Source organism: Nostoc sp. TCL26-01 (assembly GCF_013393945.1).
Classification (GTDB): domain Bacteria; phylum Cyanobacteriota; class Cyanobacteriia; order Cyanobacteriales; family Nostocaceae; genus Trichormus.
In genome coordinates this window covers 3,244,600-3,359,942 of sequence record NZ_CP040297.1, presented here as the reverse complement: position 1 = coordinate 3,359,942, position 115,343 = coordinate 3,244,600, and the positions used below count along the sequence as shown (strand labels likewise).

General features: G+C 41.3%; 99 protein-coding genes, 4 tRNA genes, 3 rRNA genes and 1 pseudogene (1 of these 107 running past the window's edge). 58 read left to right on the top strand and 49 right to left on the bottom strand.

Translation table 11 applies throughout. The features are described 5' to 3' along the window. Window positions 1-1,613, top strand: partial view of a diflavin flavoprotein gene (locus FD725_RS14550; protein ID WP_179048777.1) — the 3' portion only. It extends 100 nt beyond the left edge of the window; 1,613 of the gene's 1,713 nt are visible here — the last part of the coding sequence; its start codon lies off the left edge, out of view; the stop codon is at window positions 1,611-1,613. Between the two features lie 120 nt (window positions 1,614-1,733). On the opposite strand, the gene FD725_RS14545 is transcribed toward FD725_RS14550, so the two are convergent. The 5 genes from FD725_RS14545 to FD725_RS14525 form a co-directional block, all read right to left on the bottom strand. Next, the gene (locus FD725_RS14545) at window positions 1,734-4,526 is read right to left on the bottom strand and encodes a pitrilysin family protein (RefSeq protein WP_179048776.1); all 2,793 of its coding nucleotides are present in this window, start codon (window positions 4,524-4,526) and stop codon (window positions 1,734-1,736) included. Window positions 4,527-4,884: 358 nt separating this feature from the next. Beyond that, window positions 4,885-4,956 (bottom strand) — tRNA-Thr (locus tag FD725_RS14540). Window positions 4,957-5,016: 60 nt separating this feature from the next. Beyond that, window positions 5,017-5,099 (bottom strand) — tRNA-Tyr (locus tag FD725_RS14535). 376 nt (window positions 5,100-5,475) lie between these two features. Beyond that, window positions 5,476-7,296, bottom strand: coding sequence for an ABC transporter ATP-binding protein (locus FD725_RS14530; RefSeq protein ID WP_179048775.1), 1,821 nt, complete (start codon window positions 7,294-7,296; stop codon window positions 5,476-5,478). Window positions 7,297-7,418: 122 nt separating this feature from the next. Next, window positions 7,419-8,192 (bottom strand): DUF6816 family protein, encoded by a 774-nt coding sequence (locus tag FD725_RS14525; protein ID WP_179048774.1) that lies wholly within the window; start codon window positions 8,190-8,192, stop codon window positions 7,419-7,421. Between the two features lie 288 nt (window positions 8,193-8,480). Between FD725_RS14525 and FD725_RS14520 the strand changes: the two genes are divergently transcribed. Beyond that, window positions 8,481-8,999, top strand: a complete 519-nt coding sequence (locus FD725_RS14520) for a hypothetical protein (RefSeq protein ID WP_179048773.1) — start codon at window positions 8,481-8,483, stop codon at window positions 8,997-8,999. Next, on the top strand, window positions 8,999-9,277 hold the full coding sequence (locus tag FD725_RS14515) for a hypothetical protein (protein ID WP_179048772.1): 279 nt from the start codon (window positions 8,999-9,001) through the stop codon (window positions 9,275-9,277). The genes FD725_RS14520 and FD725_RS14515 overlap by 1 nt, the downstream gene beginning before the upstream one ends. A gap of 385 nt (window positions 9,278-9,662) precedes the next feature. Here the strand turns inward: FD725_RS14515 and FD725_RS14510 are convergent, their stop codons facing one another. Then, the gene (locus tag FD725_RS14510) at window positions 9,663-10,286 is read right to left on the bottom strand and encodes a Uma2 family endonuclease (RefSeq protein ID WP_179048771.1); all 624 of its coding nucleotides are present in this window, start codon (window positions 10,284-10,286) and stop codon (window positions 9,663-9,665) included. Window positions 10,287-10,576: 290 nt separating this feature from the next. Between FD725_RS14510 and FD725_RS14505 the strand changes: the two genes are divergently transcribed. The 3 genes from FD725_RS14505 (at window position 10,577) to FD725_RS14495 (ending at window position 14,368) form a co-directional block, all read left to right on the top strand. After that, complete coding sequence (locus FD725_RS14505; protein ID WP_179048770.1) at window positions 10,577-11,356, top strand: MBL fold metallo-hydrolase; 780 nt, start codon at window positions 10,577-10,579, stop codon at window positions 11,354-11,356. Window positions 11,357-11,447: 91 nt separating this feature from the next. Further along, entirely contained in the window at window positions 11,448-12,947 is a 1,500-nt protein-coding gene (locus FD725_RS14500) for an energy transducer TonB (RefSeq protein ID WP_179048769.1), read from the top strand. Between the two features lie 404 nt (window positions 12,948-13,351). Then, a complete protein-coding gene (locus FD725_RS14495) occupies window positions 13,352-14,368 on the top strand; it encodes a hypothetical protein (RefSeq protein WP_372726735.1) in 1,017 nt (338 codons plus the stop codon). 107 nt (window positions 14,369-14,475) lie between these two features. Here the strand turns inward: FD725_RS14495 and FD725_RS14490 are convergent, their stop codons facing one another. Both FD725_RS14490 and FD725_RS14485 read right to left on the bottom strand, forming a co-directional pair. Continuing rightward, window positions 14,476-15,135, bottom strand: coding sequence for an energy transducer TonB (locus tag FD725_RS14490; protein WP_179048767.1), 660 nt, complete (start codon window positions 15,133-15,135; stop codon window positions 14,476-14,478). Between the two features lie 40 nt (window positions 15,136-15,175). After that, window positions 15,176-15,874 carry a Uma2 family endonuclease gene (locus FD725_RS14485; protein ID WP_179048766.1) on the bottom strand — a complete coding sequence of 233 codons (699 nt, stop codon included), beginning with the start codon at window positions 15,872-15,874 and terminating at the stop codon, window positions 15,176-15,178. A gap of 207 nt (window positions 15,875-16,081) precedes the next feature. Between FD725_RS14485 and FD725_RS14480 the strand changes: the two genes are divergently transcribed. From FD725_RS14480 to FD725_RS14450, 7 genes are all read left to right on the top strand, one after another. Beyond that, window positions 16,082-17,557: a leucyl aminopeptidase gene (locus FD725_RS14480; RefSeq protein WP_179048765.1), complete on the top strand. Its 1,476-nt coding sequence runs from the start codon at window positions 16,082-16,084 to the stop codon at window positions 17,555-17,557. Window positions 17,558-17,791: 234 nt separating this feature from the next. Further along, window positions 17,792-18,820, top strand: coding sequence for a phosphate acyltransferase PlsX (plsX, locus tag FD725_RS14475; RefSeq protein ID WP_179048764.1), 1,029 nt, complete (start codon window positions 17,792-17,794; stop codon window positions 18,818-18,820). 187 nt (window positions 18,821-19,007) lie between these two features. Further along, window positions 19,008-20,000, top strand: a complete 993-nt coding sequence (locus tag FD725_RS14470) for a beta-ketoacyl-ACP synthase 3 (protein WP_179048763.1) — start codon at window positions 19,008-19,010, stop codon at window positions 19,998-20,000. A gap of 142 nt (window positions 20,001-20,142) precedes the next feature. Continuing rightward, on the top strand, window positions 20,143-21,024 hold the full coding sequence (fabD, locus tag FD725_RS14465; RefSeq protein WP_179048762.1) for an ACP S-malonyltransferase: 882 nt from the start codon (window positions 20,143-20,145) through the stop codon (window positions 21,022-21,024). 205 nt (window positions 21,025-21,229) lie between these two features. Continuing rightward, the gene (locus tag FD725_RS14460; protein WP_179048761.1) at window positions 21,230-21,871 is read left to right on the top strand and encodes a 1-acyl-sn-glycerol-3-phosphate acyltransferase; all 642 of its coding nucleotides are present in this window, start codon (window positions 21,230-21,232) and stop codon (window positions 21,869-21,871) included. A 196-nt stretch (window positions 21,872-22,067) separates the two neighbouring features. Continuing rightward, window positions 22,068-23,105, top strand: coding sequence for an AI-2E family transporter (locus tag FD725_RS14455; protein ID WP_179048760.1), 1,038 nt, complete (start codon window positions 22,068-22,070; stop codon window positions 23,103-23,105). Window positions 23,106-23,459: 354 nt separating this feature from the next. After that, complete coding sequence (locus tag FD725_RS14450; protein ID WP_179048759.1) at window positions 23,460-23,753, top strand: DUF2288 domain-containing protein; 294 nt, start codon at window positions 23,460-23,462, stop codon at window positions 23,751-23,753. Between the two features lie 92 nt (window positions 23,754-23,845). Here FD725_RS14450 and FD725_RS14445 read toward each other — a convergent pair whose 3' ends face one another. After that, window positions 23,846-24,049 (bottom strand): hypothetical protein, encoded by a 204-nt coding sequence (locus tag FD725_RS14445; protein ID WP_179048758.1) that lies wholly within the window; start codon window positions 24,047-24,049, stop codon window positions 23,846-23,848. Window positions 24,050-24,235: 186 nt separating this feature from the next. Between FD725_RS14445 and FD725_RS14440 the strand changes: the two genes are divergently transcribed. The 3 genes from FD725_RS14440 to FD725_RS14430 all read left to right on the top strand — a co-directional run bounded on the left by FD725_RS14440 (window position 24,236) and on the right by FD725_RS14430 (window position 26,304). Continuing rightward, entirely contained in the window at window positions 24,236-25,108 is an 873-nt protein-coding gene (locus FD725_RS14440; protein WP_179048757.1) for an S-methyl-5'-thioadenosine phosphorylase, read from the top strand. Window positions 25,109-25,570: 462 nt separating this feature from the next. Next, window positions 25,571-25,861 (top strand): DUF2281 domain-containing protein, encoded by a 291-nt coding sequence (locus FD725_RS14435; RefSeq protein ID WP_179048756.1) that lies wholly within the window; start codon window positions 25,571-25,573, stop codon window positions 25,859-25,861. Then, window positions 25,861-26,304, top strand: coding sequence for a PIN domain-containing protein (locus FD725_RS14430; protein ID WP_179048755.1), 444 nt, complete (start codon window positions 25,861-25,863; stop codon window positions 26,302-26,304). Before FD725_RS14435 ends, FD725_RS14430 begins: the two co-directional genes overlap by 1 nt. A 270-nt stretch (window positions 26,305-26,574) precedes the next feature. Here FD725_RS14430 and FD725_RS14425 read toward each other — a convergent pair whose 3' ends face one another. Together FD725_RS14425 and aat are read right to left on the bottom strand one after the other, a co-directional pair. Next, entirely contained in the window at window positions 26,575-26,814 is a 240-nt protein-coding gene (locus FD725_RS14425) for a hypothetical protein (RefSeq protein WP_179048754.1), read from the bottom strand. Between the two features lie 110 nt (window positions 26,815-26,924). Further along, the gene (gene aat / locus FD725_RS14420; RefSeq protein WP_179048753.1) at window positions 26,925-27,500 is read right to left on the bottom strand and encodes a leucyl/phenylalanyl-tRNA--protein transferase; all 576 of its coding nucleotides are present in this window, start codon (window positions 27,498-27,500) and stop codon (window positions 26,925-26,927) included. A gap of 81 nt (window positions 27,501-27,581) precedes the next feature. Between aat and FD725_RS14415 the strand changes: the two genes are divergently transcribed. Beyond that, window positions 27,582-27,911 (top strand): hypothetical protein, encoded by a 330-nt coding sequence (locus FD725_RS14415; RefSeq protein ID WP_179048752.1) that lies wholly within the window; start codon window positions 27,582-27,584, stop codon window positions 27,909-27,911. A 74-nt stretch (window positions 27,912-27,985) separates the two neighbouring features. Here the strand turns inward: FD725_RS14415 and rpsN are convergent, their stop codons facing one another. Further along, window positions 27,986-28,288, bottom strand: coding sequence for a 30S ribosomal protein S14 (gene rpsN / locus FD725_RS14410; protein WP_179048751.1), 303 nt, complete (start codon window positions 28,286-28,288; stop codon window positions 27,986-27,988). Between the two features lie 183 nt (window positions 28,289-28,471). On the opposite strand from rpsN, the gene FD725_RS14405 reads away from it, so the two are divergent. Beyond that, entirely contained in the window at window positions 28,472-29,797 is a 1,326-nt protein-coding gene (locus FD725_RS14405; RefSeq protein WP_179048750.1) for a sorbosone dehydrogenase family protein, read from the top strand. A 322-nt stretch (window positions 29,798-30,119) separates the two neighbouring features. Next, window positions 30,120-31,661, top strand: a complete 1,542-nt coding sequence (locus FD725_RS14400) for a glucosaminidase domain-containing protein (protein WP_179048749.1) — start codon at window positions 30,120-30,122, stop codon at window positions 31,659-31,661. A gap of 22 nt (window positions 31,662-31,683) precedes the next feature. Here FD725_RS14400 and FD725_RS14395 read toward each other — a convergent pair whose 3' ends face one another. From FD725_RS14395 to mnmG, 3 genes are all read right to left on the bottom strand, one after another. Continuing rightward, window positions 31,684-31,881: a hypothetical protein gene (locus FD725_RS14395; protein WP_179048748.1), complete on the bottom strand. Its 198-nt coding sequence runs from the start codon at window positions 31,879-31,881 to the stop codon at window positions 31,684-31,686. Window positions 31,882-31,903: 22 nt separating this feature from the next. Next, window positions 31,904-33,259, bottom strand: coding sequence for a hypothetical protein (locus FD725_RS14390; RefSeq protein ID WP_179048747.1), 1,356 nt, complete (start codon window positions 33,257-33,259; stop codon window positions 31,904-31,906). 301 nt (window positions 33,260-33,560) lie between these two features. Beyond that, on the bottom strand, window positions 33,561-35,495 hold the full coding sequence (mnmG, locus tag FD725_RS14385) for a tRNA uridine-5-carboxymethylaminomethyl(34) synthesis enzyme MnmG (RefSeq protein WP_179048746.1): 1,935 nt from the start codon (window positions 35,493-35,495) through the stop codon (window positions 33,561-33,563). Window positions 35,496-35,648: 153 nt separating this feature from the next. On the opposite strand from mnmG, the gene FD725_RS14380 reads away from it, so the two are divergent. Beyond that, window positions 35,649-36,017: an antibiotic biosynthesis monooxygenase gene (locus tag FD725_RS14380; RefSeq protein ID WP_256871923.1), complete on the top strand. Its 369-nt coding sequence runs from the start codon at window positions 35,649-35,651 to the stop codon at window positions 36,015-36,017. 127 nt (window positions 36,018-36,144) lie between these two features. On the opposite strand, the gene FD725_RS14375 is transcribed toward FD725_RS14380, so the two are convergent. From FD725_RS14375 to FD725_RS14360, 4 genes are all read right to left on the bottom strand, one after another. Beyond that, a complete protein-coding gene (locus FD725_RS14375; protein WP_256871921.1) occupies window positions 36,145-36,459 on the bottom strand; it encodes a type II toxin-antitoxin system VapC family toxin in 315 nt (104 codons plus the stop codon). 119 nt (window positions 36,460-36,578) lie between these two features. Further along, window positions 36,579-36,896 (bottom strand): type II toxin-antitoxin system HicB family antitoxin, encoded by a 318-nt coding sequence (locus tag FD725_RS14370; protein WP_179048745.1) that lies wholly within the window; start codon window positions 36,894-36,896, stop codon window positions 36,579-36,581. Window positions 36,897-37,006: 110 nt separating this feature from the next. Further along, window positions 37,007-37,633, bottom strand: a complete 627-nt coding sequence (locus FD725_RS14365) for a hypothetical protein (protein WP_179048744.1) — start codon at window positions 37,631-37,633, stop codon at window positions 37,007-37,009. Window positions 37,634-37,982: 349 nt separating this feature from the next. After that, complete coding sequence (locus FD725_RS14360; RefSeq protein ID WP_179048743.1) at window positions 37,983-38,309, bottom strand: YbjQ family protein; 327 nt, start codon at window positions 38,307-38,309, stop codon at window positions 37,983-37,985. A 247-nt stretch (window positions 38,310-38,556) separates the two neighbouring features. Here FD725_RS14360 and FD725_RS14355 point away from each other — a divergent pair, with 247 nt between their 5' ends. Then, window positions 38,557-39,231 carry a tetratricopeptide repeat protein gene (locus tag FD725_RS14355; protein WP_179048742.1) on the top strand — a complete coding sequence of 225 codons (675 nt, stop codon included), beginning with the start codon at window positions 38,557-38,559 and terminating at the stop codon, window positions 39,229-39,231. 7 nt (window positions 39,232-39,238) lie between these two features. Here FD725_RS14355 and FD725_RS14350 read toward each other — a convergent pair whose 3' ends face one another. Next, entirely contained in the window at window positions 39,239-40,141 is a 903-nt protein-coding gene (locus tag FD725_RS14350) for an ABC transporter ATP-binding protein (RefSeq protein WP_179048741.1), read from the bottom strand. A gap of 257 nt (window positions 40,142-40,398) precedes the next feature. Here FD725_RS14350 and FD725_RS14345 point away from each other — a divergent pair, with 257 nt between their 5' ends. Together FD725_RS14345 and FD725_RS14340 are read left to right on the top strand one after the other, a co-directional pair. After that, window positions 40,399-41,136 carry a hypothetical protein gene (locus tag FD725_RS14345; RefSeq protein ID WP_179048740.1) on the top strand — a complete coding sequence of 246 codons (738 nt, stop codon included), beginning with the start codon at window positions 40,399-40,401 and terminating at the stop codon, window positions 41,134-41,136. A 9-nt stretch (window positions 41,137-41,145) separates the two neighbouring features. Next, entirely contained in the window at window positions 41,146-41,754 is a 609-nt protein-coding gene (locus tag FD725_RS14340) for a DUF4231 domain-containing protein (RefSeq protein WP_179048739.1), read from the top strand. Window positions 41,755-41,936: 182 nt separating this feature from the next. Here FD725_RS14340 and FD725_RS14335 read toward each other — a convergent pair whose 3' ends face one another. The 4 genes from FD725_RS14335 to FD725_RS14320 form a co-directional block, all read right to left on the bottom strand. Next, on the bottom strand, window positions 41,937-43,427 hold the full coding sequence (locus FD725_RS14335) for a S8 family peptidase (protein ID WP_179048738.1): 1,491 nt from the start codon (window positions 43,425-43,427) through the stop codon (window positions 41,937-41,939). Between the two features lie 803 nt (window positions 43,428-44,230). Further along, a complete protein-coding gene (locus FD725_RS32480) occupies window positions 44,231-46,666 on the bottom strand; it encodes a calcium-binding protein (protein WP_256871920.1) in 2,436 nt (811 codons plus the stop codon). Window positions 46,667-47,525: 859 nt separating this feature from the next. Beyond that, window positions 47,526-49,886 carry a calcium-binding protein gene (locus tag FD725_RS32975; protein ID WP_179048737.1) on the bottom strand — a complete coding sequence of 787 codons (2,361 nt, stop codon included), beginning with the start codon at window positions 49,884-49,886 and terminating at the stop codon, window positions 47,526-47,528. Between the two features lie 160 nt (window positions 49,887-50,046). Next, a complete protein-coding gene (locus tag FD725_RS14320; protein ID WP_179048736.1) occupies window positions 50,047-50,874 on the bottom strand; it encodes a sulfotransferase in 828 nt (275 codons plus the stop codon). A 503-nt stretch (window positions 50,875-51,377) separates the two neighbouring features. Between FD725_RS14320 and cysC the strand changes: the two genes are divergently transcribed. Further along, entirely contained in the window at window positions 51,378-52,013 is a 636-nt protein-coding gene (gene cysC, locus FD725_RS14315) for an adenylyl-sulfate kinase (protein ID WP_256871918.1), read from the top strand. A gap of 184 nt (window positions 52,014-52,197) precedes the next feature. Here the strand turns inward: cysC and FD725_RS14310 are convergent, their stop codons facing one another. The 3 genes from FD725_RS14310 to ftsH form a co-directional block, all read right to left on the bottom strand. After that, window positions 52,198-52,788, bottom strand: coding sequence for a hypothetical protein (locus tag FD725_RS14310; RefSeq protein WP_179048735.1), 591 nt, complete (start codon window positions 52,786-52,788; stop codon window positions 52,198-52,200). Beyond that, complete coding sequence (locus tag FD725_RS14305; protein WP_179048734.1) at window positions 52,788-53,420, bottom strand: ParA family protein; 633 nt, start codon at window positions 53,418-53,420, stop codon at window positions 52,788-52,790. Before FD725_RS14305 ends, FD725_RS14310 begins: the two co-directional genes overlap by 1 nt. Window positions 53,421-53,581: 161 nt before the next feature. After that, window positions 53,582-55,480: an ATP-dependent zinc metalloprotease FtsH gene (ftsH, locus tag FD725_RS14300; RefSeq protein WP_179048733.1), complete on the bottom strand. Its 1,899-nt coding sequence runs from the start codon at window positions 55,478-55,480 to the stop codon at window positions 53,582-53,584. Between the two features lie 355 nt (window positions 55,481-55,835). Here ftsH and FD725_RS14295 point away from each other — a divergent pair, with 355 nt between their 5' ends. Next, window positions 55,836-56,381, top strand: coding sequence for an NADPH-dependent FMN reductase (locus FD725_RS14295; protein WP_179048732.1), 546 nt, complete (start codon window positions 55,836-55,838; stop codon window positions 56,379-56,381). Window positions 56,382-56,560: 179 nt separating this feature from the next. On the opposite strand, the gene FD725_RS14290 is transcribed toward FD725_RS14295, so the two are convergent. Further along, window positions 56,561-57,676, bottom strand: coding sequence for a ferrochelatase (locus tag FD725_RS14290; protein WP_179051544.1), 1,116 nt, complete (start codon window positions 57,674-57,676; stop codon window positions 56,561-56,563). Window positions 57,677-58,373: 697 nt separating this feature from the next. On the opposite strand from FD725_RS14290, the gene FD725_RS14285 reads away from it, so the two are divergent. The 10 genes from FD725_RS14285 (at window position 58,374) to FD725_RS14240 (ending at window position 69,445) form a co-directional block, all read left to right on the top strand. Beyond that, window positions 58,374-58,553, top strand: coding sequence for a hypothetical protein (locus FD725_RS14285; protein ID WP_179051543.1), 180 nt, complete (start codon window positions 58,374-58,376; stop codon window positions 58,551-58,553). Window positions 58,554-58,791: 238 nt separating this feature from the next. Further along, window positions 58,792-59,808 (top strand): glycosyltransferase family 2 protein, encoded by a 1,017-nt coding sequence (locus FD725_RS14280; RefSeq protein WP_179048731.1) that lies wholly within the window; start codon window positions 58,792-58,794, stop codon window positions 59,806-59,808. A gap of 164 nt (window positions 59,809-59,972) precedes the next feature. Further along, window positions 59,973-60,917 (top strand): glycosyltransferase family 4 protein, encoded by a 945-nt coding sequence (locus tag FD725_RS14275; protein WP_256871916.1) that lies wholly within the window; start codon window positions 59,973-59,975, stop codon window positions 60,915-60,917. Between the two features lie 57 nt (window positions 60,918-60,974). Beyond that, window positions 60,975-61,838, top strand: a complete 864-nt coding sequence (locus FD725_RS14270) for a glycosyltransferase (protein ID WP_179048729.1) — start codon at window positions 60,975-60,977, stop codon at window positions 61,836-61,838. Window positions 61,839-61,842: 4 nt separating this feature from the next. Then, on the top strand, window positions 61,843-62,994 hold the full coding sequence (locus FD725_RS14265) for a glycosyltransferase family 4 protein (protein WP_179048728.1): 1,152 nt from the start codon (window positions 61,843-61,845) through the stop codon (window positions 62,992-62,994). 176 nt (window positions 62,995-63,170) lie between these two features. After that, on the top strand, window positions 63,171-65,417 hold the full coding sequence (locus FD725_RS14260) for an ATP-binding cassette domain-containing protein (RefSeq protein WP_179048727.1): 2,247 nt from the start codon (window positions 63,171-63,173) through the stop codon (window positions 65,415-65,417). A 30-nt stretch (window positions 65,418-65,447) separates the two neighbouring features. Then, window positions 65,448-66,419, top strand: coding sequence for a glycosyltransferase family 10 domain-containing protein (locus FD725_RS14255; protein ID WP_179048726.1), 972 nt, complete (start codon window positions 65,448-65,450; stop codon window positions 66,417-66,419). Window positions 66,420-66,447: 28 nt separating this feature from the next. Then, window positions 66,448-67,446: an Npun_R2821/Npun_R2822 family protein gene (locus FD725_RS14250; RefSeq protein ID WP_179048725.1), complete on the top strand. Its 999-nt coding sequence runs from the start codon at window positions 66,448-66,450 to the stop codon at window positions 67,444-67,446. 187 nt (window positions 67,447-67,633) lie between these two features. Further along, window positions 67,634-68,479, top strand: a complete 846-nt coding sequence (locus FD725_RS14245) for a glycosyltransferase family 2 protein (RefSeq protein ID WP_179048724.1) — start codon at window positions 67,634-67,636, stop codon at window positions 68,477-68,479. Window positions 68,480-68,515: 36 nt separating this feature from the next. After that, the gene (locus FD725_RS14240) at window positions 68,516-69,445 is read left to right on the top strand and encodes an Npun_R2821/Npun_R2822 family protein (RefSeq protein ID WP_179048723.1); all 930 of its coding nucleotides are present in this window, start codon (window positions 68,516-68,518) and stop codon (window positions 69,443-69,445) included. A gap of 12 nt (window positions 69,446-69,457) precedes the next feature. On the opposite strand, the gene FD725_RS14235 is transcribed toward FD725_RS14240, so the two are convergent. From FD725_RS14235 to FD725_RS14225, 3 genes are read right to left on the bottom strand one after another with little or no spacing between them, the layout of a single operon-like run. Further along, window positions 69,458-70,552, bottom strand: coding sequence for a DNA polymerase beta superfamily protein (locus FD725_RS14235; protein ID WP_179048722.1), 1,095 nt, complete (start codon window positions 70,550-70,552; stop codon window positions 69,458-69,460). 24 nt (window positions 70,553-70,576) lie between these two features. Next, the gene (locus tag FD725_RS14230) at window positions 70,577-70,963 is read right to left on the bottom strand and encodes a type II toxin-antitoxin system VapC family toxin (RefSeq protein WP_179048721.1); all 387 of its coding nucleotides are present in this window, start codon (window positions 70,961-70,963) and stop codon (window positions 70,577-70,579) included. Beyond that, window positions 70,960-71,238 carry a DUF2281 domain-containing protein gene (locus tag FD725_RS14225; RefSeq protein WP_256871915.1) on the bottom strand — a complete coding sequence of 93 codons (279 nt, stop codon included), beginning with the start codon at window positions 71,236-71,238 and terminating at the stop codon, window positions 70,960-70,962. Before FD725_RS14225 ends, FD725_RS14230 begins: the two co-directional genes overlap by 4 nt. A gap of 508 nt (window positions 71,239-71,746) precedes the next feature. On the opposite strand from FD725_RS14225, the gene rplU reads away from it, so the two are divergent. Next, window positions 71,747-72,139: a 50S ribosomal protein L21 gene (gene rplU / locus FD725_RS14220; protein WP_179048720.1), complete on the top strand. Its 393-nt coding sequence runs from the start codon at window positions 71,747-71,749 to the stop codon at window positions 72,137-72,139. A 29-nt stretch (window positions 72,140-72,168) separates the two neighbouring features. After that, on the top strand, window positions 72,169-72,447 hold the full coding sequence (gene rpmA, locus FD725_RS14215) for a 50S ribosomal protein L27 (RefSeq protein ID WP_179048719.1): 279 nt from the start codon (window positions 72,169-72,171) through the stop codon (window positions 72,445-72,447). A gap of 61 nt (window positions 72,448-72,508) precedes the next feature. Here rpmA and FD725_RS14210 read toward each other — a convergent pair whose 3' ends face one another. After that, window positions 72,509-72,898 (bottom strand): hypothetical protein, encoded by a 390-nt coding sequence (locus FD725_RS14210; RefSeq protein ID WP_306296900.1) that lies wholly within the window; start codon window positions 72,896-72,898, stop codon window positions 72,509-72,511. A 351-nt stretch (window positions 72,899-73,249) separates the two neighbouring features. On the opposite strand from FD725_RS14210, the gene cruF reads away from it, so the two are divergent. Both cruF and cruG read left to right on the top strand, forming a co-directional pair. Beyond that, window positions 73,250-74,158 carry a gamma-carotene 1'-hydroxylase CruF gene (gene cruF / locus FD725_RS14205; RefSeq protein WP_179048717.1) on the top strand — a complete coding sequence of 303 codons (909 nt, stop codon included), beginning with the start codon at window positions 73,250-73,252 and terminating at the stop codon, window positions 74,156-74,158. Window positions 74,159-74,318: 160 nt separating this feature from the next. Beyond that, on the top strand, window positions 74,319-75,515 hold the full coding sequence (cruG, locus tag FD725_RS14200) for a 2'-O-glycosyltransferase CruG (RefSeq protein ID WP_179048716.1): 1,197 nt from the start codon (window positions 74,319-74,321) through the stop codon (window positions 75,513-75,515). A gap of 65 nt (window positions 75,516-75,580) precedes the next feature. Here cruG and rnhA read toward each other — a convergent pair whose 3' ends face one another. Beyond that, on the bottom strand, window positions 75,581-76,489 hold the full coding sequence (gene rnhA, locus FD725_RS14195) for a ribonuclease HI (RefSeq protein WP_179051541.1): 909 nt from the start codon (window positions 76,487-76,489) through the stop codon (window positions 75,581-75,583). A gap of 76 nt (window positions 76,490-76,565) precedes the next feature. Continuing rightward, the gene (nadC, locus tag FD725_RS14190; protein WP_179048715.1) at window positions 76,566-77,483 is read right to left on the bottom strand and encodes a carboxylating nicotinate-nucleotide diphosphorylase; all 918 of its coding nucleotides are present in this window, start codon (window positions 77,481-77,483) and stop codon (window positions 76,566-76,568) included. A 249-nt stretch (window positions 77,484-77,732) separates the two neighbouring features. On the opposite strand from nadC, the gene FD725_RS14185 reads away from it, so the two are divergent. The 6 genes and pseudogenes from FD725_RS14185 to FD725_RS14160 form a co-directional block, all read left to right on the top strand. After that, a 16S ribosomal RNA gene (locus tag FD725_RS14185) occupies window positions 77,733-79,223 on the top strand. A gap of 137 nt (window positions 79,224-79,360) precedes the next feature. Then, window positions 79,361-79,434, top strand: a tRNA-Ile gene (locus FD725_RS14180). An 86-nt stretch (window positions 79,435-79,520) separates the two neighbouring features. Beyond that, window positions 79,521-79,593: transfer RNA gene (locus tag FD725_RS14175), tRNA-Ala, on the top strand. A 198-nt stretch (window positions 79,594-79,791) separates the two neighbouring features. Beyond that, window positions 79,792-82,620, top strand: a 23S ribosomal RNA gene (locus FD725_RS14170). 57 nt (window positions 82,621-82,677) lie between these two features. Further along, window positions 82,678-82,795 (top strand): 5S ribosomal RNA (gene rrf, locus FD725_RS14165). Together the 16S, 23S and 5S rRNA genes with 2 tRNA genes alongside form the textbook arrangement of a ribosomal RNA operon. A 95-nt stretch (window positions 82,796-82,890) precedes the next feature. Further along, a pseudogene (locus FD725_RS14160) lies at window positions 82,891-83,090 on the top strand (IS5/IS1182 family transposase); the annotation flags it as partial. Window positions 83,091-83,202: 112 nt separating this feature from the next. Here the strand turns inward: FD725_RS14160 and gcvP are convergent. From gcvP to gcvT, 5 genes are all read right to left on the bottom strand, one after another. Continuing rightward, window positions 83,203-86,139, bottom strand: a complete 2,937-nt coding sequence (gene gcvP, locus FD725_RS14155; RefSeq protein WP_179048714.1) for an aminomethyl-transferring glycine dehydrogenase — start codon at window positions 86,137-86,139, stop codon at window positions 83,203-83,205. A 254-nt stretch (window positions 86,140-86,393) separates the two neighbouring features. After that, window positions 86,394-86,579 (bottom strand): hypothetical protein, encoded by a 186-nt coding sequence (locus FD725_RS14150; protein ID WP_372726715.1) that lies wholly within the window; start codon window positions 86,577-86,579, stop codon window positions 86,394-86,396. After that, window positions 86,576-86,752: a hypothetical protein gene (locus FD725_RS33125; protein ID WP_372726714.1), complete on the bottom strand. Its 177-nt coding sequence runs from the start codon at window positions 86,750-86,752 to the stop codon at window positions 86,576-86,578. The genes FD725_RS14150 and FD725_RS33125 overlap by 4 nt, the downstream gene beginning before the upstream one ends. Before the next feature lie 64 nt (window positions 86,753-86,816). Further along, window positions 86,817-87,206 (bottom strand): glycine cleavage system protein GcvH, encoded by a 390-nt coding sequence (gcvH, locus tag FD725_RS14145; protein WP_179048712.1) that lies wholly within the window; start codon window positions 87,204-87,206, stop codon window positions 86,817-86,819. Window positions 87,207-87,403: 197 nt separating this feature from the next. Continuing rightward, the gene (gcvT, locus tag FD725_RS14140; RefSeq protein ID WP_179048711.1) at window positions 87,404-88,534 is read right to left on the bottom strand and encodes a glycine cleavage system aminomethyltransferase GcvT; all 1,131 of its coding nucleotides are present in this window, start codon (window positions 88,532-88,534) and stop codon (window positions 87,404-87,406) included. A 223-nt stretch (window positions 88,535-88,757) separates the two neighbouring features. Between gcvT and FD725_RS14135 the strand changes: the two genes are divergently transcribed. Together FD725_RS14135 and FD725_RS14130 are read left to right on the top strand one after the other, a co-directional pair. After that, window positions 88,758-89,252 (top strand): pentapeptide repeat-containing protein, encoded by a 495-nt coding sequence (locus FD725_RS14135; protein ID WP_179048710.1) that lies wholly within the window; start codon window positions 88,758-88,760, stop codon window positions 89,250-89,252. Window positions 89,253-89,473: 221 nt separating this feature from the next. Next, entirely contained in the window at window positions 89,474-90,211 is a 738-nt protein-coding gene (locus FD725_RS14130; protein ID WP_179048709.1) for a 2-phosphosulfolactate phosphatase family protein, read from the top strand. 213 nt (window positions 90,212-90,424) lie between these two features. On the opposite strand, the gene FD725_RS14125 is transcribed toward FD725_RS14130, so the two are convergent. Continuing rightward, window positions 90,425-92,482, bottom strand: coding sequence for a CHAT domain-containing protein (locus FD725_RS14125; protein WP_179048708.1), 2,058 nt, complete (start codon window positions 92,480-92,482; stop codon window positions 90,425-90,427). A 115-nt stretch (window positions 92,483-92,597) separates the two neighbouring features. Between FD725_RS14125 and FD725_RS14120 the strand changes: the two genes are divergently transcribed. Continuing rightward, the gene (locus tag FD725_RS14120; RefSeq protein ID WP_179048707.1) at window positions 92,598-93,098 is read left to right on the top strand and encodes a thioesterase family protein; all 501 of its coding nucleotides are present in this window, start codon (window positions 92,598-92,600) and stop codon (window positions 93,096-93,098) included. 460 nt (window positions 93,099-93,558) lie between these two features. Here the strand turns inward: FD725_RS14120 and FD725_RS14115 are convergent, their stop codons facing one another. Next, entirely contained in the window at window positions 93,559-94,398 is an 840-nt protein-coding gene (locus FD725_RS14115) for a bifunctional 2-polyprenyl-6-hydroxyphenol methylase/3-demethylubiquinol 3-O-methyltransferase UbiG (RefSeq protein ID WP_179048706.1), read from the bottom strand. Window positions 94,399-94,491: 93 nt separating this feature from the next. Between FD725_RS14115 and FD725_RS14110 the strand changes: the two genes are divergently transcribed. The 5 genes from FD725_RS14110 to FD725_RS14090 all read left to right on the top strand — a co-directional run bounded on the left by FD725_RS14110 (window position 94,492) and on the right by FD725_RS14090 (window position 99,905). Further along, entirely contained in the window at window positions 94,492-95,946 is a 1,455-nt protein-coding gene (locus FD725_RS14110) for a GTP-binding protein (RefSeq protein WP_179048705.1), read from the top strand. 119 nt (window positions 95,947-96,065) lie between these two features. Continuing rightward, a complete protein-coding gene (locus FD725_RS14105) occupies window positions 96,066-96,671 on the top strand; it encodes a VWA domain-containing protein (protein WP_179048704.1) in 606 nt (201 codons plus the stop codon). Window positions 96,672-96,901: 230 nt separating this feature from the next. After that, entirely contained in the window at window positions 96,902-97,507 is a 606-nt protein-coding gene (locus tag FD725_RS14100; protein ID WP_179048703.1) for a VWA domain-containing protein, read from the top strand. A 318-nt stretch (window positions 97,508-97,825) separates the two neighbouring features. Beyond that, window positions 97,826-98,488, top strand: coding sequence for a ferritin-like domain-containing protein (locus tag FD725_RS14095; protein ID WP_179048702.1), 663 nt, complete (start codon window positions 97,826-97,828; stop codon window positions 98,486-98,488). A 220-nt stretch (window positions 98,489-98,708) separates the two neighbouring features. After that, complete coding sequence (locus tag FD725_RS14090; RefSeq protein WP_179048701.1) at window positions 98,709-99,905, top strand: MFS transporter; 1,197 nt, start codon at window positions 98,709-98,711, stop codon at window positions 99,903-99,905. A gap of 198 nt (window positions 99,906-100,103) precedes the next feature. On the opposite strand, the gene FD725_RS14085 is transcribed toward FD725_RS14090, so the two are convergent. The 5 genes from FD725_RS14085 to FD725_RS14065 form a co-directional block, all read right to left on the bottom strand. Then, window positions 100,104-100,298, bottom strand: a complete 195-nt coding sequence (locus FD725_RS14085; protein WP_179048700.1) for a hypothetical protein — start codon at window positions 100,296-100,298, stop codon at window positions 100,104-100,106. A gap of 19 nt (window positions 100,299-100,317) precedes the next feature. Then, window positions 100,318-101,421 carry an AI-2E family transporter gene (locus tag FD725_RS14080; RefSeq protein WP_179048699.1) on the bottom strand — a complete coding sequence of 368 codons (1,104 nt, stop codon included), beginning with the start codon at window positions 101,419-101,421 and terminating at the stop codon, window positions 100,318-100,320. Window positions 101,422-101,568: 147 nt separating this feature from the next. Next, window positions 101,569-103,002: a bifunctional orotidine-5'-phosphate decarboxylase/orotate phosphoribosyltransferase gene (locus FD725_RS14075; RefSeq protein WP_179048698.1), complete on the bottom strand. Its 1,434-nt coding sequence runs from the start codon at window positions 103,000-103,002 to the stop codon at window positions 101,569-101,571. A 79-nt stretch (window positions 103,003-103,081) separates the two neighbouring features. Further along, window positions 103,082-103,804 carry a molybdopterin-dependent oxidoreductase gene (locus FD725_RS14070; protein WP_179048697.1) on the bottom strand — a complete coding sequence of 241 codons (723 nt, stop codon included), beginning with the start codon at window positions 103,802-103,804 and terminating at the stop codon, window positions 103,082-103,084. Window positions 103,805-103,892: 88 nt separating this feature from the next. Continuing rightward, entirely contained in the window at window positions 103,893-104,492 is a 600-nt protein-coding gene (locus FD725_RS14065; RefSeq protein WP_179048696.1) for a cytochrome b/b6 domain-containing protein, read from the bottom strand. A 232-nt stretch (window positions 104,493-104,724) separates the two neighbouring features. On the opposite strand from FD725_RS14065, the gene FD725_RS14060 reads away from it, so the two are divergent. From FD725_RS14060 to FD725_RS14045, 4 genes are all read left to right on the top strand, one after another. Next, a complete protein-coding gene (locus tag FD725_RS14060; RefSeq protein ID WP_179048695.1) occupies window positions 104,725-105,696 on the top strand; it encodes a GTP-binding protein in 972 nt (323 codons plus the stop codon). 85 nt (window positions 105,697-105,781) lie between these two features. Then, complete coding sequence (locus FD725_RS14055) at window positions 105,782-106,843, top strand: WD40 repeat domain-containing protein (protein WP_179048694.1); 1,062 nt, start codon at window positions 105,782-105,784, stop codon at window positions 106,841-106,843. Between the two features lie 101 nt (window positions 106,844-106,944). Continuing rightward, window positions 106,945-107,214, top strand: coding sequence for a hypothetical protein (locus tag FD725_RS14050; protein WP_179048693.1), 270 nt, complete (start codon window positions 106,945-106,947; stop codon window positions 107,212-107,214). A 352-nt stretch (window positions 107,215-107,566) separates the two neighbouring features. Beyond that, window positions 107,567-108,559 carry a metal ABC transporter solute-binding protein, Zn/Mn family gene (locus tag FD725_RS14045; RefSeq protein ID WP_256871914.1) on the top strand — a complete coding sequence of 331 codons (993 nt, stop codon included), beginning with the start codon at window positions 107,567-107,569 and terminating at the stop codon, window positions 108,557-108,559. On the opposite strand, the gene FD725_RS14040 is transcribed toward FD725_RS14045, so the two are convergent. The 3 genes from FD725_RS14040 to FD725_RS14030 form a co-directional block, all read right to left on the bottom strand. Further along, window positions 108,550-109,704, bottom strand: coding sequence for a glycosyltransferase family 4 protein (locus FD725_RS14040; protein ID WP_179048692.1), 1,155 nt, complete (start codon window positions 109,702-109,704; stop codon window positions 108,550-108,552). The two genes, FD725_RS14045 and FD725_RS14040, sit on opposite strands and share 10 nt — an antisense overlap. Before the next feature lie 159 nt (window positions 109,705-109,863). Next, window positions 109,864-110,994 (bottom strand): glycosyltransferase family 1 protein, encoded by a 1,131-nt coding sequence (locus FD725_RS14035; protein ID WP_179048691.1) that lies wholly within the window; start codon window positions 110,992-110,994, stop codon window positions 109,864-109,866. A gap of 101 nt (window positions 110,995-111,095) precedes the next feature. Then, window positions 111,096-112,283 (bottom strand): glycosyltransferase family 4 protein, encoded by a 1,188-nt coding sequence (locus FD725_RS14030; protein WP_372726713.1) that lies wholly within the window; start codon window positions 112,281-112,283, stop codon window positions 111,096-111,098. 738 nt (window positions 112,284-113,021) lie between these two features. Here FD725_RS14030 and FD725_RS14025 point away from each other — a divergent pair. Beyond that, a complete protein-coding gene (locus FD725_RS14025) occupies window positions 113,022-115,202 on the top strand; it encodes a hypothetical protein (RefSeq protein ID WP_179048690.1) in 2,181 nt (726 codons plus the stop codon). Window positions 115,203-115,343 lie beyond the last annotated feature (141 nt).

Sequence of the window (115,343 nt, the reverse complement as noted above, 5' to 3'; positions counted from 1 at the left end):
AATATGCTCTAGAAAGAGGTACTACCTCTAACTGTTATGTAATTGCAGGTGATAAAACAGCAGTGATTGACCCGCCTGGGGAAAGCTTCACGGCTATTTATTTGCAAGCATTGCAGCAGACGGTTGATTTGAAAAAATTGGATTATGTTATCCTGGGTCATTTTAGTCCCAACCGTGTCCCGACGCTGAAAACACTGCTGGAACTGGCTCCCCAAATTACTTTTGTTTGTTCCCTTCCTGGTGCAGCTAACCTGAAAGCAGCGTTCCCAGATGACAGCTTAAAGATATTAACAATGCGGGGGAAAGAAACCCTAGATTTAGGTAAGGGTCATGTTTTGAAGTTCTTACCAATTCCTAGCCCCCGTTGGCCGGAAGGACTTTGTACTTACGACGTACAAACCCAGATTCTCTACACAGATAAGTTGTTTGGGGCGCATATCTGCGGTGATGATGTGTTTGATGACAACTGGGAATCTTTTAAAGAAGACCAGCGTTATTACTACAACTGTTTGATGGCTCCCCATGCTGTTCATGTAGAAGCAGCGTTGGAAAAAATCTCTGACTATCAAGTGAGAATGTATGCAGTTGGTCACGGGCCTTTGGTACGTACCAGTTTAATGGCACTGACTCAAGCTTATGCCGACTGGAGTGTGGCCCAAAAAGACCGAGAGATTTCTGTGGCTTTGCTCTATGCTTCAGCTTATGGTAATACAGCCACTTTAGCTCAGGCGATCGCTCTCGGACTAACTAAAGGTGGGGTAGCTGTTAAATCTATCAACTGCGAATTTGCTAGCCCCGAAGAAATTCAAACCAATTTAGAACAAGCTGATGGCTTTCTCATTGGTTCTCCCACCATTGGTGGTCATGCACCTACCCCCATTCACACTGCTTTGGGGATTGTTCTCAAGGTGGGTGACAACAACAAACTAGCCGGGGTGTTTGGTTCCTACGGTTGGAGTGGTGAAGCTTTAGACATGATTGAAGGTAAACTGCGGGATGCTGGATATCGCTTTGGTGTTGACACTCTTAAGGTCAAATTTAAACCAGACGATGTTACCCTCAAGTTCTGTGAAGAAGTGGGGACAGATTTTGCCCAAACTCTGAAAAAAGCCAGAAAAATCCGCCTACCCCAACAAGCTGCAACACCTGTAGAACAAGCTGTTGGTCGGATTGTTGGTTCTGTGTGTGTAATTACAGCCAAACAAGGCGATGTATCTACGGGTATGCTTGGTTCTTGGGTATCTCAAGCCACCTTCAACCCTCCCGGTTTAACCGTAGCGATCGCCAAAGAACGAGCGATCGAATCTCTCATGTATCCTGGTGGTAAATTTGCCTTGAATATTCTCCCAGAAGGCAATCATCAGGAATACATGAAGCATTTCCGTAAGAGCTTTGCCCCAGGGGAAGAACGCTTTGCCAATTTCACCACCACGGAAGCTGAAAATGGCTGTATAGTCCTGGCTGATGCTCTAGCTTATGTGGAATGTTCAGTTAGTCAACGTCTGGAATGTGGCGACCATTGGGTAGTTTATGCTACTGTTGACAATGGTAAATTACTCAAGCCAGATGATGTAACTGCGGTGAATCACCGGAAAACAGGTACGCATTATTAACGTGATGTGAGTTCGACAAATCTTTTTTGACCTCTCCCCCAACCCCTCTCCGACACGGAGAGGGGAGTAAAACGTTATCCCTATAAATGTAGAGATGTTGCATTGCAACGTCTCTACAAATCATTTTGTGGGTAAACTGCCTTCGGATACGATATTTCCAGGGCCAGCCGTGACAATTACCAGATTCTCTGGCTTGATGAAATCTTGAATTGCTTGCTGGACATTAGCCATAGTTACGGCTTGGATGCGTTGGGGAAACTCTCGCAATTCTGATGTGGATAAACCCAAGACAGCATTATCTAAAATGATGCTCGATACATCGCTAGGATTAGCCAAATCTACAGGATAGCTATTCGTAATTGAGCGTTTAGCTGCGTTTAATTCTGCCTCAGTTATTCCTTGCTCACGTAACTGTTTGAGTAAAGCAATTGTACTGGCGATCGCTTGATCTGCATCTCCTGGTGCAGTCTGCATTTGAATCAAGAAGGGGCCAGGATTCACACCTGCGGCAAACCCACTGTAAATACCATAGGTTAAACCCAGGCGATCGCGCACTTCTGTACCCAAGCGGCTGGCTAAGGTATCACCACCCAAAATCTGATTGAGTACCAGTGCTGAGTAATAACGAGGATCTTTGCGAGAAATGGCGTTGTAACCCAGATAAGTCACAGCCTCAGCTTTACCGGGTATCACTTTGTTAATACGTGTCACAGTTGTCGGTGATGACACATTAGGTAGTTTCAAGACTGGTGGTTGACCGATGGCTTGCCATTTACCGAGAGATTGATTGAGTAACTCTTTTACCTCTACTGGGTCAAAGTCTCCTACTAAAGCGATCGTTGTGGTATCTGGGCGGTAATATTGCCGATAGAATCGTACCACAGCGTCACGATTGATACCCTTTAAACTCTCTTCTGTGGGGAAGCTATAAAAGGGATGATTTTCTGGGTAAATTGCCTGCTGAAATACCCGTCTTCCCAAGCCTTTAGGATCGTCTAGTTGGGCTTTGAGTCCAATTAATGCCCTTTGACGACTGAGTTCTAATTGGTCTTTGGGGAAGGAAGCATTTTGTAACACATCTGCCAAGGTTTGAATTAATATGGGCAAATTGGCAGATAATCCTTCACCACTAATACTCACACCTTCTCTGCCAGCACTAAAGCTTAAACTAGCACCTCTGTCTTCTAAAGTTTGTGCCAAAGTCAGAGCATTTTTCGTCCGCGTCCCATTTAATAAATTGCTAGCAGTGAGACTGGCTAGTCCTGCTTGTTGATTCCCATCGAACTCATTGCCGGCATTAATTTGTCCACTCAGATTCACTGTGGGGACACTATGATCAGGTAACAACAGTACACGCAAACCATTTGTCAGAGAAAACTGTTGTGGTAAAGATTGTTTGTTACTATCTGTAGTTGATGTAGCTGGAGGCAAGAATTTAGCCAGTTCTGCCGGATCGACAGGCTTACCGGGGTTGAAATTTTCCACATTCCGTCCAGAACCATTGCTAGAAGTTCCGGGTTTACCATCTAGTTGAGTTGGTTCAAAATAACCAATGGTTTGTTTGGCAGGATTGAGATAAGTTTTGGCGACACGTTGGATATCAGCTGGTGTGACTTTGGCGATCGCTGCCAAATATTTTTCCATATAATGATAGTCGCCCGCTACCGTTTGATTATAGGCTAATTGGCTGGCTTGACTGGTGATATCTTGATTACCCAAGACAAACACAGCTTGTAATTGTGTCTTCGCTCGATTCAATTCTGCAACAGTCACAGGTTGCTTTTGTAGTTCTAATAAAGATTTTTGCAGGACTTGGTTAATTTTCTCTAACTCTTGTCCCGGCGCTGCTGTGGCGTTAACTTCATACCACCCAGGTTCAATCAGTTCCGCCGCACCACCACTGACTGAACTAGCCAGTCCAGATTCTACCAATGCTTGATACAGTCTAGAACTCCGTCCACCTGTGAGAATGGCATCCATGACATCAATTGCCGGCACATCAGGATGGTTGACATCTGGTAAGGGATAAACTGTATGTAGTAGTGCAGCACTTCCCGGCTGTTTCAGCACGATAGGCGTTTGATTGGTTTTATTTGCTGAAGTTGGCGGAATTTTGTTATTTAAATTCCCCGTGTTGACCTTTTCTTGGCGAGGGACTTTCCCAAACGTCTGTTTAACAACCTTCAGGGCAGATGCAGTGTCAAAGTCCCCCGTAATTACCAAGGTAGCATTATCTGGGCTGTAATAAGTTTGATAGTAATTACGTACTTGTTCTAGTGTGAATTGTTCCACATCTGATTTTGTTCCACCTACAGGTAAACCATAGGCGCGGTTAGGGAAAGCAGCTTTCATCACTGCTCGATCTAGACGATAACTAGGTGAATTTTCGTAACCCTGCAACTCAGAAATTACTACCCGTTTTTCACTAGTTAGTTGTTCTGCACCAATGAGGGCATTTTTCATCCTGTCTGCTTCTAAGGTCAGCAGTGCTTCCAGTTTATCCCGTTGCACTGTCCCAAAATAAGCAGTTTGATCGTAGCTGGTAAAAGCATTAGACTGACTACCCAATGCACTAAATAACCGGCCAAATTGGACTGGGCGATCGCTAGTACCTTTAAACATTAAATGCTCAAGTTGGTGAGAAATGCCATTCTCTCCCTTTTTTTCATTCCGTGAGCCGACTTTGTACCAAACCTGCACACTCACCACTGGCGCTGTATGTACTTCTTTGGTAAGAACTGTTAAACCATTATCTAATAAATTTTTACGTACTCCTTGAGTCAAGGACAGACCAGATACAGGTGCAACCGTGGGTGTAGGTGTTGCTGCATTGGTGAAACTACCCGCTACAGGCAAGATACTCAAAAGGAGGCTAAGAAAAAAGCCTATCAGCATATATAAACGAAGCTTCATAAGCGTTTTACATTTTTAAGTTATCAAATTTGGGCATGAGAAGTCAGAAGTTAATTACTTCCTATTTCCCCATTAGCCACTTCCCACTCATTACCGTTTATCAGTGTAACGAGCGATCGCCCTCATCGTCTTGGCTAACTTGTGTAAAGTTTATAGACTAGCTGTGTCAAAAAAAGGTATGAAGTGCAGAGTCTCAGAGCATTTCACGTTAATCATGATACATATAAGTTATCTAGAGACGTTACAATGCAACGTCTCTCTGAAGAGTTGGTAATAATGTATTATTCTTTAGGACAGGTTTATGACAGTCTTAAATTATTAGTTGCATAAAACTATCTACCAAATCCATTAATCAGAAAGCCCGTGACGAGGATTGAACTCGTGACCTCACCCTTACCAAGGGTGTGCTCTACCACTGAGCCACACGGGCGAATTTTTTGATAATTCTAGATTTTGAACTTGAATAAAATTCAAAATCTAAAATTGCAGGTGGGCCGGGCTGGATTTGAACCAGCGTAGGCGCAAACCAACGGATTTACAGTCCGTCTCCATTAACCACTCGGACACCGACCCGTGTGTCCCACGATTTACAATATTAACAGCCTATTTTGGAAATTGCAAGGGGAAAAGAAAAGTTTTTTGCTGAGAGCAACAGAGTTTGTGGCAGAACCCTGTTGCTAATAATTAACTAGAACTTACGGTCTGAACTAAAAAACCATAAAAGAGGGTGGCATAGTAAACAGTGAACAGTGAACGTTGATTAACTGGTAACGGAAAGGGGGCTTGTACCAAGATTTTTGTTGATTAACTGGTAACTGATTTGGTCAACAGTCCAAAGTCAATTGACTATTGACCATTGACTATTGACCATTGACTATTGACCATTGACTATTGACCATTGACCATTGACCATTGACTATTGACACTTAGTTACACTGCGTAAGTTCTATCAACTGATCAGTTCTCCAGTTTCTTGCAGGGAGTGGAGGCGACGGTAAATGCCTTCATGACGTAAGAGTTCGTCGTGGCTACCGACTTCCACAATCTTTCCTTGATCGAGGACGACAATCTGATCTGCTTCCCGGACTGTACTTAAACGGTGAGCAATAACGATTGTGGTACAAGTTCCTTGAATTGATCGCATCGCTAATTGAATTGCCCGTTCTGACTCGTAATCTAGACTAGAGGTAGCCTCGTCAAAAATCAGCACATCTGGTTCTACTAGCAAGGCTCTAGCAATTCCTAAACGCTGTCTTTGTCCACCAGACAATCTCACACCACGTTCCCCAACCACAGTGTAATAACCTTGGGGTAGTTGTTGGACTACTTCATCAACTCTGGCAATCCGACAGGCTTCTTGCACCTCGGCAAAGGTAGCATCAGGTCTACCATATGTCAAATTACTTAAGACAGTACCGTTAAAAACGTCTACTTCTTGGTGAACGATCGCCAGCCGTCGTCTATACTTACCTACGTTCAAGGTGCGAATATCTTGTCCATCAATCAGAATTTGTCCCGATTGTGGTTCAAAATAACGCAACAGGAGTTTAACTAAGGTAGACTTACCAGAACCAGAACGTCCTACTAACGCCACCGTCTGATACGGTTCAATCAACAAGTTGATATCTTCTAACACTTTGCGGTGAGGATCATAACCAAAACTCAGATGAGAAAACTCAACTTTGCCAGTAAATTTATAAGGTGATGCTATTAAATCATCTTTGTCTAAAACACTGGCTGCATCATCGCTGACGGGTTCTTGTAAAAACTCATGAAACCGGATCATAGACGAATAACGACGGGCAAAAACTTCTCCCAGGGTACTAATTGGTTCTAATTCCGCATATGCCATGCTAGAAAGAGTTAAAGTCATGACAAAATTACCCAGAGAAACCCTACCATCTACAGTTGCGGCTAGAGTCAATCCCAAAACAATAAATACGCAAAACTGAATTACAGTTTTTTGCCAAGTCAGCAGGTTAACATAACCTTTGTGAATGCGATAATCGACTACTTTGATTTCCCGATTTAACCGGACTGTTTGGCGTTTTAATTCTTTGGTTTCTGTGGCAAAAGCTTTGACTGTTTTGATATTAGTAATTAATTCAGAAGTACGGCTTTCGGTATCTTCAGAGTATTTATCTAATTTGCTCTCATGCCATATTAACCGTTGTAGTTTTCTTAAGCTAAATCCCAGAATGACTACAAAGGAAATCAAATACAAAATCGCAATTCGCCATTCAATGACTAAGATAAATACAAAAATTCCCAATACCCGAAACAATTTAGGAATCAATTGTCCAGCCATTTCGGGATATGACCAAGTGTGGTTAGCAATACCTCTAGCAACTCGTCCGGAAATCCGTCCGGGGTTATTTACATCATAAAATTCTAAGGGAAGAGTGAGAATTTTTTCGATTGTAGTTTGGGTTTTATTCCGACGTGATCTCAGAGCTATATCCCAATGAAACCAACTAGTTAGCCAAGGCTGTGTGGGAGCTTTGACTACGGTGACAAGGAAAATTAACCCTAGCAATACCCCTAAAGATAGAGATTTACTAACTGGATAATTAGTCAAGTCAGCAAAAAATGCGATCGCTCTTGTTAAAGGTTTATCCAACGGTTGATTAGACAAAACATTCAAAATCTGCCCAATCGCATAAGGAACAACCAAATCCACAATCTCGTATATGCAGGATGCTGTAATACTAAAAAGACTCAGCTTCCAGTCAGGACGAAAATAGTTGAGAATATCTCCAAATTTAGCCATGATGCACACTGCCCAAAAGCACGAGCGTTAGCCGAGAGTTTTTATACTACACAAGCATTACAATTGTAGTCAATAGCCTAATTATTAAATCACCCATTCGGGTGAGTTGAGTAGATAATTGATTAGTTTGGCGGGAAAAATTCTAGACGATAGCGATAAAGTGCTACTGGGCGAGAACCTGCGGTAAAGTAATCTGGATCTTGGGGTGAAAGGTAGACAGCAGTAACTTGATCTGCTTCAATAGCTGGAGATAATGTAGACAATTTATGGTAAGCGGTAGTAGATTCAACTGAATTTAAGTAAGGAACCGAACCGCCTTTAAATAATTGTTGAAAAACTTCCGTAGTGATGTATTTCCCCTCCGATGTGGTTTCTGTAGCCCTAGCTGTGACTATGGAAACCAATTGCCGTTCACCACGTAAAAATGTAATTTGCCGATTTGGTGAATCTGGATCTATTTTTACAGATAACACAGCTTCATTGCCTAAATAAGCCCTAGCTAAATTCAAGCTGTTAAAGGCTCTATCCGCTACCAAAAATGGGGAATTAGTATCTATCTTAGGAATGATTTTTAAGCTAACATTAGGTAACTTCTCTTTGACAAACCGGACTGTAAAACTCACAGGTTGATTTAATTGTCGGCGATTCCCTGCAAATCCTGGTGTGACAATATCTGGTGCTAAAGGTGCAGCTAAATCTACTAAAGTACTCGTTACTTGCCAAGTTCCCGCCATCCATTCAGGGTAAACCAAATCTCCCTTGGCTGGTTGCACAGAAGTTAACTTTTCCCACTGGGGAAAATTAGCCAAGCGTGCAGATAACTCACCTGCTATGGCGTTATTACTCCAGCCTAAAATCAAGATAACGCTTAAGCAAAAACTCCAGATTACTTGCATACTTCACAATCACATTGATACCTAGTTCTTTAAAGTGCATTAGTACGTTGGTTGGAGGCTTTGCGTAATTCAACCTACTGATGAACTATTTTAGCCCGATCGCGCCACTACAGAAATTTTATTTTTTTACTTTATAAATAACCTTTGCGTTTCAGCCAATGGGTTGTGATTAAGTAGTGCAGAATTCTATATCTTTTTGTAAGTTTTTGTTTAAATGTCTTATCTGCTATTGCATCTTCACTTTTTCTTTGCGAATATATTGACAAAAATTTTTGAGGAAGCACTACTATGAAATTTCATTCAGCATCAGTCGGTATTGGTCTTAGTGTCGTCAGTAATTTATTTTTAGTTAATTCCTTATCAATTCCTCTATTCAATTCATCACAAGTATTAGCTCAAGAGGTGGCTACTTTATGCCCTCTCCCTGCTGATATTGCTGTGACGTTTCTCGATTCAAAATGTGAAGCAGTCAAACTCAACCAACCAAAAACTTTTTATCGCTACTATAGTAGTGATCAGAATAAATATGGTCGATATCTGACAACTGATAAATATAAAAACAATGTAGACGTTATCAGAAATTTAGCTTTGAACCAAGCATGGGGTAACAAAGCAACTATTAGACTCAAAGTAACTTTGCCAGCAGGAACAACAGTTTATCAAGGGATTGTAGCTCCACAAACTCCGGCACAATGTTATCCGGGGGGTGGACAACAGACTTTTATTCAAGATTCCAAAGATCCCAATATTAAATGGTCTCAAGGTAAAAATATCACTGTCCAAGAATTTGTTTGTCCACAAAACTAATGGAAAATAAAACAGAAGAGTTGATCAAACTAATCGACCAAGCAGTTAGTATTGCGGAAAATATACTCAATAATTCTGGCAATTCAGAGCGTTTAAGCAATTTAATCAATGTACTGCAATCTCTGAGAAATCAAGTATTAATGGGTCAGCTTGAACCATCAGGCGGCAACTTAACTCTGGGATTGGCTCGTGAAGTTGCTGATTGGATTGAGCCATTAAATTCACCATTACTAACAGCTGTAGGTGCGATAGAAGCGTACTATCAACAGTATTTTTAGAGGATGTTTGAAAAGTCTAAATTAAGAGGGTGTTTGAAAAGTTTCAGTAGGTATAAAAATGTCATTCTGACTGGAGCGGAGTGTCAGGAAGAATCTAGGTTTTGTGGCACATACCGAGATGTTTCATTCCGCTACGCTGCATTCAACATGACAAAGAAACAGACTTTTCAAACGTCCTCTAACATCAGATCCGGCGATTAGAAATCGCGCGCCACTTGCTACAAGTTGGGAAACCCGCCCAAAGTAGTGGCTTGGCTACACAGGCAAAACCACCTCCGTAGGTTGGAAATCCTTAATTTTACTTAGTCCGCGCAAGCAGACTTGGTTTGTGTAGTAGCGAATTATATTCGCCCAAAACTTTTAAAAATAAGAATCTCTACTGCAATTAATAACTTGCTGAAAAAATTTGTTGAGCAGTTAAATTTAATTCGGGAAATGTTGATGACTCTATACAGTCATTACCTTTAAACTGTTTACGACTGTATTCACCATCATCAGTTAAAGAGTAAACTGTGATTGTGGGCTGTTTGGGGTCGCCTATTAACACTTTGCTAGCCAATGCTGCATAATCCACGATCCAATACTCTTTAATACCCATTTCCTCATAATCAGCAAACTTTTTGTAATAATCATCTCTCCAGTTAGTACTGACTACTTCTATTACTAATGGTATTGATTCAGATTGAGTTACAATAGACTCTTTTTTCCATTGTGGTTCATTTATTAAATTAGGTAAATTTAATAAAGGGATATCTGGAAAATAACCAGATTTTTTATTTTCTGGTTTTACTAGTACAGTTTTTGGAATACCGTAATTAAGCTTAAGACGGTGACATTCGACCATGAATATTTTTACTAAAAACGCAATAATTTCTTCATGGTCGCCAGTCGGTAAAGGCATTTGGATAATTTCTCCATCATATAATTCGTAGCGAATATTTTCGGGTTGTGTTTCTAAAAACTCTAAAAATTCATCAAATGTGAATAGTTTTTGTAGAGATTGTGTCATATGAGAATCTGCTTTGATTACTAAAGTGATTTGCGTAGTCAGACATTAGTCATTAGTCATTAGTCAACAGTCAAATTATTTACTCCCTCACTTCCTCACTCAATTTAATGAAAGGCAATAGGGTTCTAGAAAATGAATATATACTGAGTTTTGTATGGGTCAGCGCAGGCTATATCAACAAAAATCAAATATGAGTCTTATAGCTGATTTTAGTGCTGGATTAAATTATATTCGCTCAATACTCTTAACTCTGGTGTCACAATGAAGATAAATGTTATCTTCTTTTGGCTATGTACTTAACTTGGTTGGACAACAACAGTTGGCTGTTGGAACTGAGTAACCAACGGATACTGATTGACCCTTGGCTAGTTGATTCGTTAGTATTTGCTAATTTAGACTGGTTGTTTAAAGGCGATCGCCTAAAAGAGTGTCCCATCCCGGAGAATATTGATTTAATTTTGCTATCTCAAGGTTTAGAAGACCACGCTCATCCACCAACGCTCAAGCAACTAGACCATAATATCCCAGTTGTCGCTTCTCCTAATGCGGCAAAAGTAGCTAAAGCTTTGGGTTACACAGATGTGACAACTTTAGCTCATGGTGAAAGTTTTCAGCTCAATCATCAAGTAGAATTTAGAGCTTTTCCTGGTTCTCCTATTGGCCCGACTCTGATAGAGAATAGTTATCTTCTCAAAGAACTGACCACTGGTTTAACCGTTTACTACGAACCCCACGGTTATCATTCGCCACAGTTAAAACTGTATGCACCAGTTGATGTTGTGATTACACCGATTGTTAACTTGAGTTTACCTTTGGTAGGGGCAATTATTAAAGGTAATCAAAGTGTATTAGAACTGGCACAGTGGTTAGAACCGCAAGTTATCTTACCTACAGCAGCTGGGGGAGATGTGAGATTTACGGGGTTAATAGCAAACTTGATCAATGTAGAAGGAAGTGTTGCAGATGTGCGTTTATCACTGGCGAAACACAATCTCTCTACACAGGTGTGGGAACCCAATCCAGGCGATCGCCTAGAATTATTACTAGAAAAGCGGACATTTGCTGTTTAGTCAGTTGGCCAGAAAATTTATTTTTTACTTGCGTATTTGCCAAGTCCTATTCTAATATGTCTAAGTTAGTGAGAATAGGTAGCAATAAGCTATGACATTTTCCGGCTACAATGTCGAGCAGCGTTCCAAAGAAATTAAGACTCTTAAGTCTTTTTTAACTTACAGTCTGGTTGGCTCAATGGTCTTGCATCTTGGCCTGTTGTCTTCCGGGTTGGCTAATTTACTGATACGAGTGCCACAAGGGGAAGATCAATCAATAGAAATAGCGATCGCTGATCCGGTAACGGAAGAAGCGGAAAAACCACCTAAAGAAATTTTGGCAGCAGAAAAACCTCCCAGCGTCAGTGGTGGCGGTGGTGGTGGTGGCTCTATTAGTGAAATTGCGTTGGCGACAGCCACTCCCTTGAGGAGTATCGCACCCAAGCCACAGGTTACGAAACAAGAGCCACCTGTGCAGAAGTTGGTAGAACGCTTTAAAGCTCCTCAAGTGCCACAGCAACCGGAAAAAAACATAGTTGAAAAAACGCAGCCAGTCAATGAGCTATCCCAAGAAGTTGCTACCCAACCACAATCACCAACAACTAATTCCCCAAATCAAAGTAGTGATAATTTAAGAAAACTTTTAAGCGGCTTGAGAAATTCTTCCAGTAGTCAAGAAAATATCTCAACTAGTTCTGGTCTTGGTATAGGTTCTCCCGGTGGTAATGGCATAGGCAATGGTTCCGGTAATGGCATAGGTTCTGGTAGCGGTAATGGTATTGGCAGTGGTTCCGGGAATGGCATAGGTTCTGGTAGCGGTAATGGTATTGGCAGTGGTTCGGGAAATACTTCAACTGTAGCCACCGCACCAACACCCCCAAAAATCACTACTGAATCCAATCCCAACAGATCAGTAAATGGTCGTGCAGCTTGCCGTGAATGTAATGTTAAGTATCCAGAATCGGCTAAACGGCAACGTGTGGAAGGTAGAGTCGAGGTTGCCGTTGATACTGATGCCCAAGGTAATGTTACTAATGTCAGAATTGCCAAATCCAGTGGCAATCGAGAATTAGACGAAGAAACCGCCAGACAAGCACGTAACTGGAAATTAAAACCTGTCGATGGTGGTAGACAAGGCGTGGCGATCGCTACTGAATTCGCTCTCCAAGGTTCACGACGATATCGTCAAGTCCAAGAACGTAAGCGACAAAGAGAAACCGAAGAGAACAACCAGCAGACAACAGCCAATACTAACAATACACAAGAAGCTCCTAGACAGAGACGCTTGCTAACTTCTACTAGTAATAATGTTTCCACTGATACCTCTAACGAAACCAGAGTTAGACGCAGACGCACATTAACAACCGAACTAACTTCTAATCCACAACAAAGCACAAATGTCAACTCATCAGTTACCAGAAGAGGAAATGTAAGAGAGTCTTTACGCCGACTTAGACGCGAGCAAACCGCAAATAATCCTGGATCTCAGAATACAAATCGGCGACGACGTAGAGAAAATAGTGCATCCTCTAGCCAAAACAAGTTACGGGCAACTTTACGTAGTTTACGTCAATCATCCCAGTCACAACCTGCACCTACAACTCAGGAATAAATATGAAAACTCCACTCAAAAACGAGTGGAGTTTTGAGGAATGAATATGGAAAAATAGAACTATTATTTGATTTTTGTTGGCGTAGCCTGTGCTTACACAAAAAAATCAGTACCCGTCAAGGAACTTCTTACAAGAGTGCCTATAGCCTATTCCCTATTGCCTACCTACACAAATTATTAGGCTGCGCCAAGCCGCGCTAACAGTCATCAAATCGGATTCCTATATGCTAACTTATACTAATTGGGAGATGTCAGAAGTTATAGCATTCTACTATAACTAAATATAGATATCTAATTGAGTATATTGATCAAAAATGTCAGATAAAACTCCATCCAAAAATAACGAATCATTTAATTCATCTAATAAAATCACAGGAACAGAAAAAAATCATAAGCTATCTGTTATGGAAGCTTTAGACGCATTGGTGGGAGTTGGTGCAGCAACAGCCAAGCAAACACAGAATTTGTTTGAACAAGGGACGCAAATTACAGGCAAAGTTATTGATAACTTAAGTCAAAATTGGCTGATTAGAAAGCTATCAGGGTTTCTCAATCTGAATTGGTTGATTGGGGCAACTGATAATGTAGATATAGAGAAATTAGAGGCAATAGTTAATAATCTCAAACAGAAATATCCCCAAGAATCACCTCAGCAAATTGCTCACCGAATTATGCTGGAAAAAGCAGCCCAATCTGGTGGTGTTGGGTTAGCAAGTAGTATTTTGCCGGGAGTCGCCGCAGCTTTGTTAGCAGTTGATTTAGCCGCCACATTAAAATTGCAAACAGAAATGCTGTATGAGATTGCGGTTGCTTATGGTCTTGATGCCAAAGATCCAGCTAGAAAAGGGGAACTTTTAACAATTTTTGGTTTAGGGTTGGGTGGTAATCGCCTCCTCAAAGCAGCAGGATTAGCTTTATTAAGGAATGTACCCTTTGCAGGTGCAGCGATCGCCGCTAGTTCCAATGCCGCCATGAGTTATTCTTTAGGATACGCAGCTTGTCGGTTTTATGAAGCGAAATTAGACGCAGCAACTCCCTTAAATTCTCCAGAAACACTGGCAAACTTAAAAGCCGAGAGTGAAAAATATTTAGAAACAGCGATCGCCCAAAAAGCCATCATGGATCAAATATTAGTTCATATGATCCTCGCCAGTCATCCAGAAAAAACTTGGGCAGAAATTATTCCCGAACTCCAAGCAGTGAATTTAAGTCCTGCATCCTTGGAAGTAATCTCACAAAATATCAAATCACCCCAACCGTTAGAGCAACTACTCAACCAACTCAATCGTGATTTTGCCGTACCCCTACTAGCCCAATGCCAAACCATCGCCCAGCTTGATCATCAGGTTACACCAAAAGAGCAAGAAATTATGAAGGCGATCGCCAGTAAATTTGCAATTGATGTAAGTAGAACGGTGTAAATAATTCCATGTTTGTAGTCAGGAATTTAGTGCTAAGAAAAGGGCTGAAGCTGTTACTAAAAGATAATTTTCTCTAACTTCAATTAGATAATTTTACCAATAGAAAGTTAGGAAGGTTTCCGTTCTTGTAAATCTTGATGACGACATGAGCCTGCTATAATATATTCGGTGGCTATCTTTACCTCTTGTCTACTATCAGATGCAGGTTTTAACTTCCAGTTCCAGGCTTGCCTCAAGGTTTCCTTATCTAATATGGAATTTCCACTGGAACGGATAATGCGGGCTTTAATGACATTACCTTGAGCATCAGTATCAACAGCTATTTCTACTCTACCTTCTATCCCTCGTTGCCTTGCTAAGACTGGATACTGAACATAGCAATTTTGGCAAGCTGCACGACTATTATTTAAGATGTTGAGACTTGACGGTTTTGGTGATGTTGTTATCACTTCCCTCTGCCGTCGTCTTAGTTGAGTGTTAATTCTTGGTTGTGAAGAATTAACCCCACTATTTTGACGGGATTGAGAATTTCTAATTCTTCTCAAACACCGAGTTAATTTTTGACTAGGAGATTCTTCAGTTTGAGACTGTGGAGAACTTGGAGGATTCGATTGCAGTTGTTTAATCTGCTCAAGTTTTTTAGTTGTTTTCGGTATTTGCATCAAAAAGTTGCCTGAGTCTGAAAACGTTGTAGCATGATGCAAAATAGGTGGGCTAACTGTACTGTAAGCTACAATAAAACTAACAGCAATGCTAGAAAAACTCATATTTTCTCCTACCTAAACGATAGTTAAAATTAACTGTTTCTCACCCGACTTGCTCAGGATCAACGCCAAGCGATCGCAAACGTTGCTTTAATTGTTCTACCTGCTGTTCTGCTTGCTCTCTAGCTTGGGCTTCTACATCTATCCTCTGTTGCGCTTCTCGTAGGGCTTGTGCCTGTTCTGTGGGATTCAGCAATTTTTCTCCCGTATCTTCTCGGTAAAAACCGATCAAGTCTCCTTCTACCTGTAACCGCAACCCCAAAACTTCACTGCGATTATCCGTAATCAATTCATACATTTCTCGCCGCAACCTATAACCCTGCAACTGCTCCTTAATCCATTCGCCTCTGGGATCAAATAGCCAGTATTCTTTGACACCAAGTTGCTCGTACAACGTCTTCTTAAATTCCTGATCGTGATTTTTTGTTCCAGCCGAAGTCATCTCAAAAATCACAGATGGAACCTCACCTTCCTCCCACACTTTATAGTTATCTCGACCACCAGGAGCGACGTTAAAAATCACCATCATATCAGGGGCGACTCGCAACTTGGGAAAACCTTGAGCGTAGTAGAGATACTGATTAGCGAGGACTGTTGCTTGTTGTCCTACTAAATACTGGCGGAGAATTTCCAGCGTCGCCAGTATCACACACAAATGGGCATAGCTTTCTGCCAAAGGTTCACCATCAGAACTGGGATAGAACACTTCTGCCCGTTGATTTGGGGATAAGGCTGGGGTCATAGTGATGCCACACAGAAGGTTTGCAGATAATTTTAATTATATGGTCAATAGTCATTGGTCAATAGTCAATAGTCAATGGTCATTAGTCAGCACTCCCTCACTCCCTCACTCCCTCACTCAGCACTCAGCACTCCCCACTCCCTCATCCTGAAACTTAATTTTTGAGCAATACTGGTACAAGAACGAATAGTTAGATGAAATCCCAACATGGCAATTCAATTGAGTGATAAGCCTTTGCTAGAGTGGGCGGGCGATAGTTTAGCGATTGGATTATTTGAAGATGCAGTAGAGTTAACTGGCGAACTGGCAACTTTGAATGAAAAGTTTTCTGGTGTTTTGCAGGAACTAATTGCGGAGGAAGAATTTACAGGTAAAGCTAACACTACAATTTTTACCCGTGTTAGTGGGAATAGCCCAATACGCAAACTAATTTTGGTAGGTTTGGGCAAACCCGAAGCTTGGAAAATCGAATCTTTAAGAAGGGCGGCGGCGGCTGTAGGTAGAGTCGCTAAGAAACAAAAAAGTAAAGTTTTAGGGTTCAACTTTCCCTTATGGAACGACGACCCCACAGCATCAGCCCAGGCGATCGCTGAAGGTGTACAATTAGCCATCTACCAAGACAATCGCTTTAAATCAGAGCCAGAAGATAAAGGTTCTCAATTAAAAACGATAGAATTGCTGGGTTTTGCCGGACAAGAAGCGGCAATCAACCGGGCTAATCAAATTGTATCGGGTGTAATTTTGGCTAGAGAATTGGTAGCAGCACCAGCCAACAGCGTCACACCAATTACTTTAGCGGAAACTGCTCAACAAATTGCTAATGAACATGGTTTGCAATTGGAAATCCTAGAGCGAGAAGAATGTGAAAAATTAGGTATGGGAGCTTTTTTAGGAGTTGCCCAAGCTTCTGATTTGCCACCAAAATTTATTCACCTCACTTATAAGCCAGAAGGCACACCCAAACGCAAATTAGCAATTATCGGTAAAGGTTTAACCTTTGACTCCGGTGGACTGAATATCAAAGGTGCTGGTAGCGGTATCGAAACCATGAAAATTGATATGGGTGGTGCAGCTGCCACCTTGGGTGCAGCAAAAGCGATCGCTCAAATCAAGCCAGATACGGAAGTTCACTTCATCTCGGCGGCGACGGAAAATATGATTAGCGGTCACGCCATGCACCCAGGAGACATCTTAAAAGCATCTAATGGCAAAACAATCGAAGTTAATAATACCGACGCTGAAGGGCGTTTAACTCTGGCAGATGCCTTAGTTTTTGCCGACAAACTAGGGTTAGATGCCATTGTCGATTTAGCCACCCTCACCGGTGCAAACGTCATTGCTTTGGGTGATGACATTGCCGGTCTATACACCCCCGATGATGTTTTAGCCAAGCAATTAGAACAAGCCGCCGAAGCTTCTGGAGAGAAAATTTGGCGGATGCCTTTAGAAGAAAAATATTTTGAAGGATTGAAATCAGGCATTGCCGATATGAAAAATACCGGGCCGCGTCCTGGTGGTTCCATTACTGCGGCATTATTCCTCAAGCAGTTTGTCAAAGATACAAATTGGGCGCACCTAGATATAGCCGGCCCCGTGTGGACAGACAAAGACAACGGCTACAACAGCGCTGGGGCGACTGGTTACGGTGTGCGGTTGTTGGTTGATTGGGTACTGAGTAGTTGAGAGTAGGGACAAGGGGACAAGGAGAAAATACTTATATAGGTTCTTTCCCCCCAATCTCCCTATCTCCCCATCCCCCCTCTCCCCATCCCCCACTCATCACTCAATTTATGCTATCTTGGGCTTGCCGCTAAAGCCTGTTGCAATAGTGACAAGAATAATGTGGTATTGGGAAAGTTAAGATTTTTCCGCCAAGCCATCTGGTAAAATTTGTAAGGTTTCTAGAAGCTTTGAGCAATGGGATCGACTTGCGTACGGATAGCAATTGACGCAATGGGAGGGGATCATGCACCCGGAGAAATCGTTGCTGGCGCAGTGCGAGCAAGCGAAGAATTGGGTGTAAAAGTATTGTTGGTAGGTGATCCCCAACAGATTGCAGCTGCCATGCCTCCAAAAACTAATTTGGAGCAGGTAGAGATCGTTCCTGCTGAGGATGCGATCGCCATGGATGAAGAGCCTTTAAATGCAGTAAGACGCAAACGCAAGGCTTCTATTAATGTAGCGATGGATTTGGTGAAGCAGCAGCAAGCTGATGCGGTATTTTCTGCCGGCCATTCTGGGGCAGCGATGGCATCAGCACTGTTGCGTTTGGGAAGGTTGCCGGGAATTGATCGTCCGGCAATTGGCACAGTTTTTCCAACAATTAAAGCTGGCAAACCAGTACTGATACTTGATGTCGGCGCAAATGTAGACTGCCGTCCCAAGTTTTTAGAACAGTTTGCTGTGATGGGTTCGATATACAGTCAGTTTGTTTTAGGGACAGAAGCACCCAAGGTAGGTTTGTTGAATATTGGTGAAGAAGACACCAAAGGTAATGAATTAGCCCTGCGGACACACGAACTTCTGCGAGAAAATACTCACATTACTTTTATTGGTAACGCAGAAGGGCGGGATGTGCTGTCTGGGGAGTTTGATGTCATTGTCTGTGATGGCTTCGTGGGTAATATTTTACTCAAATTTGCCGAAGCGATCGGTGGTGTGATTCTGCAAATCTTACGCGAAGAATTACCCCAGGGATTACACGGTCAAATCGGCACAGCAATTTTAAGACCCAACCTGAAGCGAATTAAGCAGCGTATGGATCATGCAGAACACGGCGGTGCTTTGCTATTGGGAGTGTCAGGAGTGTGTTTGATTGGTCATGGTAGTTCTCAAGCACCTTCAGTTTTTAACGCCATTCGCATGGCCAAAGAAGCTGTAGACAATCAAGTGATGGAACAACTGCAATCTCAGTATGAAATATTACGCAGCAGTAGCAGCGATTAGCCATCAGTCAAAGCGAGTTGTTAGTCACCAGTAACTAATGACTAATGACCCTTACGGGTTCGCTAGTCGCTCATGGGGGAAACCCCCTTGGCGTTAGCCTCTCCCTTTGGGAGAAGACCGCGCTAGCTCACTAATGACTAATGACTAACGACTAATGACTAAAAGCTGATGACTTGGGGGACTAGGAGTGCAAAATTTAGGCATTGCAATTACAGGAAGTGGTTCAGCAGTACCAGAAACTTCCCTACATAACCAGGATCTCACCGAACTAGTTGAGACTTCTGATGAGTGGATTACCACAAGAACGGGTATTCGTCAACGGCGGCTAGCGTTGCCTAGTGAGTCTTTAAGTATACTGGCGACAGCAGCTAGTCAACAAGCGATCGCCTCTGCGGGTATCACCCCAGCTGATCTGGACTTAATCTTACTGGCAACTTCTACCCCAGATGACTTATTTGGCACTGCCTGTAAAATTCAAGGGGCATTAGGCGCGACTCAAGCCGTAGCCTTTGATTTAACAGCTGCTTGTTCCGGTTTTGTGTTTGGTCTAGTCACAGCAGCCCAATATATCAGAACAGGAGTATATCAGAATGTACTCTTGATTGGGGCCGATATCCTCTCTCGTTGGGTAGATTGGCAAGACAGACGCACCTGTGTGTTGTTTGGTGATGGGGCTGGGGCTGTAGTATTGCAAGCTAATGCAAGCGATCGCTTGTTGGGTTTTGCCCTGAGAAGTGATGGTACTCAAAACCACTATCTCAACCTGTCCTATCAAGGCACATCCCAAGAACTCATCCCCAACGTCAACGTCACTCAAGGCACTTATCAACCCATCACCATGAATGGCAAAGAAGTATACCGCTTTGCTGCTCAAAAAGTGCCAGAAATCATTGATAAAGCTCTATTCCAAGCCAACTTAACTGTTGACCAAATAGACTGGCTACTTCTACATCAAGCAAATCAGCGCATCCTTGATACTGTAGCTCAACGTCTGAATATTCCCGAACACAAAGTAATTAGCAATCTGGCTAATTATGGCAATACCTCCGCCGCTTCCATTCCCCTCGCCTTAGATGAAGCCGTCCGGCAAGGTAAAATAAAACCCAACGATATTATCGCTGCATCCGGCTTTGGCGCTGGCTTAACCTGGGGTGCAGCTATTTTCCAATGGGGCAGATAGTCAATTCAAAATTCAAAATGCAAAATTCAAAAATTGGATTCTTCATTTTGAATTTTGAATTTTGCGGAAAGTAGGCGGTGTCGGTTTCCGTCCCGCCTAACTTTCCAAGACGAATTTTGAATTAGAGCGAAGCGACTGACAAATGACAAAAACTGCATGGGTGTTTCCCGGACAAGGTTCTCAAGCATTGGGAATGGGAACAGATTTATTAGATATACCAACCGCCAAAGAAAAGTTTGCCCAGGCTAGGGAAATCTTAGGTTGGTCTGTCACCGAAATTTGCCAAAACGAAGAGGCAAAATTATCACAGACACTTTATACTCAACCCATTCTTTACGTAGTAGAGAGTATTTTGACTGACCTGATCCGGGAAAGGGGACATCAACCAGATTTAGTTGCTGGTCATAGTTTAGGAGAATATATTGCTCTTTACGTGGCTGGAGTTTTTGACTGGTCTGCTGGATTACATCTAGTAAAGCGACGTGCTGAACTCATGGATATCGCCGTTGGTGGGATGATGGCGGCCTTGATGAATTTTGACCGTGAACAATTGGAAACAGTCATTGCCAATACTCCTAATGTAGTGCTGGCAAATGATAACAGTCCAGCACAGGTAGTTATTTCTGGCACTCCAGAAGCTGTCAAAACAGTCATGTCTCAGGTTAAAGCCAAGCGTGCCATTCCCTTAAAAGTTTCCGGGGCTTTTCATTCTCATCTAATGGCGACAGCCGCAGCAGAATTCCAAACCATTCTAGACACTGTAGAATTTCAACCAGCTACAGTCCCCGTCTTATCCAACGTCGAACCAGTAGCAACAGTTGATGCGACAATTTTAAAGCAACGCCTCAGTCAACAGATAACTGGTTCAGTACGCTGGCGAGAAATTTCTCTACAATTACCAGTCAACAGCATTGAAAAAGTCATAGAAATCGGCCCTGGTAACGTGCTAACTGGTTTGATTAAACGCACCATCCCTGATTTAATTTTAACCAACGTCCGTAATGCGGCAGAATTACCGAATTAGGGATTGGGGATTGGGTACTGGGTACTGGGTACTGGGTACTGGGTACTGGGTACTGGGTACTGGGGAGATAAGGTGATGGGGAGATAGGGAGAAAGAGTAGTAATTCTCTCCTCGTCCCCTCGTCCCCTCGTCCCCTCGTCCCCTAATCCCCAATCCCCCAATCCCCAATCCCCCAATCCCCAATTCCCCCAATCCCCAATCCCTTATGTCTCAAAGTCGTGAACCATTAATTAGTTGGGCGCTATACAATGCTCTGAAGTGGTCGGTTGTTAGTCCGATGCTGCACGCTTATTTTCGTGGTCGGATTTATGGTGTGGAAAATGTCCCCCAATCAGACCCTTTAGTAGTTGTGAGTAATCATGCTAGTTATTTTGATCCGCCAATTGTCTCAAACTGCGTGTGTCGTCCTGTAGCTTACATGGCAAAAGAGGAATTATTTGCCGTTCCCGTCTTAGCACAGGTGATTAAATTGTATGGTGCTTACCCGGTGAGTCGGGGAAGTGCCGATCGCAATGCTATCCGTGCCGCTTTAGAATATTTAGAACATGGCTGGGCTGTGGGTGTATTTTTAGAAGGTACTCGTACCCCTGATGGTCGAATTAGCGACCCGAAAAGAGGTGCAGCGCTACTCGCAGCTAAAGCTAAAGCACCGATATTACCTGTTTGTTTATGGGGTTCAGAGCAGATTTTGCAAAAAGGCTCGTCTTTTCCCCGTGCAGTTCCCTTGACTGTGAGGATTGGTAATTTAATTGATACTCCCACTTCTACAAATAAAGATGAATTAGAAGCAGTGACACAAAAATGTGCCAGAGTAATTAATGAAATGCACGATTTAGGCCGGGGGTAAAAATCTGCTCAAAGATAGTGGCGATCGCTACTGATTTTTTATAATCTACAAATAACAAATTACGTACCTGACTTTCCCTAAAGTATTACGTAGACGCAAGCCTACTCTTCTCCTGACGGAGACGCTACGCGAACGAGTTATCCTTTGGAGTACCCGTAGAGTATTACGAATTACGAATTACGAATTACGAATTATCATGAGTGGCATTGAAGCCAAAAATTTCTGGCAGCGATTGAGTAATCTGGCACTAGTCCGCTTTTTGCTGTTAGTTGCTAGCGGTTGGGCTATTGTCCAGCTTTTAGAATACTTTCAAACAGTAATTATAATTTTTACATTTGCGGCCATTTTGGCTTTTTTACTCAGCTATCCTGTACAATGGCTAGAGCGTTTTCTACCCCATAGTCTAGCAGTTGTTTTAGTGTTCCTCACTAGTATCGTGATCTTAGGAGGATTATTAATTACTGTTGGTTTAGCGGTTTTATCTCAAGGACAGCAATTAATTGATAGCATATCTGTATTTTTATCTTCTTTGTTACCTTTCTTAGAAAGACTGGAAGAATTCTTACGCAACCGTAATCTGCAAATAGATTTAAGCGTAATTCAAGAACAATTGCGGAGTCAGGCTGTATCAACTTTAGTGACGAGTTTGGCTATACTACAGCAATTTTTAACCAATTTTGTCACATTTATTTTAATTGCTGTCGTTGCCTTTTTTATGTTGCTAGATGGTGAAAAGTTGTGGAACTTTATTCTGAAAATAGTGCCGCAACAGCATCGAACTAAATTTACTAAAATTATTAGACGCAGTTTTCTCGGATTTTTTCGTGGTCAGTTATTATTAAGCTTATTTTTGACAAGTTCAACTTTGATTGTTTTCTTATTATTACAAGTACCTTTTGCTCTTATACTGTCTGTAATTGTGGGCGTAGTAGATATAATTCCCGGTATCGGTGCAACTTTGGGCGTTAGCATAATTACTCTAATTGTCTTATCTCAAAATGTTTGGTTAGCTTTAAAAGTATTAGTTGCTTGTATTCTCCTCCAGCAAATACAAGACAATTTAATTGCCCCTCGCATTATGCAAGGAGCGCTAAATCTTAATCCTGTGGTCGTATTTATGGCATTATTGGTTGGTGCTAATGTGGCAGGTTTATTAGGTGTGTTTATCTCTATTCCGATTACAGGAGTGATAGTTTCTTTATTTGAAATAGATGAGATGAAAGCGGAGGTTTAGTTATTAGTCATTAGTCATTAGTCATTAGTGAGCTAGCGCGGTCTTGGGGGTTTCCCCCATGAGCGACTAGCGAACCCGTAAGGGTCATTGGTCATTAGTTATTAGGTGGTTTTAGGATTAGGATATGGTTGTTGCTGGTGTAATACCATTTCACGTTAATCATGATACACATAAATTATGTAGAGACGTTGCAATGCAACGTCTCTACTGTTCACATTTAAAGGAAATTGGTATAACTTGTGCTTAAAACCCTATTAACAAGTAAATAGACTTAGACTTCTTATTCTTATCTATACTCTATTTCCTAATATAATTAATGTAAAATTAAAATATAATCATAAAAAATGAGGAATTATGTCTGATTTAAGAGCCGAATTATCAGAAACTATAGATGAGGCAGAATGGGAATGGTTGATTCCTCATTTACAGAGAGATGCAGTAATTTTGGTGTCACTGAATTTAAGTTTATTGGATGTGGGGGAAGCGATCGCTAATGATAATATTGCTTCAGTCCAAAAGTGGATTGATCAGCAGTTCATCACTAAACCTTCAGTTGAGCAAGTAGGGATATGGAATAGCGATCGCACAAAACGATTTAATACGCTCATTATCCAGCCTTATGTTTTAATGCAGGAAATTGTGGGGTAATGGGTAATGGGAACTGGGAACTGGGAGAATGTGGAAAAATAACTAATGTGCTATACCCAATCACCAATTACCAATCACCAATCACCAATTGTTTAATCTACAGCTTTGATTAATCCTCTTTGCAAAAAATTAAAGACTTGGTTAATTTGCTGTTGTTCTTTTTCATTCAAGTCGTGTTTAGATAGCAATGTTGACATTAATAATTGCTGATCTTGGCGGGAGATTTTGCCAAAAGCAAATATGCGCTCAAATACAGTTTCTAAGGGAATTTGTGTTGAGGGTTGTGTAGCTTGCATATCCAACCTCAGTTTTATATTGTTTTGATAAAAAAGTTCCTTCAAAATAACAATTTCTGATAAAGTCTGACATTCGTAACCCCACGGAATCACAGAGGCTAAATAATTGCCAACTTCATGCCTCCTATGATACTCAGCTTTTCAGTAAAATAACTTAGCAGATTAGCAAGCAGCAGGTTAAAGCTCATGGCTCATGCAAAGATTGGAATTATTGGTGGTAGCGGCCTTTACAAAATGGCAGCGCTCAAAGATGTTGAAGAAGTACAAATTCAGACACCCTTCGGTTCGCCCTCTGATGCGTTAATTCTAGGAACATTAGATGAAACAAAAGTAGCTTTTTTAGCTAGGCATGGTCGTAATCATACGCTGTTGCCATCGGAATTACCCTTTCGGGCTAATATCTACGCCATGAAACAATTAGGTGTAGAGTATTTAATTTCGGCTAGTGCAGTTGGTTCTTTACAAGCAGCAGCCAAACCATTAGATATGGTAGTACCAGATCAGTTTATTGATAGAACCAAAAATCGAGTTTCGACATTTTTCGGTGAAGGTATCGTGGCTCACATTGCTTTTGGAGAGCCGATTTGCCCAAATCTAGCGGGAGTTTTGAGTGATGCGATCGCTTCCTTAAATTTACCAGATGTTACTCTCCACAAAGGTGGTACTTATATCTGTATGGAAGGGCCAGCTTTTTCCACAAAGGCTGAATCGCAACTATATCGCAGTTGGGGTGCAACAGTTATTGGTATGACCAATTTACCAGAAGCCAAGTTAGCCAGGGAAGCAGAAATTGCCTATGCAACTTTAGCACTGGTGACAGATTACGATTGCTGGCATCCAGATCATGATAGTGTGACGGTAGAGATGGTAATTGGTAATCTCCAACGCAATGCTGTCAACGCTCAACAAGTCATCCAAGAAACTGTGCGCCGATTAAGTGAGCATCCACCGTCAAGTGATGCTCATTCAGCGCTGAAGTATGCTATTTTAACGAATCTGGAGAAAGCACCAACGGCAACGAAAGAAAAGTTAGGGTTGCTGTTGCAGAAGTATTTGTGAGTTGCAAAAGCGAATTGGTAGATTTTCTCATGGCTGTCTGGGTGAAATGGCAGCAAGGTGAAATTCTGAATTGGACTGACTCTTTGCTGAATGTCTGTAACGTATTGTAGTAACGCTAAAAGAAATTATAGGATTACTACTTGATTTTTGAACAGATACGTAGGGTGTGTTAGCGACAGCGTAACGCGCCTACCACCAAGGTCTTTGGTGCGTTATACCATTTCACGTTAATCATGATACACATAAATTATGTAGAGACGTTGCAATGCAACGTCTCTACTGTTCACATTTAAAGGAAATTGGTATTACGGCTTACGCCTAACACACCCTACATATACTTAGATTTTTTGTGTAAGCACAGGCTACGCCAACAGAAATCAAATCGGATTCCGATATTGCGATAATGAAAAAGACTGATGCAACTATTCCTGAATTTCCCATTCAGTATAGGAGATACCTACTATGACTATCAAAGAATTACTTCTTTTGGAAATCGAATCGACCCCAGATACAATTCTGGCTGAAACGCTAGACTTTATACGCTTTTTAAAAACAAAGGAAACCCAAACACAGCCTATTTCGGAAATGGCAGACTCTGCCACTCACACTACAGTAAATTCTACAGGTCACTCACTGCTCGAACACTTAAAAACAATTGGTAAATGGTCAGGCGATGATTTAAAAGAATGTCTTGAGTTAGTTTATGCTACTCGCGGCAAAGCCAAATTTGATTATGAAAACCCCTTTGAATAATGTACTTGTTAGATACAAATCACTGTAGCCAAGCAATACTGGGTAATGCTAATGTGCTTCATCGCCTTGCGGAAGTGGAAAATTCTGTGATTACAACCTGTGTCATCGTTCAAGGTGAACTGATAGACATGGCAAAACGTTCTCAACGCAAGGAAAGTAACTTAACTCTAATTCACCGTTTTCTAACGGGTATATACATTCACAAAATTGATGAATCTACTGCTACTATTTACGGACAACTCAAAGCCGCTTTATTTAATCAATTTGCACCAAAAGAGAAAAGCAAGCGGAGAAAAACAAAAATAACTGATCTAGGCTTTGATGAAAATGACCTTTGGATTGCGGCTGTAACCTTAGAACACGGAATGACCATTGTATCAGCCGATAGCGACTTCCAGAGAATTCAGCAAGTAAGAGCATTGTCTACTGAATCTTGGCTGTAAACTCCATTCCTTATCTACCTGCTCTCGATTAGTTCTACCCAAATTTATTCTAGTAGCAGAAGGTCAGAATGAATGGGGTATAGAGCAATACGGTTCAGTTAAAGCGAAAACTACAATTGGTATAGGTTAAGTTGAAGAATGTAGGCGTAAGGCTTCTCGGAGAGTAACCCAACGGTATCAGGACTTGAGGACTGACAGGGTTAGTCAAGCTAGTTGAAGCATAGAAAACCCTAAGTGAAGAGTAGCGAAACTTAGGGTATTTCATGGATATTACATCTTACCTTTTTGCATTACTTCTTGCAGGTGATGACGAACTTCTTTTGCTTGATCAATTTCTGACTGCCGCAATTTTTGCAATAATTCCACACAAGGTTGAGAATTAGCTGCTTGTGCATCTTCGATGTAAGTCTCGTAAGCTCTCACGGCTTCAGCTTTGTTTTGTAATACAGTCAGAAAATCGTACTCTAAGTTACTAATTGGCTCTTGAGAATGTCCATTACCTGTAGTCATTAATTCACCCTCCTTTAGGCTTTTAATTCATTTCTACTCACCATTACAGAGTCATTCATCCACCTAAAAGCGTAGAAAAGGGTACAAAGATTACTGAGAAAATAGCTAAACTAAATGAGATTACAAGAACTAGACAATGCTGTTTCTAGTAGAGTTTGATATTCTTGATCATTGATACTGTAAGCGCCAAATCTTTCTAAATGGGGATTCATCATTTGAGCATCAAACATGACAAATCCCTGTTGGCGCAATCTTTCTACCAACTTAACCATTGCTACTTTAGAACCATCAGGAATTTGGTAGAACATGGACTCGCCAATAAAAGCCCCACCAATGACAATACCTAAAATGCCTCCCGCTAGTTCGTCACCTTGCCATGTTTCAAAACTATAGGCATAACCTGTTTGGTAAAGTAGGTAATAAATTTCTGCTAATTCTGGTGAAATCCAAGTAGTTTCACGATTAGCACAGCCAGCGACTACAGCCGGAAAATCTCGGTTAATGGCGACAGTAAACTTTTCTTGGTTCAAGACACGCTGTAAAGATTTAGGGTAGCGAAACCGTTCATCTAGGGGAATGAGAGTGCGATCGCGACTTCCGTACCAGCCCAGGCTATTATTGTCATCAGCCATGAGAAAATAGCCTTGAGCATAGCCTTGGATAATAGTATCAATATCATACTGCATAGATAAAACTAAAAAATAAAAATATGAGAGGAACGTATCTTCAGCGCTCCTCTTAGGTTTCCTCAGCGTTGAAATAACAATATGACACAACCAATTCCGTCTATCACCCTACCACCACCAACCAATCCCCAACTCGAAGGAGAATGGTTGCAAGAGCGTTTATGGCAATGGCTAGATGCAGAATTTATTCCCGAAGCAATCAACCAAAAAATCGCCCAACGCGCCGCACAAATCTTTGTGCGACAGAGGATGGAAGGGGAGAATGACCTGGGTTCTCTGGTAATTGCCATTGTCACAGAGATGCAGGCCTTTGATTTTTCCAAAAGCTTTTATGGAGAGTTTGCGATCGCTAACGCCGTCAGCGATCTACTCTTAGAAAGTCTGGGTATAGACCGTTGTTGCGGACAGTAAATCAGTCAAAAGTCTACAGTCCATAGTCCAGAGTCAACAACTAATGACTAATGACTAATGACCAATGACTAAAACTACCAACTAGACTTAACCACTCCAGGTAAAAGACCTTCATGGGCCCATTCCCGTAAAACGTTGCGAGACAGCCCAAAGTCACGATACACACCTCTAGGACGACCAGTCAACCAACAACGGTTGCGACGACGATTAGGCGCACTGTTACGGGGTAACTGTTGTATCTGGCGGTGAATTTCCAACTTATCCAAAGGAGATTCTGTTGTTCTGAACTCCTCTAGGAGCGCTTCCCGCTTGGCAGCGTATTTCTCTACCAACTTAGCGCGTTTCTTTTCGCGCTCAATCATACTCTTTTTGGCCATAAATTATTGCATCAATTAGACAGCATTTTCCATTCTACATTCAGCTTAGGGTTGTTGGCTGTAATTTTATTGATTAAGTTGGGAAAAATGAGAGACGGTCAATTAAAAATCAAACTTGTGACAGGCGGCAATCATGGAATTTCCAGTCTAAATTAAAAAGGTTGTGTATGTATCTACACTGCTATGAAAGTTGCTGGGTGTTGCTTGCTACTGTTGTTATTGACTGGCGCAGTTGGTTGTAACCAGAGTCGAGCCTCTTTAGATAATGGAGTTACATCTGCGCAATTGCCGCCAAATCCGACCCAGGGGCAAAATATCATTCCCACAGAAACACTTTCACCTACTCCCATCCGGATTAACTTACAAAATTTACCAGCACCTTTTGCTACAGATAGCGCTGCTAAACCTCCCCAAGTTGTAGCTATTCCCCAAAAACCAGTACTGAGAGTTCCATCTGGGTTTACAGTGAATGTTTTTGCTGAAGGTTTGGATGCACCCCGTTGGCTAGCTTTGACTCCCAGTGGTGATGTATTGGTGACAGAAACTAGGCAAAATCGCATTCGTTTGTTGCGTGATAGTAATGGTGATGGGGTAGCTGATGTCAAACAAACTTTTGCTAGCGCAGCTAATGGACTAAATATTCCCTTTGGGATGACGTTTGCGGGTGATGCCTTCTTTTTAGGTAATACTGATGCTGTTTTGCGATTCCCCTACAAGCCAGGACAGCAACAATTAACTGGGCGGGGGACAAAAATTGCTGACCTCCCTGGCGGTGGTTATAATCAACACTGGACACGTAATGTTGTCGCTGCACCTGATGGTAAGAAACTATATGTTTCCGTGGGTTCTCGGTCTAATGTCGATGAAGAAGAACTACCCAGGGCTTCAGTACAGGTGATGAATTTGGACGGTTCTCAACAGCAGACTTTTGCCTTTGGCTTACGTAACCCCGTCGGTTTAGATTTTCACCCTGTCACGAAAGAACTCTACACTACAGTTAACGAACGGGATGGCATTGGTGATGATTTGGTTCCAGATTACCTCACACGGATTCGCCGGGGAGAATTTTATGGCTGGCCTTACACTTATTTGACAGCAAAAAATCTTGACCCTCGACAAAAAACCAATAATCAAAGTAAACGCCCAGATTTAGCTGCCCGTACCCTGACTCCAGATGTCTTGTTTCAGTCCCATTCAGCCGCTTTGGGCTTGCAGTTTTACGATCGCCAAACTTTTCCGCAAAAATACCGCAATGGGGCTTTTGTTGCTTTTAGAGGTTCGTGGAACCGCGATCGCGGGACTGGTTATAAAGTAGTATTTGTACCTTTTAATACTCAAGGACGACCACAGGGTTACTACGAAGATTTTCTCACAGGATTTTTACTCGACCCTGCTGCACCAACCACTTGGGGAAGGCCTGTAGGGTTACTTGTACTACCTGATGGTAGTCTATTGGTGACGGAAGAAGCCAACGATCGCATTTACCGTATTCAGTACACAGGAGGTTAGGAGACTGGAATTAGCACCCAAGTTAAGGGTATGGCATCGAGAACGGTTGTTACAAGGAGAGGAATGAGGATTAATGATGCGTTAGCTAATCTGTAGTTGACATTCAGGATTAATTGTATTAATACAGACAGTATCCCTTATACCCGAATTTCTCACGAAATTGAGCAAACCGAAGTCCAGAGGCTGTAGGGGCGGGTTCACAAATATGCTTCCATTATTCACGAATATCTCCTGAACTCGCCCCTACCGTTTTGTGAGAAATGCGGGTTATAGATAAAATTTCTCATATTTTTAGAGAAACTAATTGATAGCAGAGCAAAATATGGCATTAATAGATGATTTAGCTAACAAATATTCTCATGCAGATTTAGGGTTAATATTTTCAAAAACTGGTATTGATGCTGTCCAAATTAATGATATTAGTCGGCAGATATTAAAAGAAGTCACTTTGGCACAATGGTTATTAGAATCGGCTAGGGGTAATAGTGATCTTGCTGTGAAAGCTAATAACTTTGCTGGTTTGAAATGGCGAGATCCTGATATGAAAGGTTTTGCTGAACCCTTAAAAATTCAAGTACCATCAGAGTCAAAGGAAGTTGAGTTTTGCCAGTTTCCTGATATTGATGCTTTCTTGATGGGTTATTGGAAGTTTTTAACACGGACTCCCTATAAAGGTTTAGAAGAACATACCAATACGCCAGAAAATTTTATTGGCTTTCTCAAGACTAAAGGCTATTCAGCTGATCCTAACTATGTCACCAAAGTTATTAACTTACTACCAGAAGCCCAAAAGTTATTAACTAATGCTGGTGGAGTGGAGATTTCCCCACCAGTAGAACAGTTACAACTCATCCGTGCGCCGCAAGAAGTTGCACCAGGACAAGTTTTTACTGTGGAAGGTGTAGCACGTTTAGCAGATCAAGGCAAAGTTTTGTCAGTACTAATTGACGATCGCTTCCCTGTGGAAGGTGGCAAAATTGCTCAAGATGGTAAATGGCAATTTAATTTTGTGTTTAATACACCAGGCGATCGCACAATGTTAATAGCGATCGCTGATCAAAGTCTAGAAATCAAGTTTAAAGTCGTCTTGTCTCCAACATCTAGCAAATCAGTAGCCCCAGTGATCAAGCTGACTGGTAGTGTGGGAGTTGGTGGAGTCAACAAACCTGATGAAGTCAAAGCTGTCAAAGCCAGATTACATGAATTAGGCTACACCTGGGTAGGTGATCCCAGCACCACAAGTCGAGACAGAGGATTAGATGAAGCGATTCGACTATTTCAGTCGATTATTGCTGGTCGTAGTACCATTCAAGCTGACGGTAGAATTGATGTTAATGGCATGACTCATAAATGGTTGCAAGCTGCTAATGCGCCGCAGTGGGTGTTGATGCCAAAAAGTGAACCGCAAAATGGTTTGATCAATGGAGAACTAGCAGAAACTCAAGATAATCACGATTTCGGTACACATTGGTTAGCTGATGTCATCAAAGAAATTGCTCAAGATTATCAAAACAGTTATCGTCAGAATTATCCTGGTGCTAGTCATTTTGCCATCAATGATGTGAGTCTGCCTCATGGCGGTGATACCCCAGATCATCAAGGACATGAAACTGGGATGATGTGCGATGTCTTCTTACCTAGAAAAGATGGTAAATTTGGGGGTATTTTCTGGACTAACTCTGAATACGATCAAGATGCAGCTAGAGCAATTCTTTTGTCTATCCGTCGTCAAAAATTAGTCCGGGCAGTTTTCTTTAATGATCGTCAATTGATCACAGCCGGGTTATGTAAATTTGCCAGTGGACATGATCATCATATTCACTTTGAAATCAATCCACCAGTGATGTCAATTCGTAATTCGTAATACCCTATGGGAAGGCTTGCGCCTACGTAATACTCGCCAAAGGCGAGAAGCAAGCTACGTAATTAATAAATCCAGATTGTGTATAGTTTTCAGAGTTTTCATCTGTTGCCAAGTTTTTGAGAATTGGTATTAAATAATCCAGATGAATTTTGGCTACATGAGCAACTAAAGGAGGGACACAGAAATTTTGTGTCCCTTGATAATCATGTGTTGCACCCATTGAAAAACTACCGTTATTCCTATTACAATTTCTGCCCTGCATAAATCGATCGCACTTCACCGTTACGTCGAACGATGGCTTCACCGTTATTGACTTCCACTAATGTCCAACCACTAGAACCAATAGTTTCGCCAATGTTGACACGCCGACTTACGCCATTAACTTGAAATAAAGCCACAGATTTGTTACCCAATTCTAGTAAGCCTTCTAAAGTATGTGTGGGAGTAGGTGCAGCAGAAGCAACAGTGAGTGATGCTACTGGTACTGCATCACCACCACTATTCGGCTGTTGTGGCAAACTAGCCCCAAATGGCACAACGGGCAATGTCGGTAGCAAGTTAGGTGACTGTTGCACGTTGATGGGTGCATTACGTACAGCCACAGGTTTAAGTTCTGAGCGCACAGCCCCAGCTAACATATTCACAGTTGCAGGTTTGCCCGATGGTGCTGTTTGATTCAAAGCATTTTTCACTACCTGAGATTGACCAGCTTGAGGATTATTGGCAATTGGTGGTAGAGGTGAGGTAATACCAGGAATCGGTGGTGGTGCATAGCGCATTGGTGATGGCGCTTGATACACAGGGATGTAAATACGCTCAACGACGTTTGTACCTTGGCTAGGACTGGGTGGTGTATTGTTAGCCATGAGGGGAGATGGCAAGTTACCCACAGGTGCTTGATTATTGTTAAGAGCCAGAGATGAAGGCTGAGAAATGACCCTACTAGCAACTGATCGGACTGGCTGCTGAGTTGTGGCATCTTGCTGATCTAAAATTGCCATAGCTCCCAACATATAGTTAACTAAATCTCCTTCCACATCTGGTTTAGGCAGAAATTGTGCTTGTGATATCTGAATGTTTGGTTGGGTGAGTTTGGCAGTTAGCCGAATTAACAAACCAGATTGGATGATGTAGAATACACCAGCGATCGCTACTCCTGTAGTTGTACCGATCATCAACAGTTTACCTAAAGTTAGCCTGGGTTTGGTACGAACTTTGGTAACTGCTTTGACAGCAGCAGTATCAACTACAACCTTACCCCCAACTTTGCTCCTTACAGGGGCAACAGTTTGCACACGGTTAAGTGTATTTGGCAAGACAATCTGCGGAATATCCAGTGTTTGCAGATGGTCATATTCTATAGTTTGTTGATTGCCTTGGTGATGAAACCAATCACTACTGACTGGAGATGCTTGGCGTAGTGGTCTACCTCTCTTATTAGTTAAGTGGGGGAGATTTGTATCCAGAATCTCGTCAATATCAGCAAAAAGTTCATCCATCAAGCCATCAGCATAAAAGTCTATTGACCAAGGCTCGTTTACAATCAAGTCTTCTGATGGTTCTGGAATAATGAGATGGGTGCTAGCTTTTTGTAACATAAGCATTTTGGGTGGTAGCTGCCAGGATTGGGAACACCGCCCCTACTACCTGGAAATGGGAATGTTGAAGAAGAATTCAGAAGCCAGAATTCAGGAGTCAGAATACCCTACGGGATCTTGCTAGAGGAGTCAGACCCACCAGTCGTACAGAATTCATGCTGAATTCTGACTCCTGAGTGCTGAATTCTGTTGTGTTAAATCCAACGTAAAACTGGGGATCGTTGATGATGCCAGGACTGAACTCTTGTCATCTATCTTACCCATCCCTCTTCTAATATACTCACCCTTTATCAAGATGAAGTTAAGATAAAGCCGCTAATCCGTTCTGCTGCTTGGTTTGACGCAATTCTAAATAAATTAATAAGGCATTAATATCCGCAGGATTGACACCACCGATACGAGCCGCTTGCCCAATAGTCAGTGGTTTTACCTTGGTGAGTTTTTCCCTCGCTTCTTTAGACAGGGTATCAATTTGTGTGTAATCTAAGTCGGGAGATAACTGACGATTTGCTTGCCTAGCAATTTGTTCGATTTGGCTTTGTTGTCTAGCCAGGTAGCCAGAATATTTGATATCTATTTCTGCTCCTTCTCTGGCGGCTTGGTTTAAGCTGGGATTGCCTAGTCCGTATTTATCCAAGTCAACATAATGAAATCCGGGACGACGCAGTAAGTCAGCCAGAGTAATCGAACCTCTGATGGCTTGTTGAGTATCGTCAGCGATCGCTTTACCTACTTGCTCATGTTCTTTGATTCTGGTCGCATACAACCGTTCTTTCTCACCAGTAATTTGGGCTTGTTTGTCAGTGAACATTTGCCAACGGCGATCGTCAATCAAGCCAATTTCTCGTCCCAAGGGTGTAAGACGCTGGTCAGCATTATCAGAACGCAGTAACAACCGATACTCTGAACGACTGGTTAGCATCCGGTAAGGCTCCCGTAAGTCTTTTGTACACAGGTCATCAACCAAAGTACCAATGTAACTTTGCTCACGGGGGAAAACAATCATCTCCTGACCACGGACAAACCGGGCCGCATTAATTCCGGCGACAATTCCCTGAGCTGCGGCTTCTTCATAACCAGTTGTGCCATTCACCTGTCCAGCACAAAACAACCCAGCAATTTTTTTTGTCATCAGTGTGGGATAACACTGGGTTGCGGGTAAATAATCATATTCCACCGCATAAGCTGGACGTAGCATTACGCAATTTTCCAAACCAGGGAGAGTCCGCAACATCTGTAGTTGCAGATTCTCCGGCAACCCTGTAGAAAACCCTTGGATATATAATTCCGGAATATCTCTACCCTCTGGTTCAATAAATATTTGGTGGCTATCTTTATCCACAAAACGGACAATCTTATCCTCAATACTAGGACAATAACGTGGCCCTTTCGCTTCCACCCAACCACCGTACACAGGTGACAAGTGCAAATTTTCTCTAATCAAGCGATGGGTTTGGGCCGTGGTGCGTGTCATATGACAAGGTAGCTGTTCTCTCTCTACCCACACCTCTGGGTCAAAACTAAACCACCGCACCTCTGTATCCCCTGGCTGGACTTCCATTTTGCTGTAATCTACAGAGCGCTTATCCACCCGTGCAGGTGTACCAGTCTTGAGTCTACCAGTTTCAAACCCCAAGCGATTCAATGTTTGCGTTAATCCCTCTGCTGCAAATTCTCCCGCACGGCCGGCGGGCATTGATTTATTGCCTACCCAAATCTTGCCACCCAGAAAAGTCCCTGTAGTGAGAATCACAGCTTGACAATCAAAGGTCACACCAAAATAGGTTTCCACACCGATGACTTGATTATCAGCACCCAACACCAAGTCTGTCACCATACCTTCGCGGATGCTCAAATTCTCTTGGTTTTCCACAATATTTTTCATCACAGCCGCATATTCTCGCTTGTCTGTTTGGGCGCGTAATGCCCACACTGCCGGCCCTCGTGAAGAGTTGAGGATACGCTTTTGCAGATATGTGCGGTCTGCCATCTTGCCAATTTCCCCACCCAAAGCATCTATCTCATGGGTCAACTGAGATTTAGCAGGCCCTCCCACCGCAGGATTGCAAGGTTGCCAAGCAATTTTATCTAAGTTGAGAGTTAGTAAGAGGGTACGACAGCCAAGGCGAGCTGTAGCCAGTGCTGCTTCGCAACCAGAGTGACCTGCACCGACGACAATGACATCAAAAGCGTCTCGCTCAAAAGCTTTGTTAGCAACGGAATTGTGCATAGTCATAAATACAGGATTAGCCAGCTGAGAATCATGCCTAATTTTAACCCATCCAGAGATTACCAGGAGTTAGGGACTTCTCACTAAAAAAATATACAATCGCTTTGGTGAGTTAAGTATTAGTAGGTTGGGGAGCCACAACATGATCTGCGGAACCCAATGTATATCTTAGTATTGAGTAAAGCTAGCGCTACAATCAACCTAATCGGCAATCATAATACACAAATGATTACTTTCGTCAACGTTTTTACTGTCAATGCTGGTAAGCAAGAGGATGCGTTTGAGCGCATCCAGCAGATTTATACTGAGGTGGTGCAGTCTCAGCCTGGGTTTCTCGATGCTCAGTTACTCAAAAGTGATGATGGTTCTAAGGTAGTAGCGATCGCTCATTGGCAATCAGCAGCACAGATTGATATTTTAAGACAGCAACCGCGATTTAAAGAATTACATGATGAAAAGTTTCATGAAGCGATCGCTCATGTTGAACCCCATGTCTACAGTAGCGTTGTTAAAGTAGTCGCCACTTGAATCTGGGTGGCTTAAACAATACCTTAGCCAAAAAAAGAGTATGAAAGGTATTCTAGTCGGAGAAGGGTTACTTTCACCTCATAACAGCACGAACATTATTGAAATCAGTAAGCAGTGGCAACAATGATCATCCGTCTTGCCGTGACCAATCTTCAATCTTTAAAGAAGGCACTTGAGAAAAATCTCGATAGTTTCGCGTCACTAGAACTGCATCAAGAGCCAAAGCAATTGCTGCAATTCGCATATCCTTGTGCAATCGCTGTTTTGATAACGTGGGATTTTCTTCGAGCAATCGCACAAACGTACAAGCAGCAAAATCATCAAAATCCAACACCCTTACCCGTCCACATAGAGCAACTGTCCGGCTCAACTTTCCATACAGTCGCACAACATCTTCAACTTTTGGCGCACTGTTGATTCTCACCACCCAACCATTAAACAATTCCTAAACCGTCACAATAGAAATCGCTACCTCTGCTCCCACCTCTGACACTCGACGGCTCACCAGTGGATGCTGTTCTAATAGCAGCGATACATGATCTGTATCTAACACCCAAAGGCTCATACGGCGGTATCTATATCCAACTCGCGTTCAGCACGCAGTTCTTGAGCTATGGAAGCAAAGTCATCATCTCCCTTAAACATTCCGATAAAATCTGTCCAAGGATTATTTGCCACTTCTAGGGTTAGTACCTCAATATTCGTCAGTCTAACTCTAACCTGCTCTTGTACAGCAGCGATCGCATCTGTACGATTTTCAGCTTCGGCCACACAATTAGGTAACTCTGGCACTGATGCGATAAAATGACCTGCTTGAGCTTGTTCAACCAGAACATGAAGAGACAGCCTATTCAAATTTGTGACTCTTTGAAGATTCATCAGGAAAATGGGTTTTTTACAGTTTCTTCTAATTGTATCTGCTCACTCAAGTTTCAAGTACCCGGCTTTTTTGAGAAGTCGGGTATGATATGACTCTCAATTCTCATCAATCAATTGTTAGTTCTGGGGTTGCGAACTCCGGCTGCTGCACCCATCAGTGAAGCAACTAAACCCAACAAAGAACCGAAGACAAACCACCATAAGCTTCTAGAAGTTGCAGCAGCGATGTCCCGCGCTTGCTCTGGTGTAACATTGGGAACATTAGGTGGTACTGATGTACCGGGTTGTTGGACTTGGTTAATTACTTCTCCTGCATTAGAAGCAGCAATGCCAAAAGCACCAGATACTCCACTAGCCAATAGCCATGAGCTAAGTGCCAAAGTCGTCGCCCAAAGAATTGCCCCATTGAGTAAGGCTGTATTCCGGTTCATGGGGCCAGAAGCACGAGCTGTCACCCAACCACCAGTAAATAGGGAAATTAATAACGCAATAGTTGACCACAGTCCCACATTACCAGCAACTCCAGGTGCAATGCTTCTGGGTGCGCCTGAGTTGGCAATTGTGCCAGCACCAATAGCGGCAAACAAAGCACTTAAAATTAATTGCGTAGCTAAGGCAACCAAGACACCAGAAATGATTGGGCCCCAACGAACACGATCATGGTAATCACCGACTCTCGTAACTATGCTTGATTCAGGCTGGATAACATCGTCGTCAACTCGATTTACGTATGACATAGTGTATTTTCTCCTGACTATTTTGACTGCAGTCAAGTATTTTTTGGTTACTTACGTTTAGACCTACGCTAAAATTAAATGTCTAATTTTTGATTTTAATCTCTATCAATAGAAAGAGTTATTTGCTCTATCTTGAGTCGGAAATAAAAGATGTATTTAATCTAAAAAATATTAGCATTGAAAATTCACTAATTATAGTAATTAAATTAGATTGGTATATATTATTCAGTGATGAATAGATAAAGATTTTCATGGGAAAAATTATCTATTTTGTCTCTACAAAATATTAAGTGCAACATTTTGCTAATTCCCTAGAAAAATTTAGTATCCTTTTTGATAAGGAATTCTCTTAACGGATTTTCACAGCAGTACCTGTAGCTGTAATCAATAATAAAACACCTGATTGATCAATATTGATTGTGCCAGTGTCAATTTCAATCCCAATTACAGCATTTGCTCCCAAACGTTGCGCCCTTTGTTCTAATTCTTCCATTGCTTTACGTTGTCCTTGTTCAAATAAACGCTCATAACTGCCAGTACGTCCACCAATTACATCTCGAATACTTGCTAAAAAATCTCGGAGAAAATTACTACCATAGACTACTTCTGCGGTCACAATACCTAAATATGAGTCAATCACTGCGCCTTGAATTACATCAGTTGTAGTTAAAATCATCACGTCACATCCTGTTAAAAAATTATGCAATTGTCATAGATTTTTAGCTTTTGTCTGTTAGAAATCAATAGTCCACAGTCCCATTTAATGAACTCAGTAGAAATTCTGGTTTTTCTGTTGGGAACAGCGTGAGGGAATTTACGGATTATTAATATTTTGTGAAGACAAATAAATACAGTTTTCAAAAAGCAAAATTTTTGTTTTAATGTACAAGAAAAAAGTTCATCATAATTTCAGGAAATTTACTGTGTACAAACGCATATCCTTCATGTTGAGTGTACTGTTATTAGGATGTTGTGCTGCTACTATCCCTACTGCGGCTCAAGCTCAGGTTTTAGTTGTGCAAGCCATTAACCCAGAGTTGAAGCAATTGCTAGATGAGGGACGAAGACTGGTGAATGGTGGTGATTATAACGGAGCGATCGCAGTTTATCAACAAGCGGCAGCGATCGAACCCAGAAATGCCAAAATCCATTCGGGGATTGGGTATTTATACGCGCAACAAGGAAATTTCCAGGCAGCACTAGCATCATACCGCCGAGCTATTGGCCTTGACCCTAACAACAGTGATTTTTACTATGCTGTAGGTTATATCAAAGGCAACCTGGGTGATACATCTGGCGCGAAAGAAGCTTATCGCCGTGCCATACAATTGAACCGCAACAACGTTAATGCTTATGTGGGTTTAGGCATTACTCAATCACGTATGGGAGACTACGAAGCCGCTAATTGGGCATTTGAGCAAGCCATCAACCTGGATAGAAACAATGCTCAGACTTACGAATTTATGGCGGCGATGTACAAACAACGACGACAAACCAAACAAGCAAGTAACCTGCTGCAAAAAGCCCGTGACTTATACAAAAAGCGCAACGATATAGATGGTGTGGCGAGAGTAGAAGCTCTACTACAGCAACTGTAAAGCTTGATTAATTTAATTGTCGCCCTGTTAACTCCACAAAAATATCTTCTAAGTTAGAGGGACGCACCATCATGCCTGTTTTATCTGGCTGTTGATGCAAATAAATGTTAGCTTCTGCCAAAGAAGGGAAAAATAAATACTCCCAGCCTCGTGAGCTATTGTTCTCTGTTGCGGTAGCGCTCAACTGTTTCATCACTAAACCTTCACCGTGAGCAGAACGCAGTTGTTGTAAAGTGCCTAAAGAGATCAGCTTACCACCATCCATAATCCCGATACGCCCCGGTTTAGCAGTGCCAAAAGCATCACATAAATATTCCACCTCATCCATATAATGAGTCGTGAGTAACATAGTCATGCCTTGTTTATGCAAATCTTGAATAATCTCCCACAGCCGTCTTCTTGTTTGGGGATCTAACCCTACCGTCGGTTCGTCTAGAAACAAGATTTGTGGCTGATGCAATAAAGCTCTAGCTATCTGCAATCTGCGTTTCATCCCTCCAGACAGAGTTTTTACTAAACTCTCGCGTCTGTCTGATAATTCCACATATTCCAACCATTGATTAATGAGTCGCTGGCGTTGTGGGTTAGCTATGTGATGCAGTCTGCCATGCAACTCCATATTTTCCCAAACACTTAAATCACCATCCACGCTAATTTGCTGCAAGACAACACCAATACTCTGCTTTGCTTGCCGTGGTTGACGCACCACATCATACCCTCCTACCTGTACCTGTCCTTGAGATGGTTTGGTAAGGGTAGTTAGCATCCGAATTGTTGTAGATTTTCCTGCACCGTTGGGGCCAAGGAGGGCAAATATTTCTCCCGGCTCAATAGCAAATGACAAATCATTAACTACAGGGGTATTGTTGTAAAACTTGTATACGTTCTCTAGTAAGACAGCAGCAGTCATGAGTAAATTGGTTACACAATTTCCTTATTTACACTACCATTCATTACCCAAAAATCCAGGACTATCTCACAGGATATTTGAAAAGAATGAGGCGAATATAATTCGCTACTACACAGGCAAAGTCTGTCTCCGCAGACTAATCCAAAATCAAATATTTCCAACCCACGGAGGTGGGTTTTGTCTGTGTAGACGCGATTTCTAATCGCCTAGAAGAGTAACTTTTCAAACAATCTCTCAACCTCTATTTTTTCTAGAAGATGGAACAACATTTAAAAATTAGCTTTGATAGTGGGCAGATAGCAGATGCTGTTTGCATAGAACAACCAACAGAATTATTTCATCTTCTCAGATACATGGGTTTGTCAACTTCTTGCCCTACCTTGGTGATAGTGGGAGGTGCAAGTAACATGAGTCCAGATGATTTTCCTGGAATTAAAAATTTATTTGTCGAAGTGTTAGCTCCCATCGCGGAAAATTTAGGTGCGTATGTTGTTGATGGAGGTACAGATGCGGGAGTCATGCGCTTAATGGGTGAAGCTCGTAGGCAAATTGGTGCTAAGTTTCCCTTAATTGGAGTTGTACCTAAGAGCAAAGTTGGTTTACTGGCAACCTCTACTGATTCCATTTATTTAGAGCCTAATCATAGTCATTTTGTCCTTGTTCCAGGTAGTAATTGGGGTGATGAATCACCTTGGATTGCTCAATTAGCAACTTTGCTAGCTGATGGTAAGCCATCAATAACTATACTCCTCAATGGTGGGGAAATTACTTTTGTAGACGCATTCCACAGCATTCAAGCTGGACGTTTGGTTGTGGTGGTGGCTGGGAGTGGTAGAACCGCAGATATCCTAGCAATGGCTTTACAGGGAAAAACTACTAATGCTCGCGCCATCGAGTTAGGAAAATCTGGTATATTACACTACATTAAGTTAGATAATTTACAAAACAGTTGGGAAAACTTAGCCAAAATTATCAAGGGTCTGCTATCTACTTAGGAGTGAATAATGGGGAAAAAAAATAGTTATCAGGAATTTTTAAAACAAGATTTTGATAGTTTATTTGCAAGTATGAATTTGGGTAACTTGCAAAAACATTTTTTGCGATCGCGCTGGTTAGAGCAATTACTCTGGATGGAAAATAAAGCCAATCAGGCACGCGATCGCTACTATTTTCTCAGGATTACCACAATTGTTGGTGGTATAATTCTTCCAGCTTTAGTTAGTTTCAATATTAATAATGAACCCGCGAGAAAGGTGCTAATTGTCTCAACATTTGGATTGAGTCAAGTAGTTGCTATTAGTGCAGCTATTGAAGAATTTTTTCACTACGGAGAACGCTGGCGACACTACCGACGCACAGCAGAATCACTCAAAACTCAAGCTTGGCAATTTTCCCAACTGACAGGTGTATATCAAAACTATACTAGTCATGAACAAGCATTTAGTATTTTTGCTGGTCAAGTAGAAGACATCATTCAGCGAGATGTAGAAGTTTATGCTACTCAAGTTGTGCAAGAGCAGAAATCAGACAAACAAACACGCAATGATTACAATAGCTTATTAGAGTCAAAAACAACTAATTCTGAAGATAAAGAACCAGAACAACCAAATTAAGAAGTTCTCTTCATTATCCTTACTATAGTAACGCTTGACGCACCGAAAAACATGGTGCGTCAACAGTGAACAGTAAACAGTGTTTATTAACTGGTAACTGTTAACTGTTAACTGATTTGTAACACACTATACCTTAATATTTACTGGATTTTGAATTTTGAATTGGTATAACCTCTAGCCTTCTATCTCCCCAACAATTTTTGGTAATCTTCCAGTTGTTTGACAATTTGATTGATTAATGTACCAAAATCAAGATTGTTACCGTTATTCACATCAGTTGGGCTATTGGCTAGGCTGTTGGCGGGAGAATCTTGATAATATCGGACAAATTCCATCTGGGAATTAGTGGATATTTGATTGTAAGATTGTACAGATATTGTCTGCGATTTATCAGAGATAGTGCTGTTTTCTGAAAAAGATTTAATGCTAAAAGTAGAGGATTTAGTTAATGACTGATTGACATCTAAACCTGTAAATAAATCATCGAGAAGACTACCAAAGTCCAAATCAAATCCAGAGTTAGAGTCTGTTGTTTGGGTATTTTTATTATTGTTATTTCCGGCTGTACTAGTAATAATACTACGTACTTGGCTATCAGTTAAATTCGGGTTAGCACTCAACATTAAGGCTACTACACCAGCAACGTAAGGAGATGCCATCGATGTGCCGCTATAGTTAGCGTACTCATTATTAGGCACTGATGAATAAACATTCACTCCTGGGGCTGTCACATAAGCGATGTCACTGCTACCAGAACGGTTAGAGAAATCTGCCAAATTACCATTTTCATCGACAGCGCCAACGGCAATGCCAGTCTTGTTAGCATAGTTAGCAGGATAGTCCGGTTTTGAGTCCCCATCATTACCGGCTGCCATGACGACAATTGCCCCTTTGCTACTAGCATATTCAATTGCAGACTTGAGAGTGCGACTGGAATAATCACCACCAAGACTGAGATTAATGACTTTTGCACCATTATCTACAGCGTAGTAGATGCCGTTGGCGATCGCACTATAAGATCCAGAGCCAGAAGCATCTAAAGCTTTCACAGGCATAATCTTAGCGTTATATGCCACTCCCGTCACCCCATAACCGTTATTTTCCCCAGCCACAATTCCCGAAACATGGGTTCCATGACCATTATTATCTAGGGTGTTGTTATTGTTATCGTTAAAATTCCAACCGTGAACATCATCTACATAGCCATTACCATCATCATCTATACCATTACCAGCAATTTCTTTCGTATTAGTCCATATATTATTTTTTAAATCTTGGTGATTAGCATCAACACCAGTATCAATCACCGCTACAATTACCCCATTACCTGTATAGCCATTTGCCCAAGCTTCTGGGGCATTAATTGCATCTAATCCCCAATTAGTTCCACCCAAATTTGGCACATCATTGTAAGGGCTTTGTCCAGCCGCTTGGGAGACAGCTGCACCTGCATTAATCAAGCCATAACCATTTGTAGAGTTATAGCTACTAGTAGTAGCCACAGCCTTTGCCGCCATTTCTGAGTCATCATCTCCTTCTGGGTCAGAGCTACCACCATTACCAAAGTTAAAATTATAATTATTCGGAATAGGAAAAATATCTGATGAGGAGGGATAAGCAGCACTTTGCCCGTCAAAAAGATTTGATTTGTGACTCACATCATGAATGGGCATAGCTATTTTCTCCTCAAGAAAGATGACCGTTTTTTTGGCAGCATTGATTGTTAAAACCTGGAAACCAAGGTTTTAATGGATAAATTTGCCAGCTAGTTAATAATTACTCTGAAAAATTATCGGAAAGTGCAGTTTTTTTTACCAAAAAATATTAAATATATTTTAATCATTTGTTTTGTATTTCCTGGCAATGGGAGTTGACAGTGACTTTTCGATAAATCGATTATGGGAAAATCACATGAGAAATATTCAAGCTTTCTTGACAAGAAACAGAAAGGAAATTCAGTTTCCCCACTTCTCGAAGAAGTAGAAATGTAAATTGGGTTGAGTGATAGCGTTCGCCCTTGGCTTTCCCTCAGGGTAACCCAACACGGTTCAGTTAGTAGCACCCAATTCTTCTAGATCACCCTAAATCCACGTGAGTTCGACAAGTCTTTTTTGACCTCTCCCCCAACCCCTCTCCGACGCACAGAGGGCAGGGTGGTTTCATATAAACAGAGAAAAAACAAAACTTTGTTTCAAAGCCTCTCCCCCCGTGGGGAGAGGTTTGGAGAGGGGTTTTTCCAGTCGTCGAACTCACGTTAAAGAAAAATGTGGGTAACGCATAGCTTGAAAAGGGGGGTTAGGGGGGATCAAAACGCTGTTAGGCAACTTTATAAGACTTGTATATACACCATAGCTTTTTAAGGGGAGGCTCAAGGGGATCAAAAGCTTAACTGAACCGTATTGGGCTATGGACTATTGACCACTCTCAGAAGGGTTTATTGGTTGAGTGCGTAAGTCCTAATAACTAGCAACTTAGATTAATCTAAGTCCAAAACGGTAAAATTAGTATTACCCAAAACCACACGATTAGAGAACAAAGCAATCTGCACCTGTGCAGTCGCACCACTACCATCAGAGTCAAAAGACAAAGCACCAGTAGCTTGATTGTAGATAAAACGCTGAGTCTCCGTCGTCGCCCCAGTCCCTAAATGGAACAAACTAGCATCCATTGTCCCACCTTGACTCAAGCCAAACTCAGAACCCGACAAAAGCACAGTCTCACCCACTTGAAAATCCAAGATAGTATCAAAGCCACTACTCAGAACACCAGTCAAATCAAAAATATCCACACCACTACCACCAACAAGGGTGTCATTCCCTGAACCACCAATGAGTAAATCATTACCCCCCTCACCAGAGAGATAGTCATTACCAATCAAGCCAGTCAGGGTATTATTGCCACTGTTACCAATCAAGCGATTACTGGCATCATTCCCAGTACCATTGAGATTGCCACTGCCCACCAAAGTTAAATTCTCAAAATTAGTAGCCAGAGTGAATTCCACACTAGAGATAACAGTATCAGTACCCTCATTGGCTGCTTCGGTAATCACATCACTAACACTATCTATCTCATAGATATCATTGCCAGTACCACCATTGAGAGTATCATTACCACTACCACCATCAAGGCGATCGTTACCAGCACCACCAATCAGGGTATCATTACCACCTTGTCCAACTAACCAGTCATCACCATCACCACCATCTAAAGTATTGCTGGCATTATTGCCGAAGATTTGGTTATTGAGGCTATTACCAGTACCATCGATAGCAGCATTACCAATCAAGGTGAGATTTTCTAGGTTGTCTCCTAATGTCCAAGTAATATAAGAGTTGACTTTATCTCTAGTGCCGCCTTCAGCAGTTTCGGTGATGGTATCGTTCAAGCTATCGACAGTGTAGCTGTCATTGCCGTTGCCACCAGTCAAGGTGTCATTACCTGCACCACCATCGAGGTTATCGTTACCTTCACCACCATTGAGGGTGTCGTTTCCAGCTTCGCCGTAGAGTAAATCATTGCCATCGTCACCGTTGATGGTGTCATCACCTGTGCCACCAAATCCGTAGTCGTCACCTGTGCCACAGTTAAGGGTGTCGTTGCCAGCATTGCCGATGAGGTAGTCGTTACCTTCTAAGCCATTGATAATATCATCTCCGGCTGTGCCATGGAGAATGTCTTTTCCTGGTGTGCCGTTTATTGGTAGAACCGTAATTGCACCGTATAAGTTATCGTTGTCGCCAATTATGCCAGCATCGTCAGCTGCGTCGTTGCTTGTGAAAACTATGCTACCGATGGATGTGACTGTGGGTAGAACAGTGGGCATTCCTTGATTGTTACCGTTGGGGTTGGTGGTGGACTGCATGATAAATACTGCGCCACCCAAGCCCTGACCATCTCCGTTGCTTCTGGCGAAAACTGGTTCATCGATGGATGTAGCTGTGAATAAGGGTTCTCGCAAATTTGTATTACTCGTACCACCTGTGGCAGTGTTGTTATTAAAAGTAGTGTTTTTCAGGGTTAAAGCACCACTGCGGATAAATATCGCACCACCTAAACCTGCTCCACCGCCACCTTGGTTATTACCATTGCCGCCAGCAAAGCCACCGTCACCGGGTATCTCATCAGAGGTACCGCCGCCACCACCACCGTAACCACCCTTGCCACCACTGCCATAGTAGCTATAGCCACCACCACCACCGAAACCACCATTACCACCATTGTCGTTGTAGCCATAGCCAGCACCGCCACCAAAACCACCGTTGCCTCCGGTATCGTAGCCATAGCCACCACCGCCACCGAAACCACCACTGCCGCCGTTGCCATCAAAGTTACTTAAACCGCCACTGCCGCCGTAATTGCCGTTACCGCCGTAACCACCATCAAAACTTTGATTATTACCAAATAGACCACCACCACCCGCATCGTTGACATTACCAAACATTCCACCACCACCACCACCGTAGAGTTCATTGCTGGTACTTCCACCAACTGCCTTGTTGGCTTTAAAAGTGACATTCTCTAACGACGTATTGCCATCGTAGATAAATAACCCACCACCCATACCAGCACCAGCTCCACCGTAGGAACTATCTCCCCCCTTCGCCATGCCATTGGTGATGGTGAGGTTAGAAATATTGACGGTTCCTGACAAGATAAATAGGGGGCGAACATCACCGTTGTCAGTTACACCGTTATTATTGGCATCACCACTAATAGTTCTACCGTTACCGACAATGGTGAGGTTGCTGTTAATCAGTGTCTTCATCACACCTGTGATTCGCACATTACTATTTAGGGTAATTGTGTCATCCCCTGCCGCTACATTTGCTTGGCGAATTGCCCAACTGAGTGTGCCTGATTGATTGCCAGTACCATCATCGGTAAGTTGGTTCACATCAAAATTTGCCATTTGATTGTTTCCTTGATTGTGGTTGAATGAGGCATACAAATCCGCAAACAGATTTGTCCTCACTCAAATGCTTTTACTCATCACAGCACTTGAGTCAGGTTCATTTCAGCTATACAAAATCACCAACTTGCTAAAGAACTTAGCTGGGATTTTTCACAATATTTTTGCCAACTCATCTCAAAGTCTTAAAAATGTTGGGTGACTCTCCCTTGAAGACCAATACGGTTCAGTTAGCGTTAAAAACCTTAAATTGTGTAGCGACTTTCCCAGTCCTCAGTCCCCAGTCCTTTCCCTCTACGAGTGATTCAGAAATCAAATCGGATTACCATACTATTCCTATAGTTGGTTATAATTTAAATACATTGCAGCGTCAATTGTAAATACATGGGAATATGTGATTTTATCTCAATTGTAAGTAAAATAACTCAAATTTTTTCTGTGGGATGAGAAGTGTAGGTTGTTTAATTTATTCCACAAGATGTTTAATTTGTTATTGATACATTAACAATGTCAGTCAATACATTGGCAATGTCAGCCAATACATTAATTGCTCGAAATACTTGTAAAGACACTACATTGCAACGTCTTTACAAGTATTTTTGGAAATAACTTTAACGTGAGTTCGACGACTGAAAAAACCCCTCTCCAAACCTCTCCCCTACAAGGAGAGAGGCTTTAAAACTCTCATTCTTTGTTGATATTTTATGCTCTTTACTCCCCTCTCCGCGTCGGAGAGGGGTTGGGGGAGAGGTCAAAAAAGATTTGTCGAACTCACGTTAACTTTAGAGAACAAAGATTTTGAGAACGCTAGCGCAAATGTTCCTGGCAATGACAGTTATTATATGAATGCGGTAGAACACTAGACAGGCTGCAGAGAGAAAACAGCAAAGTCATTGCTAGACAAAGCGGCACGATTAGAGAACAGAGCAATTTGTACTTGTTGATTGCTACCACTACCATCAGCATCATAGAACAGTGCGCCTGTAGCTTGATTGTAAATGAAGCGATCGCTCTGTGTATTTGCCTTTGTGCCTAAAACAAACAAACTAGAATTGAGTGTTCCCCCAGGAAGTCCAAACTCTTGACCAGAGAGTCTGACAATATCTTCACCAACTTTAAAATCTAAGATAGTATCAAAGCCACTACTCAGAACACCAGTCAAATCAAAAGTATCGACACCAGTACCACCAACAAGAGTGTCATTCCCTGAACCACCAATGAGTAAATCATTACCCCCCTCACCAGAGAGATAGTCATTACCAATCAAGCCAGTCAGGGTATTATTGCCACTGTTACCAATCAAGCGATTACTGGCATCATTCCCAGTACCATTGAGATTGCCACTTCCCACCAAAGTTAAATTCTCAAAATTAGTAGCCAGAGTGAATTCCACACTAGAGATAACAGTATCAGTACCCTCATTGGCTGCTTCGGTAATCACATCACTAACACTATCTATCTCATAGATATCATTGCCAGTACCACCATTGAGAGTATCATTACCACTACCACCATCAAGGCGATCGTTGCCAGCACCACCAATCAGGGTATCATCACCACCTTGTCCGATTAACCAGTCATCACCATCACCACCATCTAAAGTATTGCTGGCATTATTGCCGAAGATTTGGTTATTGAGGCTATTACCAGTACCATCGATAGCAGCATTACCAATCAAGGTGAGATTTTCTAGGTTGTCTAGTAGCGTCCAAGTGATAGAAGAGTTGACTTTATCTCTAGTTCCGCCTGTAGCAGTTTCGGTAATGTTATCATTCAAGCTATCGACAGTGTAGATATCATTGCCATTGCCACCGATGAGAGTGTCATCACCAGGGCCACCATCAAGATTGTCGTTACCTTCACCACCATTGAGAGTGTCGTTACCTTCGTTACCGTAGAGTAAATCATTGCCATCTTCACCGTTGATGGTGTCATTTCCTGCACCACCAAAACCATAGTCGTCGCCTGTGCCGCAGTTGAGGGTGTCGTTGCCAGCATTGCCAATGAGGTAGTCGTTGTCTTCTAAGCCATCGATGGTGTCGTCGCCATTTGTGCCTTTGAGGAGGTCTTTTCCTGATGTGCCTGTAATTGATGGATTAGAGGCGACTATTGCGCCATAGATATCATCGTTGTTGGTGGCAGTGTTAGTGTCGTTAGCCGCGCTGTTGCCAGTGAAAACTGTTCCACCTGTGGCTGAGACTGTGGGTCGAGTTGTGGGCATTCCCTGGTTGTTGCCATTGGTGTTGGTGGTGGACTGCATGACAAATAGTGCGCCACCTAAGCCTTGACCATTATTAACACCTGTGCCACCTGTAGCAGTGTTGTTATTAAAAGTAGTGTTTCTGAGAGTTAAAGCACCACTGCGGATAAAGATGCCGCCGCCCAGACCTGCACCACCACCAGCATTGTAACCATAACCGCCGTTGCCGCCACCGAAGCCACCAATACCAGCACCGTCGTCGCCACCACCGCCGCCACCGCCGTAGCCACCATTGCCACCATTGCCAGAGTAGTTATAGCCACCACCACCACCGAAGCCACCATTGCTTTCACCATAAGCACCACCACCACCACCGAAGCCACCATTGCTTTCACCATAAGCACCACCACCACCACCGAAGCCACCATTGCCTCCATTGGTGCCACCGAAGCCACCATAGTTGCCGTTACCGCCATAACCACCATCAAAACCATTATCGTCATCCTTACCAAATAGACCACCACCACCATCACTAGTGACGCTACCGAACATTCCGCCACCGCCGTCAGCTCTGCCATAACCACTACTGACACCACCACGGGCTTGATTATTGCTGAACGTGATATTAGTTAACGACACATTGCCATCATAAATAAATAAGCCGCCACCCAGACCAGCACCACCGCCACCAACGCCACTGTCTCCTCCTTTAGCCATGCTATTAGTGATGGTGAGGTTGGAGATATTGACGGTTCCTGACAAAATAAATAAGGGGCGAAGATCACCAACATTAGTAATGCCATCATTATTGGCATCACCGCTAATAGTTCTACCATTGCCGACAATAGTGAGGTTGCTATTAACTAGTGTCTTCATCACCCCTGTGATTCGCACATTACTATTCAGGGTAATTGTGTCATCGCCTGCGGCTACATTTGCTTGGCGAATTGCCCAGCTGAGTGTGCCTGATTGATTGCCAGTTCCATCATCGATAAGTTGGTTAACATCAAAATTTGCCATGTGATTGTCTCCTTGATTTTGATTAGATGAGGCATACAAATCCGCAAACAGATTTGTCCTCACTCAAGTGCTGTAATGAGCTAAAGCACTTGAGTCAGGTTTATTCACATTCAGCTATACAGATCCCCGACTTCTCAAAGAAGTCGGGGATCTTGAGCGTTTACGAAGGTTGGGCGACAATCAAATTAGCTTGGCTGTTGCTGAGTTCTGTCCAAAAAGACAAGTTATTAAACTTGGTAAATAAATCGGGTGGTAGGACTGTTTGCCGTGGTTGAAATTCGACTTTCTTCCTGACTTTATGTAAGCCTTGCGTATTCAGACGTTTGTCAAATTCTGGTTCATCGTACTGGACGTTTTCAAAGTCATGGGTGAATGGTTCTTCTTCCAAAAATTGATAAATCAGGGATAAAGTTTTTTCAGGATTTTGACTTAATAAGTCGTATTCAACTAATAGTAATGAATGACTATGTTCACTGTAAAAAGCTTCCTTGAGAGCATTATAAGCAAATCCGACTAATCGCCCTCCTTGGCTTAAGGCTTCTGTCCGACTGTAGACATTGGCGCGTTCTAATGGGTTTTGAAATAATCCAGAAACATCAAAGGCATTACGCCGGACTAGCCGTTCAACGCTATCCATAATCCACGCAATATTCCGCACACAACAAATTACTTTAGCTGTGGGAAATAGTTCATGAATTAAGGAGAGTTTGCTGCACCATACACGATTGGTATCAAAGATAATTTCTTTGTCAGCTTGGGGATAATAATAAGCAGAAAAAATACTCAAAACTAACGCCCGCTTTTGTTCTGGAGTAATGAAAACAGAAAATTCGCTGTCTTCACTCATCGCTTCTAGCATTCGCTTGACTAAGCTACCAACTGGGCTAGTCATGCTGGCGTGAAATCGGGGATTTTGTCTGAGTAAAGCACTAAGGAGTGTGGAACCCGAACGGGGTAGCCCTGAGATGAAGTGCAATTTTGGTGTCATTTGAATCAGGTAGAAGTTAAAAGGTGAAAGGCAAAATTATCTAAATAGAATTCAGGAGTCAGGAGTCAGAATTCAGAATTAATCAGGGTTTAGGAATATTAGCTTACTCATCAAATATGAGAATTTGAACTATTCTGACTCCTGTATTCTGACGGATGTATCCTGACAAAATTATTAAAACCCCTGGCTTAACTGTCTTTTTAGTGGGTAGAGTGCGTCAGTGCGCCAAAACCTCACTGCACTGAGAAATTATTTATACTGATGCACCCTACAGTTGCTTAATTTATCTCGCATTTATACAACACCGTAATTCTTTGGTGTAACTATCTTTTTTAGTTATTTAGCCGTAGAAATTATGTGATTGAATTAACCTGCGCTTCTATGTTAAACGACACATTTTTAAGTGTCACTACTTAAGATAAAGTTTGAGAAATATTAATTATTACTATTGATAGGTAGCTATATGGGCAGGATAAATGACCTGAGTTATGCAATGAATGAAGATGACAAACTATAAAGCAATGATGCAGCAAGATTCTGGTGTGACTGTGTGGTTTACTGGGTTGAGTGGTGCTGGTAAATCTACTATCTGTCGCGTTGTAGAGGAGAAACTGCGATCGCTCTCTTATAAAGTAGAAGTACTAGATGGTGATCTGATCCGTCAGTACCTAACTAAGGGTCTAGGTTTTAGCAAAGAGGATAGGCAAGAAAATATCCGCCGTATAGGTTTTGTAGCTAACCTATTGACGAGAAATAATGTGATTGTTTTAGTGGCAGCGATCGCACCATACCGCGAAATGCGTCAGGAAATGCGAGACGTAATCGGTAATTTCCTGGAAGTCTACGTTAATGCACCTTTGGATGTGTGCGAGGAAAGAGATGTGAAGGGTTTATATAAAAAAGCTAGATCAGGAGAAATTAAGCACTTTACGGGTATTGATGATCCTTATGAAGTGCCGCTTCATCCAGATGTGGAGTGTGATACTGTACGAGAGGATATCAGTGCCAGTGCTACTAAGGTATTACGCAAGCTGTCAGAATTAGGTTATGTTATTGATGGTGTGGAAACTAGAGAATTTTCTCAGAGTTTTCCACGGCGTAGGCAAGGTTCACCACAGGTATCGATTGTTAGTTCTTGAAGAAGAATTCAGAAGTCATTCAAGGGAGAGTAACCCAACAAAGTTTTAAGAATGTTGGGTTACTTTGCGGGTTCTCCAACGGAGTACGCAAAGTCTCAACTCAACCTACTTTTCTCAAACCCTTGCAAAAACATAGTTACGTAGCTTGCTTCTCACATGAAGGCGAGTATTACGCTTTGCGTTACTAGTCATACAACCAAGTATTACTTGAAAAATCGTCCTTCTCCTTCTCTGTAGTTTCTCTCGGCTGTATGGGCAACCGTTCTGGTAAGCGGTGTGATTTTCTATAAGTAAGAACAGGTTTGTAACTTTCTGGCTGTGGTTTTGGCGGTTGAGGTTTTTCTTTGGCTGGTTTTTCTTTTTCTTGTTTTAAAAGTTTATTTTCTTCTATGAGTTGAGAATTAGCTTCTGCTAGTTGTAATACTGTTTTTTTAGCTTCATGCAGTTCTTTTGTCAGTTTTTCTCCAGCAGTTTGTTGTTCAGCTAAAGCTGATTGCAACTCTTTAATTTGCTGCTGCCAAGATTTCTCTTGTTGTGTAGATTTTTCAATTGTGGCTTGTAAATCTTTAATAGTTTCTTCCAAATCTGCCTTAGTAGGAGTGCTACGTTTAGCGGTTGTGGATTCAGTTGTCTGCTGTGATGATGCTTCTGTATTAGCAATCGTTTCTGTTGCTACTGCTTTGGCAGTAACTTCAATTGCCGTTTCGTCAGCAGTCGGTGTAAATTTTTGAGTTTCTTGTTCAATTAAATCGGATAGATTCTGTTTCCTGGGCATTATTTTCTCCAATCACGCTGTAGTTCTTCCGCTACACGGCGGTAGTCAGACTCCGCCTCTCTAGCATTGTTTCCCCGCCATTGATCGATTGCTACACCCTCCAAAGCTGCTCTCTCGTGAGCTTTATAGATCCGAATAAATGCTTTACAAGCTGGAATCCCTAACCTTTGGAGAGTATTTTGCGCCTCTATTGCTTCATTTATACTCCGAGTATCGACTTTTGTGAGTAGTACCCGGTGAGGAACTCCCACTGGAACTACAGCAGCTTTGACTGTTTCGATTAATACAGCCAAATCCATTGCTGATGGAGGTGTAGGCAAAACTAGATAGTCTGCGATCGCTACTACTGTCGCTAGTGTTTCTGATTGTAGCGCTGGTGGCGTATCCACCACTACTAAATCGTAACCTTTAATTGCTTGCAACTGACCTAAAAGTTGAGGATTAGTTTCTTGAGATAAATCAAAACCCATCCCATTCTGACTTCTGCCAAACCACCAACTAGCAGAGCCTTGAATATCTGTATCAATCAGAAGAACTTTTTTTTTCTTGGCAAACTGAGCTGCTAGATTGATGGCGGTAGTCGTTTTACCGACTCCTCCCTTACCGTTAAGAATAGTGATGATTTTTGGCACTGCTTACTTCCGACCCTGCCATACTTGAATATACCGCTTTTTGGGCAACTAGGTATAGATTGGGGATTGGGGATTGGGGAGATGGGGGGAAGAACCTATACAAGTTTTTCCCCTTGTCCTCCTATCTCAGTTAGTCATGACTATTGACTATTGACTATTGACTATTGACCAATGACTACGGATACTTTCTCATCAACCATTGGTGTATTGCTTTCAGCCACAAGTTTACGAAAGAGTTCACCTTCAATAGTTTCTTGTTCGGCTAATAAATCTACTAGTCGCTCTAAAACTACACGGTTAGTTTGCAGCAATTCCTTAGAAGTTTGGTAACAAGTGTTAATAATTTCTCGGACTTGTCCATCTATCTTGGCAGCAATTTCTTCCGAATAATCTGATTTATTCATCCAATCTCGTCCTAAAAATACCTCTCCACTTTGATTTTCCAGAGACAAGGGGCCTAATTCAGACATTCCAAATCTAGTAACCATTTGCCTTGCCATTGATGTGACTTTTTGCAAGTCATCACCTGCACCTGTAGTCACTTCCGGTTTACCAAAAACAATTTCTTCCGCCGCACGACCAGCTAAAGTAGAAGTAATTCTCGCTTTGAGTTGAGAACGGGAAATCAAACCTTGTTCTTCGTTGGGTGTAAACCAAGTCAAACCTTGTGCTTGTCCTCTGGGAATGAGCGTAACTTTCTGCACTGGGTCATGGTCTTTTAATAATGTACCAACTAAGGCGTGTCCGACTTCGTGGTAAGCAATTAAGCGCTTGCTCTTGCTATCTACTAGGGGTGTGCCTTCCATCCCCGCAACTACCCTATCTACTGCATCATCAATTTCCAATATAGTAACGGCATCTTTGCGTCTTCTGGCGGTGAGAATGGCAGCTTCATTGAGAAGGTTGGCTAAATCTGCGCCTGTAAATCCGGGTGTGCGGCGGGCGATCGCTTCCAGTGATACACTAGGGTCGATTCTCTTATTGCGCGAGTGGACTTTTAAAATTTCCAGTCTTCCCTTTAAATCTGGTGCATCAACTATCACCTGCCTATCAAAACGTCCGGGACGCAACAACGCTGCATCAAGCACATCAGGACGGTTGGTGGCAGCAATAATAATGATGCCTGTGTTACCTTCAAAACCATCCATCTCCGTAAGTAGCTGGTTCAATGTTTGTTCTCTCTCGTCGTTACCACCACCAATACCTGCACCCCGTTGTCTACCTACTGCGTCGATTTCATCGATGAATATTAAGCAAGGAGCATTATCTTTGGCTTTCTTGAACAAGTCGCGGACACGGGATGCACCCACACCGACGAACATTTCTACAAATTCCGAACCAGAGATACTAAAGAATGGTACACCAGCTTCGCCAGCGATCGCTTTTGCTAGTAAAGTTTTGCCAGTTCCCGGAGGCCCTACTAACAACACACCTTTAGGAATACGCGCGCCTACAGCCGTAAATCTTTCTGGCTGTTTGAGGAAAGTCACGACTTCTTGTAATTCTTCTTTGGCTTCTTCTATGCCGGCTACATCGTCAAACTTCACTCCAGTTTTGGCTTCCATCTGGAAACGCGCTCTGGATTTACCAAAATTCATTGCTTGGCTAGACGCATTGGTAGAACGACGCAGGAACAACAGCATCAAAGCTACCAATGGTAAAATCCACATCAGGTTAATTAATAACCCCACCGCCGCCCGACTATTGGCAGAAGACACTTCACCAAAATCAACATTTTTTTCTTTGAGTTTATTGATTAACTCTGTGTTTTGCTCTAAAAGCCTCACCTGTATGGGTGGTGTGTCAGGCTTTTGATTTTTTAAATAAACTTTAGCAATCTGTTCAGTTTCGTCCAGTTCTACTTTTTTGACTTGCTCTTGATTAACTTTTTGGATTAACTCTCCGTATGTCAGGGACTCACGCTCTGCTTTCTGCGCCAGAACAGCACTACCCCCAAATACCGTTGGCAACATAATTAAACCTGCTGCCAGCGCACTAGTCCAAGCTGCACGCTTTGGTTGTTGCTGTTTTATCAATGCCTTTTTCTGAAAATTTTTCATAATAATTACCCTTTGTCTGCTGCCATAGGCGGAGCGCTGATTTTATGCCTACTCTTTAACTGGAAATCACTTTTATCTAATCTAGTCTAACTCTTTCAAAAAACACGAAGGGAATTAGGGGGTTAAGGGTGTAGAGGTTTAGGGGTTTAGGGGTTTAGGGGAATGACGTGAAAAAAGTTTGACTGTTGACTGTTGACAGTGGTCATTAAGCTTTGTCGAAGTGAAGAATGGGAAAAAATATCCAACACTTGCGTAAATCATATCTAAATTTGACTCTGGCAGAATAAATGGTTATGATTATAATCATAGTCGTAATGACTTCGTATTTTTAGAAAATCTTAATTATAGGTGAATTATGGTGAAAGTTGTTGGTATTGGTGGTAGTTTAAGACCTAACTCTTACACCCAGTTAGCCTTGCAAGTGGCAGCGCAACGCCTAGAAGCATTAGGTGCAGATGTAGAAATTCTGGACTTGCGGCAATTACAATTACCATTATGCAACGGTGGTAAAGATTATTCAGAATATCCAGATGTTCAGCGTTTACGTGATACTGTTCGCCACAGTGATGGATTAATCTTGGCGACACCTGAATATCATGGTGGTGTGAGTGGTGTTTTAAAAAATGCCCTCGACTTGATGAGCTTTGATGAACTGTCTGATAAAGTCACAGGACTGATTAGTGTACTAGGGGGTCAATCTAACAGTAACGCTTTAAATGACCTGCGGTTGATTGTACGCTGGGTACACGGTTGGGTCATTCCAGAGCAAATTGCCATTGGACAAGCTTACAGTGCCTTCAGTCCGGAAGGAAAGTTATTAGATGAAAAACTTTCTCAAAGATTTGATCAATTTGCTCAAAGTTTATTTGACAACACCCGCAAGCTGCGAGGGGGTGAGTGAGTGCTGAGTGAGGGAGTGAGGGAGTGAGGGGTGCAGGGGAAAAGAAGAAATGCTAATGACTAATGACTAATGACTATTGCCTATTGCCTATTGCTTATTCCCTCTTCCCTATTGCCTATTGCCTATTGCCTATTCCCTCTTCTCTATTCGCTGTCCCCTATTCGCTGTCACCTGTCCCCTTAGTGATGATGATGATGATGGTGTCCAGCTAGTTGCGGGTTAATAGCAGATGCTTGCTCATTTTGCAACTCAGCAATTTGGGTGTTTGCCCACTGTGCAGCCATAGCCAGAAATTCGGGATGATCATTTACACAAGCCATCTGCACATAATCCACATTCGGATACTTTTTCTCTAAAGCATGGATGATGTGGTGTACATCCAACAAGGTTTCGTGATTTTCTGTGGCAAAGCCGATGGGCATGAATATGATAGCTTTTGCACCCAATTGAATCAGGTTTTGGGCTGCTTGTGTTGCATTGGGTTGTGTCCATTCAATCAACGGTGTATCGTGATTGAGCCAACCTACAGAAATTAAGGGATAACGGTTGATTAATTCTTCCCGTACCAACTCATATAATGCTTGACTTTCGGTAATTCCAGAGGTGAAGCCTTTGGCTTTGTGAGGGCAACCGTGATTCATTAAGACAATACCAATTTGAGAAGGTAGGTAGGCTGCGGCTAAATCAGCGCTAATTTTCTCCTCAACCAGATGTGCCATTAAATGAATATATTCTGGTTCGTTATAAAAAGAAGGTATATAACGTAACCCCTTCACCCAATGATTTTCACTATCAGCTGTTGCTGACAAAGCATTGTTAACTTGTTCAATAGCAATCCCACTGGTAAAGATAGAATCAACCACCAGTAGGGGATAAATCAGGATTTTGTCAAAACCTTGGTCTTTAATTTCTGCTAAAACTTGATGGGGTAAAAAGGGAGCGCAAAAGTTAAAAGCTTTGAAAACTTTAATGCGATCGCCCCATTTTGCTTGTAAATTTTGTTCAATGCCAGCACGCTGCTTTTCAAAGATGGCATTGTGGGGAGAAATAAAATCGTGGTGTGTATGTCCCCATTCGTGACGATCAAATAATGCCAATAACTTAGCTAGTGGTGGATAAATCCAAGTTGGTACTGGTGCAAATTTTGCTGTCAGGAGATTAAGAGCCTGTTCGTTATAGTTAGCGAAATCTTCGTAGCTTTCTACTTCGCCATAACCCATGAGCAATACAGCTACTCGGTCTTGACTAGATAAATGCTCCTGGGTGTGTTGCAATTTTTCCGGTGTGGCAACCACAGTCAGTTCCTCAATATAAACCAAAATGGCAGGCAAAATCATCTAAGGCTATATATAGCTTGACTGTTTGCCAACCTAGTCAAATATTATCCCATCCCCCTGGATGGGATCACTGTCGTGACAATAATATATCAAAAGACATAAGCTGATACGTACTTGTAACCAAAAGTCCCAGCTAGTTTTTGACTCTGGATGTTTGCAAATCACAGCGTAAAATATAGGATTTAAATTTGTAATAACTGATGTAGTTATGTAGTAAAAAGATTTAGCCGAGACTATGGGTATTCAGAAATTGCTTGGGTGTCTTATTGATTCATCCAACACGTATCCTTTTTGTGTAAGTTGAAATTTTTATTTAATCTTGATGATCTACAACCGTACTTACACTGAAATTGTATTAAAACAGTATAGAGAATATTTTTAATTATCAGTAAAACTTCCCTGGGAGTAAGTATAAATGTAAAGTTAGATTTATTGTGTTCTTTTTTGCTAGTACAATCCCAAAAAACCTCTAGATACAGATTGATTGATATATGTAAATTTATGGGAATTTTACATATACTTTCAAAATTACTTATGTATCTAATTTTTGGATTGTGACATGAGTTAGCTTTGTTCTTTAAGTTTGTATGCAATAGGAGAGTCTGTGAGTATTGACCATTGGTACAATTACAACATTTGTCATACCCCATCAGAGATGATAGCCAAGCAAATTGTAGACAGAATTCTCCGTTCTGGAAAAATGAGTCGTCAAGATCATGCTTTACTAACTGCGACTATATTCAATCACATCGATATTAGCGAGGGAGAACGTCGGCAAATTAATCGAATTTTTGACCATATCCAGACAGGACAGGTGAAACTAGTCAACTGGTAATCTGTATCTACAATAGACTGACTCTCAGTCACCATGCTTATCTCTAGCCTCAAGAACAATTATCTCGCTACAAACCCAAAAATTCACGAGAACTATCAACTAAATACAGTAATCCACGATTCCCCGAAAAAGTTATGCTATCTTAATAACCAAAAGTCCTGAAAGCAAGCAGATACTACTTTTAACTCTAGAGTCTTAGTAGTGACTGATCAACTTTTCTTCAAGGAATCACTTACAAATGTCTTCACTTGTCTCAATTATTATTAATTGCTTTAATCAAGGTCATTACCTTGAGCGTTCAGTTAAAAGTGTCATATCACAAACATATAATAATATCGAATGTCTGATAGTAGATGACGGTTCTACTGACAATACACGGCTAGTTTCTGAGGAACTAACGGGTATTTATCCGCAAGTAAAATACTTCTTTAAAGAGAATAGTGGCTTACCATCTTCGCGCAATTTTGGTGTGCGACAAGCCCAAGGAGAATGGATTCAATGTCTAGATGCTGATGACTGGATTCATGAAGACAAAATTAGATTACAGTTAAGTTATTTAGCAGAGGTTACAGATCATGATTCTGTTGTATTGTATGCAGATTATGAGCGAGTATACATAGATGCTCAAGAAAATATCGTCAATCGCCAAGAAAATATTATTGGTGCATTAGCAACAGAGCAATTAATTCAGCGTTTACTGATACCTGACTTTTTAACAAATTCGCCTCATCCTTGCCTCCAGCAGGCTATGCTCATCCATAAAAATGTTCTCAGTAAAACTCAGTTTCCTGAATATTTCAAAGCTTTAGGAGATAGATATTTTGCCGTAGATATCTTAAAAGCAGGTGCAAACTTTGTTTATACACCGATGATTGGTGCATATTACACAAAGCATCAGTCAAATCGTACTAATAATTGGAATTACATGAGGAACTATTATGTTTTATTTTACGAAACTATAGCCAAAAATTATCCAGAATTAAACCAGTTTTGCCGAGTTGGGATAGAACATCTGTTAGAAGAAGCTATCAGAGAACAAGATGAGGATACTTTCAATAGGCTAATAAAAATAGTTACGCCACCTATAAATTTATTTGACAAAAAATTTAAAGTCAACAATAAATTAACTATACAGATATTAAATAAAATTAGACAGATTACTCCCAGCTTCTTGCTATATGAAAAGTATCGTGGCCCACGCTCCAAAAAGATAATATCTTTATTTACAGAGAAAATGAAGTTATTAAAAGGATAAACGCCCAGGTTTGCTCAAAAAATCGGGAAAATTTAATTTACTGGGTGAGAAATATGGGTCGGTTTTTATTAAAAAAAAAGCTGAAGGTTATTAAAAACAAATTACAAGCTGTTGTTGCGAAGCCAGCTCATCTTGTTCCATATACTATTTCTTATGGGAAATTTTTGACGAATAAATTATTGCCAAGTCAGTTATCCCCAGGAAATAAGATAGAAGAATATGACTTAGTGTTTATCGTATTAGATTTAGCTAAAGGCTGGATCTTAGAAGCGATATGTAGAGAAATTGCTGCATTTTTCCCTGGGAAGTATTGCTTCCATTATTCTAAATCTGCTTTACCACCAGCAAAAGCTTATTTTTTTGCTCACTATTCTTTTTTACCAATTTGCTTGCAGCTTAACCCTTCTATTTGGGGCAGTAAAATCTTAGTCTGGCATACTCATCCCCGTAACGATATGGGTATTAGTAATGATGAACTTATTTATGTACTGAATCGAGCTACTAAGGTGATATGTGCTTGTTCACAATTTGCTAGGCTTTTGGTTTCCCAAGGATTGAAATCTCAAAAAGTAACTTATATCTTAGGTGCAGCTGATCCGCAGCTTTTTCAACCTCATGAACGCTCAAATGGTGCGGTAGGCTTTTGTACAGCTTTTTATTATCGCAAGGAACCAGAGCGAATACTGAATATTATCAAGAGAATGCGATCGCGTCAATTTATTCTCTTGGGTAAGGGGTGGAAAAATTATGATCGATTCACCGAAATGCAGGCTCTACCAAACTTTTCTTATATTGAAGCTCCCTACACTGAGTATCCCCAACACTATGCCAAAATGGATGTCTTTGTTTCTACTGCCAAACTCGAAGGAGGCCCCATCCCGTTAATTGAATCCATGATGTGTAATATAGTGCCAGTCGCCAGCAATACTGGCTTTGCTCCTGATTTGATAGTTCATGGAGAAAACGGCTTTATCTTTGATGTGGATAGTTCTATTGAGGTAATCTGCGATTTGATTGAACAAGCATTTCAAGTGCCAGCCAATGTGAGAAAAACTGTAGAAAATTTAAGTTGGGAAAACTTTTCTCGCTCAGTACAAGAGTTGTTATAAGAGTAAACTTTATGATATTAGTTACTTTTAGTGTCTCAAATCAATGGAGAGCGAGTAATGAAAGCCTTAGTAACGCTTTGTACTGGAGACGAATTCCGTCTGGGTCAAGTTACTCATCCACTTCTAAAAGCTTATGCAGATAAAATAGGTGCAGATTTTATAGTCATCTCTGAATTTAAGATGAATTTAGGGAACTATAACTTTGAGAAGTTTCAAATCTATGAAATGTTGGAGAAATACGATCGCCTGATTTATATCGATACTGATATTATTGTAAAACCAGAATGTCCAGATTTATTTAAGTTAGTTCCTGAAGATAAGTTTGGAGCCTTTTTGGTCAGTGATTATACTTATTTCCATGATGGAGCTATTAACAATATTCAGGATAAGTTGGGCAATATAGGGTGGAAAAGAACCTATTTTAATGCTGGAGTTATGGTTGTTTCTAAGTGTCATCAAGAAATTTTCAGTGATCAACACGGACTCTTAGAATGGTCGCAAGAAACAGGCTCTTTTTATGACCAAACTCTCTTAAATTATACTATCCAAAAACTCAACATACCTATTCACAATATTGGCTACAAATTTAATCATACAACTGATGTCAAAAATTCTCTAGCCAGATTTGGACGCAGAATTAATCAGTTATTGAAACTCACTAATCAGCTACTTAGTGCAATTTATCCTAGTTATCAGCAGTATCAGCAGCAGAAAAATCAAACGGCCAAATATATTGTCTATCAACAAGGCAGAAAGTCTGTCCAGCATCGCTTCCACAGCTATATTATCCATTACACAGGTAAAGGACATAGAGGAAGTGGTAGTAAAGTAGAACAAATTAAAAAAGATTTATCGATTCTTCAGCAAAAACCTTTAGCGAGTACAATTTCCTTTTTACCCTTAATAGAAAATTTTATTTAAAAATATGAAAGTCTCATTAGTTGTGAGTGATTTATCGGGTGGAGGTAGCGTTAGAGCTTTTTTGCTGGCTCAGATTTTACAATTTCTCAATTATCAAGTAGAAATTCTCGGCTTTATCTACGGCAAAGAATTGTATGCTATTCCCCCATCGGGAATTAAAGTTATTTCTGTCCCAGGAACAAATTATCCTGACTTTATTGGCTCGGCTCAAAAACTTTTGCGACAATTAGACGGCGATATTATCTATGCAGTCAAACCTAAGCCAACGAGTTTTGGGGTGTCATTACTCAAGAAATTTAATCATCGCCGTCCTTTGATATTAGACATGGATGATTGGGAACTCAGTTGGCATGGTGGTGATCAATGGAAATATCGTCCTAGTTTTAAGCAATTGTATCGTGATATTTTCAAACAAAATGGGGCTTTACGATTTCCTGACTATCCCCTGTATCTTCAGTGGATGGAAAAATTAGTACCACAAGCTGATGCCGTGACAGTAGATACTGAATTCCTGCAAAAACGCTTTGGCGGGGTTTACGTACCCAATGGCAAAGATACGGAGATGTTTGACCCCAGTAAGTATAACCCACAAGTCAGTAGAGAGCGTTATGGTTTAGCTCAATATCGAGTTTTAATGTTTCCTGGCGCACCTAGACCTCATAAAGGGGTAGAAGATGTGTTAATGGCTTTGGATTTATTGAATCAGCCAGATTTGAGACTAGTGATTGTCGGTGGTAGTCCTTACGATGATTACGACGAGCAACTGATGCAAAAATGGGGACGGTGGATAATTAAGTTACCCAAGTGTCCAGTAGAATCGATGCCAGAGATTGTAGCAGCAGCTCATGTGGTTGTAGTTCCCCAACGAGATACATTGACTTCCCGCGCGCAATTTCCTTTAAAGTTGACAGATGGGATGTCAATGGCTAAACCTGTAATATCAACTCGCGTAGGAGATATTACAGAAATTTTAGGTGAAACTGGTTATTTAGTTAACCCTGGTTGTCCAGAACAGATTGCAGAGCAAATTCAGCTAATCTTCGAGAATCTCGATGTAGCAAATGAGCGTGGTGTTAAAGCTAGAGAGAAATGTGTAGAAAAATATAGTTTAGGGGCAATGGCTACCACACTCCAATCTTTAATTGCTCAGTTATAATGCTTCACTTTTAGGAAATTTATCCGAGGAATAAAAATAAATGCACAGATTTTAAAAACATCAGGATTTTAGTTTACTTAGAACCATGCGCCAACTTACTCAAGTTTTATTAGTTATCAGCCTTGCAAATGCCGCAATAAACCAAATTCACCATTAACTAATTGTCATAAAAACAAATGTCTACCAGGAAACTATTATTAAGATTTGCTAAACCTTACCCAGGCTGGATTTTATTGACGATAGTGTTGGGATTTTCTGGGGCTTTATTCAATGGTGTCAGCACGGCATTGATTGTCCCAATTATTTTAAAAATAGTTGGACAAGAAGTTGACTTAACTGATGCTCCTCCCATACTCAAATCAATCATGTCTCCCTTTGATCATGTCCCAGAAAATTACCGCATAGGGGTGATGTCTGGAGCGATCGTCTTAACAATTATTCTCAAAAATTTAGCCTCTTACACCAGTGCTTTAACATCTAGTTCATTTACCAGAAAACTGACATCAGATATCCGGGAAGCTGGACTGAGGTCATTGTTGGAGGTTGACTTAGATTACTATGCCAAGATGAGAGTGGGTGATTTATTCAATAGTCTGGGGGGAGAAATTGGTCGTGCAGCAGGTTCGATTAGTAATGTCATCAAAGTAGTTATTACAGTTATTACAATTTTAGTTTTTACTGGCTTATTACTGTCAATTTCTTGGCAGTTAACTGTAGCTTCCTCTGTGTTATTGTTTTTTGTCACCTTAACTAATCAATATGCGATTTCTCGTTCTAAAAAGTTTGGGCAACAGTTGAGTGATATGTCTAGGGTTTACTCAATTGCTGTGTTGGAAACTTTGAACGGTATTCGTCTTGTCAAAGCGACAGGAAACGAAAATAAAGAGTATGAAAAAATTCGCAAATTAATCCGCGATCGCGAAAAGGCAGATTTTGAATCTCAGGTAAATTCCCAAGCGATTGGACCTATCAGTGAAGTGATGGGAATTACCGCTTTGATTGCGATCGTTTACCTGAGTAAAACTTTCTTTGCTAATGAAATTTCTTCTCTTTCTACAGTCTTACTGACATATTTATTAATTCTCTTGCGACTATTACCGCTAGTCTCTCAGTTAAATGGTCTGCGGAGTAGTTTTGCTAACAATGCGCCTAGTGTGAATATTGTCACTGATTTTTTGCGTCGTGATAATAAGCCGTTTATGCAAAATGGCAAGATTACTTACACAAGATTTGAACAGGGAATACATTTTAATTCCTTGTCCTTCAACTATCCAGGCCATGATAAGTTAGTCCTCAAGGATGTGAATTTATTTTTACCCCGTGGGACAACCTTGGCTTTAGTCGGTGGTTCCGGTGCTGGTAAATCCACGCTGGCAGATTTACTCCCCAGATTTTATGACCCCATATCAGGCAGTATTACTATCGATAATACAGATTTGCGGGACTTTGATATTAAATCCCTGCGTCAGAAGATGGGAATTGTCAGTCAAGATACTTTCTTGTTCAACGAATCGGTGCGGACTAACATTGCTTACGGGAAACAAGATGCTACAGAAGACGAAGTGATCACAGCAGCCAAAAGAGCCAATGCTTATGAATTTATCAGTAAATTGTCTCATGGATTTGACACTCTGATTGGCGATCGCGGTGTGATGTTATCCGGTGGACAAAGACAAAGATTAGCCATTGCCCGCGCATTGCTACAAAATCCCGAAATTCTGATTTTAGATGAAGCCACCAGTGCCTTAGATACTGTATCAGAACGTTTGGTACAATCAGCACTTGATGACCTCAGCCGCGATCGCACTACCTTAGTTATTGCCCACCGTCTCTCTACAGTCCAAAAAGCTAACCAAATCGCTGTACTAGAACAAGGTTCTGTGGTGGAAGTAGGAACCCATGAGGAACTGTTACTCAAAGGTGGTTACTACTCTCGCCTCTACGCCATGCAGTTTAGTGATCATCCTAAAGCTTCTACCAAACAACATCAAAGTTTAGTCCGGATTTCTCACGAAATTCGCACACGCCTCAATTCCATGCTGGGATTACTGCGATTACTGGTAGATGATCTGGCAGATAATTCTCACGATCGCAAACAATTAATTGAACAAGCTTATATCTCAGCTTTTAGAATTCTCAACACAATTGATGTTTTAGATGATGTTAATCATCTGCAAAAAGAAGCAAATGGTTTTGCTCTAGGTGATACTAAAAATAGTGAGATGAATCAAAATCAAGAATTTGAATACATCTCTGAAGAATTCCGCCAGTGTCTTAACCCTATACTAGGTTCTCTCAAGTCTTTGGCAGATAACTTAGTCGAAAATCCCCAAGAAGAAATTCAATTAATTGCTGATTCCTATGAATCTACTACATACTTAATCGATAAATTAAAAAGAATTGAAGATGTAATTGCTCTTTAGAAAAATTATCCCAAAATCATCCAGAGGAAAATGACTATAAAAACAGTTGGTATGATGAGTAGCTATCCCAATCTTGATCAAAGACAAGATTGGATGTGGCAACAAACCCCCCATCCCTTTGGTATTTGGGGAAATATGCAAATTCACTGCACCCACCCCAAACCCGACTTTTTACTGATGTATAACTACACCAGTTTTCCCAAACAGCCACAAAAACAACCTTGGTGGGTGAATAATCAAAAAGCCGAAAAAAGTTACCATCAAGCCATAGAAACCATCAAAACTAAACTCCGGGGTGTACCAAAAGAGCGTGTCATCTATCTCTTAAGAGAACCACCTTTAACAGAAATTGTGGAGGCGAACAAGCGATTTTATCGGGAAGCGGAAGCATATTGTGGTTATATTTCCGGGCCAGATGACTTTGCACCCCAACCAGATTATATGCCTGCTATTTGGTATGTTGCTAACTCATTTCGAGATTTAAATGATTTACCATCACCGCCAAAAACCCGTGTTTGCAGTTGGATTACATCTGGGATTGATCGCACAGCCAATCATCGCCAACGCTTAGACTTTTTAAGACTTTTACGCAATCATGAATTAGACTTTGATTTGTATGGTCGAGACTTACCAGATTGGGCCAATGGTAAGGGACAAATTGGTAATAAATGGTATGCGATCGCTCCTTATTATTACAACTTAGCTATTGAAAACTATGCTGATAATAGTTGGTATGTTAGCGAAAAATTGTGGGATGCTTTATTGGCTTGGTGTTTACCCATTTATTATGGGGGGCCAGCAGCAGATAAATTGTTACCACCAGGAAGTTTTTTGCGATTACCTAGTTTAGATGAAAAAGGGTTAGCTTACATCCGTGAAGTGACAGCAACCCCTGATGCTTGGTATGAAGCCAAAGAAGCGATCGCCGAAGCTAGACAAATTATATTACACAAATTAAACCTTCTAGAATGGCTCTCGAATTACACCAAAAACCATACTTAATTGATCAATATATTAGAGGATTTTACCAATGGTCGATGGTATTTACATACTTGCTAATGACGTAGTTTATCACCAATTAGTCGCATTACTCAATAGTATTGAAGTCAATGCTGGAAAAAACTTTCCAATTTGTATCATCCCCTATGATGACCGTTTAGAATTAGTCAAAGAAGAAATCCAACATAGAGATAACGTAGAGCTATTTACAGACACCAAAGCTATTACAATTTGGGAAGATTTCTCGACAAAAGTTTGGCAAACTCATCCCTATGCTTGGCAACATTGGCAAGAGGACGGGATTCCAAAAGTTTATCGCTTAGGAATGCACAGAAGATTCTGTGGTTTTGATGGCATATTTGACAAATTTATCTACTTAGATGCCGATATTCTGATTCTCAATTCTCTAGATTACATCTTTCAACAATTAAATAGTCATGACTTTGTTGTCTATGACTTTCAATATAAAGACCTCAGTCATGTATATAACGCCAACTCTACCAACTTACTGAATATTTTTCCCCAACAGCGTTTAGAAAGTGAAATATTTTGTGCAGGTTTGTATGGTAGTAAACGCGGAGTTTTTGATGAGGAACGCCGGAATTATCTATTATCTTGTCTAGAACAAGGTGAAGCAGAAATATTATATATGAACGCTCCTGACCAAACAATTCTCAACTACATGGTCATGCGTTCAGGCATATCCAGCTATAATTTCGCTCGGCATCTGCCTAAGACAGAAGTCACTGGTTGTTGTGTTACTTCCCCACATTTTCAAACCAGAAATAACCTGCTTTATGATCGGGGAAATCAAATAACTTATCTACATTATATCGGTTTAAAATCTAGGCTATTCAACAGTGTTTGCGATGGAGAAAACATCGATTTTCCCTATCGTGAGCTTTTTTTACATTACCGTTATCTCCATGAACCAGAAAAAAGACCTCAGTTTACAACTAAATCTAAACCCTACAAAGTTACTCCCAATTTAGCTACCAGGATTTTTAAAAAGTTAGGATTAAAAGTATAAAACCTGACTATAGGAATCCGATTTGATTACTGAAATAGTTTGCGTAGGTAGGCAATAGGGAATAGGCAATAGGCAATAGGTAAGAAGTTCCTCCACTAGTACTGATTTTTTTCAATAATCAAATACTAGTCCTATATCAGTGAATAGATTTTTACATTACCCATTATTCTTGGAAACAAAAATACTTATGTTTGGAGTTGCTGTTAATTACTTTGCGAAAGCTGATCATCCACCTTCAGTTAAACAATCAGCTAAGTTTGCTGTATCACTTTTAAAAAACTGTCCAGAAGTGAATTCAGTCGTATTGGTAGATGGTTCAGACACAGTAGATAATGAATTTCAAACCTATTGTGAATCCATTGATGTGAAATATCAACATTCTGGACATTCCATGTCTTTTGCCGAAGCATACAACTATGGAGTAAATTTTTTATCGGAAGATTGGATAGTCACAATGGCATCTGATATCTATGTTTTTCCTGATACCTTCACAGGATTTAAACAATTTATTGATGAACATCAAGATTTGCAAATCGGTTGTTTAATTCCCTATCTATCAAGATGCGACTTACCCATGCAAAGAACATCCCATAGTTCACAAAAATTTAGTTGTTATGCTCCCATCATGAGCTATAACCTCAATGTTTTTCCTAAAGAAGTATTTACTAAAATTGGCGGCTTATCAACACGTTATTCTGGTAACTTTAACGATATTGATACAAGCATCAAACTGCAATCAATGGGTTTAGAAGTAGTAATGGTCAGCAGTTACGTTCATCACTATGGACGATTAACATTGCGTCATGGAACTAACGTAGATGCCCGTAATGATTGGCAGCAATTTTATCAAGATTATCCTGAATTAAAATGTAATAGTGATCTGTGGAATCTCCGCTTAGATAAATTCTTGCGCCATCCTCTACTCAAACTAGTATTTCAGCTAAATCTCAAAAACCGTAATAAAGATTTACGTAAAAAAATCAACGCCTGGGTGTATGACAATATATCCAAATATCAGCAAGTCAATTCCTAGAATATTAACCAATTAATAATTAAGGTTATACAGCAGATGACACGAGGCATATATATTATCGCTAATGACAAGGTAACAGATCAAGCGATCGCTCTACTCAATAGTATCCGCTTGCATGACACTGACACCCCAATTGTCATGATTCCCTATGATGAAAACTACCATCATATAGCTGATACCCTTAAACAATATTATGGTGTTCAAGTCTACGAAGATTTAGAATTTATCGATTATCTTTCCCACAAATTACATGAAACCTTCGGGACACAATTTTTTGCTCGTCCTAATCAGTTTCGTAAACAAGCCTGTTGGTTTGGCCCATTTGACGAGTTTTTGTATATTGATACCGATATTGTTGTCTTTGAGAAAATCATCGATAATCTCAACTATCTAGCTAATGCAGATTTTATTTATTGCGATTATCAACATTTAGGAGGTATTAAAAACGTCTTTTCTCCCCAAGTCTTAGAAGACAAAGTTTTTAATGAAAACGAAATTCAAGATATTTTTAACGGTGGTTTCTGGGGTTCCAAGAAAAATTTAATTTCCGTTGATGATTTATTTGCCAGTTTTGCTGAAAGCGCAGCCCATCCTGAATATTTCGACTTTTCTGAAAAAACATCTGATCAACCCATTATCAACTATATGTTGCTCAAGCGCATTCCCCGGCGCTTCAATATTGTCCGACGAGAAGGCAAAGCACCAGGAAATTGGGCAGGTTCACCCCATTTTCAAGCCGAAAATCATCTCTTATTTGATCCTACAGTTAATCAACCCCTGCAATATCTCCACTGGGCTGGTATCCGCATTCAACCAGGTTGTCCCTATTGGGAAATTTGGGATTATTATCGACATCTTAATCCTGCTTTACCAGCCGCAGTTATACCCACACCTGTAAAACAAAATCAATGGCAAAAAGCAATAAATAGTATTAAAAATCAATTACGACAACTCAAAACTAATTGAATTCACAAATTACTAATCACCCCAACCCTGCATTTCCACCAATTCCATACATAAATCATTTATTTGTTTTACATCCGGTTTGTGCGGCAGAGGTGATTGTTCATAAACAGTATCCATTTGAGTAACTAAATCATTTGCCATCTGCATCACCTCTTGATAAGAATATTCCCCCTTGAGGATAGCTTTTAAATTATCAGCATCACCCGCTATTCTTCTGTCTACAGTTATTTCTCCAGTCTGCAATATTTCTAACCCACTGCGTAACAATCGAATGCAGTGCATTCCATGCTTCAAGTCAAAACCAGATTTTTTCTCCATCTCCGCCCTAGCTGGATTCCGATTTTCTTGCCATGTGAGATATGATTTCCACTCTCTTAAAGCTATCTGGTAATTCTGGCTTTTTTGTAGCAAGCGAATAAAATCTTTACGGCTATTTGTTAACTTTTGAGTATACTCCAAAGTTTCTTCGGGTAAAGTATATTGTTTTAACACACCTTTAAAATCAATATCGGCCGTGAGTAATTTATATAATTGTTCTGCCTCTTCTAAAAATTCAATCCTACCTCTAATTAAAATATAAAGATACTCCAAAAAAGCATTTAAATCATCTTTAATTAGTGGTGGCTCATCTTCTATGCCAAAATCAGACGGTAATGGTTTCTTTTCTGGTGGATTTAATAACCACTTACGGTGAGTTTCCATCTTTTTAATTTGAGCAAAGGCATAACCAGAATAAGTATGTTTAACTTTCTTACTTAAAAATAATTTCCTATGTTGGATTAAATACTGTCCCACATTCGTTAAAACAGGATAATCATTTAACCATAGCAATTCTAGAACATTAGGATTAGCCCCCGATAACAACTGGAGAATTTTCTTTAATTCATAGATAACTGTGTCCTTATTCCCATCCAAAAAAGAAAACAGTCCCGGTTCATCCCAACCAGCATCTTTTTGTTCTACATGATCAAATCCCAAATAATATCTCTTCGGTGCAATAAACACACCCCGAAAATCTAAATCAGAATCAGGACGATTTAACCCATAACCGTGGCTACCTGCCAAGCCTACCAAAATTGTTCTTTGCTCAACGTCTATTCTTTTCATATTATTTAATGAAATTGTCACTGTTTACCATATCCTTTGCACTGGATAGATATCAAAAACGGCATCTATACTTAACAAAGTTATTTTTTCAACTATTGACTGGGCTATTAGAATCCTATCAAAAGGGTCGCGGTGATGGTTTGGTAAACCGTCTAAAGCGTAAATATGTGATAATTCAATCGGTAAAAGCTGTAGATTATTCACTTGCTTTTGCGTTTCCAGCAAAGTCGGCAGTGGTGAACTCAAATTTAGCTTACCCGCTTGCAATTTTATTTGCATTTCCCAAACACTAGCAATACTAAACACAAGCGTATTGCTAGTGTCATTAATTAAGTTATAAACATTAGCAGACAGTTTTTCTGAACTTGATGACCACCAAATAAGTACATGAGTATCTAATAAAAATCTCATACTTCACCCTCTCCCAACCAAAATTCATCCGGTAAAGGATCGTTAAAATCATCACTCATCCAAATTTCTCCTCGGTTTAAGTCTGGTACACGTTTCTCAGGTGGTTGTTGAGGTTGTTGCGCTTGAACATATTTTTGAACTAAAAATTCGACAAAATCTAACACCTGCTGCTGCTGTTCTGCTGGTAGAGTTTGTAGCTTGGCGATTAATTCTGTACTCGTATCGATAACTTGGGCTGTCATCTTATTTTCTCCCGTTGAGTGGCATACTTCCATTTTACTTTTCTACCTCAGCCAGCACCTACAATAGATTTGCAATAGACTTGGCTAGATAGCGTGGAGAGCAACTTAAGCTAGTAAAAACTTGTTCATCAGCTAATCACCAAAAAAATATACCTAAAAATAAAAACTTCTTTTCTCTAGCGTCTAGTCCCTATCTTCTTAGGTAATTTAAAGAGAAAATCTGAGCAAGGAGATCCATTACTCAGATTTGTTGGTGCTGTTCTGTGTCCCTATTAACTACATCCAGCACTTTTGAGATTTCGGAAAATTCCGGCGAAATTAATTGAGAAACTCTGGATTTTTAAATTTTTTAGCCAATGATGCAAAAAAGACCAATTTAATATTGACTGAACAGCAATTGATGAAATAAAATTTTAGATTGTCTGTCTAATTCTCGCTCGGATCAGGTAGACATACTAAAAAAAGCTGGTAAAAGCGTCAAACCGCATCTTTTACAAGAGATTCACCCAGCTACCTGTACGGCAACCTCAAGGATAATTTCATGGCTTACGCAATTATTGAGACTGGTGGCAAACAAATAAGAGTTGAGCCTGGTCGTTTTTACGATATCGAACTACTCTCTGCTCAACCAGACGAAAAAGTTACAATCAATTCAGTATTACTAGTGCAGAATGACGGTGAAGTTACTATCGGACAACCGTTAGTCACAGGTGCAACAGTAGAAGGAACAGTGTTGCGGCATTTAAGAGGCCGCAAAGTCCTGGTTTACAAAATGAAACCGAAAAAGAAAACCCGCAAAAAACGGGGACATCGCCAGGAAATCACCAGACTTTTAATTGATTCCATCAACTTTAACGGTACAGTACTCACAGCCAGTGCAACTGCTGAAACTCCTGTCGTTGATAGTACCTCAGATGTAGAAGTTGCTGAATAATAGAAGAAATAAGCAATCATAAGGAAGTTATGGCTCATAAGAAAGGAACAGGTAGTACACGCAACGGTCGTGATTCTAATGCTCAACGCCTGGGTGTGAAACGTTACGGTGGGCAAGTAGTGCGTGCAGGCAATATTCTCATCCGTCAACGTGGAACCAAGGTTCATCCTGGTAACAACGTTGGTATTGGCAAAGATGACACTTTATTTGCGTTGGTTGATGGTGTAGTTACTTTTGAAAGAAAAGGTAAAACTCGGAAAAAAGTCAGTGTTTACCCAGTAGTGGCAGCAGAACCAGTTGCTAGCTAAAAAAAGGATGGGCAATGCCCATCCTCAGTAAACTTAGTTAAGTTTTTCATAGAATTTATTACTAAAATCTCAGAGGGATTAATTGCCATATCAGATGCTGCTTTAACAGGTCATAAGTAAAAGCTCCTAATCCTATCCCAGCAATTGAAAAAATAGACGTAGCTACGAAAGCTTGTCTAGTTTTCCAGCCAACGGACTGGAAATCAATTCTGGCCAAAATCCCAGCAGCAATCACTAATAAAATATCAAGAAAGACTCGAAACCAGGCAAGCACTATAAACAATAAAAATGCTCCCAGCATAGTTACCAAAAAAGCCCTGGTGTTTGAACTTAAAAAAACGCTAGAATACCTAGCTATTGTTGAATAAGGAGCAGCCAACATCCCCACTAACAGTAATATAGTCAGTATAATTACAATCCAAGCAAACCAAGGGGCTTGTGATTCAGACAATACCCATCCCAGAGTACTGTAGCTAAGTATTAACAGGGCTAAAGCTATCCAAGGAACTTTATTCACAGTAGATAAGGGTTTTGATGGGCATTAGCGGATTGAATGGCCAGCCACGATGTAATCCCACAAAAAGTTTAACGTACCCTGATAGATTTTTACACCAATGACTTAGACTATAAACTTATCATCCTATTTTTTTTCATGCAATCAATAGGCTGATACTCTCTAGCAAAAAAAGTTTAGACAATTTTGCAGAGAATTAGGGTAAAAACTAGTTAAATATTTTAGTAAATATTTGTAAACTATTAGCAACTGAGTATCTACGTATCGCATCGTGTCTAAGGGATCGTCATGAAACAACTTGTTATTGCTGAACGTGTATGCCTGATTGGTCATATCGTATCAATGGTGTTTGGCTTGGTAGGCATACTACTTGTTGTACCTAATGCTGAAGTACTTTTTCATCTATCTGAGATAGGACAAACAGCTATGCAATGGAGCATGGCTGGTGGTGGTGTAGTTTACATGATTTTGGGTGCAGCCGCCGTATTTTTATACGCTCTGCGGACATTGGGTTTAGGTCTAGCTCTAGGCTTTATGCTGCCTGCGGTATTGATCTCTTTAACCAGTGAACTATTGGGAACTAGCACAGGCTTTCCTTTTGGTCATTACAGTTATTTAAGTGGTTTGGGTTATAAAATTGCTGGTTTAGTGCCGTTCACGATTCCTTTGTCATGGTTTTATGTGGGATGTGCAGCTTACCTGTTAGGACGTGCTGGTTTAGATGTAGATAAAAAACCTAGCTTGTTGCGTCATGCAGGTGCAATTGGCTTGGGTGCTTTGCTACTCACCTCCTGGGATTTTGTACTTGATCCAGCTATGAGCCAAACTTCTCTGCCTTTTTGGTATTGGCAACAACCAGGAGCCTTTTTTGGTATGCCCTATCAAAACTTTGTTGGTTGGATGGGTACAGGCTCAGTGTTCATGACAGTAGCCGCTTTTTTATGGAGAAATCATCCCATTACATTTGAGCGATCGCAACTCAATGTACCCTTAGCCGTTTATTTAAGCAACTTTGGCTTTGCAACTGTCATGAGCTTGGCAGCAGGTTTTTCTATCCCTGTATTGTTAGGTTTAGTGCTAGGCGTAGCTCCAGCTTTAGTATTGTGGTGGAAAAGCCACACTGTACAAACCCCAATTACCGTTGAGCCAGCAACTAATGAAGTCTCTATAGCCAGTGTTAAAGTCGCGCTAAAGTAGGCGGGAATTACAAAACTTCAGAGCCAAGTAATGAGTAACGAGTGCTAAGTTAGATTTTTCACTCAGCACTCAGCGAGAAGTTGCAAGGAGGGTTTCCCTCCAGGCAAACTTCGGTGACTCAGCACTAAATACTCACCTTTGTTATAGTAGCGATTTCAAATTGCATAATATTCTGACCATAGAAAGCGCCTTGTCGCTTTTGTTATTACTGCTCCAGTTGCCAGCAACAGCAATTCTCCTATCTCGGTTGTTTAAAGGGCCAAGACGCTTACCGCCAATTCAACCCCAACAGCCAACACCAGAGCTTTTAGGTAGTGTTAGTGTTGTTGTCCCCACACTGAATGAAGCCCTTCGCATCAGTCCTCTGTTGGCAGGATTGAGTAAGCAAAGCTACGAAGTTCGAGAAGTAATTGTTGTAGATAGTAAATCTCAAGATGGGACTCCCGACTTGGTAAAAGCGGCACAGCAGCAAGACCCCCGCTTTCGCTTGATCAACGATGACCCTTTACCAACCAATTGGGTAGGGCGACCTTGGGCTTTGCATAACGGCTTTTTACACAGTTCAGAAGATAGTCAATGGTTTTTAGGGATGGATGCAGACACTCAACCCCATCCCGGCTTAGTTGCTAGTTTAGTCAAAACAGCCCAAGCAAAAGGATACGATATGGTGTCGCTCTCACCCCAGTTCCTCCTCAAGTATCCCGGAGAATGTTGGCTGCAACCCGCCTTACTCATGACGCTCCTTTACCGATTTGACCCAGCCGGCATCACCACAGAACAGCCAGAAAGGGTCATGGCGAATGGGCAGTGCTTTTTATGTCGTCGTTCTGTATTGGCTGCTGTGGGTGGTTATAGCAGCGCTAGTAACTCTTTCTGTGATGATGTGACCCTAGCACGCCATATCGCCGCCCAAGGTTTTAAAGTTGGGTTTTTAGATGGTGCAAAGGTCTTAAAAGTCAGAATGTATGAGGGGGCATTAGAGACTTGGAAAGAATGGGGGCGTAGTCTTGACCTCAAAGATGCCTCTTCCCGCGCACAAGTCTGGGGTGATTTGTGGTTACTTTCAGCAGTTCAAGGTTTACCTCTATTAATTTCCCTGAGTTGCTTATTGGGTTATTTTCTTCTGGCTGTGCCTCCCACACTTCCTTTGCTAATTTTATGGGGATTAAATTTGTGTTTGCTAGTAATTCGCTTTGCCATGTTACTGGCGATCGCACCTTCTTATGACCGGAAAACATCTCAAGGTGGTTGGTTGTTTTGGCTTTCTCCTCTAGCCGATCCTTTGGCAGTACTACGAATCTTTTTATCGGCATTTCGCACTCCACGAGAATGGCGGGGTAGAAAATACAGTACCTAGTTGTGGGTATGGAGTGCTGAATATTGAGTGCGTTGACTCGGAACTCAGCACTCTTGACTCAGCACTCACTCATCTTCACCTCCCAAGCGATCGCCTCGTTCCAATTCCCAGAGAATTTGATTACCTTCACGGCGTACCCGTGAGACAATCCAGTTGCGCCAACGCCACTGATCACCACGGCTGGTGACGGCGCTGGCATGGACATCCATTAAATCTGCTAGCTCAGAACTAGTGATTAAGTAGCCTTTTTCCGCAATTTCATCGGCAATATGCAGAGTTTCTACTAAGTTACGGAGTTGTTCAACCCGCTTTTCTGGCGGTTTTTCATCGATTGTAGCCGCAGCGTGTGCGGTAGATGGTTCCATAGTGTTGATGTTTAAAGCAGAAGTACTGATTTCTTGTGTTTTTTTGTGAACTATTGTAGAGGTTTTAACATAATCAGGTACTTTTGCTACATGATTTTCGTAATGATCAGGTAAAGATTTGTGAGAATTGAAAGTAGGAAGTTGCTGTAGAGACGGGACTTTACCATTAGCGAAAGAGCGAGCAATCACATCACACCTTTCGTTACCAACGTTACCAGAATGACCACGAACATGATGCCAATTCACCTGCTTTGTATTCAGTTCATCTAAAGTTTCCAAAAGGTCTTGATTCTGAACTGGATTACCGTCGGCTTTTTTCCAACCCTTTTTTTTCCAGCCTGCTACCCACTTCGTTACACAGTTGATTAAGTACTCACTATCGGTATAAAGGGTAATAGGTTGAGGTTGTCCAGAATCGTGAAGGAATTTTAAAGCAGCGATCGCCGCTTGCATCTCCATCTTATTATTCGTGGTATGACTAGCCCCACCACCCATTTCATGAACTGAGCCATCATGAAAATAAACTACAACACCCCAACCCCCAGGGCCAGGATTACCTGTGCAAGCACCATCGGTATATATGCTTTCAATTACTGGTTGAGTCATGATTCAAAATATCAAACCGCATTGTTACTTCAAAAACTTTAGTGGCAAAAGTGAAGAAGCAATAGTAATAGTAAGCTACTCAAATAATTTTCATACTCAAATCCAACCACTTCGACTGTGTAATCGGCGCACTAGTAGAAATATAATCAACACCGGTTTCAGCCACAGCGCGAATCGTCTCTAAAGTCACATTTCCAGAAGCTTCAATTTTTACTCGGCGATCTTGCTGACGAATCAACTGCACTGCCTGACACATTATATCCAATGGCATATTATCCAACATAATAATGTCCGCTTGATGCTCTAAAGCTTGCTTCACCTGTTCTATATTTTCCGTCTCTACCTCTATTGTCAAAGGATAAGGAATTTGAGAACGTATCTGCATGATAGCTGCGTCAATCCCCCCAGCCGCAGTAATATGATTATCCTTAATCATTACTGCATCATCCAATCCCATACGGTGATTAACTGCACCACCTAAAGCCGTTGCATACTTTTGCAACAATCTCAATCCTGGAGTAGTTTTCCGTGTATCCACCAAGCGAGCAGGCAAGTCTGCAATTCGCTCTACATATATACTAGTGAGCGTGGCAATCCCACTCAAACCCATCACCAAATTCAGCGCAACTCTTTCTCCCATCAATAAAGCATCCAGCGAACCATGAATTTCTGCAACTACCTGTCCTGACTCACAGAATGCACCCTCATCAGATGTAAGAGTAAACTGAACTTTCTCATTTAAAAGCTGAAACACCCTAGCAGCAAATGGTAATCCAGCAACTATCCCTGGTGCTTTGGCAATCCATTTGGCTGTTCCTGAAGTAGTATCTGGAGCTATGAGACTATTTGTAGTGCGATCGCCCCTACCAATATCTTCTAACAACCAGCTGTGCAATAAAGAATCTAAAACTATCCAAGGCGGCAAAATACTAGCATTAATCACAACCTTCTTGCTTTCCTCATCACTTTCAGGAACACTATAGCTTAAAACCCTCATTTCATAAGCTTTACAGTGATATCGCCAAAAGCGAAAACTTTTTCCAAAAAAAGAGTTGACAGGAGGTGGGAGGTTAGATATATTGGATAAGTGCCTGAAAGAGGGACGCGAAAAAGCGGCGCTCCGGAGGCGACCGAACCTTGAAAATATTATAGTTTGAAAGCAAGTATACAACAAATACCCTGCGTCAAGAAAATAAAAAACACCAAGCTGAGGTGAGAATCAGCAAAGAAGAGCAACAAACGCTTCAAAACGGAGAGTTTGATCCTGGCTCAGGATGAACGCTGGCGGTATGCTTAACACATGCAAGTCGAACGGAATCTTAGGATTTAGTGGCGGACGGGTGAGTAACGCGTGAGAATCTGCATTCAGGTCTGGGACAACCACTGGAAACGGTGGCTAATACCGGATGTGCCGAAAGGTGAAAGGCTTGCTGCCTGAAAATGAGCTCGCGTCTGATTAGCTAGTTGGTGTGGTAAGAGCGCACCAAGGCGACGATCAGTAGCTGGTCTGAGAGGATGACCAGCCACACTGGGACTGAGACACGGCCCAGACTCCTACGGGAGGCAGCAGTGGGGAATTTTCCGCAATGGGCGAAAGCCTGACGGAGCAATACCGCGTGAGGGAGGAAGGCTCTTGGGTCGTAAACCTCTTTTCTCAAGGAATAAGAAAGTGAAGGTACTTGAGGAATAAGCATCGGCTAACTCCGTGCCAGCAGCCGCGGTAATACGGAGGATGCAAGCGTTATCCGGAATGATTGGGCGTAAAGGGTCCGCAGGTGGCATTGTGTGTCTGCTGTTAAAGAGTCTAGCTTAACTAGATAAAAGCAGTGGAAACTACAAAGCTAGAGTGCGTTCGGGGCAGAAGGAATTCCTGGTGTAGCGGTGAAATGCGTAGAGATCAGGAAGAACACCGGTGGCGAAAGCGTTCTGCTAGGCCTGCACTGACACTGAGGGACGAAAGCTAGGGGAGCGAATGGGATTAGATACCCCAGTAGTCCTAGCCGTAAACGATGGATACTAGGCGTGGCTTGTATCGACCCGAGCCGTGCCGGAGCTAACGCGTTAAGTATCCCGCCTGGGGAGTACGCACGCAAGTGTGAAACTCAAAGGAATTGACGGGGGGGCCCGCACAAGCGGTGGAGTATGTGGTTTAATTCGATGCAACGCGAAGAACCTTACCAAGACTTGACATGTCGTGAATTTTTCTGAAAGGAGAAAGTGCCTTCGGGAGCACGAACACAGGTGGTGCATGGCTGTCGTCAGCTCGTGTCGTGAGATGTTGGGTTAAGTCCCGCAACGAGCGCAACCCTCGTTTTTAGTTGCCAGCATTAAGTTGGGCACTCTAGAGAGACTGCCGGTGACAAACCGGAGGAAGGTGGGGATGACGTCAAGTCAGCATGCCCCTTACGTCTTGGGCTACACACGTACTACAATGCTACGGACAAAGGGCAGCTACACAGCGATGTGATGCAAATCCAAGAAACCGTAGCTCAGTTCAGATCGCAGGCTGCAACTCGCCTGCGTGAAGGAGGAATCGCTAGTAATTGCAGGTCAGCATACTGCAGTGAATTCGTTCCCGGGCCTTGTACACACCGCCCGTCACACCATGGAAGCTGGCAACGCCCGAAGTCATTACCCCAACTTTTCGGAGAGGGGGATGCCTAAGGCAGTGCTGGTGACTGGGGTGAAGTCGTAACAAGGTAGCCGTACCGGAAGGTGTGGCTGGATCACCTCCTTTAAGGGAGACCTACCCAACTTGAGAAGCCAAAGCCAAAAGCAAGTAAGCATCAAGATGGTCTACTCAAGGTCGTGCGCAGAGAGAAAAAGTTGTGTAGAGAAAAGCTTTCAAACTATGATTGGGTTTGGGTTGAATTGGGGCTATTAGCTCAGGTGGTTAGAGCGCACCCCTGATAAGGGTGAGGCTCCTGGTTCGAGTCCAGGATGGCCCACCTGAATCAATGCAAAATTAAAAATTCAAAATTCAAAATTAAGAAATTGTTTTTGAATTTTGCATTTGGAATTTTGAATTGTGTTGGGGGGTTTAGCTCAGTTGGTAGAGCGCCTGCTTTGCAAGCAGGATGTCAGCGGTTCGAGTCCGCTAACCTCCACCTGGAAAAAAGAGCAAAAAGAAAAGAGGGAAAAATTCAGCAACTAGGAAACACAATAGTGTTGTTAGACTGCTGGGTGAAGACCTAGCCAGAACCTTGAAAACTGCATAAAAACGCGAAAAGCAGGCAGAAACAGACATTGACACGACATTAGTTAGTGTGAATGAAAGTGGAAGCAAAAAAGACCAAAGAAGTTGTGGTCAAGCGAATAAGGGCTAATGGTGGATACCTAGGCACACAGAGGCGAAGAAGGACGTGGTTACCGACGAAATACTCCGGGGAGTTGGAAGCAAACTATGAGCCGGAGATGTCCGAATGGGGGAACCCTAAATACTACCTGTTGAATATATAGACAGGAAAGAGCCAACCTGGCGAACTGAAACATCTTAGTAGCCAGAGGAAGAGAAATCAACAGAGATTCCCAAAGTAGTGGTGAGCGAAATGGGAAAAGCCTAAACCAAAGGGTAAACCTTTTGGGGTAGTGGGACAGCGATATCGAATCTAGAGGTTAGACGAAGCAGCGAAATACTGCACCAGAGAAAGTGAAAGTCTTGTAGTCGAAAATCAAAGGATAGTAGCTGCATCCCGAGTAGCATGGGGCACGAGGAATCCCATGTGAATCAGCGAGAGACCATCTCGTAAGGCTAAATACTACTGTGTGACCGATAGTGAACCAGTACCGCGAGGGAAAGGTGAAAAGAACCCCGCAAGGGGAGTGAAACAGAACATGAAACCATTAGCCTACAAGCAGTGGGAGTCCGATTAAACGGATGACCGCGTGCCTGTTGAAGAATGAGCTAAGCGACTTATAGGCACTGGTAGGTTAAAGCGAGAATGCTGGAGCCAAAGGGAAACCGAGTCTGAAAAGGGCGGTAATCAGTGTTTATAGACCCGAACCCTGGTGATCTAACCATGGCCAGGATGAAGCTTGGGTAACACCAAGTGGAGGTCCGAACCGACCGATGTTGAAAAATCGGCGGATGAGTTGTGGTTAGGGGTGAAATGCCAATCGAACCAGGAGCTAGCTGGTTCTCCCCGAAATGTGTTGAGGCGCAGCGGTAATGATTATACCTGGGGGGTAAAGCACTGTTTCGGTGCGGGCTGGGAGACCGGTACCAAATCGAGACAAACTCAGAATACCCAGAGAACACATTGCCAGTGAGACGGTGGGGGATAAGCTTCATCGTCAAGAGGGAAACAGCCCAGACCACCAGCTAAGATTTCCCCAAATCATCGCTAAGTGATAAAGGAGGTGAGAGTGCACAGACAACTAGGAGGTTTGCCTAGAAGCAGCCACCCTTGAAAGAGTGCGTAATAGCTCACTAGTCAAGCGCTCTTGCGCCGAAAATGAACGGGGCTAAGCGATGTACCGAAGCTGTGGGATTACTAATAATAATCGGTAGGGGAGCGTTCCGTAGTAGGTAGAAGCAGTAGCGGCGAGCAGCTGTGGACGAGACGGAAGTGAGAATGTCGGCTTGAGTAGCGCAAATATTGGTGAGAATCCAATACCCCGAAACCCTAAGGGTTCCAGAGCCAGGTTCGTCCACTCTGGGTTAGTCGGGACCTAAGGCGAGGTCGAAAGGCGTAGTCGATGGACACAGGGTCAACAATCCCTGACTAGTATATGGGAGCATTTCTAGGGACGCATGAAAAATAGCCATACCCTGATTGGTTTGGGAGGGGTTTACGAACTCCGAGTGGTGAAAGATAGTGCCAAGAAAAGCTAGTAATGTGATGAACATATAGTACCCGTACCCGAAACCGACACAGGTAGGGAGGTTGAGAATACCAAGGGGCGCGAGATAACTCTCTCTAAGGAACTCGGCAAAATGGCCCCGTAACTTCGGAAGAAGGGGTGCCCACCTCAGCAGTGGGTCGCAGTGAAGAGATCCAGGCGACTGTTTACCAAAAACACAGGTCTCCGCCAACTCGTAAGAGGAAGTATGGGGGCTGACGCCTGCCCAGTGCCGGAAGGTTAAGGAAGTTGGTCAGGGCAACTGAAGCTGACGACCGAAGCCCCGGTGAACGGCGGCCGTAACTATAACGATCCCTAAGGTAGCGAAATTCCTTGTCGGGTAAGTTCCGACCCGCACGAAAGGCGTAACGATCTGGATGGTGTCTCAGAGAGAGACTCGGCGAAATAGGAATGTCTGTGAAGATACGGACTGCCTGCACCTGGACAGAAAGACCCTATGAAGCTTTACTGTAGCCTGGAATTGTGTCCGGGCTTCGCTTGCGCAGGATAGGTGGGAAGCGATGAAGTTTTCCTTGTGGGGAAGATGGAGCTAACGGTGAGATACCACTCTGGCGAAGCTAGGATTCTAACTAACTACCGTCATCCGGTAGTAGGACAGTTTCAGGTGGGCAGTTTGACTGGGGCGGTCGCCTCCTAAAAGGTAACGGAGGCGCGCAAAGGTTCCCTCAGCACGCTTGGAAACCGTGCGGCGAGTGTAAAGGCAATAAGGGAGCTTGACTGCAAGACCGACAAGTCGCGCAGGTACGAAAGTAGGCCTTAGTGATCCGACGGCGCAGTATGGAATGGCCGTCGCTCAACGGATAAAAGTTACTCTAGGGATAACAGGCTGATCTCCCCCAAGAGTCCACATCGACGGGGAGGTTTGGCACCTCGATGTCGGCTCATCGCAACCTGGGGCGGAAGTACGTCCCAAGGGTTGGGCTGTTCGCCCATTAAAGCGGTACGTGAGCTGGGTTCAGAACGTCGTGAGACAGTTCGGTCCATATCCGGTGCAGGCGTTAGAACATTGCGAGGAGCCTTCCTTAGTACGAGAGGACCGGGAAGGACGCACCGCTGGTGTACCAGTTATTGTACCAACTGTAAACGCTGGGTAGCCAAGTGCGGAGTGGATAACCGCTGAAAGCATCTAAGTGGGAAGCCCACCTCAAGATGAGTGTTCTCACTACTTTAAGTAGGTAAGGTCACGGGCAGAACACCCGTTCTTAGGCGGTAGGTGGAAGTGCAGTAATGTATGCAGCCGAGCCGTGCTAACAGACCGAGGGCTTGACCTCTCATTCTTTGGTTTCGCGTTTTTTGCAGTCTTCAGGGTCTTTGACTCTACAGCTTTTCCTGGTGTTGATTGCGCGGTGGAACCACTCTGACCCCTTCCCGAACTCAGTTGTGAAACGCTGCTGCGGCTACGATAGTTTAGGGGTCGCCCTCTGCTACAATCGCTCTTCGCCAGGTCTTCTTTTCTCATCAGCCCCTTGACTCTACGTCTCCAGGGGCTTTTGGTTTACGCTCTATTTTTTTCTCATCAACCTCACATTACGCACTTCAATAAGTTAAGACAATATAAAATTTTGCTTATAGTTGCAGAAGTTGAGCGTCAACAGCTATGGTTGTATGAAAATAAAAAACAGAGTATTGATGACTGCATTGTTAGTTTAACCCAATCGCATATCCTCCAATCGTCCGGGTTAAAACGGATAAACCTGTAGAATTTGGGGCAAAATTGTCTGCTAGTTGTTTTGACGGATATGCTATGAATAAATTGTTCTATGGGCAATAAAAAGCGATCGCTCAATCATTTCTCAGTTACAATGTGGAGCGATCGCCTAATTATGTTAAATCTACCAAAACTACAAATTGAGTTAGCTATAAGCATCCATCGGTAGACAAGAACAAACAAAATTCCTGTCTCCAAAAGCCGCGTCAATTCTACCTACACTCGGCCAGAATTTATGTTCTCGTGTCCACGGTGCAGGGTAGGCGGCTTGTTCACGAGAATAGGAATGTTGCCATTCTCCACTGATGAGACTTTCGACAGTGTGGGGGGCATTTTTCAAGAGATTATCTTGAGTATCCATCTTACCTGCTTCAATTTCCGCAATCTCTTGCCGAATTGCTATCAGCGCATCACAAAAACGATCTAATTCTGCTTTAGATTCGCTTTCTGTAGGTTCTACCATAATTGTCCCCCCCACAGGCCAAGAGACAGTCGGCGCGTGGAAACCATAGTCCATCAGACGCTTGGCGACATCATCAATTTCGATGTTGGCAGATTTTTTGAGCGATCGCAAATCTAAAATACACTCATGGGCAACTAAACCATTCTGCCCTTTGTACAACACCGGATAGTAATCTTCTAGTCTCTTGGCGATGTAATTAGCATTGAGAATTGCCACCTTAGTTGCTTGGGTTAAACCATCAGCTCCCATCATGGCAATATACATCCAAGAAATCACCAAAATACTAGCACTTCCCCAAGGCGCAGCCGCCACAGCACCAACTTTGGTATTGGATATTTCTTGTTTCCCAGTCCCCAGTCCCCAGTCCCCAGTCCCCATGACTGGATGTCCTGGTAAAAATGGTACAAGATGAGATGCAACGCCAATCGGACCCATACCAGGGCCACCGCCCCCGTGGGGAATACAGAATGTTTTATGCAAGTTTAAATGACAGACATCTGCGCCAATATCACCAGGACGACAAATACCCACTTGGGCATTCATATTTGCCCCATCCATGTAAACTTGTCCACCGTGACTATGAATTACAGCACAAATTTCCTGAATACCTGCTTCAAACACACCATGAGTTGAAGGATAAGTCACCATCAAAGCTGCAAGTTCATGGCTGTGTTTTTCTGCCTTAGCTTTGAGGTCATCAACATCAATATTACCATCGGCATCACAGGCAACTGCGACAACCTTCATCCCACACATCACCGCGCTAGCCGGGTTTGTCCCATGTGCAGAAGTAGGAATCAAACAAACATTGCGGTGTGCTTCTCCTCGGCTGGTGTGATACTGACGAATTACCAACAATCCTGTATATTCTCCCTGAGAACCAGCGTTAGGTTGTAAGGAAACACCAGCAAATCCGGTAATTTCTCCTAACCATGTCTCTAGTTGTTGAAACAAGACTTGATAACCGTGTGTTTGGGATAAAGGCGCAAAAGGATGTATTCTGCCAAATTCTTCCCAAGTCACAGGTATCATCTCCGCCGTGGCGTTTAACTTCATCGTACAGGAACCCAAGGGAATCATCGATGTTGTTAAAGACAAATCTTTAGTCTCTAATTTGTGGAGATAACGCAGTAATTCTGTTTCGGAATGATAGCGGTTGAATATGGGGTGAGTCAGGTAGGTAGTAGTACGAGGGAGGGGGAGAGATTGGGAAGATTTTAGTTCTTCTGGGGTAAAGGATAGCTCATTTTCACCTGCGAAGATATGCCACAAGTCGATTAAATCTTGTGGTGTGGTAGTTTCGTCTAAGGAGATACCCACAGCAGTATGATCAAAAATCCGCAAGTTAATGTTTTTGGCTTGGCAACCTTCGAGAATAGTTTCTAAATTAGTTTCGCCTAACTCGACTCGCAAGGTATCAAAGAAATGTGCAGAACTAATCTTGTAACCCAGACGCTTTAATCCTGCTGCCAAAGTTACAGTTAGCTGATGGATATTTTCGGCAATTTGTTTAAGTCCATCCGCACCATGATAGACAGCATACATACTTGCCATTACAGCGAGTAGTACCTGGGCTGTACAAATATTACTGGTAGCTTTTTCCCGACGGATGTGTTGTTCGCGGGTTTGCAAAGCTAGCCGCAAAGCTGTTTTACCGTGGACATCTTTCGATACACCCACAATTCGTCCTGGAACTAGCCGCTTGTATTCTTCTTTAGTGGCAAAGAATGCAGCGTGGGGGCCGCCAAAACCTAAAGGAATACCAAAGCGCTGGGTGCTACCAACGGCAATATCAGCACCAAATTCGCCGGGAGGAGTCAGTAAAGTTAAGCTTAAAGGATCGGCGGCTACCGTGACCAATGCACCTTGAGCATGGGCTTGTTCGATAAAAGCGCGGTAGTCGTAGATTGTACCATCACTGGCCGGATATTGGAGAACTGCCCCGAAGATCGGTTGAGTAAAATCAAAGGTCTGATGATCACCGACAATAATTTTAATCCCTAAAGGTTCAGCCCGTGTTTGCAAGACATCAATAGTTTGGGGATGACAATCATGAGAAACAAAATAGGCATTGGCTTTATTTTTAGCAACACCATAACTCATACTCATGGCTTCGGCGGCGGCTGTTGCTTCATCTAGTAGGGAAGCATTGGCAATTTCCAACCCTGTCAAATCGATAATCATGGTTTGGAAATTCAGCAGCGCTTCTAGTCGTCCTTGGGCAATTTCTGGTTGATAGGGAGTGTAGGCAGTATACCACCCAGGATTTTCTAAAATATTTCGTCCAATTACGGGTGGAGTAATCGTATCGTAATACCCCATACCAATGTATGAGCGAAACACCTGATTTTTCGAGGCAATTTGTTTTAACTGGGCTAGTGCGGCGTACTCAGTTTGTGCTGCTGGTAACTGTAGCGCTTGATTTAGCTGAATTGCCGATGGTACTGTTTGATCAATTAGCTCATCTAGAGTAGCAAAGCCCAAGACCTCAAGCATTTGCTGAATGTCTGGTGATGATGTTCCTATATGTCTATGTATAAAATTATTTAAATCTTGCTTTTGATCGCTTAGTCGTTGGCGATCGCTATAAGACTGATTTATAGAGGCATAATATACCACTAAACTAAACTCCAGACGCAACTTATTTATATTTTGCAACAAATACAGTTAACTCGTCAGAGTAGCGGGTATTTTCTTTGACACATCTTTGATAAATTGAGGATTTATGCCACTTGTACACATAAACTTTCATAAAGACTGTCAATAGTCAACAGTTAACAGTCAAAATTTAAGGTTTCTGCTGATTTTGGACAATTGACTATTGACTAGACAAACCAGAAAAACAGCAAAGACTCACGGCAACCCCATTTACTTTAACCTTGTGATTGCCTAATTCGCCTCAATAGTTCATACTCAAATTCTTCATCTGTGATGCAAAGCACACCAGGACGAGAGCGAATGATAGTCAGGTAGTACTGAAATGCTTCTTCGTCTTGAGGATTGCGTCTTACGTAATCGCGCAATTCTTGTTCTGTCATTGACTCGTAATTGCGATTCACTCGATTATCACCTCCCCATTTGGAAGTATCTCTATTTGTATTGTGTCTCCAACCAAGATTACGATTCGGTTAGTCCGTCTATCAAATCTAACCAAATTTATGGGTAATAACAAATTGCTCACTCTGACACATCTTTGATAAAGCGATTTGAGTTGCTCTGGTGTTGGTTCCATGTCGCGTATTCACGGTTCTGATGAGGAGAAAGGGAAAAATTTCTATCTTCCCCTTCCCGTTCTCCTATTCTCCTTCTACCTCAGCGCGATACTCATCAGCAGTCAAGGCATCAATGAGTTCATCAGGATCATTAATACGGACTTTGAGAAACCACCCTTCACCGTAAGGATCATCTGCAACGGCTTCGGGAGATTCCATTAAAGCCTCGTTGCGTTCTACCACTGTACCTGTGATGGGTGCGTTTAAATCTTCAACAGCTTTAACTGATTCAATCGAGCCAAAGGTATCACCTTTAGTTAGTAAGTCACCGATTTCTGGCAGTTCCAAAAATACTACATCACCCAATTGGTCTACGGCAAACTCTGTAATACCAATAGTGGCAATTTCCCCATCTAGCCTCACGTATTCATGAGTATCTAAATATTTCAAATCTTGAGGGTATTCAAAAGACATTTCACTTCCTCTTAGACATCAAAACAATGAGCGTTCCCAAGTAATTCACATCATACTTAGTAATTAACCAGACTGTAGATAGAATATTTAGTCATTGGTCATTGGTCATTAGTCAATGGTCAATGGTCAATGGTCAATGGTCAATGGTCATTAGTCATTAGCATTTCCCTGCCTCCCCTGCACCCCTTCCCTAGCCCCTAGCCTTTACTCTTCGACTTATAAAACGGGCGTTTCACTACAACGGCTGGGTGGGCTTTACCACGAATTTCTACTTGTAGGTGCTGTCCGATTTTGGCGAGTGGGGTGGGAACGTAGGCTAGGGCAATAGGATTACCCAGGGTGGGCGATAGAGTACCACTGGTGACTTCTCCAACTACTTTACCGTCTGCTAGCACTGGGTAGCCATGACGGGCAATATTTCGTCCTTGGGTTTGCAAGCCTACAAGTCGGCGTTGTACAGTTGTAGCTTTTTGTTGCTCTAAAACTGACCGACCGATAAAATCTCCTTTGGTATCGAGGTGAACTAACCACCCTAAACCTGCTTCTAGAGGGGTGGTGTTGTCATCAATATCTTGTCCGTAAAGGGCCATTGCTGCTTCTAGTCGTAGGGTGTCCCTTGCACCTAAGCCACAGGGAACAACGCCAGCATTGTTGAGACTGCGCCACAATTCTACCCCGATCGCTGGGTCTACTAAAACTTCAAAACCATCCTCGCCGGTGTAACCTGTGCGAGCGATAAAGGCTCTTTGACCGAGTATTGTTGTTTCTAGGTGTCCAAAGGCTTTGAGTTGTTGTAAATCTTCTTGGACAAATGGTTGTAGATAATTTATGGCTTTTGGCCCCTGGATAGCAATCAGGACTTTTGCTGGTGATAAATCTTGAAATTGCACCTGATTTTGGTCGAGGTGTGACAATATCCAAGTTTTATCTTTATTTGTGGTGGCTGCATTAACGATAATGAATGCTTTTTGTGTACCTGTCGGATCTTCTCCTTGGTAGTAGACGATGATGTCATCGATAATGCCACCTTGGGGATTTAACAACACAGTGTATTGAGCTTGTCCTGGTTGTAACCGATTTAAGTCGGAAGGAACTAAAACTTGGAGTTGAGAAATTAGGTTTTTACCTTGGAGAGTAAATTTGCCCATGTGAGAAATATCAAACATCCCGGCTGTAGTTCTCACGGCTGCGTGTTCGCGGGCGATACCACTAAATTGTACTGGCATTTCCCAGCCGCCAAAGCTGGTAAAGCGGGCTTTGAGTTCTACACCCAGTTGATATAAAGGGGTTCTGACTAGGGTTTGGGCGGTATCTTGTTGATTAGCCACAGGTGGTTTTATTTATGCGATCGCACTCCAACATTTAGTATCTTACGGGAAGGTTTCAGTTTTGACATCAAGGAGATGGAAGGGGACAAGGAGAAAATTACTTAATTACTCTTTCCCCCCATCTCCCACTCCCCCCATCTCCCACTCTCCCCACCCCTTACTCATAACTCCCCACTAGTGTTTAATATTATGGTGGAGTGTTGAGATTTATTAAGAAAAAGTTATGAAATTTTGCCGAGTGTTAGCTAGTCTTGTTTTAGCTGTGGTGTTATTTTTGTTTCCTCTGTCGGCGCAAGCTGCTAGTTCTTCCAGTATTACTCGTTCGGCTGGTGATGAACTCAAGGGAAAAGATTTTAGTAGTCAAAGTTTAATTGGTACTGAGTTTACCAATATCAGCTTAGAGAATGCTAATTTTAGCAATGCCGACTTACGTGGTGGTGTATTTAACGGCACGGTGTTAGAGGGAGTTAATCTACATGGTGTAGATTTTAGCAACGGGATTGCCTATTTAGCTAAGTTCTCAAACGCTGATTTGACTGATGCTGTGTTGGCAGATGCGATGATGCTGCGTTCTAGTTTTGACAATGTTGACGTTACTGGTGCAGATTTTACCAATGCGGTTTTAGATGGGCCACAGGTGAAAAAACTGTGTGTTAAAGCTAGTGGGGTGAATTCTAAAACTGGTGTAGATACTCGTGAGTCTTTGGGTTGTAAGTAAAGGAGTGCTGAGTGGGGAGTGCTGAGTGTTGAGTAGCTATTAATTATTCTCCCCTGCATCCCTGCACCCTGTCCCCTCGTTCCTTAATCTCTGCTTATGATAAGAAAGACTCTTTTCTAACCATAAGAAATAAACGACTCTTAATTGTCATTGTGGTAAGTGACACCAATTAGAATGTAATCTCGACAATAGTATTTATATAGAGCAGGTGTATCCCGCGCGTGAAGCTATTCGTATACCATACCCCGGAACAAACTCCTACAGGTCAAGCTCCTGACTGCGCGATCGCAGTTGATGTCTTGCGAGCTACGAGTACTATAGCAACTGTCTTATCGGCTGGAGGCGAAGCTGTGCAAGTCTTCAGTGATTTAGAACAACTGATCGCTGTCAGTGAAACCTGGCCAGCACAAAAACGATTGCGTGCTGGTGAACGTGGTGGTGCGAAAGTTGCTGGTTTTGAGTTGGGTAACTCTCCTCTCGACTGTACGCCAGAATTGGTGGAGGGACGGCGTTTGTTTATTAGTACTACTAATGGCACTCGCGCTTTAAAAAGGATAGAAGACTCCCCCACTGTACTAACAGCCGCTTTTATTAACCGAGCCGCAGTAGTTAATTATCTTGTGGAAAAGCAACCGGAAACAGTTTGGATTGTCGGTTCAGGTTGGGAAGGGAGTTTTTCTTTGGAGGATACCGCTTGTGCAGGTGCGATCGCTCATGGTGTAGTTGAACAATCCCATTTACCCCCAGAAGATGTAGCTGGGAATGATGAAGTAATTAGTGCGATCGCTCTTTACTCCCAATGGCAAAAGGATCTACTGGGGTTATTCCATCATGCTAGTCATGGCAAACGTCTTGTGCGTCTTGACTGTCATGAAGACCTGAAATATTGTTCTCAAACTGATGTTTTAGCTGTCTTACCCACTCAGCAGGAACCAGGGATATTTAAAAGTAAAAGTTAAATATCAAAATTCCAAGTTCAAAAATTCCCTTGTCTTGTCTATTTGTCATGTCTCGGCAAAACTGGCCAAGGGTCTGATACTAATTCGTAATTCGTAATTCGTAATACCTCTACGCGGAAGCAAGCTACGTAATACCCTACGGGAAGGCTTGTGCCTTCGTAATACTCACTTTTATGTGATAAGCAAGCTACATAATTCGTAATTAAGAAAGTTTTACAAACTGTTACCAATCAGAATAAAAGGTGACCAATAGTATGGGTGACTAAGGTTACTTGCATTAATAGTGGAAAACTTGTTGTTAACTGAATTTAACTTGCCAGTAATCAAAGCTATTTGAGCTTGTTGTAAAGCTGAGGCTTTCGTAATTTTTCCTGTCGATAAGTTGGCATAAAAAATACTCATTAATATTTGCGTACCACCATCATCTACAGACCATAATGAAGCGATCGCTGCTTTAGCACCAGTTTTTTGCATCTGATAACCAAAGCCTAGAATTTCTTGTCCATTACCTAACTTGCCACCCAAACCAGTTTCACAGGCGCTCAAGACTACCAAATCTACATGAGGTAGTGACCAAGTAGAAATATCATTCAGATTCACGCGATCGCCATTACCAAATAAAATGAACGAATCTTGTGGCTTACCCACGACAAAGGCGGCATGAGTTGCTAAATGCACAATTGTGTAATCATCCATTTGCGGTACAGTCACCTGGGGACTAAAAGCATCATCTAAAAGTTTCTTAGTCTGGGGAAAAGTGGCTGCTAAATTTTCCACTTCTAAAGCCGCAAATGGCAAGCCGGAAAATGCAACTTGGCGATTTCCCACACTAACTTGGTAATTACCTTGAGTAAAAGCACCCGCTAAAACTCGCAAAGTTTGCTCGCGGGGAGTGTTCAAGTTAGTCAAGCTAGCAGATGTAATGTGATTGACACTATAACGCTCAACTAGCCATTTTTGACCATCATACAAGGCTGAGAGGGGAATGTAGCGTAACTGATCATCTGGTGCATAAAGCAAGCTTTCTATTCCAGCTTGCTGGAGTTCGGTTTCTATGGGTTTAATTAGCCAGTCATACAATTGACGTGCTGGTGTTTTCACGTTGCGAGTGGGATTAGTTAAGGCTTGACGAAAGGTAGCGATGGTTTTGTTGAGTTTTTCTCTAGAAACATCTACAGTCCGATAAATTGGTGGCGCATCGGCAGTGACTAAGACTAACTGCAAACTATTCTGGAGAACTAAAGGATAGATAATTGCCGATTTTTGTGGTAGTCTAGCTAGATTATCTCGAATCTCGTTGATATTTTCTAAATCTAAATTTTGCCGTCTAGCAGTCCGGCTAATTTGCTCTAATTGTGCTGTTACGGCTGGACTACTAATAAATTTGTTGAATGCGTCTAAAAGTTGCTGCTGTTGTGTCACCAGTTGCTTAATGCGTTGGTTTTGTTGTGGCGATCGCACTTGTGGAGGTATTTTTCTTAATGTTGTCAGTTCTTTACCCAATACCACCGCGTTATCTACCGTCTCGGTTAACTTCTGTTTAACAGGCTTTTCGCCTGGGATAATCTCAATACCTTTAGCCGTGCGTTTATTTCCAGGGACATTTTGCAGATAATTGTGTAGTTCTTCTACCTTGAGTAAATCTATAGTCCGTTGTGCTTCGGCTACACGTCCCTGTTTGAGTAATGTTTCACTTAAAATTCGGTATGTTTGATCTACCGTCAGATTGTAAGCATTTGGTTCAGGTGCAGATAAAGTAGATGGTTGTAAACGTGCTAATTCACGATTAATTACACAATGCTTGTAAAAAAAAATTGCCAACTCTGGTTGATTTTGAATTTGAAACAAGTAGCCGATGTTACTGTATGTCTTGCCTCGTTCCACAAGATTGTTATTCTGTTTATAGATAATTGCTGCTGCTTGAAAAGATTTGAACGCTAGCTCATACTGTCCTTGATTTTGATAGACTCTACCGATATTGTTTAAAGTTACACCTTCCCAAAAAATATTGCCTGTTTCTCTAGTTAGGGTCAAAGCTTGCTGTAATTTTTGTAATGCAGGTGAGTGTTGGTTTTGTCGGGAGTCAGCGATCGCTTGGGTGTTGAGATCCTCCAGAAGCGATCGGTCATTTTTTTGAGATAATGTTTGAGGTGTACTTCCGTTATTATATGGAAAAGTTACTTGTTGCTCTTGTGATTTTACCGACGCAAAACTCCAGAAAATAACTACAGGTAAAACTAAAACACTTAAATAGCGGAGATGATATTGCATGATAATATACTCCATTATTTAGGAGTGGGAACACTAATAAATTCAATAGACTTTACAATACACTGCTTTTTTATGCTATTCCAGATGTGAAAAAATCATAGTTGCCAAGAGAAAAATGTCTGAAGAACAATTAAGCCAAGCACAAATACCATCTACCAGTGCGATCGAACTTCCCTCTACTACCGACTTTGATAGCTGGTTTACATATCCTGTAAAAATACAACCTCATCACACTGATTATGCAGGTGTTGCGTGGCACGGTAGCTACATCAACTGGATGGAAGAAGCACGGATAGAATGCTTGCGTTCCATAGGTATTGATTATGTTGATTTAGTCGCTTTGGGATGTGATTTGCCAGTTGTCGAACTTTCCCTACGTTATCATCGTGCCATTCAACTAGGTATGACAGTTTTAGTCAAAACGCGCATGACAGATGTAACTGGTGTTCGTCTCAACTGGGATTATGCGATCGTTTCTACTGATGGAGAGCAATTATTTACTACTGCCAAAGTCACTTTAGTAGCTTTAGATCGGGAAAGAGGTAAAATTATGCGTCAGCTACCAACAAGTGTTAAAGATGCCCTAGCTAAAGTTTCTTTAATACAAGATAAGTAAATCTGAGAGGATGTTTTAAAAGAATCATGCGTAACACCAAAATCTCAAAAACCTAACCCCTAACCCCTTCCTAGTAAGGAAAGGAAACAAGAAAATCAGGGTTTCAGAGCCTCTCGACCTTTCGGGGAGCCAGTGCGTTGCGTATTTTTCCCCCGTTGTAGCAACTGGCGTGATACCAATTCACAAAAATCCTGATACATATAGCTTACTCGTTGGGTATTGTCCGCCCACCGTTAAAACGGTGGTCTCATAGCTTAAGTCCATTAAAATGGACTCTGATATTCAGTCCTCTTGAGAGGACTTTAGCTATGAGACAGGGATTTACAATCCCTGACGGACTGACGGACTCACGTATTTGTATCATTATTAAAGTGAAATGGTATGAGAGGTACTCTACGAGAAGCGATTCGCTCTATGGAGAGGGGTTTATAGTATACTTTTTGACTTTTCAAACAACCTTTTAAAAATCCAGTATGGATAAAGATTTTCTAGCAATATGAAAAGCTGAGAGGAAGGAAATTTCTATCATGCCCTGATAATGCTGCTCTATGGTGTCTTTTAATCCGGCAAATAGGGCAATTCTGATGTTTGCATCTAATCCGATATAAGGCGATAGAGTACTCAACAGCAGTAAATAATCATCAACATGATATGTAATAGTAAAGATAATATTTTCGGAAATTAAATCTTCAAATAAACCAGAATCCAGAATTTTCTGTCCGAATCCTTGGAGGATGCGCTCTTGAGTGTTTCTATCTTCATACTGCCCCAGGGAAGGCGCGTGAATTTGATAAACCTCACGTAACTTTTGGTAAACTGCATACTGGGGTTGAGGTGTCATATTCCACAGTAAAATCAAAAAACCATTGTCTTGTAAGGCTGCTGCTGTTTTGCGATATGCTATCTCTGGTGTCACCCAATGGAGAGAAGTAGCTGCGAGAACAGCATTAAATTTTGCTGGTTCTAATTCCCAGTCTTCAAATAAGGTCTGGTGAATTTCTACTTGGGGATAGGCTGCACAGTTTTGTCTAGCTATGTCACAAGCTGCTGGACTAGGTTCTAGACACACCATTTTTAAACCTAACTGAGCAAATGCCAAAGTAGCATTTCCAGGGCCACAACCTATTTCCAGAATGCTACTATCAGAACCAAGTTGTGTTAACTCAACAACACGATCAATGATTGCTTGAGGATAGCGTGGCCTAGTTTTGTTATAGGCATTGGCAACTTGTGAGTACCAGTTTTTTCGTTGTTCCAAGTCTTGTGAATACCAGTTTTTGCTTGTTTGTGAGTCGCTCATTGATCATTAACTCAACAATTTCTCAAATCATACTCTCCCCAAACCCCTGTGCAAAATGACTAGGATTAAGCAAGAGGTAAATTTAAAATTGACATGACTTCCATACTCCCCGAACCTCATCATAGCGATTCACCCAACTGGGAAGAAGAGTTAGATAGTGCCATTTTTAGCTTTGAGGATATTCAAGCAGAACTGAATTATAAACAAGCGCAAACGGCACTACGAAACTTAGTAGCTAATCTTGACCTCAGTGTGCAAGAAAAAACTGGCTTGGAGTCGGAAATCGCTGATTTAGAAACCATGCTAGGGAAATTAGATCACATGGTAGTGCAAATTGCCGTATTTGGCATGGTGGGACGGGGTAAGTCTTCCTTACTCAATGCTTTAGTTGGGGAAACTGTCTTTGAAACTGGCCCTTTACATGGTGTAACTCGTGCGGCTCAACGAGTAAATTGGCACATTAATGAAGAGGCGATTGGAGAAACAGAATGCGCCTTGCGAGTGACTTTACCTGCTGTTGGGCAATCGCAGGTGGAGTTAATTGATACACCTGGGTTAGATGAAATTGACGGAGAAACACGTACAGTATTGGCACAACAAATTGCCAAACAGGCAGATTTGATTCTGTTCGTGATTTCTGGCGACATGACGAAGATAGAACATGAGGCGCTTTCTCAGTTACGAGAAGCTGGTAAGCCGATCATTTTAGTATTTAACAAGGTAGATCAATATCCCGAAGCAGACCGGATCACAATCTATCAGAAAATTCGGGATGAGAGAGTCAAAGAGTTACTCACGCCGCTAGAAATCGTCATGACGGCTGCATCGCCAATCGTGAAAACATCTGTACGTCGTCCTGATGGAAGTCGGGGTTTGCAGGTGCGTCCAGGTACGGCTCAAGTTGGCGAATTAAAGCTGAAAATTTTGGAGATTTTGCAACGTGAAGGTAAAGCTTTAGTGGCGCTGAATACCATGCTGTATGCTGACAATGTGAATGAGCAATTGGTGCAGCGCAAATTGATGATTCGAGAACAGAACGCCAATCAGTTGATTTGGCAGGCTGTCATGACTAAAGCTGTGGCGATCGCTCTCAATCCCATTACTATAGTAGATATACTAAGTAGCATAGTTATAGATATTGCTTTAATTCTAGGGTTGTCTAAACTCTATGGTATCCCCATGACTGAAGCTGGTGCTGTGCAATTATTGCAAAAAATCGCCTTAAGTATGGGTGGTATCGGTGTCAGTGAACTCCTAGCAAATCTAGGTTTGAGTGGGTTAAAAACTTTACTGGGTCTTTCTGCTACAGCTACAGCTGGTGTTGCTCTCGCTCCCTACGTATCTGTTGCGTTAACTCAAGCGGGGGTAGCTGGTGTCTCTTCCTATGGAATTGGACAAGTTACCAAAGCTTATTTAGCCAATGGCGCAACATGGGGACCAGACGGGCCAAAAGCAGTAATTAACAGGATTTTAGCCACACTGGATGAGACTTCTATCATCAATCGCATCAAAAATGAGTTGCAAGTGAAACTACATCAATCAAGTTAGAGATGCTGAAAACAGATTGGTCGAACTCACATATTATTACAAACCATCCTTAGCAGGTGTCGTGCTAATACCCAACAGGTAGACTATAAGAACCACAGGGTACTAATTGAAGGAATAGTATGATGAGTAACCGAGACTACACACTAATCATTGATAAAAGTGGGAGTATGTCTACCCAAGATCAAGCAGGTGGTAGAAGCAGATGGGAGATAGCCCAGGAATCAACTCTGGCTTTAGCAAGAAAGTGTGAACAGTTTGATCCAGACGGCATTACTGTCTACGTATTTTCTGGGAGATTTAAACGTTATGAAAGCGTTACCTCTGCTAAAGTTGCCCAAATCTTTTTAGAGAATGATCCTGCGGGAACAACAAATTTGGCAAGTGTACTCCAAGATGCTTTGAATAATTATTTTCAACGCAAAACCAGTGGTAAAACTCAGCCCAATGGTGAGACAATTTTAGTCATTACAGACGGTGAACCAGACGATCGCAAGGCTGTATTTGAAACTATCATCAGTGCTACTCGGCAGATGGAACGTGATGAAGAATTAGCTATTTCCATCATTCAAGTAGGTTCCGATGCTCAAGCTACGAAATTTCTCAAAGCTTTAGATGATCAGCTACAAGGTGTTGGGGCTAAATTTGATATTTGCGACACCATCACTCTAGACGATTTAGAAGATATGAGTCTTGCAGATGTATTAATGAATGCAATTACTGATTAGTCAATGGTCATTAGTCATTTGCCTTGTCCCCTTGTCCCCTTCTTCCATTTTGAATTTTGAATTTTGTTAGCGCAGCGTAAAGCCTTCTCTTTCAGAGACGCTAACGCGAACGGCATAGCTTCGCTTAGAGCGAGTCCGCGATAGCGCAGCGTTAGCGACGCAGGAACGTCGCGTCATTTTGAATTGATTTGTCTCTCTCACTCTCTTACTCATCATAGGAAAATTATATTATGCTAGAAAATCGGGATTATACTTTGATTATTGACAAAAGTGGCAGTATGGCCACTCCAGATCAGAAGGGTGGTAGAAGTAGATGGGTAGCAGCGCAAGAGTCTACCTTAGCTTTGGCAAGTAAATGTGAACAATTTGATCCAGATGGAATTACTATTTATGTATTTTCTGGAAGATTTAAGCGGTATGAGAATGTTACCTCAGCTAAAGTAGGACAAATTTTCCAGGAGAATGATCCTTCAGGTACTACTGATTTAGCTGCGGTGTTAAAGCACGCAACTGATGATTATTTTCAACGTAAAAGTTCTGGACAAACTAAACCTAATGGGGAAACAATTCTAGTTGTCACTGATGGCGAACCGGACGATCGCAAAGCAGTTATGCGGGTAATAATTGAAACCTCTCGCCGTATGGATAGAGACGAAGAGTTAGCGATTTCTTTTATTCAAGTTGGTACAGACCAACAAGCTACTCGCTTTTTGAAAGTGTTGGATGATGAGTTGCAAAGTGCTGGTGCGAAGTTTGATATTTGCGACACCATTACGATGGAAGATATGGAAGATTTAAGCCTTTCTGAAGTGCTATTGAATGCGATTAATGATTAGTCTATTGGGGATTGCTCATATCTTGCACCAGGCGACTAGAAGTCGCAGCTACACAGACAAAACCTGCCTACGCGGGTTAAAAGCTTGATTTTACTCTAGTCCGCGCAGGCGGACTTGGTTTGTATAGCCGCGATTTCTAATCGCTAAGGCTAGGTGCAAGATGAGAGATTGAGGATTGGGGATTGGGAACCCAAGACTCTAATAATACAATTGACAAATGACGCGCGAAGCGAAATCAAAAATTTTTGTGTATCACAGATCCAAAAGCAAATATTCGTCGTATACCCCTTTAGTTCAACAAACTTAGGGGTTTTTATTATGGATAACGATTTACTGTTACCTCCATCTCGGCGTTCTGCATCGACTTCTCGCCGTCGTCTGGTGATTGGTAGTGCGATCGCTGGTGTTTCCGCAGCTTTGGGTTTTTCTCACCTGACGGCTGAAGCTAGACAACCCAAGTCTCAATCTCACAATGCTAATGATGCCAAAATTCTGAATAACGCTCTTTATTATGAGCATCAAGCAATCTGGGCTTATGGTGTCGCTGCCGGTAAATTAAGTGATACAAATGTTGGTCAGGCTGTGAAAGCTTTAGCACTAAGAAACCAAGCCGATCATATGGCTCACCGAGATAAGTTAGCAGAGGTGGTGCGTAAATTAGGCGCAAATCCGGTGAAAGCTGAGAAAAGTTATGATTTGTCCTATTATATTCAACGGGGTGAAGGCAATCTCGATTCAGATGTGAATATTGCCAAGCTGGCTTTAGCCCTAGAAACTGATGCAGCGATCGCCTATACAGGAGAAATTGCTCGTCTAAAAAATCCAGATTTAATCACGGCTGGCGCTAGTATTGGTGCTGATGAAGCGGCCCACGCAACCGCTATTCGTGCAGCTTTTGTCTCTTTGGGTGTGCAAATTGAATATGTTCCAGCCTCTTTTGTTAGCACCAGCACTCGTTCTATGTGGGTATTGAAAGTGTAGCGTTAGCTCACATCTTGCACCAGGCGACTAGAAGTCGCAGCTACACAGACAAAACCCGCCTACGCGGTTTAAAATCAAGATTTTACGTTAGTCCGCGCAGGCGGTGAGATCAGTCCTGATACTGTGTCTTTGTGGTTAAATAAATCATTTTTTACCACAAAGACACGAAGTCACAAAGAAAGATATACAGCTGATTTTTTTGATTTTAAATTAGTATTATATGTCTATTTTTACGCCACACTCTTCTATTCTCTGGCGGCAGGTGTGGGGGCTTGCTGCCATGTTGGCTGCGATTGTAGTTAGTTTAATGATTTATGGAATGTATCAATCACAAATTCTCTCAGATTTGGGATTTGTGCAATTAGTAGCCATATTAGGGATTATTCAAGGGCTTATTGGTAGTGTAATGGAACCTTTAGTTGGTGGATTGTCCGATCGCATCCTCCGACAATATGGTAGTCGTCTCCCACAAATTACAATTGGTGTAACTTTAGCAGGATTACTTTTTGCGCTCATCGCTATTTTATTGCCAGCAAATTTGCCTGGTGGATTTCGCTGGCTATTTTTACTGTTAATGGGTGTTTGGTTGGCTGCGATGATCGCAATTCGAGGGCCTGTAGTAGCGCTGCTCATCCAATTTGCGCCTACACAAGAATTACCAATTGCTAACGCCATTGTCATGACTGTATTGGGATTGGTGGGAGCTTTAAATCCGATTTTGGAAACAGTATTTCGTCAATTAGGTAAGTCTTTCAGTTTCCTGATGGGAGCAATAATATTAATTGTTGGTGCAATATTGTTTTTAAAAAATATTCCCCGTCATACTATTGCCGCTTTACCTATGCCACCTGTGCCTAGTAAATCTCCATCAATTATTCAGAGAAGATTGATATTTATTAGTTTAGTCGGTATTGGTGCAGGTCTGGAAATTAATATGATATTCGCTATTTTGATCCCACATTTGCAAATAGAAATATCTTTTTTACCCAAAGCAATGATCTCGGCAATTGTGTTGTTAATTGCGGCAATTTCTGCTCATCCTTGGGGATGGTGGACAAGTCGTTGGGGCGCAGCGAAATCTATGCAATTAGGATTAGGTAGTCTGGTTTTATTGATGGCGATCGCACTTTTCCCCATTAACTCTATCATGGCAGTTTTCTTATTAATCAGCTGCGGAATTGCCTTGGGCTTAGTTTTTACTAGTATGGTTCCCTTTGCTTTATCATCCGTACCATTTCATCAAACAGGTTTAAGCACAGGCCTATATTTTGGCGGTAACAGTGCCGGTCTAACTCTTCTCCTCATCCTCAAGCATTTCATAGGTGTAATCAATCTAGCCACTAGCCTCAGCCTAGCAGCGATCGCTTTTGCCATCTCCACATATTGTCTACACTGTTGTAGGGGAGTGAGAGAGTGATGAGTGCTAAGTCCTGTTCGCCCTTGGCGTTCCCGTTGGCGTAGCCTCTCGTAGAGAAGGGTGTGCTGAGTCCTGAGTGAGGAAGTGATGAGTGCTGACCAATGACCAATGACCAATGACCAATGACCATTGACCATTGACCAAAATAAAAAGCCCCCAGTCAAAGCCAGGGGTTTATGTATGCCATCAACTCTATTCCTAATCATAGAGAATGCCATCTAGTTGACTTTTGCGCATCCGCATAAATGCAATAGTTGCATAACTTTTATGATTATTTTGCAACATAGTGAGATTTCGGAAACGCACAAATGTATATAGTTGATGATGGGATGGCGATCGCTGGAGCAAAATCAGGTGTAAACTCAAGAAAATCGGAGTTGTGCGATCGCTCATATAAAAAAGTACACCAAGATCAGGATGAGGTGGGTTTGGGTTTTAATACTTCTGTGATTGCTTCAGTTGCTAAAGTGTTATCGATACCAGTAGAAGCGGACGCAAAACCATCTACTGTTTCTTTAATTAAACCAGCAACAGGGACAGCAATCAGCAACCCTAACAAGCCACCGATATAAGTTCCTACCAGCAAAGAAACTAACACCCAGATTGGTCTAAGTCCAGTAAAACTACCTAAAAGACGGGGTGCGATCGCCTGATCAATTATTTGATCAATTAAGATAGCCACTGCCAAAATTTTGATCGCTAACCAAAAGTCATGTGTTGCCACAATCACAGTGATGACAATTAAACTAACAACATCACCAAAAGGTACTAAACTTAAAAAACCAACTCCTAAACCAAAGAGTAAGCCAAACTGCACTTGAAAAGCTAAAAATAGTAAAGTTTGGGAAATTCCCATCAGTAAAGCCAAAGTACCTTGACCAATCAAGTAATTTTGAAAATTTCTTTGAATAGCTTCATTGAATTGCTGCGCTGAAGACCAAGGTAACTTTTTAAAAATACTTTCCCAAATTCTTGGGCCATCTAATAAAAGATAAAAAGTTATGACAACCGTGACAATAGCTTCGGAAATACTATCGATAGTATCAATAATAATGCTTAAAATCCTATTAGAAAAATATTCCAACTCATCTGGTAATTTATCAATTACTCTTGTTAATACTTGACCGACATTCAGTTTTAAGTTTTGACCAAATGCCCAATCATTTAGAGTTTGCAACTCTTCTTGACTAGAATCAACCCATTGAGGCAACACTTTAACTATTTCATGGAATTGTTCTAATGCTACAGGTAATAATGTGATCCCGGCAGCGATTAAAATTACAGCCGTAGAAACAAATACTATTCCTACTCCATAACTACGCTTCACTCCTCTTTTCTGGAGTAAGGAAACAGGATAATTTAAAATAAATGCCAGCAATGTTGCCAAGACAAAAATTGTCACCAACGGTTTAAAATACTGGAAAAAATGAAAAATTAGCCATCCGTTTAAACAAACTAAAGGAAACAACAGGGTTAAAATTAACCATTTAAGTAATTGATTGAGTGAGAAATTCATACTGATATAATATAACCTTGATATATGATTTTAAAAAATCGAGAAGTAAAAATGAGCCGTAACGCACCATCTTTCTCGGTACGTTAAGCGTTGCCATCACGCACCCGACAATTTAAGGTTTACTTGATAAATCACCTCTAATTGCTATTATTCAGCATTAAAAGCTGAAAATTGGTCATCATTAATCCGCCCTGCTTGGTGTAAAACAGTTGTAATCTCTGAGAGAGTTAGAATTGCATGACCGTGATAACCGTTTTCCAGTAATTTATCTTTAACTCCTTGTTCGTGGTCAATAAACACCACAATATCATGAACATTTAACCCGGCTGACTCTAACTTTTTTGCCCCCTCCATGACACTCTTACCACTGATGAGAATATCATCAATTACTGCCACTGTTTCCCCAGGCTGAAAATTTCCTTCAATTATCCTTCGAGTGCCATGTGCTTTGACTTCTTTGCGCGGAAAAATCATCGGACAATTAAGCCTTAAAGCTAAACCTGTAGCAGTTGGCAATGAACCGTAAGGAATACCTGCTAATCTATCAAAAGATAGGTTTTTTAAAACCTCTTCATAGGCACTGAGAACTTGATTAAAAACTTGGGGATTGGAAATAATTTTGCGTAAGTCAATATAATAGGGAAATACTGCTCCTGATGCTTGGACAAAATTACCAAACATAATACAATCAATATCATAAAGCTGTAAAATTAAATCGTGTAGAGGATGTTTATTCACAGCAAAAATATCAGGTAACCAGACAGGACAGGTAGAACCATCAAGAATTACTCTATCTCTTACCTGATTAATTTCTTGGCGTAAAGATTGTATTTCCGCAGATAAGTTTTGCTTGGCTAATATATCTTGAGGAACAGGAATCAATAACCCATCACCATTGTCATTTAATCCAACTTCTAAAAGCTGAGTTAAATTACCACCTTCTGCCCAAATACTTCGTGCCATGATTATCCTTTCTGGCGCAACCTGGCGAATTTGTGCCAAAATCTCTGGGTTAGTTGTTCCCACTTCTAAAGCTAATTGTTCTGGAGTTCCCCAATTTTTTGACTCTTTAACAACTTGTAAATAAAGAGGTGATTCTTGATGGGGGTATTGTTGTAAAAACTCTGCACCTGGGTTAGAAGTACAACACAAAATAAAGACTGTTTTATCAGGATAAACTAAAAATGGTGCAACATTATCCTGCCCCATATAAGGACTGAGAGTAACTGCATCAACCCCCCATTGAGCAAATACAGTCCGTGCAAAAATAGTACTAGTATTTAAATCACCATGTTTAGCATCTAAGATAATGGGGATATGTGGAGGAATAGCGGCTAAAGTTTTATCTAATAATTCTAAACCTGGAATACCCAACACTTCATAAAATCGTAAAGTTGGCTTATATGCACAAACAAAATCAGCCGTTTCCTGAATAATAAATTGTAACCAATCCCATAATCCGGTAATTATATCCTGAGATTGAAAATCTTCAGGCATCATCTCTGGATTGGGGTCAAGTCCGACAAAGAGTAAACTATTATTTTGGGAGATGCTGGTATGCAGTTTATCAAAAAAGCTCATTGTTATAATTAGTATAGAAGGACGATATGATTACCGAAATAATTGGCATGGTGTTGACTTAACTCCATACCCTGCTATATTACAAACCGGCAAACCACTCATAACCTTGATCTTCCCAATAGCCTTTGAATATTGATAGTTGACTTGCTAATGTAATCTGAACTACCCACTTACTCTGCTTATAACCCAGTTTAATTGGCGAAGCTAAACGCAATGGCGCACCATTATCTATGGGCAAAGGTTCACCATTTTTTTGATAAGCTAATAGGGTTTGTGGATGTAGAGATGAGGCAATATCCCAACTTTCATAATAACCATCTGCTGATTTAAAATATGCGTATTTAACATTAGCTTTTGGTTGAGCTAAGGCAATAATTTCTCTGAGTTGTACACCACCCCATTGCACGATCGCTGCCCAACCTTCTACACAAACATGGCGAATAATCATTGATTTTAAGGGTAAGTTTTGAATTTCTGCCATGCTGAGATTTAAAGGCTGATTAACTTCTCCATCTACGATTAAACGATATTTATCTACATCAATAATAGGTGTAGAACGAAAGGTATTTACGATTAAAGCTGCTGGTTGAATTTCATCAGGTGAAAATTCTGGTGTTAACTTCTGTGGATTAAATATTAATGTTTCTAAGCTTTGATTTAGTGGTTGAGAAACTGTCCCCACTAAATCCTCAAACACTGGTGTACCACAACCCCCCAGTAGCAAACTCATACCAGACATCCCAGATAGTTGAAAAAATCTGCGCCGTGTCAATTGCGAACGATTAACATGAATCAACCCCATATAAAACTCCCACTTAATTGTTAAAAACCTATTGCCTATTGCCTATTGCCTATTGCCTATTGCCTATTGCCTATTCCCTCTTAACCCATTACCAAAACATCGACTCTATAAGTTTCTCACCCCCAGCTTTGCGTCCTAGTAAAAAGTGAGCGATCGCAAAAATTATCACCATCGGCACTGAGGTAAAATGAATAATTCTCAGTCCTTGCCAATCACCAAACATCTCCACAATCCAGGGAAATTGAGCAGGTTTATACATACCTATGCCCGTTAGCAATGCTAGCAACAAAATAGGAATGATCGATGTATAAACAATACGATGCCAAGCATAAACTAAACGTTGCGAATTGTGACTTTTTTGCAATGCTTTAATGTCATTAGCACCAACAAATCGATGTCGCCAACGGCGAGTGATTAAAATATAAAATCCATACCACAAAAGATTTAAAGAAAATAACCACATGGTAGCAAAATGCCAGTGTCTACCACCTGCTAACCAACCGCCTAACGTAAATATAGGCGGAATATGTAACCCTTCGCGTCCACCAAAAACGGGATTAGCGTTATAAATTTGTAATCCACTAGTTAGCATGAGGAACAAACTAATAATATTTATTGAGTGAAAAATTTTAGCGCCTATCGCTTGGGTAGGGATTTTGGGGGTTTTGGGAGGAATAGTTGCAGTCATAGATATCTAGTTATAAATTTTTTCTCTGTATGGATGGGGTAAATAAGGTTACTTTTTAACCACAAAGACACAGAGACACAAAGAAAAAGACATTCTTAATCTACTAAAGTTTGAGTAATGTTGTATGCCCGTCGGGAAAGGCTAGTTTTAACTTGGTTCGCACAAAAATATAAAAAGACTTATCATAGGCGATAATGATTATCCATTTGGTGAGATAAGAGGCTTATATAGTATGGTGGCTGACGTAATCACAGATTCAGTTCCCGTTACTGTTTTGACTGGCTATTTAGGCGCAGGTAAAACAACCCTACTCAATCACATCCTCACCTACGAACATGGCAAAAAGGTTGCTGTGATTGTCAATGAATTTGGGGAAGTAGGCATTGATAACCAATTAGTTATTGATGCAGATGAAGAAATTTTTGAGATGAATAACGGCTGTATCTGTTGTACAGTGCGCGGTGACTTAATTCGCATCATTGGCAATTTAATGAAGCGACGTGATAAGTTTGACCATTTAGTAATTGAAACTACGGGTTTAGCAGATCCTGCACCGGTGATTCAGACATTCTTTGTCGATGAAGATATGCAGAGTCAACTGTCTTTAGATGCGGTGGTGACAGTGGTGGATGCTAAACATATTTGGCAACATTGGGATGCGGATGAAGCCCAAGAACAGATAGCTTTTGCTGATGTAATTTTACTTAATAAAACTGATTTAGTCACACCAGCCGAATTAGATGAATTAGAAAAGCGGATTCGATCAATGAATGCGATCGCTAAAATTTACCGTACTCAAAATTCCGAATTAACAATGGATGCTTTGTTGGGTGTCAAAGCTTTTGACTTAAGTCGGGCGCTAGAAATCGACCCGAATTTTTTAGGTGAAGATACCCACGAACATGATGATACAGTTTTTTCTGTGGCTTTAGTCAAAGATGGGGCAATTGATGGAGAAAAATTAAACGCTTGGCTATCAGAGTTATTGCGTACCAAAGGTCCAGATATTTTTCGCATGAAAGGGATATTAAATATTGCTGGTGAAGATAACCGCTTTGTCTTTCAAGGGGTACACATGATCTTTGATGGTAAACCAGATCGCCCTTGGAAACCTAGCGAAAAGCGTAAAAACGAACTAGTTTTCATTGGACGTAATCTAGATGAAACTCAGCTTCAGCAAGATTTTCTTGCTTGTATAAGTTAGGGATTGGTGATTGGTGACTGGGGATTGGGTAAGATTTCTCAGTCTCTAGTTTCTATTCCTCAGTACCTTTCTATCTTCCTCAACTATGAACTCTACAACTAAGAAAAACAAAGAATTTGCACCAGTCTATTCAGGGATGCTGGCAGATTATGTTACAGCGATCGCCTGGTCACCACAAGGGCAAACTTTAGCAGCAACTTCGGCGGCTGGGGAAGTGGTATTGTGGCAGGATGGCAATTTAACCACGCTGCAAACTGGTGATGGTCAATCGGTAGACTGCGTTGCATTCTCACCTGATGGCAAGTTTTTAGCTGTGGGTGGACAAGATGGACGAGTAAAAATTTGGCGAGAACAAGAATTAATTATTACTTTAGAAAACACACCCGCTTGGGTAGATAAACTAGCTTGGAGTCATGCTGGGAATCAGCTAGCTTTTAGTTTAGGGCGTAAAGTCCAAGTTTGGGATGCTGATCAGGGTGAGGTTGTTGTCACCTTAAATTTTGCTGACTCCTCTGCATTGGGGATTGATTGGCGTTGTGATGGTAAGTATCTGGCGATTGGTGGGAATAAAGGCGTAAAAATTTGGCATGCGCAAAACTGGGATGAAGAACCGTATATTCTAGATATGCCTACAGTTAGTGTTGCTATGGCTTGGTCACCGGATGGTAAATTCTTAGCCTCTGGCAATATGGATCGTAGTGTCAGCGTTTTAGAATGGGATAATCCTGACCCTTGGGTAATGCGTGGCTTTCCTGGTAAGATTCGGCAATTGGCGTGGTCAGAACCTAAAACTCAACTAGGTGCGCCCATACTTGCATCTTCTAGTGTTGAGGGTATTGTAGTGTGGGAAAAATTAGCGGATGAGAACTTGGGTTGGGAAGCACGAGTTTTAGCTAATCATGTGGGTATTGTAAATGCGATCGCTTTTGCACCCAATAGTTTTTTACTCGCCTCAGCTGCGGCTGATGGTTGGTTGTGCTTATGGAATCAAGCTAAGGAAGTCTCGCAAATTCTCACAGGTGTTAAAGATGGATTCTCTACTTTAGCTTGGCATCCCCAAGGTAAACTTATAGCTGCTGGTGGTGATCAAGGCGAATTAATGATTTGGTCAAAAGTTTTGCGGGGTCAAGGATTTGGTCGTACTTAAATAATACTTATTCACAGAATTAAATAATACTTATTCACAAAAGTTGAACTTAGTTAATAAATTGGCTATGCTGTATCAGAAATAGTAACTATTTGTGAAATATGTACTTAGTCAAACTAGTTTTGCTGGCTTGTCCTGTATTGGTTGCATCCATACTACTGGTAGTAAATCCAGCAAATGCCACTAGCATGAAATCTGCACCTACAACAGAAGCGATCGCATTAGTATCTGCACAACCTGTCTTACCAGAAATGCCACATCTGACTCAAGCATCTAATCCCATCACCGACCAATTGGCTTGTAATTGTGCTAATTGTGTTCAAACTAAACTTAATTTGTTACAAGGTAAATTACCCTCTGGTAACTTTTGAACCAAAAATTTATAAATCTTTAATTAGCACAGCATCGCTGTGCTTTTATTTTTTATTTAGCTGGCTGATTTGTTAAATTAATATATGACAAAAATTTAAGTTTTTCAATACAAGTAGTACAGTGATTTTCATGCCGATGAAGTACACCTGTCTAGTCGAGAGGTCGTAGGGGCGGGTTCAGTGAGATATTAGTGAATCATGTCAGCATATCTGTTAACCCGCCCCTACTGCTTGTGAGAAATGCGGGTAGCCTCTGTTGACTAAAAATATGTACCTCACTTAAATGAGAAACGCTATAACCCAACCAACCCCACCTACGTTAACTAGATTAATTATGAGTATTTAGCCACACATGATATTAATTATACCAAATAAATTACCATCAAATAATTCCTTACAAATTATCCTGATTATTTTCATGCTGGGATTCCTGGGGTGCAAAAATCAACCTACCAATAAATCTTTTACTCAGACTTCTAGCATAGTTAATGAAAACCTGCCCCAAGTGGTAGCTACAACCAGCATCCTGTGTGACTTAACCAGACAGATTGCGGAAAATACAATTAATCTCATATGTTTGATTTCTCCTGAGCAAAATCCTCAAACTTATCAACCAAAAACTACAGACACTCAAGCTATTAACCAAGCTAAATTAATTTTCTATAACGGCTATAATTTAGAACCAGAACTCATCAAAATCATCAAAGCAACAAAAAACTCTGCTCCTAAAGTAGCTGTCAGTCAAATAGCAGTTACCCAACCCAAAAGATTTTCTGTAAATGGTCGTTCAATTATTAATCCCTACATTTGGCATAATCCTCAAAATGCCATCAAAATGGTAGAAGTTATTAATACTAATCTCCAGAAATTAGACTCGACTAACGCCACAGTTTATAGTAAAAATACTAGACAAATTAAAAGTGAAATCACTCAACTCGATAGTTGGATTAAATCTAGAATTGCTACCATTCCCAAAGACAAGCGTAAAGTAGTCACAACATACAATGCCATTGATTATTATACCAAAGCATATAATATTCCCACAGCTAGTATTGGCACTGAAGTACAAGCGACAGATAAAAGGTTAAAAAACTTAGTTGAATATATTCAAGAATCAAATATCCCCACAATTTTTGCCGACGTAACAGATACTTCTAAGTTAATTGAACCAATCGCTACAGCCGCAGAAGTAAAATTATCAGAACGCCAACTGTATACTAAAAGTCTGGGAGCATCAGATAGCGAGGCTAACACTTATCAAAATATGATGGTTGCTAACACACGCACAATTGTCGAAGGCTTGGGAGGAACATATTTAATATTTCAACCCAATACTCAACAGTAATTACTCTCAAATTTACTAGACAATAATTGAGCAATTTGCTGATTGATAATTGTCACATCAAAACGCTGACTAGCCATATCTCTAGCATGATTGGCTAAAGTCGTAGTTTTTGCTGTTTCTTGAAGACAGCTATTAATAATTTGTGCTAGTTCCTGGGGTGCTTGTGGCGTGGTTAAAAAACCATTAACACCGTGTTCAACTAATTCGACTGCACCACCGGCTTTAGCTGCAACGACAGGTTTACCACACAGCATTGCTTCCACAATTACTCTACCAAAAGGTTCTGGTGCAATGGAAGTATGAGCTACTAAATTACAAGCTGTCATTAACTGGGGAATATCGCTACGAAAGCCTAAGAATTTTACCCGGTGTTGGAGATTTAATTGAGTAATTTGCTGGTGTAATTGTTTGACATAATCTTGTTCTCCAAACAGTGCATCACCAACTAACATTACCGTTACTTTTTCTGGACATTGGGCAATAGCATCGATGAGAATATGCTGTCCCTTCCAAGGTGAAAGTCGGCTAAATTGTCCAACGACAAATTTACCTTCTAGTCCTAAATGTTGTCGTAATTTGGTAATGTCTGATGCACAAGTTTGATAGAGTTTGGGATCAAATCCATTATAAATAACTCTAGTTAATTCTGGTCGTCCGCCAGCTTGAATAAAAGCTTGTTGGCTAGCGTGAGAATTAGCTATAACGAGTGCAGCACAACGATTAGCTAAGTTAATAGCAACCCGGAGGTTAGTTTGGCTAAAGTGTTCCGAAGAAAGAATATCGTGTAAATGATAAACTAAAGGACGACGAGCAATTAAGCTAGCGATCGCACCCACAACTAAAGCTTTTTGTGTATTAGCGTAGATTACATCATATGCCATAGCTTTTTGCACGACTTTAGCTATGAGTGGAGTCAGTTGTCCCAAGCTACTAAAGGCTTGAAATAAACTGCTGTGTTTACGGACTGCAATGGACTGATGTGTGAGAACTTCAACAGGGATCTGATGCTGCTGTAATAAAGTTTTAAATGAGCCATCTGCAAACAAGCATACCAAAGAGCGATCGCGGTAAGGTTTAGCAATATCAATTAAACATAATTCTGCCCCGCCTGGTTTACCACTTTGGTCTAAAAATAAGATTTTCATAGATTGATATTTTGACTAAAATTAGTAATAGATTCCTGATTGATTGCATAAATCAGGAATCTGTTGATTTACAAATTATTGAGAAAATTAGAGTTTAGACTGTACCTCATATAATCAGGAACTGATCTGAGGATATTACAAATTAGTCACATTATTAAATTAGGGTGGAGTTAAAGAAATAGACAAATTTGAGACAGGCGACAATTTCCTATATTTATTTCTGAGTTTGACACTGCCATCTAATTTTTCTACAACATAATCTGCGACAACAGCTTCCGAGCATTTATGTTGCCACCATTTTAGAGATTTCTGGTGCATTTCTGCCATCAGTTGTTGATTGTTGAGAAGCCTTTCTAAAACTTTTTCCCAATCCCGCCAATCTTTTATTTGGATAATAGGCGCGCCATCTAAATACCACCGTTGGGGTAAAGCTTCAGCAACAACAACACAACCATATTTCATCCCTTCAAATAAGCGAGTTGTTTCAAAAGATGTCCCTCTAGGAACAACACAGATTTTTGTGTCCATCATGGTTTCACAATAACTACGTTCTTCTTTATTGGTTCTATTATGATAACCAGCAGTGATTGATAATTCAATATGCAAATTACGGTTTTTGGCTTGCAACTTTTTGAGGCTCGATATCATAAGTTTCCGGGCAATAATTTTTGGCGTTCCTAACCAACGTTTCAACGACCAAATTGGTAATGTTGTGTGTAGAATACTGCCAGAAAAATAAGTATCATAAAGACGTGTTTCTAGAGGCTTAATTGGTAAATCTTTGGAGTTTTTATAACCCAAAGGAATATCATAAATAGGAGTAACTCTACCTGTGCCTGAAAACCAGCTATTGAGCTTATGTAATTGATATCTCACTAACCCAGGTAAGCAAACAATCAAGATTCGCAGAAATTGGATTAGTGTTAGCAAGTTAAGTAAAGAAGGTTGAAAGATCGGGTTACATCCTAGAATTGGACGTGTTCCTAGACATTTAAAAACAGCTCTAACTTTGTGAAAATATTTGGGTATACGATACCATTCATCTCCGACAACGAAAACAACAACATTATCTCCATAAGTAGGGAGTTCATCAATTTCGTCCCAAGTAATGTAAAAAACTAACCCACTGATAGCAGAACTTTTTTCTATAGCTTGAAATACTTTGCCAAAATAATCAGTCAAGCCAAATTGCACTGGTGGGTTACTGTCATATATATTCCAAGGAATTGGTTTTTGACCTTTTCTGATATGGATAAAGTACTGATTACAGACAGCATTCATTACAGGCATATAAGTTTTACTCCAATTATTGAATCAAATAATTAGGGGACTGACAAATTAAATAATCTCTCATATGAAAAATATGTCAGTCAAAAAAAGCTTGTAGGCTTCTAAGCTAAGATAACTTGCCGTACTTGTTGAGCAATTTTTTGCCAGTTAAAGTTACTGACAGCATATTGCTGACAGTCTTCTCTAGAAGGTATTGATATTTGTGATAGCAATATTGGCTCTAATTTTTCAGCAATAGCAGTGGCTTGAGCAGAAGTAGTAATTAACTCTGGTGAAAAGGGTTGTAAAATCTCTGGCATTCCCCCAATAGGGGTACACAAAACTGGAGTACCACAGGCTAGAGATTCAACGATCGCTAATCCAAATCCTTCAAAAGATTGACTAGGCATCACTGTTAAGTTAGCAGCTTGATAAGCTAAAGGCAACTGTTGATCTGGCAGAAAACCTAAAAATTTAACATTGTTTTCTAACCCTAAATCTTGCACTTGTTGTTCTAACACTGGTTGCAGATAACCACGTCCGGCGATCGCTAGCCAAACATCCGGAACTTTTGGTTTAATGATGGCTAATGCCTGCAATAGTATGTCCAATCCTACGCGATGTACTAGGCGACGGGATGTAAATAAAATTGGGCGATCCTCTGGCCAGTTTAACTGCTGTCTAGCTGCTTGTGGGGATAAATTGACTTGAAATTTACTAATATTCACACCACCAGGAATAATGTGGATTTTGTCCCACGGTACTTGATATTGTTGATGTAGAATATCAGCAAAGGCTTTGCTGAGAACAATAAAGCGATCGCAGCAATTATAAGTAGTTTGTTCTATCAAGCGACGCTTGAAAAAAATACTCAGTTTATTTTTAACTATCTCTTGCTGACTCTCGGCTGCCCAAGGGCCATGAAAGTTAAATGTAATTGGTACTCCCTTTGGTAAAATATCCAAAATTGGCAAACTATACAAAGCAAAATGTAAGTTAATGGCATCAGGTTTCTCAACTCTGGTTTTTTGGAAATTACTCCGAATAGACCAAAGTCTTCGCCAAATTGCCATATCAGGTAATGCCAGATTAGTTAATTTAATAGGTAAATTAGCTTCATTTTCTGGCAAGCCAACACCACATAATTCTACTTGGTCTTGATTAGCTACTAATTGATGAATTAGTTCATAAACATACCTTTCTAAACCTCCAGGAGTATTAGGAAACCAACCTATGCCTAGAGTGAGAATGGAAGCAGACATAGAACTAATTTTTTGTGGCTGATCCTCCACTTCTTCATCTCCTATCATATCTGGAATTTTAGTGTAATATCTTCGCTGTCAGTCTAGGTATAATTTTTATACATTTAGCATTGGATTTAATAATGCTGATCCAATACTTATCCCTCCTACATCAATTAATTTAATTCTGTGCAACTACTTACTTATATTCTCTGGTTATGGAAATTATCAGTCAGCGTTGCATATAAATTGATGTAGATTTTATTTAAAATTGTCTATTATGGTGATTTTTTATTTATCAAATCTTTAAACGAGAATTATTACCTATAAATCATCTTGCTTTCTAGAAGAATATTTTTAAATCATTTAATTCTATTTGTCAATTAATGTATAGTTAATGACCAAACTGGATATCTTTATTAACAATAATAGTCTTGTATTATTGATAACTCTGACTTTTCTGCTGTGATTGCTAATAACCAATCAGTTAAAAATAGATCCTGGTGAAAACTCTAGGATATTTTTTATAGCCAAAAACAGTAAATATCAATACACAAATTCTAGATAATTATCAGCGATCGCTAAAATGAAAGGCTGATGTGTTTTTGATAAATATTTGGTAAATATCTTTTGAAAAATCATCACCATTTGTTATTCATGTATATGTCCTAGACGAACAATACTCTGTGATTGAAATGTCAACTAGAAAATTAGATACACCTAAATAGAACTAGATTGAACATTTAAGCCAGATCATTGCCAAATATTTGTGTAAATTAGCACTATTGATAATTACTTATCATCTATATGAAGCTACATTTTCTGCACAAGAAGAACCACAAAATTCTTTTTAAAAATCAAAAACATAAACTTTTAAAATATTTGCTGTTTTTATTTGCTATCAGCACCAGCTTTTGGCTAACTGCTATTGGCTTACCGATGAACTGGACAATGAGCGAGGTTCCCATAACTACTGACAAAACATCTTGGATTGGTAATAGTTTCGGTGGGAAGAAATGGGTGCAAAATTATGTAGAAGCAATGTATGTTGCACCCAATGGCACAGTCTATACCAATAGTCACTGGGATGAAGCAGGCGCGGAAGCAGCAATATATAAAGATGGTGATGTGTTAGGAGTTCTCAGTGACACTCACGGTTGGAGTCGTGGCGGCGGTAAAGCTGTCACAGCTAATGATAAGTACATTTACATTGCCATTAGTCAAGGATCAGTTGGCAAAATAGATAAGGATTATCCCCCAGAAGGTACAACTTGGTATTGTGTCAGACGTTATGATTTAGCTGGCAAACCTGCACCCTTTCCTAGTGGACGCGGTTGGGATCAAAGTATGTTAATTACCAGTACTAAAAGTGAAGTAACTGGTTTAGCAACTGTTGGGAATGAGTTATATATTAGTGATGCTGTAACTAATAAAATTCGTGTTTATAATACAGACACGATGCAGGAAATACGTAGTTTTAGTATTTCTAATCCGGGAGCTATAGCTATTGATCAACAGCATACCCTCTGGATTATACAAGGTAAAAATGCCAAAACTCCGGCTAAAATTTTGCATTATTCTGCCACAGGAGAGCAATTACCGCAACAAATTACTAATGTTATTGCACCAGGTGCGATCGCTATCGATCATCAGGGTAAACTTTTAATTGCCGACAATGGTACACGTCAGCAAGTGCTGATTTACAACATCACCAACCAACCTGTCCAAATCAAAGCTTTGGGGAACAAAGGGGGAATTACTAGCGGCGTTCCCGGTGAAATTAAAAATGATAAATTCTATGGATTGACGGGAGTCGGTGCAGACGCTCAAGGTAATATTTATGTAAATAATAATGGGTTCCAAAATTCTGGAACCGATTTAAGAAAGTTTTCGCCATCGGGAAAACAATTGTGGCGACTACTCGGCTTATTCTTTGTCGAAAATGCTGACGCTGATCCTAGTACAGATGGACTAGATGTATTCACCAAGCAAGAGCATTTCACCATGAATTATCAACAGCCTGCTGGTCAGCAATGGTCTTATAAAGCTTACACCTTAAACGGATTCAAATATCCTCAAGATCCACGTCTGCATACATCACCAGATGCTACCTTTGTTCGCCGCATCAAAGGTAAGCGATTTTTGTTCCTCACCGATATGTACAATAGCTTTCTGCAAATTTATCGGTTTAATCCCACGACAGATGGAACAGTGGCGATACCGTCAGGAATGTTTGTGGGGACGAATGGCGGCGGGAAACAGTCGGTTCCCGGTAAATGGCCTCCTTTTCAGCCAACAAAAGGTGAGTGGATTTGGCGCGATCGCAATGGTAATGGTGCTTTTGATCAGGGAGAATACGATAATAGCGAGGACTATCCCTACCTGGGGGGATGGTGGGTTGATAGCCAAGGCGATGTTTGGAAAACTCTCCGGACTCAAGATGGTATTCGTCATTATCCCCTGCAAGGACTAGATAAATATGGCAACCCCATCTACACCTCTAGTTCCCGGAAACGAGACAAAACTCCCAGCATCTTTACCGATTTGCGCCGCATCGAGTATTTTCCGGAAACCGATACCATGTATCTATCAGGTTTTACAGCTGAACATCCCTCAATTGGTGATGATGCTAAAGCCGCAGGTTCTGAGGTTGCACGTTTTGATAATTGGAGTAAAGGCGATCGCACTCCCCGTTGGCGCATTATACTACCCCATGACACCACAGGTAAGCGGGAAATAGTCACAGCCTCTATCAGTGTAGCGGGGGATTATGTGTTTTCTGTCACATCAAAAACAGCTACAGTCAATGTTTACGATGCTAAGACAGGAACTATGATTAAAACATTAAAACCTGGGATAGAAGTAAATCAAGAAAGTGGCTGGATTGATATACCCTACGGTATCCGCGCTTTTCGTCGTTCCAATGGTGAGTATTTAGTATTTGTAGAAGAAAATTGGAAAGGCAAAGTAATTATGTATCGCTTATAAATGTATATTACTCAATAGTTTTAGATCCCCGACTTCTCAAAAGAAGTCGGGAATTTTGTTGAGTAAGAATGATTGATGATTACTATATTCAAACAATTAATACCTGATGATCCCAGTTAAAATATTCTGCTGATTAATCTC

Bases quoted from the DNA above. Each gene is read 5' to 3' on its own strand.
- FD725_RS14545 (WP_179048776.1), bottom strand. From the start codon at position 4,526: ATGAAGCTTCGTTTATATATGCTGATAGGCTTTTTTCTTAGCCTCCTT.
- FD725_RS14530 (WP_179048775.1), bottom strand. From the start codon at position 7,296: ATGGCTAAATTTGGAGATATTCTCAACTATTTTCGTCCTGACTGGAAG.
- FD725_RS14525 (WP_179048774.1), bottom strand. From the start codon at position 8,192: ATGCAAGTAATCTGGAGTTTTTGCTTAAGCGTTATCTTGATTTTAGGC.
- FD725_RS14520 (WP_179048773.1), top strand. From the start codon at position 8,481: ATGAAATTTCATTCAGCATCAGTCGGTATTGGTCTTAGTGTCGTCAGT.
- FD725_RS14515 (WP_179048772.1), top strand. From the start codon at position 8,999: ATGGAAAATAAAACAGAAGAGTTGATCAAACTAATCGACCAAGCAGTT.
- FD725_RS14510 (WP_179048771.1), bottom strand. From the start codon at position 10,286: ATGACACAATCTCTACAAAAACTATTCACATTTGATGAATTTTTAGAG.
- FD725_RS14505 (WP_179048770.1), top strand. From the start codon at position 10,577: ATGTACTTAACTTGGTTGGACAACAACAGTTGGCTGTTGGAACTGAGT.
- FD725_RS14500 (WP_179048769.1), top strand. From the start codon at position 11,448: ATGACATTTTCCGGCTACAATGTCGAGCAGCGTTCCAAAGAAATTAAG.
- FD725_RS14495 (WP_372726735.1), top strand. From the start codon at position 13,352: ATGGAAGCTTTAGACGCATTGGTGGGAGTTGGTGCAGCAACAGCCAAG.
- FD725_RS14490 (WP_179048767.1), bottom strand. From the start codon at position 15,135: ATGAGTTTTTCTAGCATTGCTGTTAGTTTTATTGTAGCTTACAGTACA.
- FD725_RS14485 (WP_179048766.1), bottom strand. From the start codon at position 15,874: ATGACCCCAGCCTTATCCCCAAATCAACGGGCAGAAGTGTTCTATCCC.
- FD725_RS14480 (WP_179048765.1), top strand. From the start codon at position 16,082: ATGGCAATTCAATTGAGTGATAAGCCTTTGCTAGAGTGGGCGGGCGAT.
- plsX (WP_179048764.1), top strand. From the start codon at position 17,792: ATGGGATCGACTTGCGTACGGATAGCAATTGACGCAATGGGAGGGGAT.
- fabD (WP_179048762.1), top strand. From the start codon at position 20,143: ATGACAAAAACTGCATGGGTGTTTCCCGGACAAGGTTCTCAAGCATTG.
- FD725_RS14460 (WP_179048761.1), top strand. From the start codon at position 21,230: ATGTCTCAAAGTCGTGAACCATTAATTAGTTGGGCGCTATACAATGCT.
- FD725_RS14455 (WP_179048760.1), top strand. From the start codon at position 22,068: ATGAGTGGCATTGAAGCCAAAAATTTCTGGCAGCGATTGAGTAATCTG.
- FD725_RS14450 (WP_179048759.1), top strand. From the start codon at position 23,460: ATGTCTGATTTAAGAGCCGAATTATCAGAAACTATAGATGAGGCAGAA.
- FD725_RS14445 (WP_179048758.1), bottom strand. From the start codon at position 24,049: ATGCAAGCTACACAACCCTCAACACAAATTCCCTTAGAAACTGTATTT.
- FD725_RS14440 (WP_179048757.1), top strand. From the start codon at position 24,236: ATGGCTCATGCAAAGATTGGAATTATTGGTGGTAGCGGCCTTTACAAA.
- FD725_RS14435 (WP_179048756.1), top strand. From the start codon at position 25,571: ATGACTATCAAAGAATTACTTCTTTTGGAAATCGAATCGACCCCAGAT.
- FD725_RS14430 (WP_179048755.1), top strand. From the start codon at position 25,861: ATGTACTTGTTAGATACAAATCACTGTAGCCAAGCAATACTGGGTAAT.
- FD725_RS14425 (WP_179048754.1), bottom strand. From the start codon at position 26,814: ATGACTACAGGTAATGGACATTCTCAAGAGCCAATTAGTAACTTAGAG.
- aat (WP_179048753.1), bottom strand. From the start codon at position 27,500: ATGCAGTATGATATTGATACTATTATCCAAGGCTATGCTCAAGGCTAT.
- FD725_RS14415 (WP_179048752.1), top strand. From the start codon at position 27,582: ATGACACAACCAATTCCGTCTATCACCCTACCACCACCAACCAATCCC.
- rpsN (WP_179048751.1), bottom strand. From the start codon at position 28,288: ATGGCCAAAAAGAGTATGATTGAGCGCGAAAAGAAACGCGCTAAGTTG.
- FD725_RS14405 (WP_179048750.1), top strand. From the start codon at position 28,472: ATGAAAGTTGCTGGGTGTTGCTTGCTACTGTTGTTATTGACTGGCGCA.
- FD725_RS14400 (WP_179048749.1), top strand. From the start codon at position 30,120: ATGGCATTAATAGATGATTTAGCTAACAAATATTCTCATGCAGATTTA.
- FD725_RS14395 (WP_179048748.1), bottom strand. From the start codon at position 31,881: ATGGGTGCAACACATGATTATCAAGGGACACAAAATTTCTGTGTCCCT.
- FD725_RS14390 (WP_179048747.1), bottom strand. From the start codon at position 33,259: ATGTTACAAAAAGCTAGCACCCATCTCATTATTCCAGAACCATCAGAA.
- mnmG (WP_179048746.1), bottom strand. From the start codon at position 35,495: ATGACTATGCACAATTCCGTTGCTAACAAAGCTTTTGAGCGAGACGCT.
- FD725_RS14380 (WP_256871923.1), top strand. From the start codon at position 35,649: ATGTATATCTTAGTATTGAGTAAAGCTAGCGCTACAATCAACCTAATC.
- FD725_RS14370 (WP_179048745.1), bottom strand. From the start codon at position 36,896: ATGAATCTTCAAAGAGTCACAAATTTGAATAGGCTGTCTCTTCATGTT.
- FD725_RS14365 (WP_179048744.1), bottom strand. From the start codon at position 37,633: ATGTCATACGTAAATCGAGTTGACGACGATGTTATCCAGCCTGAATCA.
- FD725_RS14360 (WP_179048743.1), bottom strand. From the start codon at position 38,309: ATGATTTTAACTACAACTGATGTAATTCAAGGCGCAGTGATTGACTCA.
- FD725_RS14350 (WP_179048741.1), bottom strand. From the start codon at position 40,141: ATGACTGCTGCTGTCTTACTAGAGAACGTATACAAGTTTTACAACAAT.
- FD725_RS14345 (WP_179048740.1), top strand. From the start codon at position 40,399: ATGGAACAACATTTAAAAATTAGCTTTGATAGTGGGCAGATAGCAGAT.
- FD725_RS14340 (WP_179048739.1), top strand. From the start codon at position 41,146: ATGGGGAAAAAAAATAGTTATCAGGAATTTTTAAAACAAGATTTTGAT.
- FD725_RS14335 (WP_179048738.1), bottom strand. From the start codon at position 43,427: ATGCCCATTCATGATGTGAGTCACAAATCAAATCTTTTTGACGGGCAA.
- FD725_RS32480 (WP_256871920.1), bottom strand. From the start codon at position 46,666: ATGGCAAATTTTGATGTGAACCAACTTACCGATGATGGTACTGGCAAT.
- FD725_RS32975 (WP_179048737.1), bottom strand. From the start codon at position 49,886: ATGGCAAATTTTGATGTTAACCAACTTATCGATGATGGAACTGGCAAT.
- FD725_RS14320 (WP_179048736.1), bottom strand. From the start codon at position 50,874: ATGACACCAAAATTGCACTTCATCTCAGGGCTACCCCGTTCGGGTTCC.
- cysC (WP_256871918.1), top strand. From the start codon at position 51,378: ATGACAAACTATAAAGCAATGATGCAGCAAGATTCTGGTGTGACTGTG.
- FD725_RS14310 (WP_179048735.1), bottom strand. From the start codon at position 52,788: ATGCCCAGGAAACAGAATCTATCCGATTTAATTGAACAAGAAACTCAA.
- ftsH (WP_179048733.1), bottom strand. From the start codon at position 55,480: ATGAAAAATTTTCAGAAAAAGGCATTGATAAAACAGCAACAACCAAAG.
- FD725_RS14295 (WP_179048732.1), top strand. From the start codon at position 55,836: ATGGTGAAAGTTGTTGGTATTGGTGGTAGTTTAAGACCTAACTCTTAC.
- FD725_RS14285 (WP_179051543.1), top strand. From the start codon at position 58,374: ATGATAGCCAAGCAAATTGTAGACAGAATTCTCCGTTCTGGAAAAATG.
- FD725_RS14280 (WP_179048731.1), top strand. From the start codon at position 58,792: ATGTCTTCACTTGTCTCAATTATTATTAATTGCTTTAATCAAGGTCAT.
- FD725_RS14270 (WP_179048729.1), top strand. From the start codon at position 60,975: ATGAAAGCCTTAGTAACGCTTTGTACTGGAGACGAATTCCGTCTGGGT.
- FD725_RS14265 (WP_179048728.1), top strand. From the start codon at position 61,843: ATGAAAGTCTCATTAGTTGTGAGTGATTTATCGGGTGGAGGTAGCGTT.
- FD725_RS14260 (WP_179048727.1), top strand. From the start codon at position 63,171: ATGTCTACCAGGAAACTATTATTAAGATTTGCTAAACCTTACCCAGGC.
- FD725_RS14255 (WP_179048726.1), top strand. From the start codon at position 65,448: ATGACTATAAAAACAGTTGGTATGATGAGTAGCTATCCCAATCTTGAT.
- FD725_RS14250 (WP_179048725.1), top strand. From the start codon at position 66,448: ATGGTCGATGGTATTTACATACTTGCTAATGACGTAGTTTATCACCAA.
- FD725_RS14245 (WP_179048724.1), top strand. From the start codon at position 67,634: ATGTTTGGAGTTGCTGTTAATTACTTTGCGAAAGCTGATCATCCACCT.
- FD725_RS14240 (WP_179048723.1), top strand. From the start codon at position 68,516: ATGACACGAGGCATATATATTATCGCTAATGACAAGGTAACAGATCAA.
- FD725_RS14235 (WP_179048722.1), bottom strand. From the start codon at position 70,552: ATGAAAAGAATAGACGTTGAGCAAAGAACAATTTTGGTAGGCTTGGCA.
- FD725_RS14230 (WP_179048721.1), bottom strand. From the start codon at position 70,963: ATGAGATTTTTATTAGATACTCATGTACTTATTTGGTGGTCATCAAGT.
- FD725_RS14225 (WP_256871915.1), bottom strand. From the start codon at position 71,238: ATGGAAGTATGCCACTCAACGGGAGAAAATAAGATGACAGCCCAAGTT.
- rplU (WP_179048720.1), top strand. From the start codon at position 71,747: ATGGCTTACGCAATTATTGAGACTGGTGGCAAACAAATAAGAGTTGAG.
- rpmA (WP_179048719.1), top strand. From the start codon at position 72,169: ATGGCTCATAAGAAAGGAACAGGTAGTACACGCAACGGTCGTGATTCT.
- cruF (WP_179048717.1), top strand. From the start codon at position 73,250: ATGAAACAACTTGTTATTGCTGAACGTGTATGCCTGATTGGTCATATC.
- nadC (WP_179048715.1), bottom strand. From the start codon at position 77,483: ATGAGGGTTTTAAGCTATAGTGTTCCTGAAAGTGATGAGGAAAGCAAG.
- FD725_RS33125 (WP_372726714.1), bottom strand. From the start codon at position 86,752: ATGGAACCAACACCAGAGCAACTCAAATCGCTTTATCAAAGATGTGTC.
- gcvH (WP_179048712.1), bottom strand. From the start codon at position 87,206: ATGTCTTTTGAATACCCTCAAGATTTGAAATATTTAGATACTCATGAA.
- FD725_RS14135 (WP_179048710.1), top strand. From the start codon at position 88,758: ATGAAATTTTGCCGAGTGTTAGCTAGTCTTGTTTTAGCTGTGGTGTTA.
- FD725_RS14125 (WP_179048708.1), bottom strand. From the start codon at position 92,482: ATGCAATATCATCTCCGCTATTTAAGTGTTTTAGTTTTACCTGTAGTT.
- FD725_RS14120 (WP_179048707.1), top strand. From the start codon at position 92,598: ATGTCTGAAGAACAATTAAGCCAAGCACAAATACCATCTACCAGTGCG.
- FD725_RS14115 (WP_179048706.1), bottom strand. From the start codon at position 94,398: ATGAGCGACTCACAAACAAGCAAAAACTGGTATTCACAAGACTTGGAA.
- FD725_RS14110 (WP_179048705.1), top strand. From the start codon at position 94,492: ATGACTTCCATACTCCCCGAACCTCATCATAGCGATTCACCCAACTGG.
- FD725_RS14105 (WP_179048704.1), top strand. From the start codon at position 96,066: ATGATGAGTAACCGAGACTACACACTAATCATTGATAAAAGTGGGAGT.
- FD725_RS14100 (WP_179048703.1), top strand. From the start codon at position 96,902: ATGCTAGAAAATCGGGATTATACTTTGATTATTGACAAAAGTGGCAGT.
- FD725_RS14095 (WP_179048702.1), top strand. From the start codon at position 97,826: ATGGATAACGATTTACTGTTACCTCCATCTCGGCGTTCTGCATCGACT.
- FD725_RS14090 (WP_179048701.1), top strand. From the start codon at position 98,709: ATGTCTATTTTTACGCCACACTCTTCTATTCTCTGGCGGCAGGTGTGG.
- FD725_RS14085 (WP_179048700.1), bottom strand. From the start codon at position 100,298: ATGAGCGATCGCACAACTCCGATTTTCTTGAGTTTACACCTGATTTTG.
- FD725_RS14080 (WP_179048699.1), bottom strand. From the start codon at position 101,421: ATGAATTTCTCACTCAATCAATTACTTAAATGGTTAATTTTAACCCTG.
- FD725_RS14075 (WP_179048698.1), bottom strand. From the start codon at position 103,002: ATGAGCTTTTTTGATAAACTGCATACCAGCATCTCCCAAAATAATAGT.
- FD725_RS14070 (WP_179048697.1), bottom strand. From the start codon at position 103,804: ATGGGGTTGATTCATGTTAATCGTTCGCAATTGACACGGCGCAGATTT.
- FD725_RS14065 (WP_179048696.1), bottom strand. From the start codon at position 104,492: ATGACTGCAACTATTCCTCCCAAAACCCCCAAAATCCCTACCCAAGCG.
- FD725_RS14060 (WP_179048695.1), top strand. From the start codon at position 104,725: ATGGTGGCTGACGTAATCACAGATTCAGTTCCCGTTACTGTTTTGACT.
- FD725_RS14055 (WP_179048694.1), top strand. From the start codon at position 105,782: ATGAACTCTACAACTAAGAAAAACAAAGAATTTGCACCAGTCTATTCA.
- FD725_RS14050 (WP_179048693.1), top strand. From the start codon at position 106,945: ATGTACTTAGTCAAACTAGTTTTGCTGGCTTGTCCTGTATTGGTTGCA.
- FD725_RS14045 (WP_256871914.1), top strand. From the start codon at position 107,567: ATGATATTAATTATACCAAATAAATTACCATCAAATAATTCCTTACAA.
- FD725_RS14040 (WP_179048692.1), bottom strand. From the start codon at position 109,704: ATGAAAATCTTATTTTTAGACCAAAGTGGTAAACCAGGCGGGGCAGAA.
- FD725_RS14035 (WP_179048691.1), bottom strand. From the start codon at position 110,994: ATGCCTGTAATGAATGCTGTCTGTAATCAGTACTTTATCCATATCAGA.
- FD725_RS14030 (WP_372726713.1), bottom strand. From the start codon at position 112,283: ATGATAGGAGATGAAGAAGTGGAGGATCAGCCACAAAAAATTAGTTCT.
- FD725_RS14025 (WP_179048690.1), top strand. From the start codon at position 113,022: ATGAAGCTACATTTTCTGCACAAGAAGAACCACAAAATTCTTTTTAAA.